The sequence below is a fragment of the Flavobacterium sp. ARAG 55.4 genome, from assembly GCF_051846875.1.
Taxonomy (GTDB): Bacteria; Bacteroidota; Bacteroidia; order Flavobacteriales; family Flavobacteriaceae; genus Flavobacterium; species Flavobacterium plantiphilum.
Window position 1 is genome coordinate 1 of sequence record NZ_JBPYCT010000016.1, and the last position, 102323, is coordinate 102323.

The window sequence follows — 102323 nt, forward strand, 5'->3', positions numbered from 1 at the left end:
CGTGCTTCTCATAAATACAACGAAGCTTTATCAGACAGAAGAGCTAAATCGACCATTAGCTGGCTAGTTAAAAACGGGGTAAAAGCAGACAGATTAACCGGAAAAGGGTATGGCGAGAGTCAGCTGGTAAACAGATGTGCTGACAATGTAAAATGTACGGAAGAAGAACATCAAATGAATCGCAGAAGCGAATTTATTATTACCGCTCTATAATATTAACTACTCTTAAAAGAGTAAAAAAAACCTCGAATACAGATTTATTCGAGGTTTTTCTGCTCAAAAACGGTTATTTTTCCAACTAAAAAAGCTACAAAAAACTATAACTACATTATTAAATACTATACTTAATCAAAAAAAAGACCTCAAACTATTAAACATATACATATTTCTATTAAATTTAGCATATATTTTTTTATTTACATAAATATATCGCCTTATTTTTATCAAAAACCAACTAAGATTATTTTATAAATGAAAGTAACCCCAGTCTTTTTATTCATTATAGGAAGCTTTTTATGCTATAATGGTTATTCCCAAAATTCAAAAGTTCCTACTGTCGATAAAACAGCAGAAAAATATGCTTTTGTAAATGTGACCAAAACTTATGAAAGAATTGCTGAAAAAGGATATAAATCAATTGATTTATTTCAGAAACTGGGAAATGCGTTTTATAGTGATTTAAATATGCCTAAAGCAGCAAAATGGTATGGCGAATTATTTGCCATGACAACTGATCTGGATCCGGTATATTATGATCAATATGCAAAATCATTATTTGCTATTGGTGAAAACGAAAAAGCCAATACTATTGTAGCAAAATTAAATAATAAATTAAACCAAAAATAGATTCACTTTTAAACTTAAAAAAAATAAAAAAAGAGTTTATATAATACTATAAACTCTTTCTAATTTAAGAGAGATAGATTTGGGACAAATATCTTTCTTTTTTTATAAAAAAAACCAAAACAATTAGTCTATTCTTGCAAAAATATTAGTGTAATATTTTTTTCCTGTAGCAGCATCCTGTCTTATTGATATTCCGAAATGTGTATAGTTACCTTCTATATTTTTTTTATGTGCCGGGCTGTTTAACCATGCTGTTAATGCAGCCTGTGCACTATTATAATTAAAAGCAATATTCTCTCCAACTGTGGTAGCACCTAACAATTTCATAATATTATTGGAACGTTCCACAAAACCATCATGACTTACCACTTTATTATCTATCATGTAATAATCATGCTCCTCAGATTTATATGAGATATGATTAATTTTCTGTAACGGATTTAAACCTATACTTACCCTGTAATCATTAATTAACTTCATTGTTTCTAACTCTCCATCATTATAATCATAATTTTCTACAATTACAGCTGTTGTTAAATCAGCTGTTGTTTCTGTAGAATCAGAAGAGCAGGAATTCATTGTAAACATCACCGCACTTAGTAACATCAAAGGGAGTAATTTTACTTTCATAAGCTAGTAGTTTAAGTTTAAAGTAGATTGGGGGGCAAACTCTTTAAAGTATTAGTTTTTGTTTTTATTATTTACTCAAACATACGACACTTTATCGATAAACTACAAAAAAAATCGATGAAATGCATTGTTTTTTATAAAAACAAAGCATTTACTTACATCAAGGAGATAATCGTTCTGTTTTCCATACATAATTCTCCTGTAACGAATAGCGGATTCTGTCATGCAATCTATTGGCTCTCCCCTGCCAGAATTCAACTTCTACCGGACGAACAATATATCCTCCCCAATACTTAGGTCTTTCAACAGTTTTATTATCATAAATAATTTCTAATTCCTTTAAATTATTTTCTAAAAATTCACGAGAGGGAATTACTTGACTCTGATTAGAAACAACAGCCCCCAGTTTACTTCCTTCTGGTCTGGAATCAAAATAATTATCTGATATAATATCCGAAGTTTTTTCTGCAATTCCTTTTATAATGACCTGACGTTCGGCAGTATGCCAGAAAAAAGAAAGACATACATTTGGATTTTTCTCAATAGCTCTTCCTTTTTCCGAATTATAATTGGTATAAAAAACAAAACCTTCTTCGTTGTATTTTTTTAATAACACGACTCTTGCTTTAGGGAAACCATCCAGCCCAAATGTCGAAACTGTCATAGCGTTGACCTCAGTTCCTGACGTACTCTGACCTTCAAAATCTTCCACTTCATGAAACCAACGATGAAAAAGATTAATCGGATCTTCCGGAATATTAGTTTCTAATAATTCACTTTTTTCATAAGATCTTCTGTAATTACTTAAATCTTCCATTATTTTTTTATTATAAATTATAAATCAAAACTCAAGCCGTCATCTGCTAACAAGACATTGGGAAAAATAGTTTCTGCTTCTGTTTTAAATAAATCAATAGTACTGTAGCGTGTGGAGTAATGCCCTAAAATAAGTTTACCCACCTGAGCTTTTTTTGCAATTGTAGCAGCTTCTACGGCAGTTGTATGCATTGTTTTAGCAGCTAATTTTTCTTCAGACTGCAAAAAAGTAGCTTCATGATACAAAACATCTACTCCTTCAATAATAGGCAGAATAGCTTCATTATAGACTGTATCAGAACAAAAAGCATAACTCTTAGGCTTTTCGGGGTCAAAAGTAAGTTGGCTGTTTAAAATAACTGTTCCATCATCGAGAACAATATCTTTTCCGTTTTTTATATTCTGAAAATAACATTTTTCAATCTGATATTCACGAACAGCCTCAACATTTAACTTTCTTTTATCTGGTTTTTCTTCAAACAGAAATCCATTGGTATATATACGATGTTTTAAAGGAATGGTTTTTACCTGCACTTTATCATCTTCATAAATAAGTTTACTTTCTTTACTTTCTAATTCATAAAAGTGGAGACCAAAATTGGGCCATGAATTTGACAATCGCAATTGAAGCAGGATAATTTCTTTTATTCCTTTCGGACCGTATATATACAAATCATTATTGCGATTTAGTAAAGAAAAAGTAGATATCAAACCGATTAGACCATAAAAGTGATCTCCATGCAAATGCGAAATGAAGATTTGGTTAATTTTAGAAAATTTGATTTTGTTTTTTCTCAATTGTACCTGTGTTCCTTCACCACAGTCAATAAGGAAACATCGATTTTTAATTTCAAGTACCTGTGAAGTAGGGTTTGTAAAAGTACGCGGAGTTGCTGCATAACAGCCAAGGATGGTTAATTTCAAAGTTTATTTAGTTAACGGGTTGCCTAATCGTTATGCATATCATTCGATTAAACTTTTAAACGAATAAACAATTAAACGATTTAAAATCCTAAGTCTCTTTCTATTTCTTCCATCTCAATAATATCATGAGCTTCTAATAAGGATGGAACAACTGTAAATTTTTCCGGTAAAGCATTATAATCAAAATCAGATACTACAACAATAAATGATTTTTTTGATTTTTTATGTTTTTTAGATAATGGCAAAAGAAGTTTTAAATCACTTACTTCTAACGCTCCTTTGTATCCTAAAAGATCAATAATAATATTATGTTTTTCATAACTTTTATATTGATGTGTAACTTTCATCAAAAAAGCTGTAAAATCACCCTGCGTATCTTTTATAGTAATTGTATGGTCTTTTTGATCTACTTTCATAATGTTATTTTTAAGATTACAAAATCTAAAGTTACTAAGATTTTTTGACTTACTTAATTTTTGAAGCCAAAAGATATATTACAGCCATTCTGATTGCTACTCCGTTTTCAACCTGATTTAAAATCACTGATTGCCCGGAATCAGCTACTTCAGATGTAATCTCTACTCCCCTGTTTATAGGCCCCGGGTGCATGATTACAATTTCTTTATTCAATGATTCTAATAATGTTTTGTCAACACCGTATTGTTGCGCATATTCCCTGGTTGACGGAAAATAATTCACATCCATTCTTTCATTTTGAACACGCAGCATATTAGCCACATCACACCACTCTAAAGCTTTTCTTAAATTAGACTCAACTTTAACACCTAATGATTCAATATATTTTGGGATCAACGTTTTAGGACCACAAACTTTCACTTCAGCTCCCTGCATTTGCAAAGCATAAATATTAGACAAAGCCACTCTTGAATGTAGAATATCCCCCACAATAACCACTTTTTTCCCTGCTACCTCGCCCAGTTTCTCTCTTATGGAATAACTATCCAGCAAAGCCTGGGTAGGATGTTCATGAGCTCCATCACCGGCATTTACAATACTTGCTTTTACATTTTGTGATAAAAAATGAGCAGCTCCCGGATTAGAATGTCGCATCACTACCATATCCACTTTCATCGAAAGAATATTATTTACTGTATCAATAAGCGTTTCCCCTTTTTTAACAGAAGACTGAGCTGCCGAAAAACTAATTACATCGGCTGATAATCTTTTTTGAGCTAATTCAAATGAAAGTTTGGTTCTGGTACTGTTTTCGAAAAAAATATTGGCAATGGTAATATCTCGTAACGAAGGCACTTTTTTAATAGGACGATTAATGACTTCTTTAAAATGATCGGCTGTTTCAAAAATAAGGTCTATATCATTCTTGTTAATATATTTGATACCTAATAAATGATTTACGCTTAACTCTTTCATTCTTTTACGATTATTATTATATTATAGAGGCTTCAGTAATTTAATTGCTTATTAATTAGTAACTAAATAAACGGCATCCTCTCCATCATTTTCTTTCCAACTCACTTTTACCTTTTCATTATTAATAGCATCTACTTGTCGTCCTCTGTAATCAGGCTGAATGGGTAAATTACGGCTAAAACGTCTGTCAATTAAAACCAGTAATTCTATTTCTGAAGGTCTTCCAAAAGACTGAACTGCTGTTAAAGCAGCTCTGATACTTCTTCCGGTATACAATACATCATCAATAAAAATGACTTTTTTATTTTCTACAATAAAATTGATATTGGTTTTATTAGCTTCAAGCGGTTTTTCGGTTCTTCGAAAATCATCTCTGAAAAAAGTAATATCTAAATATCCTAGTTTAATTTCAGGGGTTTTATATTCTTTTTCTAATACTTCTTTAAGTCGTTCTGCTAAAAAAGTTCCTCTGGGCTGAATACCAATTAAAATAGTGTCGCTAAAATCAAGGTGTTTTTCAATTAGCTGACAGGCTAAACGATGAAGAATGATATTGACTTCTTTGGAATTGAGCAAAACTTTTTGAGTCATAGTAAAATATTATGTTGGGTAGTGCAAATATACAAATTCCCCTTAATGATTTCTTATTAAAAGAAGGTTTGATACCAACTTTGAGTCAATTTATACAAATGCTTTTCTTAAAATAAATCGGCATAAACAATCGGTATTATACAAATCCTTAAATATTAGAACTTTTCCCAAAAATTCTGTAAACTTTTTTTTAGGGTTTCCAGCTAATTTTACTTCATAGAAATTAATTAAAACATCAAAATCATGCAAAGTAACATTACCCGTTTGTTAATGGTATTCGTAATACTATTTTCATTTACAAGTTGCGAACTTATTGGAGACATTTTTCAAGCCGGAATGGGAGTCGGAATATTTCTTGTGATATTTGTAATTGCCATAATTCTTTGGATTTTCGCTAAAGTTTTCCGAAAATAACATAAAAAAAATCCCGTATCGTTCTAAAAAAACAATACGGGATATCTTTATATAAGATATAACTTTTACAAGTTGTACATCTTTTTTCGTTGTTCCTGAATCTTTTCATCATCAAGATATTCATCAAAAGTCATGTAGCGGTCAATAGCTCCGTTTGGTGTTAATTCTACTACTCTGTTACCCACGGTTTGTGCAAACTCGTGATCATGGGTGGTAAAAATAACTGACCCCTTAAAGTTTTTCAATGAGTTATTAAAAGCCGTGATCGATTCCAGATCCAGGTGATTAGTAGGCTCGTCCAGCATTAAAATATTAGCACGTTCCATCATCATTCTGGATAACATACAGCGTACTTTTTCTCCTCCTGATAACACACGACTTGTTTTTAAAGCTTCTTCGCCTGAAAAAATCATTTTTCCTAAAAACCCTCTGATAAAAACCTCATCACGCTCTTCTTCTGTTTTTGCATATTGACGCAGCCAGTCTACTAATGACAAATCATTCTCAAAATATTCATGATTTTCTGCCGGTAAATAAGCCTGATTTGTGGTAATTCCCCATTCAAAAGTTCCTGAATCGGCATCCTGCTTTCCATTTAAAATTTCGTAGAAAGCAGTAGTTGCACGGGAATCTTTCGAAAACAGCACAATTTTATCTCCTTTAGCCATATTCAGGTGAACATCTTTAAATAATAATTCTCCATCAACAGAAGCACTTAAACCTTCAATATTCAAAATCTGATCTCCGGCTTCACGATCCTGATCAAAAATAATAGCTGGATAACGACGGCTGGAAGGTTTGATTTCAGAAATATTTAATTTGGAAATCATTTTTTTACGGGAAGTAGCTTGTTTAGATTTTGCAACGTTCGCAGAAAAACGACGAATAAATTCTTCCAGTTCCTGTTTCTTTTCTTCAGCTTTCTTATTTTGTTGTGCTCTTTGTTTCGCCGCTAATTGACTGGACTCGTACCAAAAAGTATAGTTTCCGGAGTAGTGATTGATTTTTCCAAAATCAATATCCGAAATATGTGTACAAACTGCATCTAAAAAGTGACGGTCGTGAGAAACCACAATTACTGTATTTTCATAATTGGCTAAAAAATTCTCTAACCAGGCAATCGTTTCAAAATCCAGGTCGTTAGTAGGCTCATCCATAATCAACACATCAGGATTTCCAAAAAGTGCCTGTGCCAAAAGCACACGAACTTTCATTTTTGCTTCCATATCAGCCATTAATGTGTAATGATGCTCCTCATTAATCCCTAAATTAGATAACATTGATGCAGCATCTGAATCGGCATTCCATCCATTCATTTCTTCAAACTGCACTTGCAATTCCCCTATTCTGTCTGCATTTTTATCATTGTAATCTGAATACAATTCATCCATTTCTTTCTTAACAGCATACAATATTTTATTCCCCATCAATACTGTTTCTAAAACCGTATGCTCATCAAACATGTTGTGATTTTGGTTTAAAACCGACATACGTTTTCCAGGCTCAAGATGTATGTGTCCCGAAGTAGGATCCATTTCACCGGAAATTATTTTTAGAAAAGTTGATTTTCCAGCACCATTAGCACCAATAACGCCATAGATATTACCGTGAGTAAAAGTGGTATTTACTTCGTCGAATAAAATTCGCTTGCCAAACTGAACTGATAAATTATTTACTGTTAACATGAATATTTTTTATAAAATTTGCTGCAAAAGTACAAAAAAATCCCTATACCTGCGAATGTAGCTCTAAAGGTTTTACAACAAAAGTCTTAATTATGATTGTTTAACAGCGTAAGTAGAAAAACATACATGACCAAAGAAAAAGATATACATTTGGATTAAATATTCTCATCGTCCGAATATTTTTTCTAAATCATAAAAATCAATCTAAATTAAATACAATGAACACCTTAATAAGTCAAAAAATAATTACGGTATGCAATGAAAAAATTGCAAAAAAGGGAGAAAATGTTGGTCTGTCATTTTATGCTTTTTTTACTAACAAAAATGACAATCCCGCTCTTTTGATGGAAGTAGCCCAATGGTGGATAATGAAACATCAACTCGATCATTTTGAAAAAGCCACAAAAATAAGGGATATGGTTCAAAAAGAATTGTAATCATTTCCTCTTTCATGAATTCAATCCGGCTTAATTCTCTATTTATATTATCCTTAAAAATGAGTTTTTTTGTTAATTTTGCGTTATGATTAAAATAAGTATTATTGGCTCCGGAAATGTGGCACAACATCTTATTACTACCTTTCTGCATGTTGAAGAACTGAGTAATGATGTTGCGTTGATACAGGTATTCTCCCGAAAAAAAGAAAATCTCTCTCAGTTGCTTAGTCCACAAAAAATAGTTACCGAATTCAATAATTTACTCGAAGCTGATTTATACATTATTGCAGTTTCTGATGACGCAATTGAAAATGTTTCTACCCAGCTTCCATTCAGGAATCGTCTGGTCGTGCATACTTCAGGGAGCGTTCCTGTGACACAGTTAAATAGTAATAACCGAAGAGGGGTATTTTATCCTTTGCAAACTTTCACCAAAGGAAAAACCATCAGTTTCAGAAACATTCCTATTTGCCTTGAAGCAGAAAATACTTTCGATTATCAGGTATTAAACAAAGTAGCCAGACTGATTTCAGATAAAGTATATGCAATCAATTCAGAACAAAGAAAAGCCTTGCATGTAGCAGCTGTTTTTGTCAATAATTTTACCAATCACCTCTACGCTATTGGAAACGAAATTTGCATTGAAAACCAAATTCCGTTTGACATTTTAAAGCCTTTGATACAGGAAACGGCAGATAAAGTAATGACTATTTTGCCTAATGAAGCACAAACCGGTCCGGCGGTCCGCAATGATGAAAAAACAATTGCCGCTCACGAGGCTTTTTTAATAAACAATGAAAATCAATTAAAACTATATAAAACTCTAACACAATCGATTCAGCATAATGGCAAAAAGTTATAAAGAAATAATGAACGACATCACTACCTTTATTTTTGATGTTGATGGCGTACTTACCGATGGTTCTGTATTTGTAAACAATGATGGCGAAATGTCAAGAACCATGAATATCCGCGATGGCTATGCGCTGAAAACAGCTGTAGAAAACGGTTATAATGTTTGTGTAATTTCGGGAGGAAGTAACGAAGGTGTAAGAGTGCGTTTGCGTAACTTGGGAATTACCAATATTCATCTGGGAACACCTGACAAGGTAGAAACTTTTGATGAATATATTGATATCCATCAAATTAAACAGGAACAAATTTTATACATGGGTGATGACATTCCTGATTATCATGTGATGAAATTAGTAGCTTTACCAACTTGTCCTCAGGATGCCTGTCCTGAAATTAAAAGCATTAGCAAATACATTTCGCATAAGAAAGGCGGAAAAGGCGCTGTAAGAGATGTCATAGAACAAGTAATGAAAGTACAGGGAAAGTGGATGAAAAGTTTTGATGCCAAGTATGATTGATTAATTCAGAAGCAGAATCTACCAAGCAGTTTCCGTAAACTCATAACCCATCATCCAGATAAATGAACTTTCTAAAACTCATTCGATACAAAAACCTTTTGATGCTCGCTTTAATGCAGCTTATTTTCAGGTATGGATTTTTGAAACTACAAAATATCGGTTTGGCACTAACTGATTGGCAATACGGTTTGTTAGTTTTGAGTACGGTGCTTATTGCTGCAGCGGGTTATGTAATCAATGATATTTTCGATCAGCAAACCGATATTGTAAACAAACCTAATAAAGTCATTGTAGGCAAAAGCATTTCTGAAAATAGGGCTTATAATATATATGCTCTTTTAAATATAAGCGGAGTAGCGATAGGATTTTATTTGTCTAATGTGATTTTGCGTCCTAATTTTGCTGCTATTTTTGTTTTAGTTGCCGCAACCCTTTACATCTATGCTACGAGTTTGAAACAAATGCTCCTCATAGGCAATATTATTATTGCTTTATTGTTGTCCGTAAGTGTTCTTATTATTGGTGTTTTTGACGTTTTTCCGGCAACTGATTTGAGCAATCAGCAAATTATGGCAAACCTGTTTTCCATTCTTTTAGACTATGCTATTTTTGCTTTTATGATTAATCTGCTGCGCGAAATTGTAAAGGATTTAGAAGATTTTGATGGAGATTACAAGCAGGGAATGAATACATTAGCTATTTATTTAGGAATAAAAAAAACATCAGAACTAGTTTGTGTTTTAAGTATCATCCCAATACTGTGTTTACTGAATTACATGAACACCTATCTGATTGTGAATAATCTGATTACTGCCGTTATTTACAGCTTGCTTTTTATTTTAGGTCCAATGCTTTATTTTAGTATTAAAATAGCAACTGCACAATCAAAAACGGAATTTATTCATTTGAGTAAAGTCCTGAAATGGATCCTTTTTTTCGGAATTGTATCTGTATTAATTATCACTTTAAATATTAAATGGAATGCTTCGAAATAAATTAAAAAATCACAAAATCATATTAGCTTCGGGATCTCCCAGAAGACAGCAGTTTTTTAAAGACTTGGATTTGGATTTTGAAATCCGCTTAAAAGAAATTGAAGAAGTCTTTCCGCCGGAACTAAGAAGAGAAGAAATCACTAATTATCTAGCCGAATTAAAAGCAACTGCTTTTGAGGGAGAATTAAACAGCAATGAAATTCTGGTAACCAGCGACACCTTAGTCTGGCACAATCAAAAAGCATTGGGAAAACCAAAAGATGCTCAGGATGCTTTTGCTATTTTAAAATCCTTGTCTAATGCTACTCATGAAGTAATTACTTCTGTTTGTTTTAAAAGCAAACTAAAAACTGAAGTGCTGTTTGAAATTACTAAAGTTACTTTTAACGAATTGAGTGACGAAGCCATCCATTATTACATTGAAAATTATAAACCTTTTGACAAAGCGGGAGCTTATGGAATTCAGGAATGGATTGGATTTATCGGAGTCTCAAAAATTGAAGGTTCTTATGCCAATGTTATTGGGCTTCCAGTGGATAAAGTGTACCAATATTTGAATAATTTAGCTTAAAACACAAAAAATGACTTTTTTTAAAGATTATACAAACGAAATAATTATAAGTGGTATAGTGCTTATTGTACTCATGATATTGCGTGTGATTTCGACAAAAGTGGTACATAGTTATGCCAAAAGATCACACAAAATTGAGTACCGTACTAATCTGGTTATTAAATACCTTCATTTATTAATCAATATTTTATCATTTATTGCGTTAATTATAATTTGGGGAGTACAGGCTAAAGATTTAGTTCTAGCCGTTTCAGGTGCTGCTACAGTTGTAGGTGTTGCTATGGTAGCACAATGGTCGATACTGAGTAATATTACTTCAGGAGTTATTTTGTTTTTTTCTTTTCCCTTTAAAATAGGTGACAGCATCAGAATTCATGATAAAGATTTCCCAATTGTAGGCGAAATAGAAGATATTACAGCTTTTCACATTGTTTTAAACACAGAGGAAGGAGAACAGGTGATTTACCCTAATAATCTATTGTTTCAAAAAGGCATTTCAATAATTAATAATCATTATGAAGACAAAGAATTCATGGATTAATTGTAAAAAAAATCACATTTTTGCTATTTTATAATAACTTTATAAAAGAATTTTATTTATTAAAATCTATAAATCGATTTTTTCATGTCCATCTATTCTAAGATAACAGCTGTTTGTATACTGTTCTTTTGTTTTCAGGTTTTGCATTCGCAAAATAAAACAAAGCATAAAGACAGTATAAAGCTTCCTGCTATTTTAGTACAGCCTAAAAATAAAACTGCTAAATTCTTCCATCGCTTAGTATTTAAACCTACAAAATCTAAAAAAGCAAAAGAAAAAACAGTTGCTTCCAAACATTTAAATGTCGAGGGTAAAATTATACGAAACATACACATTGTTACATTAGATCCTTTTGGATATTCAGAAATTGACTCTACAAAAACTCCTAATTATTGGGAAAAAACAGGAAATTTTCTGCATTTAAAATCAAAACAAATCGCCATTAAAAACATCTTACTTTTTTCTAAAAATGATGCTTACAATTTACTGGAAATTGAGGAATCAGAACGTTTATTAAGAAGTCAGAAATTTATAAACAGAGTAAAAATTACTGAAAAATTAGCTACACCACAATCAGATTCCGTAGATGTCTACGTACGGGTTTTAGATTCCTGGAGTTCAATTCCCCGGTTTTCTGTTTCAAGTTCAAAAATGAAAATTGGGCTCAAGGAACGCAATTTTTTTGGTATAGGGCATCAGTTAGATTATTATTATTCACATCGTACCGGAGACAAAAAAGATGCTAATAATGTGAGTTACCTCATACCCAATATCAAAAACTCCTTTGTAAGTACAGAAATAAAATACAATAATGATTTTGAAAATTACTATTCTAAAGGAATTATCATAGAACGCCCTTTTTACTCTCCTCTGACAAAATGGGCAGGCGGAATTTCAATTAGCCAAAATTATTTAAAAGACAGTATTCAGGATATCAATAACAGTTATATTTCTCAGGATTTTAAATATAATAATCAAAATGTATGGGCAGGAAAAGCTTTTAACATCTTTAAAGCCGATTCGGTTACTGACCGAACGACAAATTTGATTGTAAGTGCCCGGTTTTCAAACACAGATTACACTATTGATCCATCAGCAGCCTTAGACCCCATTAATTTTTATACCTCTGAAAAACTACTGCTTAGCGGAATAGGAATTAATACCCGTCAATTTATACAGGATCGTTATATTTTTAAAAATGGGCAGATAGAAGATATACCTGTAGGACGGATTTACGGTATAACCGGTGGTTATCAATATAAAAACAAGCAGTGGCGAAGGTATCTGGGGGCACAGATTTCTTTTGGAAACTACCATTCATGGGGTTTTTTAAGTACAAATTTTGAAATAGGCAGTTATTTTGAAAAATCCAAAACTGAACAAACCACTATAGCGTTTCAGGCCAATTATTTTACCAATCTTTTAGAAATTGGCAAATGGAAAATCAGGCAATTTATAAAACCTCAGGTAATCATCGGTGTCAACCGACAAAATAGCTTAGGTGATTTACTAACAATTAATGAAAGTTATGGAATTCAGGGATTCAATAGTCCGGTATACGGTACGCAGAAAATGCTGTTAACGCTCCAGACTCAATCGTATGCTCCCAGAGAAATATGGGGTTTCAGACTCAATCCTTACATCAACTACAGTTTAGCAATGATAGGCAATAAAAACAATCCAATGCAAAAGAATCAGACCTATTCTAAAATTGGAATTGGAATTCTTATTAGCAATGATTATTTAGTCTTTAGTTCCTTTCAGCTTTCCTTGTCTTATTATCCAAAAATTCCGTTTCAGGGCAATAGTATTTTTAAAACGAATGCTTTTGAAACTACAGATTTTGGATTCCAGAATTTTGAATTAGAGCAGCCTGAAATTATTCCATTTAAATAAAAATTATTCCATGCTTTCTAAAAAATATTAAGTATATTTATACAAAGAATCTGATTTTAAATTAAACCTTTTTACGTATGAAAAAACTAAGCTTTTATTTGATGGTCATGATACTATCATTAGTAGTGCTGCCAACGGGCACTTATGCGGCAGAAAAAAATCCAACAGAAACTCCTAAAGAAATTCCTGCCGAAGTCCAGACAATGCTTAACCGACTCGAAGAAATCAAAGAAATGGATAAATCAGACTTATCTTCTTCTGAAAAAAAAGAGCTGCGCACCGAAGTTAAAACCATTAAGAAAAATTTAAAAGCTACGGGACATGGTATTTATTTGTCTGTGGGTGCAATTATTATAATTATTCTTTTATTGATTTTATTACTTTAAAAATCAATAAAATAGCTTAAAAAATCGGCTCATTTTTTTTTAATGAGCCGATTTTTTTTAGAAACAATTAAATTTTAAATTCTTTTTTTGGCACAATAATTGGCTTTGGACAAATAACAGCGAATTTTAAAAACACATTAAAAGAATAGAAATCATGAGAACATTAAAATTATTAGTTGCAGCTATTGTATTATTAACAGCTACAACAACAACTCAGGCTCAGGTATCCGTAAATGTAAACATAGGTACGCCACCTGCCTGGGGACCAGCCGGATATTCAAATATTGATTATTACTATCTTCCTGATATCCAAAGTTATTATGACATTCGCCTTTCTCAGTTTATTTATTTTGGAAATGGAAAATGGATACGTTCAAGAAACCTGCCTAAACAATATCGTAATTATGACTTATACAATGGTTACAAAGTTGTACTGCATGATTATCATGGAAAATCTCCTTATGTTTATTATCAAACTCATAAAACAAAATATTACAAAGGATATAAAGGCAAACCACAAAAAACAATTGGTTATAAAACCAATGATAAACGTGACTATAAACACAATCCGGGAAACCACAAGTCCAATCGTGGGAATGGAAAAGGAAATGGTAACGGAAAACATTAATTTTTTCAAACATCTAAATACTAAAGAAACGCGATTTGCGTTTCTTTTTTTTTATAATTCCCAAATATTAAAAATAAGTTAATACAAGCTAACATTGACCTGAAATTTAAAATTAAACGATAAATAACATTTTTTTAAATAAAGAGTACTTTCCCTGATTTTCCCTGACCTAAAGAAAGCATATTACCTATCACAACCGTTTAGAAGCAATATTTAAAATCAGAAGTATTCCTTTTTTTTAAGCCGCAAAAGAGTTAATAAAAAGTTAACAAAACAGCTTTTGGCACGCTAATTGGATTTAGTTAAACAGAAGAAAAAAAATATAAACCCCAAAATAACTTTAAAATATAGAAATCATGAAAACATTAAAATTAATTACAGCAGCTATGTTTTTATTTGCCGCAAGTACATCTCAGGCACAAGTTTCCATTAATGTAAATGTAGGCACACCAGTAGTAGTTAGACCAGCTTGGGTTCCTCACAATCATGTGGGTATTGATTATTATTACATCCCAGAGATTCAGTCTTACTATGATGTAAACGCTTCAATGTACGTTTATTTAAACCGGGGAAACTGGGTACGTACAAGATATGTTCCTGTAGCTTACAGAAATTATGATTTAAGTCGTGCACACAGAGTTGCTTTAAGAGGATACCACGGAATCCGTCCTTATTCGCATTTCACTAATCACAAAGTAAAACATTATAATACCAGATATACTGATGGACGCCGTTACAGTAAGAATCATTACTACGCTGATAACCGTAAATCAAACAGCAAACATTATAAAAACAATAATCACGGACATAGAAAACACTAAAGTTCTGTATATAAAAAAGGCGAATTTCTAATGGAATTCGCCTTTTTACTTTGTATTTATTTATGTACAAAAGGCATTTCATTCCATAAAAATAATTACTACATTTGAACTTATTGCAATAAAATCGAACCAAAATGCTCAATAACAAGCAGCTATTTATTTTTATATCCTTTTTTATATTTCAATTTTCATCAGCACAAAAACCGCAAAAATGGAATGCTGTCGAAATTTACAACCAAATCCAAAAATTAAATTTTCTGGGAAGTGTGCTGTATATTGCTGCACATCCTGACGATGAAAATACCCGGCTTATTTCCTATTTGTCAAATGAAAAAAAAGCAAGAACCGCCTATTTGTCGCTAACCCGTGGTGATGGAGGCCAGAACTTAATTGGTTCTGAATTAAGAGAATTACTGGGTGTAATTAGAACTCAGGAGCTCATCGAAGCGCGAAAAACTGATGGTGGAGAACAGTTTTTCTCCCGTGCCAATGATTTTGGTTTTTCAAAAAATCCTGATGAAACATTTGGAATCTGGGACAGAGAAAAAGTATTGGCGGATGTAGTCTGGACTATCCGAAAATTTCGCCCTGATGTCATCATCAACCGTTTTGACCACCGCTCACCGGGAACAACACATGGACATCATACGGCATCAGCAATTTTGAGTGTAGAGAGTTTTGATCTCAGCAACAATCCTAAAAATTTTCCTGATCAGTTAAAGTATTATGGTCCATGGCAGGCCAAGCGTCTTTTTTTCAATCCTTCCGTTTGGTTTTATGGCAATCAGGAAAAATTTGATGCCGCCGATAAATCTAATTTTATGGCTATTGAAACAGGAGTTTACTATGCAGGATTAGGAAAATCAAATCAGGAAATTGCTGCATTAAGCAGAAGCAGCCATAGATCACAGGGTTTTGGAAGTACAGGCTCCAGAGGAAAAGAACCGGAATATTTAGAACTTATTAAAGGGAAAAAAGTAAACGATAAAACGAATCTTTTTGACGGTATTGATACCAGTTGGAATCGTGTGAAAAACGGAAAAGAAATTGGCGAATTACTGGATAAAATTGAAGCTGGTTTCAATTTTTCAGAACCTGCCGCTTCCGTTCCTGATTTGGTTAAGGTTTATACACTGATTTATAATTTAGATGACAATCACTGGAAGCCAATAAAACTGACTGAAATAACAAACATTATTACTGCCTGTTCCGGATTGTACCTTGAAGCAGTTTCTAATGTACAGCAAACAACTCCCGGAAGCACTGTTAAAGTAAAAATCGAAGCCATTAACAGAAGTACTACTCCAATAGAACTGAGTAGTATTACCACATTACCCTTTCAGAAAAACACTATTCTAAATAAGATCCTGTATAATAATGATTTAGAAAACTTCTATATCGATTTAGAAGTTCCTGAAAATATTGAATACACACAGCCTTACTGGCTGAAAGAAAAAGGAACAACAGGAATGTATCAGGTTTCCGAACAAAAAAACATTGGCATTCCTGATATCATCAGAGAAGTAAAATTACTTTTTACTTTAAAAATAAACGAAATCAGGATTCCCGTTGAACGTACTGTTGTTTATAAATATAATGATAAAGTTAAAGGCGAAATGTACAATTATCTTGATATCATTCCGGAAGTAAGTACCCGTATTGCAGATCAGGTTTCATTTTTTAATGATGGAAAAACAAAAAAAATAGCAGTTCATATAAAAGCCGGAAAAGATAATATTGATGGAAATGTTCAATTAGAAGCAGCTCCGGACTGGAATGTGGAACCCCAGTCTTTTTCTTTTAATCTGGAAAAAAAAGGCTTTGAAAAAACCTTTCATTTTGATGTTACACCTCCGGAAATCCCTTCCGAAATCATAGCCCAAAGTGTTGTTATTCTTGATTCTAAAAAAATGGATCAGGAACAAATCATCATTGATTATGATCACATCTCAAAACAGCAGGTTTTATTGACAGCTGAATCTAAATTTAAAAAACTGGATTTAAAAATCAATAATGAACGAATTGGATACATAATGGGTGCCGGTGATGACGTTGCAAAATGTCTTAGTCAAATGGGATACTCCGTTACATTGTTAAGCATTGATGATATTAACTCCAGAAATTTAAATAATTTTGATGTCATTATTACCGGAATCCGGACTTACAATGTACTTCCTTCGATAAAAAACAGACAACATTTATTACTTGAATTTGTAAAAAAAGGAAAAACTCTAATCGTACAATACAATACACCTGATAAAAATATACCTGGCAATATAGCCCCCTATCCCCTATCTATTTCTAATGACAGAGTTACGGATGAGAATGCAGCTATCCAATTTTTAGTACCAGATCATCCTGTTCTGAATTATCCCAATAAAATAACAGCAAAAGATTTTCAAGGCTGGACTCAGGAGCAGGGTTTGTATTATCCCAATGAATTTGATGCTGCTTTTACTCCTATATTGTCTTCGCATGACCAAGGAGAGACCGACAAAAAGGGAGCTTTATTAATAGCCAACTATGGAAAAGGACACTATATTTATACTGGTTTAAGTTTGTTCAGAGAGCTACCAATGGGAGTTTCAGGTGCGTACCGTCTGCTGGCTAATATGATTTCATTAAAAACAAATGAAGACATAACAGAAACACCAGAATAAGAAGCGAGAATAACTATATATTTTGAATCAATCTAAAACAATAAAATGGGATTAAAAAAAGAAAAAAACTGGAAAACAAATTATACCTGGGTATTAATTGCAAACGCTATTTATATTCTGTTTTTTTACTTAATAATGAAATTATACTCTTAAAGCCATGCAATTATTCGACTGGATTGTACTTGTTATCACCTTATTATTTATTGTAATTTATGGTGCCTGGAAAACTAAAGGAAGCAAAAATGTAGAGGATTTCATACTGGGAAGCAATGAAACCCCCTGGCATATGGTAGGACTTTCGGTTATGGCTACACAGGCAAGTGCTATTACGTTTCTTTCTACACCGGGTCAGGCTTATCATGACGGAATGGGTTTTGTTCAATTTTATTTTGGACTGCCTATAGCAATGATTGTAATTTGTCTGACTTTCATCCCTATCTACCATAAATACAAAGTTTTTACCGCTTATGAATATTTAGAAAAACGTTTTGACATAAAAACACGTTCGCTGGCGGCGATTCTTTTTTTATTTCAAAGAGGTTTGGGAACAGGATTAACTATTTATGCTCCCGCCATTATTTTGTCGGCATTACTGGGTTGGAATCTGACTTATATGAATATTGTAATAGGGATTCTGGTAATTATTTACACTGTTACCGGAGGAACTAAAGCGGTAAATGTAACTCAAAAACAGCAGATGTTTGTGATTATGTCCGGAATGTTTATCACTTTCTTTCTTATTCTTCGTTTCTTACCCAATGACATGACTTTTAGTAATGCCTTACACATTGCCGGGGCAAATGGCAAAATGAATATTGTAGATTTTTCTACTGACCCGGAAGAAAAATATACTTTTTGGAGTGGAATCACCGGTGGTTTTTTTTTAGCGCTGGCCTATTTTGGAACTGATCAGTCACAGGTAGGAAGGTACTTATCCGGAAAATCAGTACGGGAAAGTCAAATGGGATTAATCATGAATGGTTTATTAAAAGTCCCTATGCAGTTTTTTATTTTACTAACAGGAGTTATGGTTTTCGTTTTCTTCCAATTCAATCCTGTGCCTTTAAATTTTAATCCTAACAATAAAATAACCGTTGAAAAATCGCAATACAAAGAGGAATACCACACTTTAGAAAAAGATTTGGAAACCCTTTCCGAAGACAAAAAGGTAATCAATCTTTTATACATCGATCAATTGAATCAGGATTATGACAATCCTATCCTGAGAAAAGAATTAGTTGCCATTTCGACCAAAGAAAAAGACTTAAGAGATCACGCTAAAGAACTCATCCATCAGGCAGATAGTGGCAGTGAAACAAACGATAAAGATTATGTATTCTTCCATTTTATTCTCCATTATTTACCAAAAGGATTAATCGGGCTATTGCTGGCTGTAATTATTTCTGCAGCGATGTCTTCTACCGCTTCCGGACTTAATGCCCTTGCTTCTACAACAGCTATCGATATTTACAAGCGAAATTTAAAAGAGCCGAAAACCGAAAAACATTATTTGAATGCTACTAAATTCTTTACTCTTTTTTGGGGAATTATAGCTATCCTTTTTGCTTGTATAGGCACGCTTTTTGAAAATTTAATCCAATTGGTAAACATTATCGGCTCTATCTTTTACGGTACTGTTTTAGGAATATTTCTGGTAGGCTTTTATTTTAAGTTTGTCAAAGCCAAAGCCATTTTCTATAGTGCATTTATTACTCAGTTGACTATTTTGATTATTTACTATTTCGCCATTTTCATCTATCCTAGTGGCGAAGAAAAACTGGGTTATCTATGGCTGAATTTTATTGGAGCAATGATGACTATTTTACTGTCTTCGCTATTAGAAGTCACTATATTTAAGAAAGTAAAAACATTAGAGTAAAAAAAATCCGTTTGCATAAGAAATGCAAACGGATTTTTAAATTTATACAAAAACAGATTTTTTATCTGCTCCATTCTTCAATACTGGCTTTATTCATCTCTACATATTCTTTATTTCCGGCTGCTTCCGAGGCAGAAATAGACCATTTGGCTGTTTCTATTGCGCCTTTTTTATCTCCTTGTTTCGCCTGAATTAAAGATTTTAATCTCAAGTAGTAAAACGGAACATTTTTAGACATTTCTACAGCTTTGTCAATATATTCTCTTCCTTTATCGATATCACTATTGGACTGATAGTAATATTGAGCAGCAGTATAAAATTCTTCCGGTGCTGGTCCGGCTAATGTTTTTTCGATACTGGCTATAGCTAATTTCTTTGTAGGAACTTCAAATTTTAAAGACACATAAGAGTTCTCCCATGAAATATCTAAAGTAGCTGCACTACTCTCTAAGTTATTAATTGCTAATGTAAAAGTTTCTACCGGTTTTGGTAAAGCTTCTTCCTTTACGGTTGTTTTCAATGCCACTTTAGATTCGTCAAACTCTTTTGGGGTTCCCCAGTTATCAGTCTTTGTATAAAACACAACTTCCCAACTTTGGATATTCGGAATGGTATACAAAGCATATTTTCCTTTTTTCAGCGTTTTACCATTAATGACAACATCATCACTAAAAGAAATTGTAGAATTATCATTGGCGCCCGTTCTCCACAACTGACCAAAAGGTACTAAATTTCCATAAACAGCTCTTCCTCTTGCAGATGGACGGGAATACACAATTTCAACATCAGTCAGACCTACAACCTGCTTTACAATAGCTTTTGGACTTGTCTCAGGAATTCTGACCTGAGCTTCAACGGCAAAATGAGATATAATAAGTGATAAAATAATAACTATTTTTTTCATAATCTGAATATTTTTTAAGCATTTAAATTTACAATTTCTTCTGTATTATGCTGTTAATAATTGCATAATTTAGAATCCATATCTTTAATTAAAACATAATTCAATTCATCAAAATGATTTATCACATGGTCTGCAATTGATAAATCCTGATTCTTTGAATGCGCACTGTTGTATCCTATACACAAAATCCCTGCCGCTTTTGAAGCTATAAGTCCATTTGTGCTGTCTTCTATTACAACACATTCCTCTTTTGGTGCAACGGATAAACTGGCAGCATGCTCAAAAATTGCCGGATGTGGTTTTGATTGTGGAAAGTCTTCCCCGCTTACTTTATGTGTAAAATACTGGTGTAATTCAAAGCGGTCAAAGACACGTTCAATAGTAACTTTGGATGCCGAAGAAGCTAAAATTAACTGTACTTTATTTTGATACAGCTCAACTATTAAATTTCGAACACCATCCAGTAATTCTAAATCTTTTTTAGTATCAAAAGCATCATTAAAAATGCTGCGTTTTCTTTGAATCAAATCTTCAACTTCCTGATCTAAATTAAAAATATCTTTTATTTTTTGAAAAGTATTCCGGGTAGAATTCCCTGTAAAAGAAGTGTATAATTCTTCGCTTACTTCAATATTTAGTTCTTCAAATTGTTTATAATAGGAATAACGATGTACGGGTTCCGTATCTACGATTACTCCGTCCATGTCAAAAATTACTGTTTGTATCATTTTGTTTTTTTTAGTTGCTAAGATTCTTAGTATCTTTTTTTACTCTTTTTTAATAATATAACGAATCACCGTTTCGGCAGCGTATAAACCAAATAATCCCGGCATATAACTATTGGTACCGTAAAACGATTTTTTAAAGTTAGAACCATCCGTTAATTTTAAACTGCCTTCATCCTGAATTTCTGAAGAAAAAACTACTTTCAATTTATTTATTTTCATCTTTTTCAGTCGCTTTCTAATTGCTTTTGAAAAATAACAGTTGATGGTTTTTCCAATGTCGGCTACTTTTACTTTTGAAGCTTCCATCTTTCCTCCTGCTCCCATACTGGAAATGATTTTCACTCTTTTGCGTTTAGCAGCAACAATCAGATTAATTTTAGGCGTAATGCTGTCAATACAATCCAAAACGTAATCAAATTGAGAATCGACAATTTCGAAAGCACGTTCCGGAGAAAGAAATTCCTGTACACGGGTTAATTTTAATTCCGGGTTAATATCCATCAATCTATCACCTACAACGGTAATTTTGGGCTGCCCCACGGTAGAATGCAATGCCGGTAATTGTCTGTTAATATTAGTTATATCCACCACATCACCATCTACAATTGTCATTTTTCCTACTCCTGCTCTTGCAAGAAATTCTGCTGCAAAAGAACCTACACCACCCAAACCTACTACAAGTACATGGGCATTTTGCAGTTTTTCTAATCCTTCTTTTCTAAATAACAATTCAGCTCTTTCAGTCCATTCAGCCATAATTTAAAGTGTATTCGTTTATTTGGTAATTTGTTTGTTGGTAAAAACAGCATCAAAATTATTCGAAATAATTTGTTGTAATTCTGCTACTGTTATCTTTTTATATTTTGCTGCCAAAGCATAGATTTCCTGAATTCCTTCTTCAATCATATCGGTTTCTAAAAAAAATCTACTATCCGGGGTAAGTATAAAAACAGATTCCAATTCGGGATTTTGCAATAAATTTTTACCAAAAGAAAGATAAAAACCATTGTCTAAAAGTTGTTTTGCCAATTGTTCTTTTTTAGAAAAACCATGAATCACAACGGGAACTGTAAGTTTTAATTTCTTTTTTAATTCTACCAATTCCTGAAAAGCATGCACACAATGAATTACAATTGCTTTCTGATGTTTTTCTGCCAATATAAATTGTCTTTCTAAAACTTCTAATTGAATTTCAAAAGGAGTTTCGCTGCGTTTGTCTAAACCACATTCGCCTATTGCTAAACATTCAGGCAAACTTATTTTTTGTCCAATAATTTCAAAATCACTTTCTAATCGGTTTTCATCAATAAACAACGGATGAATCCCAATGGAATATTGGGGTAAATCAGCATCAAATTCCTGTGGATACTGATTGACTAATTCTAATATATCTTCCTGATGGGTATAAACGTGGGTATGTAAATTAAAGTACTGCATTAGTCATGAAATTTTTTAACACCGGCACGAATAGCCACTTTTAAATCATTTTCTAATGGCACTCGCGGGCAGGAATATCGATAACTATAAGCACAATACGGATTGTATGACCTGTTAAAATCGATAGCTATTGTATTTCCTTTGGGAATTTTTAAATCTATATATTTACCTCCTACATAACTTTCTTTCCCAGTAGTTTCATCAAAGAAAGGCAAAAACAAATCGTCCTTATATTTAGGATTTTTAATAGTTTCCAGACTCTGATACACATTCAACTTGCATTTTTTCCCATCAATTTCAAAATATAGTTCTCCGTATTTCTTAAAAAGCGGGAGTCTGCTGGTTGAAGTTACCATTTTAAAAGGCTTCTCTTTAGGCGTTCTCACCAATTTAGCCACTACAAAATACTTTTCGTTTAAAGGATAAAAATCCAGAGATTTAAAAACTGCTAAATCTTCCGCTTCTAACGGACTTGTTTTTGAATCAGCATATTCTTTATTTAATTCTTCCTGATATTTTTTGGCCTCAGTCCTATCAAATTGCTCCTGGCTAAAGCCAAAAATACTTTGCAACAAAATAAATGCCATTAGAATACACCTCATCTTCAAATTTTTATGCAAAAATAGCTTAAAAGTTAGAAAGCCACAAAGTCTGAAACAGATAAAATGAAATATACAACAAGCTTTAAAACTAAAATTTTAGTTAAATAACTACAAAAACAGTTGTCAAACTAAAAATATAGTTATATAATTGTATTCAAATTAAATCACTATGGAAAAGCTAACTAACAAAGAAGAAGAAATCATGCAAATATTATGGAAGCTGGAAAAAGCTTTTGTAAAAGAAGTCATGTCCGAAATTAAAAACGAAAAGCCGCACTATAACACGCTTTCTACTATTATTAGAAATCTGGAAGAAAAAGGATATGTGTCGTATAATGCTTTTGGCAAAACGCATCAGTACTTCCCTATTGTGAAAATGGAAGACTATCGCAAAAAGTTTATGAACACTGCTATCGAAACTTATTTTAATAGTTCGTATAAAAACATGGTTTCCTTTTTTGCGAAAGAAGAAAAAATATCAGCTGATGAATTAAGAGAAATTTTATCCATGATTGAGAAAAAAGAATAACTATGGAAAATTTATTCCTTTACTTCATCAAAGCAAGTGGCTTAATTGGGCTATTTTATTTAGCCTACATGCTACTTTTAAGAAAAGAAACTTTCTTTACCGCCAACAGATGGTTTTTACTTTCGGGATTATTCACCTCAGCACTACTTCCACTTTACTTTATCACTAAAATAATTTGGATAGAACCAACAACAGATTCATTCGATTGGTCTAATATTCCTTTGACCGCAAATACAACTGCTATCCAAAATACAACTATAACTGCTATCCAAAAGAACACTTTTGAAATGAATTGGCAAATTATTTTTGGAATTGTTTATTCGATTGGAATTTTGGTTTTCTTGATAAAATTCATCTTTGACTTTTATAGTTTATCTAAAATTTTGAAAGGAAAAAGCATCCAACATCATAACGATTTTAAATTCATTGATGTAACCGAAAATATTGCTCCTTTCTCCTACTTTAAATCTATTGTTTACAATTCCGATTTATACACCCCAATAGAATTAGAAAACATTTTAGAACATGAAAAAGTACACAGCAGCCAGCATCACAGTGTTGACGTATTAGCAGCGCGAATGTTTTGTATTGCTTTTTGGTTCAATCCATTGATTTGGTTGTATAAAAAAGCTATGGTTCAAAACCTGGAATTCATTGCCGATAATGAAGCATCAAAAAATATTTTCGATAAAAAAAACTATCAATTAACCTTATTAAAAATAACCACACAGGAAAATTGTGTTGCCATTAGTAATCATTTTTATCAATCCTTAATCAAAAAACGAATTATTATGTTGAACAAAAATCAATCAAACAAAATGAATTCTTGGAAGTTTGCCGCTGTACTTCCATTATTGGGAGTATTTTTATTTCTATTTCAAGTAAAAGTAGTAGCAGAAGAAAAAGTGACTTCAACTGAAAAAAAAGAACCTCAATCCGCCAAGGTCGAAACAAAAATAGTTGAAAGTAAAAATGATTCAGACACATTATCAAAAGAGAAAGAAATTGGTACAACTGTAAAAAAAGACATTGAAAAGACAGATGTAAGCAGAATTGAAAGTACTATTAATACAACTACAAAAAGAGAAAAACCAATTGCATCCTATCTTAAAGATTATTACATAGATGGTGCAAAGTCAACTTATAAAGAATATGGGAAATTAGATTTAAACAACATTGAAGTTGAGGCAAAACCTTTTGAAAAACGAGTTAAAGTCACTACAATAAAAACAGGAACTCAAAAATCAACTATTAATACTGAAGAAGATAAAAAACAAGGCAAAAATAGTACTCTAATTACTATCGATGATGGTACTCCCCCTTTTTATTATGATTATGACAAAGCACTAGTCATACTTGATGGAAAAGAGAGTGACTATAACACTGTACTACAAAATAAAGACAAGGAATTAAAATTTGTATATGCTACCTACTTTAAATATACTCCAGATGAAAACAAAAGAATTGTCTTAGCTCAATTCGGTGAAAAAGCCAGAAACGGAGTTTTCATAATAGAAACAAACTCCTATCAAAAAAAATAATCCTCCAGAACTCTTAAAAAGAGGATTCCTAAGACAGTACCCTTAAAAAAACGAAGAAAAATAATTTTCAAATTAAAAAACAGCATGGAAACACATTTCATTTACTTCATCAAAGCAAGTGGCTTAATTGGATTGTTTTTCCTGGCCTATGTGATACTACTGCGCAAAGAAACATTCTTTACCGCAAACAGATGGTTTTTACTTTCGGGATTAATTACATCAACGATTCTTCCTAATATTCTTTATTACCCAAATAATTTGGGTAGAACCAACAACAAATTCATTTGATTGGTCTAATATTCCAACAACGACCATTGAAAACAATACCGAAGAAGTCATTAACTGGTGCGCAATCGCTGGCTATGTTTATATCTTAGTAATTATTCTTTTATTCCTAAAACTACTCTTTGATTTTTATAGTTTATCCAAAGTATTTAAAGGAAAGACAATTAAACAACAAGGAAAATTCAAACTTATCGACGTAACCGAAAATATCGCTCCTTTTTCCTTTTTTAAAGCTATTGTCTACAATTCGGCTTTATATACATCAACAGAATTGGAAAATATTTTAGAACATGAAAAAGTACACAGCAGCCAGAATCACAGCGTTGACGTATTAGTAGCGCGAATGTTTTGTATTGCTTTTTGGTTCAATCCGTTGATTTGGTTGTATAAAAAAGTCATGGTTCAAAACTTAGAGTTTATTGCTGATAGGGAAGCTTCTAAAAACATATCTGACAAAAAAGCCTATCAATTAACTCTTTTAAAAATAACCAGACAGGAAAATTGTGTTTCCATTACCAATCATTTCTATCAATCCTTAATCAAAAAACGAATTATTATGTTGAACCAAAACCAATCTAAAAAATGGAATTCCTGGAAGTACATAACTGTATTTCCTGCGCTAATTGCCTTTGTGTTTTTATTTCAAATTAAAATTGTGGCACAGGAGAAAGAAGTTCCAAAACAAGAAAAAGAAACCAAATCAGAATCTGATGATTTAAAACCTTCTAAAATTGAAAAAGATTTAAAAACTTTATCAGAAAACAAAGAAATAATCATCAATGGTGAAAAATCAAATCAGGAAGAATTGGATAAATTGAATCCTGACAATATTGAAAAAATAGATGTTGCTACAATTTCGGGTAAAAAGACGATTCTGGTAACTACAAAAACAAACAAAGAAAATAAAGATATCTCTCCAAAACCTTATGATGTAGTTTATATAGATGGAGAAAAAATTAGTCAATCAGAATTAGAAAACAACTTTGTATTTAGAAATGTAAAAGATGTAAAAATTGTTGAGGGTAAGAAAAACAAAACCTATTACATTACCACCACTAATTCTTCACAAAACATAGAGAATCATAAGTTTGAATTTATAATTACCAAAAATACTTCTGACGAAGAAATTAAGGAAAAACGCGAACAGATAAAAAACTTACATGACATTGATTTAACTTTTTTTAATATAAAAAGAAACAGCAATGGAGAAATCACAAATATAGAAAGTACGAATGATGTCTTTCCTAGATCCTATAAACAATCTAACAACCCTATCGAACCATTTAAATTTTTTTATGAGAAAAAGACCAACGGAGGATTTACATCAGGATACGAAACACTCAGTAATTCTATAAGTCGTATAATAGATGACAAACGAATTGATTACAAAAAAGCAGTTATTTTAATTGATGGAGAACAGAGCGATTATCAAACTTTAGAAAAATTAAATCCAAAAGATATTAAACAGGTAATCACAAAAGACATTAATAGTAGATGGCCAGAAAACAAAAAATATTTTGAACTATATGGAGAGAAAGCTTTATATGGAATTCTAATAGCAGTAGAAACTAAGAATTATTTGACAGATATATCAATTAGGTTTTAAGGTCTTGTTTCACTACTATAAAACGAAAATTATCTAAAGACAGTCTATCTCCAAAAACATTTTAAAAAATTAAAAAAAGACGGTTCACATCACGAAACCGTCTTTTTTGTATCTTTGAGAAAACCCTGAAGTTATGTTCAAAATTTTAGCCAAAATCAACAAACTACTTTTACCCAGTTTTACAAAACAGGGACTGGATTTATCAAAAGCCAAAAAGTGGCAGCTGGCTATCATTGGATATCGCTATTATGTTACTTCAAGAGCAGTAGACTAATACGTTACAGCCGCAAAAATATTGTAACCATTTAATTTTTCGCGACCGTTCAAAAAAGTCAATTCCATCAGGAAATTGAACTGTACAATTTCGCCACCTAATTTCTCTACCAGGTCGCAAACCGCTTTAGCCGTTCCTCCTGTGGCTAAAACATCATCGTGAATCAATACTTTATCTCCTTTTTGAATAGCATCTTTATGAATTTCTAAGGTGTCAGTCCCGTATTCTAAATCATAAGATACCGAAACCGTATCATAAGGCAGTTTCCCATGTTTACGTACAGGAATAAAACCGGCATTTAGTTCCTGTGCCAGCAATATTCCAAATAAAAACCCCCTACTTTCAGCACCAACCACTTTATTAATTTTTTGTCCTTTTAAGGATGCTGCTAAAGTTTTTAAACATTCCTGAGTTGCCTGAGCATCATTCAATAGCGGAGTGATATCTTTAAAAAGAATTCCTTCTTTTGGAAAACCCTGAATATCACGGATATAATTTTCTAACTGCATTTTTTTTAGTATTTATTGAAATTTATGCTTGCAAGTTACACATTTATCCCTATATTTGCACCCGCAATCACGTATACAAAACGTCTGCAAAAGGCCTCGTGGCGCAACTGAATAGCGCATCTGATTACGGCTCAGAAGGTTACTGGTTTGAATCCAGTCGAGGTCACAAAACCCTGATATTTTTATCAGGGTTTTTTTATGCCTGATTGTGACTTTTACCCCTTTAATACCATATTAAAATTCTATAAGATTTTATAAATTAGTTGTAAAAATAAAATCAGTTCTTATCCTTATATTTATTTCTTAATAAAATAACTGCATCATGATAGAATTGATAAAAACGGTACCAAACACTATTGCTGCATTTAGAATCACCGGAGAAGTTTGTCAGGAAGACTATAAGGCTATCGTTATACCGGAAGTAGAAAACCTAATCAAACAGATTAATTACATTAATTTGCTATTGGTTTTAGAGACCGACTTAGAGAATTTCGCAACATGTGCCTGGGCACAGGATGCAATGCTGGGTTTACAAAATATGGGCAGATGGAACAGAGGTGCTATTGTTACTAACTCAGAAACAATAATTACTTTCACAAACGGATTCTGTAATCTGGTTTCCGGTGAATTTAAAGGCTTTAAAAAGGAAGAATACGATCATGCAGTACTTTGGGTTTCAGAAGAATTACTCTTAAACGAGTGAAATTAATCCTATTATTTATTAATTATCTTTTTTTTGTTTGTCAAACTGATCTAATTCTTCAATAATCACCGAAGCAGCCATATCTATCGTCTGATTTACAATATCTTCTGCATTTCCTTTAAATTGACATCGTTTCGATATTTGTTTATGAGGAAAAATAAAATACAAAAAAATAGTTCCCACAGGTTTTTCCGGGGTCTCACTACCACCGGAAGTACTAAGCCCGGTTATAGCAACACAAATATCAGAAGGTACTGTTCTGCAAAAGTTCTGTGCCATTGCTTCTGTTACTTCGGCCGATTCAGGAGTAAATTTCTCTAACAAATAGTGCGGAACAGCCAGTAAATCTTCTTTCATTCCCCCATCATAACAAACCAATCCACCAATAAGTATCTTACCTGATTGTGGAACTCTGGAGAACTCATAGCACATCTTCCCTGCCGACATACTTTCTACAAATGCTATACTCCAATTTCTTTTTACAAGTGCATTACTGCATTCTATAACTTTTTGAGATATCATTTTTTTAGAATTATTTGTGAATAACAACTGAAACCTATTTGATGTCATTTTTTATTAAATGTCTTATACAAAAATAAGACGCTATAAGTACTGCTGTTTTATATAATTATAGCTAACACTTATAAATACTCAAGTTGTATTTCTTTAATTCACTTATAATCCAATAATTAGCATCTTAGAATTATATAATGATTGACTTTAATTGTATAAGTTGTAAGCAAGGTGAAATTGTAATTTTGAAGATAATCAATTATACATTTAGTAATTGACACAGAAAATTCCCCAAATAAACAATTAACAATACTTAAAATCAATACCATGGAAGATGACAAAAAACGGGAAGACAAACCTGCCAACTATACCGACAGCGACTTAAATTCTAACAAACAGCAATTTGAAGAATTTAGCAACAATCAGCCAAATTTCAATGCGGACAGCAATCCAAATACACTCGCCAACAGAGATAACAAAATGCTTGAGAATTCTGAATTTAACGAAACAAACCATACTTTCAATCCTGATAATACTGAATTGGACGAAGAAATAAACCCTGAAAAGATTGATGAATTTGAAGAATTTGGCGATGAAAAAGAAGATGACATAGCGGATCCTGATTTTAATGAAGAAGAAGACACAGATAATTTAAGCGAATCAGGATATGATGCTGATCTTGGAGTTCAAAAGCGTGATGATTCAAGATTAAAATAAAATTAAAAAAAAGACAACAAACAATATAAAAACTAAAAAGTAATAATTATGGAATCAGGCAAAGTAGTAGGTGCATTACTAACAGGAGTAGCTGTAGGCGCGGTTTTAGGAGCTTTACTAACTTCTGAAAAAGGAAAAGATTTAATAAAAAAAATTGTAGAACTGGAATCTGATGGCTTTAACACCATAAAAGATCTCATCAGTGAATTTACAGGAAATGTTTCTGATTCAGATACATCCCACACATCTAATCCTCCTTTATAAATTTTTTCACATACACAGACATTGTAAATAAATTATTTGCAAAAAAAAAATTAAAATTATGGAAACAAGAACACAATCTTCAGCGTCAATGAAAGCGCATAAACCAATGATTAAAAATAATGTTTCAACTCTGGAACGTATAATAATGGTTACCAGCGGTGCTTACCTCCTATATAACGGTCTTGCACAAAAAGAAAAAAACCTGACAAAAAGCAGCCTTGGAGGCAGTATGTTGCTAAGAGGAATTAGTGGCTACTGTCCGGTTTATGATGCAGTAGATCATTTAAAAAATGGCAAAGCTCATAATGTTAATATCCGATTGAGCAGCACTATCAATAAACCCGTTAGTGAAGTATATGCGTTTTGGAGAAATTTAGAGAATCTACCTAAATTCATGAATCATTTAGAATCTGTTAAAACTATTAATTCCACTATTTCTGAATGGACTGCTAAAGGTCCGGCAGGAATTGGTTCGCTAAGCTGGAAAGCCGAAATAATCAAAGATGAAAAAGAAAAGCTTTTAAGTTGGCATTCCTTACATGACGCCTCAATTGAGAATGCGGGAAAAGTGGTTTTTAAGCCTAAAGGCAAAGGAACAGAACTGGATATTACTATTTCTTATCATGCTCCTCTTGGTATAGCAGGCGAAAAAGCAGCCAGACTTTTAAATCCGTTTTTTGAGAAAATGGTACGTGATGATGTTCAGAATTTAAAATGTTATTTGGAATCCGGGCATAATTAATTAACATACTTTTTCAATTGTAAACAGAAAACCTGCCATGAGCAGGTTTTTTTATTATAAATAATTATTATTTACAGAGCAATAACAAAAAACTATACTCTAAATTAAATCATGTTTAATAATTCAAATATTCCTCAAAAACCATAAAATTTCATCAAACCCTTTCTTTTTTAGAAATCTTAAACGGATTATCAGCAAGTATTCTCAACAACTCATGTCCAATACTTCTGTTTGAGCAAATAAATATTGAATAAAAAAGAAAAAGCTGTTGAATATCTCAACAGCTTTCATTTTCATAAAAAATAATTTCTATTTATTTTTCTGCATTTCTTGAATTCTTTTAGCTTCAGTAAGATGAGCAGTTAAAGGACTAATCTGATTAGCAGCCCAGGTTTTAATATCAGCATCATCAGCTTTTTCAGCAATTTTTTCCATTTTATCAATTGCATCCTGATGACCGTCTACCATCATATCAGCAAACTTTTTATCAAAATCTTCAGCTGATTCATCTTTCAGTTTATTGTATTTATCACGACCATCTTCAGTAATTGACGAAGGTAAAGTAATTGCTTTTTTATCCGCTAATGTTTTTGTTTCTTCTAAAGCTTTTTCATGGTCAGTAACCAGCATTTTTCCAAATTTTTTAACGTCCTGACTCATACCTTTTTCCTGAGCCAGCTTTCCAATTTCAATTTCGCATAAATTTATAGCAGCTGCATCTACTAAATGATCAGCATCATCTTCAACATTTTCATTTTGTATGTTGGCTTCATTTTGTTCTTCTGCCACTTCTTTTGGATCTTCTTGTTTTGATTCATTTTTACAAGAATTCAATGTAAATAATGCTAAGGCTGCACCTAAAATAATTTTACTTAATATAATCTTTTTCATAATATTATGTTTTTAAAGTTTAATTCAAAACTACTTTTTTATGCGCTATAACATTTTACAATATTTTTTATAAATTTTATACTATTTGTAGATTGAACTAGATTTTGCGAATGAAAAAAAGATATATACCTTCTAGATTCTTATAAAACCTGAGTCGTTTTATAGACTTGTATAGGAGCAGCCAATAAATTTTCGCTAGCTGTGATAAAATCTTTTAAATAGGACTGCTCATTATGTATATCCAGTCCTGCCTGATCTTTCCATTCTTCCCAAATGATAAATACAGTATCGGTATAATGCAAATCATAACGGATACACGCTGCTTCTTTTCTTGTATTGGCAACAAGATTATGAACCATTTCTTTAACTGTTTCTGTAGTTTCTATTTTGCTTTTTATAATAGCTGTAATTGAAATCATAGTGTTATAATTTTAATATTCTAATAACTAATTTAGTTGATTTAACACTCCTAATAACAGAAGTTAAACCTTATTTTTACCATAAATATCGCTTTAATTATTTAAAAATAAAAACTCATGGAAAAAAGAGCCCATCAATACAAACTTACACTGGAATATTTGAAAGATGCAAAAGGAGAAGCTGTTTCAGAAACCCCTATCGAACTTTTATTTGAAAATCACGATAATATTTTTTCTATTATCGAAAGACAGAAAGACAAAAATTTATTTGGAAATAAACAACAGGCTACCGAATTTGCCATTGGATTAAAACTCTTTAGCGAAGTTATGCTTAAAAACCGAAAAGATCCTTTGTTTGAAGAATTAGGCCCTGCTTTCAGCGTATTTATGAAAAAACTTAAAGGCATTCCCCAAAGCGAATCAGAATAAATAAAAAAGAGTATTAAATCCCGAAGATTCAATACTCTTTTTTAAATTTTGAGAATGATTATTTTATTTAGAATAAGCCACCGCAACTTGTTTACTTGAACCTAAACCTTCAATACCTAATTCTATAACATCCCCTGCTTTTACATAAACAGGATCTGGTTTAATCCCTAAACCAACTCCCGGAGGTGTTCCTGTACTGATGATATCACCAGGAAGTAATGTCATAAACTGACTTAAATAATGTACTAAAAATGGAATTTTAAACACCAGATTAGAAGTGTTACTGTCTTGGAATTTTTTACCATTTACAGTTAGCCACATCGATAAATTATTCACATCGGCAATTTCATCCTGAGTAGCCAAAACAGGCCCCAGAGGTGCAAACGTATCACAACCTTTTCCTTTAGCCCATTGTCCGCCCATCTCAATTTGAAATGCTCTTTCGCTGTAATCATTTAATAAAGCATATCCGGCTACATAATCTAAAGCTTCCGCTTCTTCTACATAACTTGCTTTTTTACCTACTACAAAAGCTAATTCTACTTCCCAATCCGTTTTTTCGCTTCCTTTAGGAATGATTACATTGTCATTTGGTCCACACAAAGAAGTCGTTGATTTGAAGAAAATGATAGGCTCTGTGGGAATTGGAGCACCCGTTTCATGGCAGTGATCTACATAATTTAAACCAATACAAATAATTTTTGAAGGTCTTGCAACCGGAGAACCTAAACGAATATCAGCAGCTACTTCCGGAAAAGAAGTTCCGCTTTCTATAGCTGTTTTTAATTTTTCTAAACCATTATTTTCAAAAAATGATTCGTTATAATCACTCACAATAGAAGAAACATCATATCTTTTTTCTCCAATTAAAATTCCTGGTTTCTCGCTGCCCTCGGCTCCAAAACGTATTAATTTCATTTCTTTATATTTTTTTAAAAGTTACTAAGTTATTGAGTTTTTAAGTTTCTAAGTTCTTTTATCTTATTACTTAATAGCTTAGATTCTTAGCCTTTTCTTAGTTTCCAGCTTAGAAACTGAGCAGCTTAGAATCTTAGCAACTCTTTTTTTAATTATTTAATTTGATAAATCCCCCATCAATCGGATAATCTGATCCGGTAATAAATCCGGCTTCATCACTGGCTAAAAACAAGGCTAAAGTAGCAATTTCTTCCGGTTTTCCCATTCTCCCGATAGGCTGTGATTTTGATAATTTATCAAATATTTCAGCTTCATTGCCCGGATAATTTTTAGCTATAAATCCATCTACAAATGGGGTATGCACACGAGCAGGAGAAATAGAATTGCAACGAATGTTTTCATTAATATAATCCTTAGCAACAGATAAAGTCATCGACATTACCGCGCCTTTAGCAGTTGAATAAGCAAAACGGTCAGGAATACCAACCCACGAAGCAATCGAAGCTAAATTAACAATTGATCCTCCGCCGGATTTACGAAACTGTGGAATAGACGCAAACAAACAGTTGTAAACTCCTTTTACATTCACATCCACAATCCGGTCAAAATCAGCTTCAGGAGTCGTATCTACTTTACCTACATGCGCAATTCCTGCATTATTTACTAAAATATGAATGTTTCCAATTTTTTCAAAAGCAGCAACCACCTCATCGTGTTTAGCAACATTACAGGCGTGAGCAAAAACTTTTCCACCTTCGGCCGCAATTTCTTCAACAGTAGATTGGGCACTTTCGGCGGTTAATTCTAAAATATGAACTTCTGCGCCTTGTTTTGCAAATAAAACAGAGATTGCTTTCCCTATTCCACTACCTCCTCCGGTAATGACTGCTTTTTTATCTTTTAATGAGAACATTTTAATTGTAGTATTTAATTATTAAAAATGAATATCTTATTTTCAAAAGGACAAATTTATGAATAAACCGCTCGTTTTAAGAGATAAAATTGCATTAATTTTATTTTCTGTTGTACATAAAAAACAATTTCTTTTTTTCCAAAGAAACAAATATTACAATTTGCTAATCAACAGATTACACCTTAAAATCGGTTTTAAAATTCAGGAAATAAAGGTACTATCCTATATTACCACATAATAATTCGATTTTATCCTTATCTAATTATTATTTATCTTTGACCACTTATGAAACTTGAAAAAACTAAAATATCATCTTATCTTAATAGTGCCATTTCAGTACTCTCAAGAGAGGAAGCTTTTTTCCAGGCACCTTTCCATTCTCATCCGGAATTGGAATTAGTATATGTCAAAGAAAGTTTTGGCAAACGGATTATAGGAAATTCAGTCAGCAATTTTGAAGCAGGAGATATGGTTTTTCTGGGTTCTGACATACCTCATGTATGGCTGAATGATGAAATTTACTACCATAATCTCAACAAATTAAAAGCTAAATCTATTGTAGTTTATTTCAACAAAGATATTTTTGGACCTGCTTTTTATGAACTGAATGAAGCTAAAAAAATCAATTCCCTGTTTGAAAAAGCTAAAAAAGGCTTATCGGTTACAGGAAAAACAAATCAGCTGATTGCTCAGAAGTTAGAACAATTAGTACTTAAAAAAGATTTCGAAGTTATTATAGGTCTTTTTGAAATTTTATCTGTTCTGTCCGAATCTGCTGATATTGAATTTATAAATCCGGAAAGCTATTTTCCTGCTAATGAGCCTTTTAAAAAAGACCGTCTTAGTGAAGTTTATCAATATATTAAAGAAAATTACAAAAAAGAAATTTCATTAGATGAAGTTGCTCAGATTGCCAGCTTAACTCCTACCTCATTCTGCAGAATGTTTAAGTCTAAGACTAAGAAAAATTTCATTGAATACCTCAACGAAATACGCATTTCAAACGCCTGCAAACATCTTATAGAAAGTGACATGAGCGTTTCGGAAATCGCTTATGAATGCGGTTATAAAACCGTTTCTAATTTCAATAAATTATTCAAAAAGAACACCGGAAATACACCTAAGGAATACAAAAATAAAATAGCGCGTTAAATTTAAATCAAAATTAATTTCCCCAACCCTAAAGGGTGTAATTTTGATGAATTTTCAAGAAATTTTCCAGCCTTTAGGGTTGGGGGAAGAAAATTCAAAAAGTCTCTTACTTAAAACGCATACACTACATTAAAACCACCATAATAATTAACCGGATTTCCGGGATAATAGTAACGGGCCGGAACAGTACCAAAACCTACTGCATTTGGCAAAATACTGGCTGCATATTTTTCATTCAGCACATTTTGAATTCCCAGATTGAGTTCCATTTTCACGTTTTTAAGAATATAAAAAGCATATCCGGCTTTGATGTCTAAAAGTTCATATCCCGTAGTTTCTTTCGAATTGGCATCATCAAGATACATCTTCCCTGTTAGGCGGTATGAAGCATTAAAATTGAATCCTCTGTCACTAACAAAATCAAATCCGAAATTAAATTGCGTATCAGGCACGGCCGGCAATAAATTACCTGAATAATCAATATCATTATCTACAAAATCTTTAAACTCAAAACGGTTGATAGTTGCCGAAAAATAAGGATTCAATTGAATATCTGGACAAGGCCTGAATTTATAGTTCAGTAAAAACTCTATTCCTTTATGCGAACTCTCTCCTGCATTAATCCCCACGTACTGATCTTCCGCAATACGGCGTGCTACTAATAAATCATTGATTTGAGTGGAATAAAAAACCAATTCCGTATAAAGATTTTTCTCTAAAAAATTTGCTTTAAAACCCACTTCATAATTAACCCCTTTTTCCGATTGTAAATCTGTATTAAGCTTCCCATCGGGAGTTAATGTTTCAGCCACAGAAGGAACTGAGAAACCTTTGCTAAAGGAAACATACACATTTTTAGCTTCACCAATTTTATATGAAAGCGCCAATCTGGGAGACCAAACCGAACCAAAAGTGTATTGTTCTTCTGGGTTTTCACCACTTAAAAAAATATCTTGCTGACTGTAATTTGTGGTATTAAAAGCCAAACCGGATTCTAAATTCAACTTATCAGAAAGTTTCGTTTCCATTTGGATAAATCCATTCCAATATCCTCTTTTTTGTTCCATTTCACTAAATTGATCCCCCTGAATACTGCCTTGTCCCGGATAAGACTGATATAAATTTCTAAAAAGGGAGAAAGCATAATTTTCGGTCATTAATTCTGTCCCCAGACTTATGGTGTTAGGCAAAGAAAATAAAGAAGCTTCATAATTTACTTTAGCTCTAAAGCCGAGCATTTTTGTTTTTTCTTTCAATATATCAAAAGGACGAAGCTCATAAGCTTCTTTAAAATTAGAAAAAAGACTCACGTCAGCCGACCAGTTTTTTGAAAACTGATGTTCAAATCCAACTCCTGCCAGCACTTTATCATAAGATTCAAATCCCCGTGCAGCCAGCCAGGTGGACGCAGCCGACTCTGGTTTGGTATTAAAAGCGGTTTCACTTATCGAACTCGGGATATACGCTTTTAAGCGGGTGGCAATTCCAAAAAATGAAAGTATAGATTTTTCAGATAATTTTTGTTTTCCAAATAGATTTACAGATTGGCGGTTATAATCACTATTATCACGATAACCGTTTTGTTGTAAATTACTGTAATTAGCAAAAATACCGGATTGTGAATCACTGTAACCGGCGGATACAATTTGTTTTACCAAACCAAAACTTCCAAAAGTAGTAGCTGTTTTTGCAAAAGAAGTTTCTGTATCCAATGGCTTTGCCCTCAAACTGATAACCCCTCCTAATCCCGCGCCAAAACTGCTTGAATTAGGTCCTTTTATAATTTCAACTCCGCCTAAAACCTCTAAATCTATATCTTCTAAAGCAGTTTCACCTTCAGCATTAGAAAGAGGAATTCCTTCAAAATAAGCTTTAATTTTAGCTGTTCCGTATTGTGTTCTCGCTCCTATTCCTCTAATGGTAATTCTGTTGGTATTCAAAGCTCCTTGCTGCATAAAAACTCCCGGAACTTTATTAAGAACAGGAGTCAGGATTACACCGTCAGCCTGATTGATTTCTTTCTCAGTAATAATGGAAACAGCTGCTGCTGAATGCTGAATTGAATTCCGTATAGGAGCATTCATTACCTTCAATTCTGATAAAGAAACAGTATCTTTTTTTACTTGTCCAAAAACGGTTGTACAAAAAAACAACATTAGAAAAAAAAGAAGCTTAAAAAATGTATTTCTGTTTAGTGTCATTAGTATATTGATAATTCTAATCATTTGGATAGAAGATTTCAAATTTATTGTTTTATTCCCAATCATATTTAATAAAAAATTGATTTTTATATAAAATTTAAAAACTATAAGAAGTTAAATTTCAAAACCTTATTTTTATATTTCTTAATCTCAATGTTAAAAATTATGTTCTAAAAAAAAACTCCGGATTGCTCCGGAGTTTAATATATCGAAAATAGAAAAATCTATTTTATCATTTCAATTTTTTGTACTTCTTCTTCATTTATACTGTCGAAGAATCCTTGTTCATTCATCCAGTCATCACTGAAAACTTTACTCATATAACGAGAACCGTGATCAGGAAAAATAGCAATTACGTTACTATTTTTATCAAATTCACCTTCATCTGCATATTGCTTAATCGCCTGTAAAACAGCTCCTGAAGTATACCCTACAAATAATCCTTCTTTTCGGGTAATTTCTCTGGCTGAATGGGCGCTCTCTTCATCGGTTACTTTCATGAATTTATCAATCATGTCAAAATCGGTAGCTGACGGAATCAGGTTTTTACCTAAACCTTCAATTCGGTAAGGGTAAATTTCGTCAGTATGAAACTCTCTGGTTTCATGGTATTTTTTCAATACTGAACCAAAAGCATCCACACCAAGAACTTTAATATTCGGGTTTTGTTCTTTCAGATATTTAGCAGTTCCGGAGATAGTTCCTCCCGTTCCGCTACAGGCAACTAAATGGGTTATTTTACCATTAGTCTGTTTCCAGATTTCAGGTCCGGTTGTATTATAATGGGCATCAATGTTTAGCTGATTGAAATACTGATTAATATAAACCGATCCTTTGGTTTCTTCATGCAGTCTTTTTGCTACGCTGTAATAGGAGCGTTCGTCATCGGCAGATACGTGTGCCGGACAAACATAGACTTTTGCACCTAAACTGCGGAGCATGTCTATTTTATCTTTAGATGATTTAGAACTTACAGCTAATATGCAATTATATCCTTTTATAATACTCACCATTGCTAAACTAAAACCAGTATTACCTGATGTAGTCTCAATGATAGTATCCCCCGGAGATAATATACCTTTTTTTTCTGCTTCTTCAATAATGTATAAAGCAATCCTATCTTTTGAGGAATGTCCCGGATTAAAAGCTTCTACCTTAGCATAGAAATTACCTTCTAAATTTTCGGTGACTTTGTTTATCTTGATAAGAGGTGTGTTTCCTATCAGTTCTAAAACATTATTATAAGCATTTATTTCTTCTTTCATAAAAAAATAGTTAATCAAGATTAAGTTTTATTTAACCTGGATACGCAGCAAATTTAACAAAAAAAAACTAATTACTTTTTAATTTTTTCCAAATCTAATAAAAAACTAAATTCTTTTGCTAATTCTTTTAGTGCTTCAAACCTTCCTGAAGCCCCTCCATGCCCTGCATCCATGTTGGTATCCAGATACAAAACAGTATCCTCTTTTTTATTTACTCTCAGCTTTGCAACCCACTTCGCTGGCTCCCAATATTGTACCTGAGAATCATGTAAACCCGTAGAAACATACATATTAGGGTAATATTGTTCTTTTATATTATCATAAGGAGAATAAGATCTCATGTATTGATAATATTTTTTAACATTTGGATTCCCCCATTCGTCATACTCTCCTGTAGTTAACGGAATAGTATCGTCTAACATTGTGGTCATTACATCTACAAATGGAACCTGAGCAATTACCCCGTTATACAATTCAGGGGCTTCATTAACAATCACTCCCATCAACAGTCCTCCTGCTGATCCACCTTCTGCATATAAATGTTCCGGTGATGTGTATTTTCGCTCAATCAAATATTTCGAACAGTCAATAAAGTCGGTGAAAGTATTTTTCTTTTGAAGCAATTTTCCATCTTCATACCACTGCCTTCCTAAATCTTCTCCGCCACGAATGTGTGCAATAGCATAAATAAACCCTCTGTCTAATAAGGATAAACGCGTAGATGAAAAGTAGGCATCCATAGAATGTCCATAAGAACCGTAAGCATAAAGCAATAAAGGGTTTTTACCATCCTTTTTTAATCCTTTGCGATAAACCATCGAAACAGGAACTTTGGTTCCGTCCTTAGCAGTAGCCCAGACACGCTCTTCTTTGTAATTATTCTTGTCAAATTTACCTCCTAAAACCTCTTGCTCTTTTTTGATTTCCTTTTCTTTTGTGCGCATATTAAAATCAATCACTGATGAAGGAGTTGCCATTGACTGATAACTGTAACGCAGAATTTCAGTTTCAAAATCCACATTGGTCGAGGTATATGCAGTGTATGTTTCACTGCCAAAAGGCAAATAATATTCTTCACTGCCATCCCAACTCCTAATTCTGATTTTATTCAAACCTCCGGTACGCTCTTCAAGCACTAAATAATTGGAAAAAATCTCAATATCTTCTAATAAAACATCCTCACGATGTGCAATAATTTCAACCCAGTTTTCTGCCGAAGTCGCTTCTTCATGAGTTTTCATCAGTTTAAAATTCTCAGCATCATCTTTATTGGTTAAGATATAAAAACTGTCTTTATAATGATTGATACTGTATTCTACCCCTCTTTTTCGCTTTTGAAAAATCTTAAATTTTCCATCGGGATTATCAGCATTCAAAATACGATACTCTGTAGTCAGCGTACTTCCCGACTCTATTGCTAAATATTTTCTGGATTTTGATTTGGATATATCCACACTAAAAGTGTCGTCTTTTTCAAAATAAACTAAGACATCTTCCACTTGGGTTGTTCCCAATTTATGTTTAAAAATTTTATCGGAACGCAAAGTCACCTCGTCCTGGCTGGAATAAAAAATAGTTTTATTATCATTTGCCCAAACTGCAGATCCCGTTACTCTTTCTATTTTATCTTCAAGAATTTCGTTAGTCTCTAAATTCTTTACCTGAATAGTGTAAATACGTCTTCCAATAATATCCGTACTAAAAATAGCCAGTTTATTATCAGGGCTTATACTCATTCCTCCCAATTTAAAATAGGGCTGCCCTTGTGCCATCACGTTACAGTCAAAAAGGATTTCTTCTTTTGCCGAAAGGCTGCCTTTTTTTCGGGAATATACAGGGTAATTTTGACCTGTTTCATATCGGGTAATATAATAATAGCCATTGTATAAATAAGGAACTGACTGATCGTCTTCTTTTATACGCGCTTTCATTTCTTCAAACAATATGTTCTGAAAACCCTGCGTATGAGCCGTCATCTGCTGGTAATATTCATTCTCTTTGTTCAGATAATCAATAACTTCCGGATTCTCCCGGTCTTTCAGCCAGAAATAATTATCGATTCTAAGGTCTCCAAACTTTTCTAATTCAGTAGGTATAATTTTAGCAACTGGAGGTTGTAATTTTTCTATCATTAGTATTTATTGACATTTTTATAATAGTTGGCACAAAAGTAGGGGAAACAAATACTAATCCGCCCTCCTTTTTCATCAATTTTAACATTGTAATACCCGTAAAAATAGTAAATTCGTGAACTAATTTAATTAAAAAAAATAAAAATGGATTTAATGGGAATGATGGGTAAGTTAAAAGAAACCCAAAATAAAATTGAAGAGACTAAAAAACGTCTGGATACGGTACTTGTTGATGAACAAAGCACAGATGGCTTACTGAAAGTTACCATGACTGCCAACAGAAAAATAAAATCCATCACGATTGCCGATGAATTACTGGAAGACAAAGAACAACTGGAAGATTATATGATTCTGGTAATGAATAAAGCCATCGAAAAAGCAACTAAATTAAACGAAGCGGAACTGGATGCTGTGGCCAAAATGGATATGCCAATGATTCCGGGAATGGATAATTTATTTAAATAATTTCATGAATTTCACCAAACCTTTTTTAGGCTTAGCTATCGTTACTATATGCTTGTTTTTTTCTTGTAGTAACGATAGTTCTGATGCACCAGATACTGAAACCATAACTGATGATTTTAGTTACACCACTGTAAATGACAACGGTGAAATTAATTCTATTGGAAACAATTCAGGAAAAATCACATTATTAGCTAAGTTTAACTCATTAACAGCTACACCTGTAAACCTAAATACTATTTGTTCTAATGCCAATAGTATTTTCTTGATAGAACATAAGTCTCCACAGGATAAACTTTATATATTTAACAAAAATTCTAAAACTACTACATCAAAAACCCTTTCTTATCCCGATAAGATAACTGGTTTTGAACCTTTAATGTTTGTTTTAGAGTGGAATGAATCAAAAAGTTTGTTGTATGGAATAATAGCTTCTAATCCATATAGCGAATCTGATAATATCAATTATTTTGTTACTATAAATCCATCTACTTACGAAGTAAACTACTCCAATATTAGTTTTTCACAAAAAAACATTTATTCTACCTTTAGTAACGGGTCTAAAATATATTGCACAAGTTATACTGATGATGTTTTTGAAATTAATCCTGATGAAAATACAGCTACAGCTATACCTTTTAACAATTCCAAAATTCCATTAATACGTACTGTAATGTATTCTAATTCTATAGCTTATGGTTTAAACGCAAATACCACCTTGCCTACATTAGTAAAAATCGATGTAACAAATAAAACGTACCTTGATATATTACCAAATGAAAAATATGGAGCAGTAAATAATTATGGAAAAGGGTTCATTGACAAAACGAATAATGAATACATCAATTTAGTTTCTAAAAACAATCTGTTGGGCATTTTGAAATATAAGATTACCAACAATACTACAGAATTTATACCCGTAACAACAAACATAACAAACTACAATATAAACACGGTAATTATACAGTAAGAAAAAAGCATGAATTTTAATTCATGCTTTTTTGTTTAATCTACATTTTCGCCAAAGTCTCAATCACATACGTATGCATCACTTCCCGATAATCCAGATGGGTAACTATACGTAACTTTCTATTTCCTACTGAACTTATGGAAATGTTTTTTTGTTTCAGTTTTTCTATTAAAAGCTCATCCTGAAATTCCGGAACCAGTGAAAAAATCAAAATATTCGTTTCTACATGCTCCACTGTAGCAACCCATGGTTTCTTCTTCAGAACATTCGCAAGTTCCTTGGCACGTCTGTGATCTTCTGTCAATAATTTAATGTTATTTTCTAAAGCATAAATTGCTCCCGCAGCCAGATAACCTGACTGACGCATTGCTCCTCCTAATATTTTTCTAATACGCAAAGCACGCTGAATAGTCTTTTTATCTCCCAATAAAACAGATCCTACAGGCGCTCCCAGTCCTTTAGAAAAACAAACCGAAATCGTATCAAATACTTTCCCGAAATCTTTTGGGTTTTGCCTTTTAGCAACCAAAGCATTCCAGATTCGGGCACCGTCTAAATGCAGCTTTAAATTATTGGCATCACAAACCGCTTTTATTTTTTGCAGTTCTTCCATTTCGTAGCAAGCTCCGCCACCTACATTAGTAGTATTCTCAATACACACCAGACTCGTTAACGGACTGTGATAAAAATCAGGTTTATTAATAGCTCCCGCCACTTGTTTTGCAGTAATCATCCCGCGGTTTCCTTCCAGCAAACAGCAGGAAACACCACTATTGAAAGAAACACCACCACCCTCAAAATGAAAAATATGCGAATATTTATCAGCTATTAACTGTTCGCCGGGCTGAGTATGCAGTTTAATGGCCGTTTGGTTTGCCATTGTACCCGTGGGAAAAAACAAACCTGCCTCCATCCCGAAAATCGCTGCTACTCTGTCCTCTAATTCTGTAACTGTAGGATCTTCTTTGTAAACATCATCCCCTACATCAGCATTAAACATATACTGTAACATTTCGTAGGAAGGTTTTGTTACTGTGTCGCTAACTAAATTTATCTGCATTTTTATATTTTTTATAGAGATACATGGACTGTAGTCCCTACGTGATTTTTTTTATTATTTTTGTGCAACAAAATTACATAATTTATGACAACTACCGAACAAATTAAAGGTATTGTGGAGCGCCTTGGTGCGTTGAGGAGGTATCTTTGACGTCGATGCTAAACTTATCGAAATTGCTAACGAAGAAGAGAAAACTTTTGCTCCCGATTTTTGGAACAACGCAAAGGAAGCGGAACTTATTGTAAAAAATCTCCGAAACAAAAAAAAGTGGATTGAAGACTATGATAAAGCAGTTGCTTTAACGGACGAGCTACAACTGGCTTATGAATTCTACAAAGAAGGTGAACTCACAGCCGAAGAGCTTGACGAACAGTACCAACTGACGCAAAATCACATTGAAGGTATCGAATTTAAAAACATGCTTTCGGATGAAGGAGACACCTTAAGCGCTGTTTTACAAATTACAGCCGGAGCCGGTGGAACCGAGAGTTGCGACTGGGCTTCCATGTTAATGCGTATGTACATGATGTGGGGTGAAAAATACGGTTTCAAAATAAAAGAACTCAACTATCAGGAAGGCGATGTAGCGGGAATCAAAACTGTAACATTAGAATTTGAAGGCGATTATTCTTTTGGCTACCTGAAAGGCGAAAACGGCGTACACCGACTGGTGCGTATTTCTCCGTTTGACAGTAATGCCAAACGTCATACTTCATTTGCTTCCGTTTATGTGTATCCGTTAGTAGATGACAGTATCGAAATTGATATTAATCCTGCCGATATTGAAATTACCACATCCCGTTCCAGTGGTGCCGGAGGACAAAACGTAAATAAGGTAGAGACTAAAGTACAGTTGTATCACAAGCCTACCGGAATCCAGATTCAGTGTTCGGAGACCCGCTCCCAACAGGACAACAGGCAGCGTGCCATGCAAATGCTTCGTTCTCAGTTATATGAAATCGAACTGAAAAAGAAACAGGCACAACGCGCCGATATTGAAGCCGGGAAAATGAAAATCGAATGGGGTTCGCAAATCCGAAACTACGTGATGCAGCCTTATAAACTGGTTAAAGATGTTCGTACAGGTTATGAAACCAGTAACGTTGACGGCGTAATGAACGGTGAAATCGACGAATTCCTCAAAGCCTATCTGATGATGATGGGACAAAAAGAAGAAGAATAGATTTTTAATCGAAATCTTCTGTTCTACTGCTTTTTTAGACAAAATTTAAAATTCTTAAAATAATCAAACCCGACAGTCAACAGATTGGTCGGGTTTATTATTTTATAAAAATAAAATCTTGTACGTTAGTAAATGTTGTAGTTTTTTAATTACATTTACGTTTAACAAAATCCAGAAAATTAGTTTTTAGATGAAAAATACTTTACTCCTTCTTATATTATTCGGTTCAATGCTGACATTTGCCCAGAAACCGGTTTTTGCAACTGCTAAAATTAAAGCCGTTACTGTTTATTTGAATGCCGCAGAACTCACTCAAAATACTTCGGTAAATCTTCCGGCAGGAACAACTGAAGTCGTTATTAAAAATATTGCTAATCATCTCAATCAAAACACCATTCAAATTGCCGCTCCTGCTTCTGTAACTGTTATGTCGGTACAGTTTACTAATAATTATATTTCAGAATTTGAACCTGACGAAAGTAATCCTCTGATAAAAAAAGTGAGAGACAGTGTCAGCTGGGTAAAAAAAGAAATCAAACGAATTCAGATTTTAAATAATGCTAACAAACAAACCATTGCTCTTTTAGACAATAACCAGTCGGTTACAGGAGTGAATACAGGACTGAATGTTGCCGAATTAATCAAACTCGTCGATTATTCAAAAGCCAAAAGAACGGAACTCGACAATACAATAACTGACTTACAGGAAAAAGAAGAATTTTGGAATAAAAGACTAACCGAATTAAATAATAAGTTAGCATTCAACACAAAAAATGAAGAAAAATCTGCAAGCGGAAAACTCATTCTGCAGGTGATGAATACTATAGCCGGAAACATCCCTTTCGATATTAGTTACATCACTAATTCAGCAACCTGGAAACCGTTTTACGAACTGCGTGCCGAAAACATCAAAAATCCAATTAACATGATGTATAAAGCACAGGTTTTCCAAAATTCCGGAATGGACTGGAAAAAAGTAAAACTGACTTTATCAAGCGGTAACCCCAACCAGAATAATCAGGCACCACAATTACAGCCATGGTTTTTAAGATATTCACAACCAGAATATATTTCAAATGCTTTACAAGGAAAAGTTTCTGGAATCCAAGTAGCTCCTAAAGACGGGTTAAGAGAAGTCGTGGTTACAGCAGACAAAAAACTGAATAAATCCGATATTTCGCAATACACCAGCATTAATGAAAACCAACTGAATGTTTCCTTTGATATTGACATTCCTTACGACATATTATCCAACTGGAAAGCACACAGTGTTTCATTAAAAGAAATAAAACTACCGGCTGCCTACACCTATTATGCGGCTCCAAAAGCAGACAAAGAAGCCTTTTTACTAGCCGAAATAAGTGATTACTCTAAATATAATTTATTAGAGGGAGAAGCCAATATTATTTTTGAAGGCATGTATGTTGGAAAAACAAATGTAAATCCAAATCAGACTGCCGATACTTTAAAATTAAGTATGGGTAGAGATAAAAAAATAGCTATTACACGCGAAAAGATAGCGGATAAATCCGGTACAAAATTCCTCTCTGCTTACAAAGAACAAACTTTTACCTATGATATAACAGTCAAAAACAACAAAAAAGAAGAAGTGGCTATAGCGCTGGAAGACCAGTATCCATTAAGCACAGACAAAGAAATTACAGTTGAACTTACTGATAACGGAAGAGCCAGAGTAAATGAAGAGACCGGGAAACTAAGCTGGGATTTAAAACTTTCGCCCAATGAAACCAAAAAAATCAGAATAAGTTATAAAGTCAAATATCCAAAAGACAAAAACATAAGCAATTTGTATTAAGCTAAGCCCGACAGTTTTATTATTGTCGGGTTTTATTTTGAAAACATAATTATTAAATTTGCCAGCCAGCCAGTCTTTCTTTCTTCTTTTTTTCTCACAACTCACAACTCCTAACTAAAAAAATGACCGAGTATTTCTTTGACCAACATTACAACGACATCCGCTATGGTCAGGAAACGCTGAACCTTAAAGAATTTGAATCCTGCACATTTACCAATTGCGTTTTTTCCGATTGCAATCTAATGGGAGTTACGTTTATTGATTGCCAATTCAACGATTGTATTTTTGATCATGCTAAAATCAACCATACTGCTTTCAGAACCGTGTTTTTTAATGACTGCCAAATCAAAGAAGTCAATTTTGCCATGAGCGACAAACTCATCTTCGAAATGCATTTTGACCATTGCAGCTTAGATTTCTCTAAATTCTACGCTCTGAAACTAAAAGGCATTAGTTTCAATAATTCCAGCCTCATTGCGGTTGATTTTATGGCGACTGATTTAACCGGAGCACAATTCTACAAATGCGATTTATACCGCTCCGAATTTGATAAAGCCAATGCTTCTAAAGTCGATTTCAGAACAAGTTGCAACTACACCATAGACCCCACAAAAACCAAACTCAAAAAAGCACAATTTGCTCTTGAAGGCGTAAAAGGATTGCTATACAAACATGGAATTGTTGTGGAGTAATTTTGTTTTCAAAATACTTTTTTTTGTAAGAATATTTTAATACATTTGAGAAATGAAACATGCGCATAACATAGCATTTTTAAAATAAAACTTGTATAGTTTTTTTTGCGAATAAACAAGTTAGCAGAAAGAACCAGCACATATAACTAAACTATGACTCTTTTAATTATATTTATTCTGACAGGCATTTTAATAACTGGATTTATAAAAATTCGAATACGAGCAAATAGGCATATCAAAAAGTATAATTTTGCAAATGAATTTAGAAATAGATTTATCTCTTTAGCAAATGCTTATGGAGCAACTTATGATCGTTGGGATAGAAAGGGAAATGTGGACCAAGAACAATATATTTGGCTGACTAAGAATGTAAATACTATGCAAAGTGATTTAGGTTATATTGGAACTTTGCATTATGTAGCAGCTTTTCAACGTTACACAATCAATAATTACCAAATTTTAATAAACACGATTCCAAAATTCAGAAATGGTCAAGTAGAAGATTTTGATATTAATTCGTCAGATGATTGTCTAGTAAGATATATTGGATTTGTTGAAGAAGTTTTAGACGATGACAGTAAAGATTTAAAAAATCCTGTCATTTGGTTTAAAGAAGGAGTTCATGAAATTATGAGCTTACCACTATTTATTTTTAGCTGGTTTGGAATAATCAGCAATAAATCTGTTTCAAAATTTATGGCAAATGCTTTCTATAAATTTATAACTGGAATAATAGCATTAGTGACCTTAATTAGTGGAATAGTTACAATTATTCAAGGAAAAGAAGCGACAATCGAAATGATTAATAAGTTGCTTAACAAATAGTTTCAGCTACTAACACCCGATAGCTCAGACTTACCACGAACTATAGCGCAGGTATTTACCTGTGCTTATTCCAAAATTAAAACAATCAATATAAAATTATCATGATATATTTTTTAAGCATATTGATTATAATTATTTCTTTAATTCTATTTTTTAGAATACGAGATAGAAAACTATTAAAAACCTTTACAACTCTTTATCCATTAGTAGTAAAGCCCGGATAACAGGTCATTCCGCCATCAACAAAAATAGTAGTCCCGTTGATATATTCTGACTCGTCCGAAGCCAGCCACACTGCAGCGCTCCCTATATCCTCCGGAATCCCAATACGCTTATAAGGAATCAGTTCGTTGAGTTTCTTTAGTGAATCCTCGGTATCCCAGGCCAGTCGGTTAATTTCCGTTTTAATCGCTCCGGGAGCAATACTGTTGCAGCGTACTTTATAATGGGCATATTCCTGACAAATACTCTCCATCAGCATCACAATTGCCCCTTTAGAAGCAGCATAATTGGCATGCCCTGCCCACGGAATAATCTGATGAACAGAACTCATGTGGATAATTTTTCCAATAGATTTTGAAACCTCAGGACGCATTCCGCGGCGCAGGAATTCCCTAATCGCTTCTCTGGCACATAAAAACTGCCCGGTCAGGTTCACATCAATCACTAACTGCCAGTCAGCAAGGGACATTTCATGCAAGGCTGCATCCTTTTGCAGTCCCGCATTAGGCACACAAATATCAACCGTCCCAAAATGGTTAACCGTTTGCTTAAACATCGCCTGAACCTGATCTTCCTTGCTCACATCACAGCGTATCGCTATCGCATCCCCACATAAATTGTCCAGCGAAATTCGATGCGCTATTTCTTCTGCAGCCTCAGGATGCGAAACATAATTCACCACTACATTAGCACCATCACGGCCTAATCCCGTGGCCACCGCTTCTCCTATTCCGGAACTCGCTCCGGTTACTATCGCGGTTTGTCCCGCCAGTCTGTTATTTGGATTTTGCATACTACTTCCATTTTAAAATTAATAATAAGCCCGCTTCCGGCAAAGCACTAAAAATTCCCATGCTTATAAAAAAACATTTTAGTGAACCACTATTAATGAGCCAGTTATAAAGTAACAGCCTTTTGATTATAATTTGTGTTAAGCTGTCGTTAAACTATCGGTAAATGAATAGTAGTTTTTTCTTTTATGGAGCACAAACACTCTTTTTTACAACTACTTTCCCTCCTGCTATTGCCTTTATCTCGTTTCGCTGCGCTACACGAGGATATCGGCGCTATCAGGGCTAGTTATTCCGTTTATTTTTTAACAATACTTTTTTGTAAGAATATTTTATATATATTTATCAGTACTTTAATCAAATCTAATTATGAAAAAACGGAGTTGTTATTTTCTTTTCGTATTCTTACTGAATACTTGTTTTAGCTTTGCTAACCATAATATTAAAATTTACTACGAGAAAAATAAGAATGGCTACAGCGTATTTGTTGACAATAAAGAATACTGCCCCATAACGGTAAAAATGCATTTTGAATTAAATAACCTTGAAATTCAAGGTGAAAATGATCAACTCTACATAATTGATCCTTTACAAGAAAGACAACTATTAACTAATCTTTCAGTAAAGAATAAAAGAATGGCGTATAAATTTAATTATACCTACAGAACCAATTTAGGCAATCATAATCTGGATGAATATGATTCTGAATTCATTTATGACTTACCATTTTCTTCTGCAAAAACATTTAAAATTAATCAGGGGTATAATGGTAATCGTTCACATCAAAATCAAAACGCATTAGATTTTAATATGCCCGAAGGAACAGAAATTAAAGCTGTAAGAGAGGGCATTGTTGTAAAAGTTACAGATACAAATTCAATAAACTGTAGCGAAGAAGACTGCAAAAAGTACAACAACGAAATAATTATCTATCATCCCGACGGAACCTTTGCTGAATATACTCATATTAAAAAAGGCGGTTCAATTGTAAACATTGGCAGTAATGTAAAAAAAGGAGACATAATAGGGTATAGCGGCAATGTGGGCTGGAGTACCGGACCCCATCTTCATCTTGTGATCTTTCTACAAAAATTAGAAAACAGGAAAACGCTGAAAACAAAATTTAAAACAGGAGATGGAGAATGCTCAGAATATTTAGAGGAGAAATGTATCTATAACAGAAATTACTAAAATCTTTAATGTCCGTCTCAATTGTATCTTTTTTTAACCAACTCAAATAAAACCATGAAAAAACTATCACTCTTAGCTTTACTTTTTACCGCAATCCATTGTATTGCCCAATCAAAAACTGATAAGCTAACCAAACCTATCATTGAAGAAGGAAAAAAATTATACCAATCAGAAATGGCTTCGTGGTACGGAACCGATATTTTTCTGGCAAAATATAAAGATCACGAAAAAATTGGCGGGTATTTTTCGTATTCAGAAAATGATAACTCAAAATGTATTTTCTTTTCAAAAGAAGAAAACCCTAAAGTCATTGGAACTATTATTTTTAATGGCACTTTTGAAGTCAGTAAAGCAACAGCACTGGTAGAAGAAAGAACATTTACCCCAAATGAACTGGATTATTATACCCTAAGAGAAAATGCAAAAAAAGCACTGGAAAAAGATACACTTATCAAGAGTTACAACAACAGTAAACTAAATCTGATTCCGTTGATCTCTAATAACGAGAAGAAAGTATATATTCTCACAGGTCCTAATGTTAACGGAGTTGTGCTGCTGGGAAATGATTATTTACTCAACTTTGACAAAAACAATAACTTCATCAGCCGGAAAGCATTACATAAAAATTTAATTCCGATACAATACAAAAAAGACGAGACCGAAGTACAAACTGTACACAACCATCAGGCAGAAACAGGAGATTTTATTACTGCTACAGATATCTGCACATTAATGCTTTACGGAAAATTCACCAATTGGAAAAACCATATTGTACTTTCTAAAAATTATGCGTCTGTATGGAATTGTAAAACGGAGGAACTTAACGTACTGCCCGCAGAAGCATTCACTAAAATATTTGAAAAAACAGAGAAATAAAACATACCTCCGCCAGCGCAGACTTTCCGGTTATACCTGCTAAAAAAACTGTCTCGCCTTAAATAAGTAAAAGCAATAAAAACATGAACGATTCAAATATCCTTGACAAACCTGAGATTCATTCTCAAATAGAAAACAAATCCAAAGAAATTGGATTTACAATGCCTTCTGACCTTTATATCGGGACTTTATTGAAAACATTAATCACGTCAAAACCAAAATCAAACCTATTAGAATTAGGAACCGGAATAGGTTTATCGCTTTCGTGGATGATTGACGGCATGGATGCTGCATCTAAACTTAGCAGTATTGACAATGATCCTAAACTTATTGAGATAGCGAAAAATTATTTTGCTCATGACAAAAGAGTAAACATCATAAACGCTGACGCAACGGAATGGATTAAAAATTACAAAGGAGAGAATTTTGACTTAGTCTTTGCTGATGCCTGGCCGGGAAAATACAGTGAAATCAATGAAATTCTTGATTTGATAAAAGTAGGCGGAATGTACATTATTGATGATATGTTACCACAGCCCAATTGGCCACAGGGACATCAGGAGAATGTTGAAAAACTAATCGACTATTTAGAAAACCGAAACGATTTTAATTTGACTAAAATGAATTGGTCTACCGGTATCATTATAGCAACCAAAAAACAGTAGGCAAAAACATACCATTATGAATACAACAACAATTAGCAGAGAAGAAATCATAGCAGCAGAAGACCAGCTTTTCTCCGCACAGCTGATAAGCAATGTAGCTGCGCTTGACCAATTATTGCACGACGACTTAATTGCTGTTGCCCCTAACGGACAACTGCTCACTAAGGAAATGGACCTGAACGCTCACAGAGCCAAAGCAATGATTATCGAAGAAGCCTCAACCGAAATTAACGAAATTAAAATAACAGGCAATACAGCACTTGCTATTGTAACCATGACTGCCCGTGGCACCATGATGGGCACACCGCTCGAAGGAAAATTTCGCTATTTCAGGGTATGGAAACACTTTGACAACTCCTTAAAAATTATCGGTGCAAGTTTTATGCAACTACCTTAAATTTTATAAGCCACATTTGAATTTTATTCTACTAACACCGATAATATCCGGGCTTTCTATTAGTTTAATTTTTAAAACACTTTTTGTAAGAGTATTTTAATATATTTAAAAATAAATAATACGCATCAATAATTAATAAAACTTGCGCATAACATGCCAATTAAACATAAAACTAGTTTGTTTTATGCGCTTATATACTAGCTAGATGCAAGCCTAAAAAATTATGATTAAAACAATTGAAATTTTACTATTGATAATATTTCCAATTACAATTATCTCCTTTGTTGTGTTCTTTTTTATTGGTGCTTCAATCAAAATTCAGATGTGGGCTGAAGATTCCTTTGAAGAACTCAAAAATTTTAAACTAGGAATTCCTTCATTTACCACTACAATAATTGGATTTGTACTAATCTTCTCTTTAACTTCTCTTGAAAATAATTTGGCACGAAATGAAATTAAAGATTTCATAACACACAATAAAGATTTACAAATCTCCGCTAACAATATTATTATTGATTCTTTAAGAAAACCGTTTATTAATATTACAAAACGAAGTTACCAAAGAAATACCGGAAATGTTGAAATTAAAGTTTTGGTTAAATCAAAATCTCAAGAATTACCAATTAGATTACTGAGAGCGTCAGATGATGAAACGAAATATTGGGTTTTCCTTGAAAAATATCAATCGACATCAAAAAATTGTATTGGAGAAATTAATACCATTTTATTAGATAGATTCTAAGGCCCGCATATAACAGCGCACAAGCGATAATTTCTGGTTTTCAGTGGCTTCGGCTCTATTTTCACGAATAAATTCTATCTTAGCGGAAACAAATCAGTTCGCTGGCTTCGCAACGTCGCCTGTGCGCGGGACGTCAGGCTGAGAAAAAATCTCTTCAAATTTAGAAAGTATTCGGAGGGCTACCAAAGAAAAATCTCAAATATGAGATTCTCAAGAGGCAGATTTTAGTTTTTTACAGCCTGACGTTACCTGCAATTGCCAGCTAATTCAACTTAAATGGAAAATACTCAAAAGAAAATAAACGGAAAGAAAACAACCCCCGACCGCGCGGATATATCAACGGATAGCGCGGAAATGTTTTCCGTGCCCATAACAGTGAGTATTCCACAGCTAACACAAACGCAATGTCTTTAAGTTAAGCATATTTTGTGTCATTTCGACGAAGGAGAAATCAAATAACCTGAGCAAATTGCAAATGCCTCATACAGGATTAAAAAACTAGTGCTAAAAGTTGTTATAGCTATACGGCTGTAACAACTTTTTTTTGATGAAACAACAAAGGGGACACTGCTTCTAAAAAGTAGTATTCGAAAAGAAAAAAATCAGGCAACACTTAAAAAATGCTGTAGGCTGCTTTAAAAAAAGCAATAGTTTGACAAAATAAAGACGGCGAAAAAACTAAAAAAAATATTTCTTACTTTTAAGCTTCTTACTTCTAAATACTTTTAAACGATGATTTCTCCTGAAACAGCTGCAAAAATGAATAAAAGTACTCCGGTCGTACTGCGTAAACTCGAAAGCAGCAAAGGGTTTATCGTAAAAGCATGGGATGAATTTTCAGATGATTTTCAAGACGCTCTTTATCCGCACAGACATGATCATTATACCGGTATGCTGATAGCAAACGGAGAAGTCGAAGTCCTTTTAGATTTTGAACCATTCCGTATGCCTGCAAAAACCTTATTTATTTCGCCACCATGGCAGATTCATCAGGTTCACAAAGCATCACAGGCCAGCGGATGGTATTTTTCTTTTGAAAATGATCTTATCGAAGAATCTGTCAGAGCAACTCTCGATAAGTCCTTAGAGGAAATTATCTCTGTAGAACTCACAGACACCGAATACAATTGGTTTAAATCGGTATTATTATCCATCACAGCGCTGGATGATTTGAATCAGATACCCTACAAGGAAGTTTCTCATCCGTTGCTGTCTGCATTTGTTGCACAGGCAGGACTTAGCTATCAAAGCAAACCACAAGTCAATACCGCCAACTTTGCATCCCGCCCTATTGTAATTACAAAGAAATTTATAAATCTCGTCAGGCATAATTACCATCAGCTGAAAAAACCTGCTGACTACGCTGAAAAATTACATATCAGCGTTAGTTATTTAAACGATACTGTAAAAAAAATAACCAGCTTATCAGCCTCTTTAATTATTCAGAAAGAAATTTTGAGAGAAGCCCAGCGAATGCTTTATTATACCGATTCCAGTATAAAAGAAATATCAGATGTGCTGGGCTACGAAGATGAAAAATACTTTATGCGTCTTTTTAGAAAAAAAACCGGATTTTCCCCCACCGAATATCGAAAACACAATGCTCCTCCGGAGGATTACCTGTTTTAAAGTTGTATTTTTTTTAGCAAATGCGATTTGTCCACCTTACACAGTGGTTTGTATATCTTTGGCTAGTAACAAAATACAGAACTTTGTACGTATAGTAATTTTTTATTAACGCAAAGACTTAAAACATGAAAATACTAGTAGTTGGAGGGACAGGTCTGATTGGGACAAATGTCGCAGAAAAATTAAAAAAAGAAGGGTATGAAGTCGTTATAGGCTCGTCTAAAAACGGTATTAATATTATAACGGGAGAAGGACTTTCTGAAGCTTTAAAAGACACTGAAATTGTAATCGATCTTTCTAATTCATCATCTCCGGAGGAAGAAAATGCCATCCGATTTTTTAAAACAGCCGGACAAAACCTCGCTGAAGCAGAAAAACAGGCAGGAGTGAAACATCATATCATTTTATCTATTGTAGGTATCGACAAAGTCCTGAATATAGGATACATGCGGGCTAAAAAAATCCAGGAAGATACTATCAAAAATTCTGGAATTCCTTATACAATCATTCGTGCTACCCAGTTTTATGAGCACACCAATACTATTATCGCAATACAGTCAACAGATGATAAAGTGCATATTTCTACACTGGATTATCAGCCCATAGCCGCTGAAGATGTTGCTCAGTTGGTTATAAAATTTGCTTTAGAATCAGCTAAAAATAGTATTGTTGAAATCGCAGGTCCTGAGCTTACTCCAATGGATGAATTTGTTTCCCGATACATAAACCTGACAAGACAGCATAAAACTGTGATTTCAGACAATGATAATAAATATATGTTTTTTGATTTTCCTAAAAGCGGTTTAGTACCCGAAGGAGCTCATACAAAAGGTAACATTTATTTTAAAGATTGGATAAAAGTTTAAAAAAACTGACAAAGGATTCGGTTATTCTCTAACAGCACCGGAATACTGATATCCTGACTAAAACAACATCCATCAGAGATAAGAAGCAATCAAAAAAAACTCCGCAAAATTGCGGAGTTTTATATCTTATAGCTGTTACAAAGTTAGTATTCCGGAGCATTAACCTGAATAGTGAAAAATACTTCGGTTAGCTTCAAAAATTTCTATCATTCGCACATAAACTTTATTGTAATGAGCTTTTGTTTTGAATACTTTCCGGATAGTTAATGAACCATCGTTACAGCATCATCTCCATTATTAACAACCATTTTTTTGATTTTACGCTTGCCTATCAGCAAAACAAACAACGCAATAAGAGTAGTTGAAGTCATAATCATTACCATAGGTGCAATGGAATCTTTTACAAAAAGCCCTACTCCAAATGAAGCCAGTGCCCCAAGTCCTAATTGTGTGGCTCCCATCAATGCTGATGCACTTCCGGTATTTCTGGTAAAAGGTGCCAGAGATAATCCTGCGGTATTAGGGTTTGAAATTCCCAGACAAGCCAGAAATAAAAACAACATCCCAATCGTTTCATACAAGCCTAAAAGGTTGTTTACGGCTAAAAGTAAAAAGATAAAACTAATCACTGACTGTGAAATTAAAGCGGTGAAAATCATTTGCTCACTGGTAAAACGCCTCAGTAAAACCGAATTCAACTGACTCGAACCGATAAAACTGACAGACATAATTGCAAAAATCCAACCGTAGGTTTCAGCATTGACTTTTAAAATATCCATAAAAATAATGGGCGATGCCGCCACATACGTAAACAAACCCGAGAAAGCAATAGCACCGGTAAAGGCATAAGTATGAAACTGCGGTACTTTTAAAATGGAAATAAAATTAGTAATAATCGGTTTGGGTTTCAGTGAAATAGATGCATCTGGTTTGTGTATATCAGGCAATCCCAACTGGGTAGCCAGCAGTACAAAAGCTCCCATTGCAGCCAGAATTAAAAAAACGGTATGCCAGCCGTAATAAGTCGTTACATAACCACCGGCTGTAGGAGCCAGCATTGGCGAAAGCCCTACTACCAGCATTAATTTAGACAAAACATTAGGCGTTTCTTTGGCAGGAAATAAATCACGGACCATCGCTAATGAAGCTACTGTTGCGGCACAACTACCCACAGCCTGCACAAAACGCAAACCGATAAAAGTATTGATATCCGTAACAAAAACACAGCCCAATGAAGCCAGAATATAAACCAGTAAGCCTATAAACAACGGTTTTTTTCGTCCAAAACGATCTAATAAAGGACCATACAACAACTGTCCAGCAGATATCCCTATAAAATAACTCGACAAACTCATCGAAACTTTAGCGACTGTCGTGTTCAAATCGGAGGCAATACCTGAAAATCCAGGCAAGTACATGTCTATCGAAAAAGGCCCAAGAGCAGTCATGGAACCTAAAATTAAAATGAGTTGGAAGTATCTGGACTTATTCATAATTATCAGAAAATCGTATTGTTTATTTTGCTGCAAAAGTAAGCCTTTACCAGCAATAAATCAGTATAGCCTACACTAATGCACCCAAACAGCTATCCGGAACAGCAAATGCATGAACTAAAGCTACCGCATCCGGACGTATGTCCCAGCACAACTGATTGACCATCTTACGGATGGCTTTTGTCTTCACAGCTTCCATATAGTTGTCTTCCAGATACCAGGCTTTGTTTTTCTCTATTTGAGAAAGCGCATACAACTGATACAATTGATTTAAAACCCGTTTTATTTCTTCCTCTTTGACTACTGCAATAGCAATTTGAAACTGTTCCAGAACCACACGATCCAGATAAGCTGACGCCACATCTATCATCTGGTGCTGCACCACATTAAAAGCATCATAAGCGTCTAAACCATCGTCAACTAATTTTTTAATACGCTTGGCTGCCGAAGCTAAAATGGTCTTTTCCCGGTGCTGAAAAGCCTGTAAATGAAACTCACTGTCTAATAAATGGGCTTCATCTGTTTTACGGATAGCGATAGGGTTTTTCTCCGCAAGAGCCGATTTGGCATTTTCATACACATAATTAATAATTCCGAAAGACCCCATCTCTCCAAAAGCTTTTCTGAATTCTGACAACCTGTTTTTAGCAACTAATTGCATCAAAACGGTATTATCTCCTTCAAAAGTGGTGTAAATTTCGGTGTCATTTTTTAAAGCATCAATCCGGTTTTCAGACAAATAGCCTTTCCCACCACAGGCTTCCCGGCATTCCTGTAAAATAGCCGTTGTACTCCAGGTAGAATAAGATTTCAACCCTGCTGCAAGGGCTTCAATCTCCTGCATTTCGGTTTCTGTTTTATTTAAAAAACGTTGTGTCAGGTATTGCAAAGCAAAATGCACCGCATAGGTTTTAGCCAGCGGAATCAGTAATCTTCGCTGGTGCATACGGTAATTCAGAATCGGAACTTCCGAACCGCCTTCGGGACCAAACTGTCTGCGCTGGTCACTGTATTTTATCGCAATAGTAAGGCCTGTTTTGGCTGCAGCCAATGCCGAACGTGGAATACCAATCCTGCCTCCTACTAAGGTTCCTAACATCGTAAAAAAACGTCGGTTATCACTTGGAATCGGACTTTCAAATGCTCCTTCTTCATTCACCGAAGCAAAACGATCCAGCATATTTTCTTTTGGGATAACCACATTATCAAACCGAATAGTACCGTTATCTACACCATTCAGTCCCATTTTATGACCGCAGTCACCAATAGTAATTCCTTTTAAAACCACACCGTTTTCATCACGCAACGGCACAATAAAAGCATTTACACCGTAGTCGGTTCCATCAATAATCAGCTTAGCAAAAACTGTCGCCATTTGCCCGTGCAGTGCTGCATTCCCTATATATTCTTTTTGCGCTTTAGGATGTGGTGTATGGATCGTAAAAGTCTGCGTTTCGTGATGGTAAGTTGCTGTAGTTTCCAATCCTTTTACATTCGAACCATGATGCGTTTCGGTCATTGCAAAACAGCCCGGCAACTTTAAAGTACCTATGTCTTTTAAATATTTAGCATAATGTTTCTCTGTCCCCAGCGATTGTACGCTCATACCCCAAAGCCCAAACTGTACGCCAAATTTAATCACCAGACTCAAATCATGGTAACTCAGCGTTTCCATAATTGCAAAATAGTCCGCTATATTTTCACCGCCATCATATTCCTCAGGATAAGCCATATTACCCAGATTTTCATCAGCCAGAATTTTGCACCAGTAATACACCTTTTGACGGTAAAAATTAATATCAGTTGTATTTTCTAAACGAAATTCCGGTCGGGAAATCACAGCTTTTACCTTATTAATAATCCCTGCCTGTGCTCCGTCTAAGAAATCTGTTAATTTCTGAACATCAAAGCTGGCATCTGTATGGTGTGTAACGGTAAGCGTTTCTGACCTGGTTCTGAAATTACTGAGTGCTTCTTCGCCCAGAATTCCTAAATCATTTTCCAGTTTTACAAACGAAGTTTCTAAACTTTGAATGACAGCATCATTATCGGATAACGCTAAGCTGATTTCAAAAATAGATTTTACAGCTGTATGTTCCTGAATAGTTTGTTCTATTTTATTTTTCCAGTCCGTAATATCCTGACGGGATGGTGGGTTAGAAATACTTGTTTTTGAAAGTAATTCTAGTTTTTCTTCTGTCGAAAGCCAGTCTTGCGAATTGATGAATTGCTGTAAAGTAGCAAACTCTTTTTTAGTTAAAAGATCATCAGACCAAACCAGATAGAAAAGGGGAATAAACGCCTGTAGTTTAGAATTTTCCATAAAATATATTTAGAAATGGGAACAGTTTATAAATAATAGATTATGAAAATACGGATTCTGATCTGGATTTGTTGTTAAGGTTCTGGTAATTTTAAAATCGTATTTATAAAAAATAAAAAAGCACTGGATAATTTCAGCTCATTCTACAAAATAATAATGAGGAAGCAGATGTTTTTAAAAGTCAAAATCCGTTTTAAATTCTGTTAACAGCAGAAATGATTGTATCTTGCAAACATTAAAAAAACAAAATTTACAATGAAACAACCATGTGTTATTTTTGATATGGACGGCGTGATTTGCCATACAAATCCACATCATGCAAAAGCTTTCGAAGTCTTTTTTGACAATTACAAGATTCCGCATACAAAACAGGAATTTGAAGAACATATGTATGGAAAACATAATGGTTATATTATGACGTATTTTTTTAAGCGTTCTATTGCCGGTGAAGAACTTAGAAAGCTTGAAGACGAAAGAGTCCATGTTTCGAGAGGTTTATAAAGATAAAGTAGAAACCATTCCACATTATTTAAAGTTTTTAGAAGAACTCAAATCGCATGATTTTAAAACAGCCGTTGCTACTTCTGCCCCACGTGCCAATCTTGATCTGATTGTAGGAACTTTAAAAATTGGTGATAAAATGGACTCTATGATGGCAAGCGAAGATGTTAACGCTCACAAACCCAATCCGGAGGTTTATTTAAAATCTGCTGAGCGCTTGGGAGTTGATCCAACTGACTGTGTTGTTTTTGAAGATTCTTTTTCAGGTGTTACAGCTGGAATTAATGCAGGTATGAAAGTAGTGGGTGTATTGAGTTCCCATTCAAAAGAGGAATTACCACTGTGTGACTATTATATCAATGATTACAGCGAAATAAATGCAGCAAAAATTTTAGAGTTATTAAATGACTAAAAATAAACTGCCGAAGGGCTGATTCTATAGGGTATTAGTGAAATAATCGTCACGAATTCACTAATTTTTTCATTCATGAATTCGTGGCAAAAAACCAAAGCAGAACTTCGAAGAATTTAACCTAAAGAGATTAAAGCCGTTTTTCCATAATATAATCTTCCATTAAATAACCATGTTCTAATTCGATATCAATTTCCTGCATGATTTCAAAACCCATTCTTTGATAGAAAGTCAACGCTTTATTGAATCGGTTGACATTTAGTAATAATGTATGAGACTGATTTTCTTCTGCAAAATCTGCTATGGCATTAATGAGCAGTTTACCAATTCCTTTGCCCTGAGATTCGGGCAGCATATAAATTTTATGAATTTTGGTAGCATCTCCATCTTCATAATGATGTTCGAAAGAAGCGAAACCTAAACACATCTCATTTTCTTTTGCTAAGATAAATTCGTGACCGTTTGCTATATTCTTCCGCAAAGCTTCATCCGAATAAAAGGCTTGGAGCATATAGTCCAATTGCTCTTTAGACAAAATCTCGCCATAAGTAAGTGGCCAGGTTTTATAAGCTATTTCGGTAATCGTTTTTAAATCAGCCAGCGTAGCTTTAACAATATCTATCATTCGGCTATTCTGTTGTGAAAATTCTGTTTTCCTGTTCGCTTACACGAATAAAAGTAGTTCTTTTAGTCAGCTCTTTCAATCGGGAAGCTCCTACATAAGTACAACTGCTGCGTAAACCACCCAAAATATCCAAAACCGTATCTGCTACATTACCTTTAAAAGGAATTTTAACTGTTTTACCTTCACTGGCTCTGTATTCGGCAACACCGCCTACATGCTTGTTCATTGCTGTAGCGGAACTCATACCGTAAAACTGTTTGAATTTTTTGCCGTTAATTTCCAGTAGTTCTCCCCCACTTTCGCTATGACCGGCGAGCATTCCGCCCAACATCACAAAATCAGAACCTGCACCAAAAGCCTTGGCTACATCTCCCGGACTGGTACATCCCCCGTCACTAATAATATGTCCGCCTAAACCATGAGCGGCATCGGCACATTCTATAATTGCTGAAAGTTGCGGATACCCCACTCCTGTTTTGATTCTCGTAGTACAAACCGAACCCGGTCCAATACCCACTTTGATGATATCGGCGCCAGCCAAAAGTAATTCTTCTACCATTTCACCTGTAACCACATTACCTGCAATAATTACTTTGTCAGGAAATTGTTTTCGGGTTTGTTTTAAAAAATTCACAAAATGCTCCGAATAACCATTGGCAACATCAATACAAATGAATTTCAGTAAAGGATTATCAGTAACAATTTCGATTACTTTTTTGAAATCATTCTTGCCTGTTCCGGTGCTAACCGCTATATAATTGTAAAAATCAGCAGTAGCATTTTTTAAAAAATCATTCCATTCTGAAACCGAATAATGCTTATGAATAGCGGTGAATAATTTGTGCTTAGCCAGTTCAGTTGCCATTTCAAAGGTTCCCACCGTATCCATATTAGCAGCCATAATGGGAATACCACTCCAGCTTGCAGTACTATGCAAAAACTTAAATTCTCTTTCTAAGGAAACTTCAGCTCTGCTTTTTAGTGTAGAACGTTTGGGTCTGATCATGACATCTTTAAAGCCTAATTTCAAATCGCTTTCTATTCGCATAATTATCACTTTTTAGTGGGTTATCGAAAAATATATTTTACTTTTCTTAAAAGTAATGAATTTTATGCGGGAATTGTGCAAAGAAAAAAGAGACTTATCAACGATATATTAACCGTGAATCGTTTCGCCTTTACCGTAATTAGCAATAACAGATTCTTCGAATGCTAACCATTCTCTCCAGCGTTTTTCTACATCGATTCCTTCGCCATATTTTCGGGCATAAGTAATAAATGTGGTGTAATGTCCTGCTTCACTTTCCATTAATTCTCTGTAAAAAACTGCTAATTCTTCATCCTGAATATTTTCCGAAAGCACTTTGAAACGCTCACAGCTTCTGGCCTCAATCATAGCCGAAAACAATAATCTTTCTACCAGACCAGAAACACGGCTTCCGTCAGCACTCCTTTTCATGTATTGGTACAATTCGTTTACATAATCATCTTTGCGCTCGCGACCTAATTTTAATCCGCGCTTGATGATTAAATTGTGCACCTGCTCAAAATGATCGATTTCTTCTTTGGCTAAAGCCAATAAATCTTTAACCAAGTCCTGATGTTCCGAATTGTTGGTAATAATAGTAATCGCATTGGTAGCTGCTTTTTGTTCGCACCAGGCATGATCCGTCAGAATTTCTTCTATATTTTTCTCTACAATATTTACCCATCGTGGGTCTGTTGGCAATTGTAATCGTAATACGTCCATATTTTTAGTCTTAAAGTTTGAAAATCAAAAGTTGTAAAGCCAAAAAATAAAAGTCGAAGATCAAAACTAAAATAGAAATTGGCATTCCATTTTAAGACTTTTAATCTTCGACTTTAAGACTTTATGACTACTATTTAGAAAACGAAAATCGCTCTTTCGCTCATCATTTCGTTTACTTCTTCAGCAACTTCTTCGGTAACATCTTCGTTAGTATGATTCATCAATACTTTATCAATCATAGCAACAATAGTTTCCATATCTTCTTCTACTAAACCACGAGTGGTGATTGCAGCAGTTCCAACACGGATACCGGAAGTTACAAATGGAGATTTGTCATCAAATGGAACCATATTTTTATTTACAGTGATTTCTGCTTTTACCAATGCATTTTCAGCATCTTTTCCAGAAATTCCTTTGTTTCTTAAGTCAATTAACATCATGTGGTTATCAGTACCTCCAGAGATGATATCGTATCCTCTTTTTACAAAAGCATCCGCCATTGCATTAGCATTCTTTTGCAATTGACGTGCATAAGTAAAGAACTCATCTTGTAAAGCTTCACCAAAAGCAACCGCTTTAGCAGCGATAATGTGCATTAATGGTCCACCTTGATTTCCAGGGAAAACCGCTAAGTCTAATAAAGAAGACATCATTCTAACTTCTCCTTTTGGAGTCGTTAATCCCCATGGGTTTTCGAAATCTTTCCCCATCAAAATCAAACCACCTCTTGGTCCACGTAGTGTTTTGTGAGTTGTAGTAGTTACAATATGACAGTGAGGAATTGGGTCGTTTAATAAACCTTTAGCAATTAAACCTGCCGGGTGAGAAATATCAGCCATTAAAATAGCTCCTACGCTATCAGCAATTACTCTGAAACGCTCAAAATCCATATCACGGGAATAAGCCGAAGCTCCTGCGATGATTAATTTTGGCTGTTCTTTAGTTGCAATTTCCTGAATTTTATCATAATTCAAACGACCTGTTTCTTTCTCAACACCGTAGAAAACCGGGTTGTAAACACGTCCTGAAAAGTTAACCGGCGAACCGTGAGTCAGGTGTCCTCCGTGAGATAAATCAAAACCTAAAATTTTATCACCTGGTTTCAAACAAGCGTGAAAAACGGATGCATTTGCCTGAGAACCAGAGTGTGGCTGAACGTTAGCATACGCAGCTCCAAACAATTCTTTTGCTCTGTCAATAGCAATCTGCTCAACAATATCTACTACTTCACAACCTCCGTAATATCTTTTTCCAGGATATCCTTCTGCATATTTGTTTGTTAAAACTGAACCAGCAGCTTCCATTACTTCATCACTTACAAAGTTCTCAGAAGCAATAAGTTCTAAGCCATGTATTTGTCTTTCTTGTTCTTCAAGAATAAGTTCAAAAATTTGTTTGTCGCGTTGCATTTTTTAGATTTTAAATAATTTAGCGCAAAAATACAAAAAAACGTTTGTTAAACTGATAGATTATGATATATTTGATATATAATTTTCAACAAAACATTAACACAATATGCCAATATCAGCCAACGATACCAAAAGAAAATCCTGGATTGAAGTTCCTGAAAATAGTGATTTCCCAATCCAGAATATTCCTTTTGGAGTTTTCTTAACAAAAGAAAATGTAGTGACGGTAGGAACCCGTATTGGAGATTCCGCAATTGATTTAGGAGCATTACAACAATTAGGATATTTTTCCGGTATCGAATTAACCGATGATATGTTCATGCAGGATACTCTGAATGATTTTATTTCAGACGGAAAAAAAACCTGGCGATTGGTACGCAATCGCATTGCTGATATTTTTGACGAAAACAATCCAAAATTGCGTGATAACACTTCACATAAAGACATTATTATTTTTAATATTGAGGAAGTAGAAATGCAATTGCCGGTCTTAATAGGCGATTATACTGATTTTTATTCCAGTAAAATTCACGCTTCCAATGTTGGAAAAATGATTCGTAACGAAGAAAATGCCTTGTTACCCAACTGGCCTCAAATGCCGATAGGCTATCACGGCAGAAGTTCTACAATAATTCCTTCGGGAATACCGGTTCACAGACCTATTGGGCAGACTTTACCTCAGGACGGCTCTACACCTGTTTTTGGAGCTTCGCGTTCCATAGATTTCGAATTAGAAACCGCTTTTATCACTACCGATGCAAATGTAATGGGCGAAATGATTCCTATCAGCGAAGCCGAAGATTATATTTTTGGGATGGTTTTATTGAATGACTGGACTGCACGTGATATACAAAAATGGGAATACATGCCCTTAGGTCCTTTTTTATCTAAAAGCTTTGCCAGTTCCATATCGCCATGGATTGTAACCATGGATGCCTTAGAACCTTTCAGAGTTGCCAGCCCAAAACAAAATCCCAGTCCGCTTCCTTATTTACAACAAAAAGGAAAACATTCTTTTGACATCAATCTGGAAGTAAGTATTGAACCTGAAAATGCTGAACCTACTATTGTTTCTAAATCTAATTTTAAGCACATGTACTGGACAATGAATCAGCAATTAACTCATCATACTTCGAATGGTTGTCGGGTAAATTCAGGTGATATGATGGGTTCCGGAGCTATTTCAGGACCAACAGAAGACAGTTACGGCTCTATGTTAGAATTGACCTGGGGAGGAGAAAAACCACTGAAATTGAATGACGGTACAGAACGTAAATTTATCAATGATAACGACACTGTAATCATTAAAGGCTTTTGCGAGAACAGCCAGGTACGCATCGGTTTTGGAGAAGTTTGCAGTAAATTACTTCCGCCGTTTGTAAGGAAATAAAAAAATAATTATAAATAAGAAGTCCCTTTCCGTTTTAACAGAAAGGGACTTTTTTATTGCTACAGAGTAACGAATTACTTGTTTCCTTTTTCGAAATCAGCAACAAACTGAGCCAATCCGATATCAGTTAATGGGTGTTTCAATAAACCGTAAATTGACGACAATGGTCCTGTCATAACATCAGCACCTATTTTAGCACAGTTTACGACGTGCATAGTGTGACGTACAGAAGCAGCAAGAATTTGAGTTTCATAACCGTAGTTATCATAAATATCTCTGATTTCCTGAATTAGGTTCAATCCATCAGTAGAAACGTCATCTAATCTTCCTAAGAATGGAGAAACATAAGTAGCTCCTGCTTTAGCAGCTAATAAAGCTTGACCAGCAGAGAAAACTAAAGTTACATTCGTTTTAATTCCTTTATCAGAAAAATATTTAGCAGCCTGAACACCTTCTTTAGTCATAGGTAATTTCACAACAATTTGCTCGTGTAATTCCGCTAATTCCTCACCTTCTCTAACCATTCCTTCAAAGTCCAAAGCGTTTACTTCAGCACTTACATCACCATCTACAAGATTACAAATGTCAACATAATGTTTTAAGATGTTATCTTTTCCGGTGATTCCTTCTTTAGCCATCAAAGACGGGTTTGTAGTTACACCATCTAATACACCTAAAGATTGTGCTTCTTTAATTTGAGCTAAATTAGCTGTGTCAATAAAAAATTTCATAATTTATATATTTAATTGTTTTTAGATTTCCTTTAAAAAGTGTTTATTTAACACTTAAAATTTATTTAATGCTCGCAAATTTACAATTTATATTACTTAGTTGAATTATTTTTATTCAATTCTTTTAATTCATCACGTATTTCTTCCAAAACGTTTAAATAAATCATCTCAAAATAATTCTGCCTTATTACAATTTATAATGATTCATCAGCATTTTTTCATATACCTTATCCGGTAATACACGTTTTAATACAATGGAGAATTTTTGCAAAAATGCACCTACCTTATAATGTACATTAGGATTTTTGTTTTGAATAATGTTGTAAACCGCAGCGGCCATATCATCTGGATTACTCCCACTGTCCACGTGTTCGTCCATCATTTTCAAAGTATTTCCATAAGGAATCTCATAAGCAGATCCTTTAATCAAAGGCGCATGAAAACGTCCCGAAGCAATATTAGTGGCAAAATCTCCCGGAGCTACGTTTGTAATATGAATCCCAAAAGACTTCACTTCCATTCGTAAAGCTTCGGTTATTAATTCTAAAGCTCCTTTGGATGCTGAATAGACACTTCTATATGGCAAACCCATATATCCCGCAATCGAAGTGACATTAATTATTAATCCTGATTTTTGCTCACGCATTTGTGGCAACACCGCTTTCATCACTTCAATAGGACCAAAAAAATTGGTTTCAAAATTATTCTTGATTTCCGAAGTTGGAATTTCTTCTAACGGACCTGTTATTCCTACACCAGCATTATTTATTACCACATCAATCCTTCCTGATGTAGCAATTATTTTAGCAACAGCCCCTTGAATACTTTCAATATTTCTAACATCCAGAGTTACTAAAGGAAAAACAGAATTCAAAACCTTTTCAGGATTTCTACTGGTACCATAAACTGTAAAGCCTTTGTGATGTAAAAATTCCCCAATAGATTTTCCTATTCCTGAAGAACCACCGGTAATCAATACGACTTTGCTCATTTTCTTAAGTTAAAAAGTTATGGGTTATGAGTCATGAACTATGGGTTATGTGTACACACCTAACTTCTAACTCTTAACACTTCCCAAAAGGGTAAAAATAAAAAAATCCTCCCGAAGGAAGACTACTTTTGTTCTATTTCTGAAAAAAATCTGACTTGCATTAACAAACAGATTAAATAAAAAATGGCAAGCGACCTACATCGCACCGCTCAACCGCTTACCCTTGCTATGTTCCCATCCTGGGGGAGTCAGCAGGAGCTGGTCGTGTAGGACTTGCCGGTGCAAATATACAATCTTTTTATATTTTTGCAAGCGCTTTTGTATGCTTAAAATAACATTGTATATTAGACTTTTTAAAATTCACATCATGAAAAAACATAACTTACTATCTTTCATTTTATTAGGAACCCTGTTTTCTAATTGTGGAGATACAAAAAAAAGAGAAAATACTATATTTAATTTTGACACCTCCAAAATTTCGGCTCAATATCAGCCGCAAGAAACGGTTGATTTGGCTATTTTGAATCCAAAATCCAAGCAAGTCGATAGTATTGTGTACTATGTTAACGATGCTAAAGTTAAAACGGTAAAAGGATTAGAGAAACTTTCTTTTGAACTTAAAGATCAAAAATTAGGGTATCAAAATATCAAAGCCTTAGTTTATTTTGAAGGTGAAAATGCTGAAACTACAACCAGAATTGAAGTGGTCTCGAATGTTACTCCCAAATTATTAAAGTACAAAATTGTTAATACATATCCACATGATACCGCTTCATTTACCGAAGGTTTAGAGTTTTATAAAGATACTTTATACGAAAGCACAGGGCAAAAAGAGAATTCTTATTTTAGAAAATACGATTATAAAACCGGAAAAATTTTCCAACAAATCGACTTAGAAAAAGGGAAATATTTTGGAGAAGGAATCACTTTTATCAATGGAAAATTATTCCAACTAACCTGGCAGGAAAAAACAGGTTTTATTTATGATGCCAATACCTTAAAACTGGAAAAAACGTTTGCTTACACCAAAGATATTGAAGGCTGGGGAATGACTAATGACGGCAAATACATTTACCAATCGGACGGAACAGAGAAAATCTGGAAGATGGATCCTGAAACGCAAAAAATGGTGGATTATATTAACGTATATTCGGGAAGTGCTAAAATTAAATCGGTAAACGAGTTAGAATTAATCAATGGCAAATTCTATGCTAATATTTGGCAAAAGGATGCTATAGCTGTTGTAAATCCTGAAAGTGGCGCTGTTGAAGGAATTATTGATATGTCAGGATTAAGAAAACTGATTAAAGCAACTACTGAGGATGTCTTGAACGGAATTGCATACAACCCTAAAACAAAAACTATTTTTGTTACCGGAAAAAACTGGGATAAAATGTTTGAAATAAGCGTTTCGGAATAATTATTTCCTGATAGAAATCTAAAAAATCGTCTCGTTTTTTTAGAACGAGACGGTTTTTTTATGCAAAATTTCAGCTAGTAATTATGAGACTGATTCAATAGCCGTTCGGGATAATCAGTTATTATACCGTCTACTTTTAAATCAAGCATTTTTTGTACATCCTCCTGATTATTAACCGTCCATGGAATAACTTTAATATGCTTTGCTCTTAGTGAATCTAAAAACACAGCACTTACTAATTTATAATTTGGACTGTAAATCTGAGGTTTAAAAGTCAGTTCCCTGAGGTTTTTATCAATCCCTGGTTTAGAAGTTAACAAAGCTATTTTAACCTTTGGATATTTCTTATGCAACACATTTAAAAGATAAGGATCAAAAGACTGAATATTCATAAATGATTCGATTCCTTTTTCCTGAATAACTTTCATCACTAAATCAACAAATTCCTCCGGCTGTGGCTGACTGATACCGTATTCTTTTTTTTCAGATTTGATTTCGATATTATACCTCACTCTTTTATAATGATTTTTTGCTATTTCTTTTTCAACACTATCAATTACCTCAGCCAGTAACGGTTTGTATGTTTTTAACTTTTTCTGTTGTGGAAAAAGAGGATTTCCATTAGAACCACTATCAAAGTTTTTGATACTGTCGTAATTCATTGCATATAAGTTATAGGTTTTCTCTTTTTCTTTTGCAATAGCGAGACCATCGGGAGTTGTCACATACAAAGAAGACATAAAAGCTTCATGGGAAACCACTACTTTTTTATCTTTAGAAATCACCACATCCAACTCGATTACATCTGCTCCTTTATGGATAGCACTTAAAAAGGCCGGAAGTGTATTTTCGGGAAAATTTCCCCGATCACCACGATGCCCCTGCACTTCAATATGCTGTTTTTTGAACGCCTCTTTTTTAGTTTTACATCCAAAAAAAACTACAAAAAACAACAGCAGTACACTTATTTTATAACTATTCATTTTATAATGTATCAATTCTGTAACTTCCGCTTGCGGTATGTGTTTTCCCAAACATATCTGTAGCTTTTATTTCTACTTTATGCGTTCCTAATTCCAGATTGGCAGGGATTTTTCCTTTCCAGACATGGGTTGAAGCGGAAGGATCAGAAGACCTTCTTCCCGGCATTAATTTTTCCGCTAAATCCCATTCGTATACTAATTCTACATACGAAGGATCGGCTTCTACAACGCGTTCCATGGCTTTCCATTCGCCATTATCAACCCGGTAAACCAATTGATCATTTTCTCCTCCCATAAAGAAATTAACGTACAATGCCGATTTCGTGTTTTTCCCTTTGGCAACCACTTTAGGTAAAAAAACATTCATTTGATGTTCTTTTTCTTTTCCTGCTGCTTTATAATCCACTGTATACGTATTGCCTTTGAAATGAATAAACGCATATCCTTTAGGAGTTCCGTCGCGCATTACTGAAATAGGAATTCCTTTTTTGTCTAATTTCCCCGAATACCAGTCTCCTGAAGTGGTTCCTACATTGTAATGATGATGCGGTTTATTTTGCAGCCAGCCTTGTTCTTTTCCTAAAAAATCCTGACGTTGTAAATGAGTATGTGCCGATAAAGACAAGGTATTAGGGAAATCTTTTAGCAAAGAAAATAATTGCTCACGATCGGCATCTCTAAACGAATCATCTTTGGCATCAAGTTCACTTATTGGAATATGGAAAGCCAGTACAATCAGGTTATTTTTAGGTACAAATTTTAAATCATTTTCAATAAATTGCAATTGTTCCGGGGTAAAACCTCCCCAATAGCCTTTGCTGTCTCTGGGATCCGGATATAATACATCATCCAAAACTATAAAATGTACTTTTCCATAATTAAAAGCATAATTAGCAGGTCCAAAATGCGCTTCGTAAGTTTCATCGGCCAAATCGTCCCGGGTAGCATCAAAATTAAGGTCGTGGTTCCCTAAAAGATTGTACCATGGAATTCCAACTTTTTTTACTGTTTGAATATAAGGATTGAACAAACTTAAATCATTGCCTACAAGATCTCCCATACTAAGACCAAATGACACATTCTTAACACCTTCCACCTCAGCCACAATTCCTCTGTAAAAATAATCCACCTCTTCTAAATTATAAGGCTGTGGATCACCAAAAATAAGTGCTGTAAATTGTTCTTCTTCCTTTTGAGGAATCAAAGCAAAATCCACCGATTCAGGTAATTTACCTGTTGGATCCACACCCTCAAATTTCATTTTGGGAGAACCTGAAGGTTTATGAATATAAAAAAACTGCGGCTTGTTATTCTCGTCGATACGAACTCTGTAAGCTGCCGGTTTTATTACTGTAATAATAGCATCATTTTTAAGGGGTAATTCATACTGCCCTTTATTATCCGAAAGCACTACTTCAACCCCATTGCTTACAGCAACATTAGCAATTCCTTTTTCGTTTTTGTCTTTCTTTCCGTTGTTGTTTTTATCTTCAAAAACAACGCCTTTTACCGTATGCTGAGCAGAAACAGCCAGCGTAAAAAACAGCATTATACTGCTGATAATATTTTTTTTCATTTTTTATTTTTTATTAATTATCCCACCATACTTTAGTATTAATATCATCTGCACCTATCATCTGCACCGCTTCCTTATAATTGTCTACATTATACAGTTGCTGGTCAGTAGGAAAAGTAAATCGGGACGGCATAACAGCATTGTTTCCCATGGCTGCAGTTGTAGGCAAAACAGGTAAACCGGTTCGGCGGTATTCAAACCATTGCTGATAATCTGTAAAGTAGAGTGCATAATACTTTTGCAACATGATTTGCTCCAGTGTTCCGTTGTATTGCACTACAGTATTATCAAAATAATTTGCAGGCATCACCGCTTTTACTTGTTCAACAGCTGCTTTAATTCCGTTTTTATAATGAGTTTCTGCATCAGAAATAAAACCGCGTTGGGCTAATTCGGCTTTAATGAATTCAACTTCTGCATACGTTAATAAGAAGATTTGCATAGGATTTATAACTTGTGCCTGCATTAAAGTAGAAGCATTGTATTGAAATTGAGAATCGGCTCCTTCATACCCGCTTGGTATTCCTTTATATCCAATAGCATTATTTTGTAAATCTCTGGCAACTGTTGCAATAATATTCCTTCTTGGGTCATTAAAATTATTAAGATTCTCCAGGAAAAAAGAAGCCATTTTAGCTCCTAACGGAAAATCCTGAGGTCTTCCCCATGGCGATACATTAGGTGTCACTCCGGTAACCTGCAATATTGCGGACTCGGCTGTATTGGTAAAAACAGGATACTTAACAGCGTCTTCTGCCATTGTTTTTAATTTGGCAAAAGCATTCGTTTCTGTTCGGTTGGATATTCTTAGCAGCAATCTCATGTGAAGAGAATTAGTGAATTTTTGCCACTTTTTCACATCGTTATGAAACAAAATATCTTCGGCATATATCATCGCTTTAGTAGTGTACATGGCATTGGCTTTTTCTAAATCAGCCAAAATAGTTTCATAAATAAATTGTTGGGTATCATACTTTGGATATAAAATACCATCCTCCGAACGTACCGCTTCTGTCATTGGAACAGGACCAAAAATATCGGTAAGATTAGCATAAACCAGTGCATTAAGAGTTAGTGCAATTGCTTCATAATTAGCATCTTCATATTTTTGAGCAGCCATTCGCATTTCTCTGATATTAGCCAGATATTTATAATAGGTATTCCACGAAGAGTTTCCTATACTGGGACTGACATCATATCGGTGCAGACCTCCGGAAACACTGGGAAACGGCAGAGAAACCTGCATTAAATCAAAAGTTACACTCGCACTTCTGGTAGCATTATGTGAAGCAATTCCGTAAATTATCGGGTTTAACAATGTTCCCGGACTGATAGCCGAAATCCTGTTAGGGTCATCATTAACATCTTTAAAATCATTTGAGCAAGCTGATACTAAAAAAAGCAGCGCAAAAGTTGCAACTAAATAGTTTATTCTTTTCATTATTTTTAAATTAGAAATTTACTTTTAAATTAAATCCATAACTCGCCGGTGATGGCATTTGTCCCATTTCGAGCCCTGGCAAAATAGTATCCCCGTTTAAGGCTCCTACCTCAGGATCATAGATTGGAAAATCACTTATTACAGCCAAGTCCCTACCAAAAACACCTAACTGAACCGATTCCAGATTTGTATTTTTCAACCATTTTTTAGGAAAATCATATTGTAAGCTTACTTCACGTAGTTTAGCAAAAGAAGCATCAAAAGAGTTTGATTCTATATTTGCCCTGCGGTAATAGCGCGTGTACCAGTCCGGAGTACCTGCCTTTGTGGTATTAGGGGAATAAGAACCGTCACTATTCAGGACTACACCGTCCCCAATTATAAATCCGTCTTCTCTACCCATATAAGTAGAAGTCAGTTTTCCTTGTTCCATTAATTTATGGTGTGTTTGCGAATACACGATTCCACCATACTGACCGTCAATAGTCACTCCTATTCTAAAATTTCCAATAGTAAAATTATTGACAAATCCCGCTTTCCAGTCCGGACTTGCATCTCCTATATACTGAATTTCTTCCGGATAGGCCGGTAATCCCGCAGCATCATACACAATTTTGCCTTCCGGAGATCTTACAAATCCAAATCCGTAAATAGCAGTAGCAGTCCCTCCTACTTTTGCAATAATAGAAGCAGTACCCCCTTCGCCAATAATTTGTTGTCCATTAATTCCATCCGGCAGATCCATCACTTTATTCCAGTTGCGGGACCAGTTTAACGAAGTTTTCCATTTAAAAACTTTTCCGTCAAAAACCTTACCTCCAAAAACCAATTCCACTCCCCGGTTTCTCACTTCTCCTGCATTTAAAATCGCATCACTATATCCTACACTCCAGTCCAGCGGTACTTTAATAATTTGATTTTTAGTTCTACTTTCATAAACTGTTGCATCAAAATTTAATCTTTTATTCAGCATTAAAAGCTCAAAACCGGTCTCAAAACTGGAAGTAATTTCAGGCTTAAAGTTTTCATTATTCTTTAGAGAAGGTAATATTGCTGAACTTGCGAAAGCATTTTGGTCATAATATTTTTTGGTTCTGTAAGGCTCTGTATCATTTCCTACCTGAGCAAATGAGAATCTGTATTTAAGATAATTTATACTTTTAGGCAAATTCAGCATTTCTGAAACTATTAAACTGGTATTCACCGAAGGATAGAAAAAGGAATTGTTTGCCTCAGGAAGTGTACTCGATTTATCATTTCTTCCTGTTACATCAATAAACAATAGGTCTTTAAAAGAAAAAGAAACCAAACCATACAAACTATTTACTTTTTTGTATCTGTCTCCGGCTGAAATATTAGGCATATTCACTCCGTTAGAAAGTTTATACACGTCCGGAACCACTAATCCTTCCACACTGGCACTTAAGCTTTTATACTTATAACTTAAAGCATTTCCTCCAAAAGAAGCTGAAAGTGAAAAAGCCTCACTAAATTTCTTTTTGTAAGACAATAAAAAATCGGAATTGGTTTCTGTTTTGGAAACATCCTGTCTGCTGAAATATCCTTTCGCATAGCGATTTATACTATATGGTCTGTATTGTTCCCTGTTTTGGGTATAAGTATTTATAGCGGTTCGTACCATTAAGTTCAGATTAGGTAATAAATCAATCGTCGCGGATATATTCCCCACCAGCTGGTTGCTTTCCAATGAATTGGTCGCTTCGTAAGCAATAAGATATGGATTGTCGATATAAGAACTAAAAGGATGTACCTGTGCAATATTCTCTGCTCCTTTTTCCCAAATTGGTCGGTACCAGTCTAAAGGGATATTAGGTTGCTGAAAAATCATAAAATAAGCAATCGAACCATTATTATATCCGGTTGAAGGCAAATTGTCACTACTTCTGTTGTTATAATTCACAGAAGTATTCAGTTTTATTCTATTAGAAATCTGATAGTTAGCATTTACAGCAGCAGTAATACGTTCAAAACCGGTATTAGGCATAATCCATTCATTTTTAGAGTGCCCAAAAGAAGCACGCATAGAACCGTTTTTATCGCCTCCTTGTAAGGAAACATTATTATTTATGGTAAAACCTGTTCTCCAGAAATCTTTGCGATTGTCTTTATAAGGTTTCCATAACTCTCTCTCTGCTGACTGACCTTCTGTTACAGGATCGTATTGGTAAAAATATTGTCCTTCAAAGGCAGGTCCCCAGGCTGAACTTGTTCCTCCTGTGCTTGTCCCGTCTGCTGAACTTCCATACGAATAATACGGATTTCCGTCTTTATCAAATGATCGTCCTGTTCCCTGACCGTATTTATACTGGTAGTCCGGCCATCTCTGGATGACATCGAAAGTAACCCCTGAATTCAGAGTAACACCAAAACCCTTTGCTTTTTTCCCTGATTTAGTCGTGATAATTAAAGCACCATTGGCAGCTCTGTTTCCATAAAGTGCTGTTGCTCCTGCTCCTTTTAAAACAGTAACACTTTCTATATCATCTAAGTTTAAATCGGAAATTCCGTTACCGTAGTCTATTGGAGAATCCTGCCCCATATACGCACTACTTGAACCTGAGGTAGTCATTTCAGTATTTACCGGAACACCATCCACAACAATTAATGCATAATTTCCTTTAGGATCTAAGGAGTTATTTCCTCTTAAAGTAATTTGTTGTGAATTTAAAGGTCCTGATCCGGTTGAAATAATATTTAAACCTGCTACCTTTCCTTTTAATCCTGAAGACCAGTTATTAGGTGTTGTTTGTGCTAAACTTTCTGATTTTACTGTTTCCTGTTTAAATCCCAAACGTTTTTCTTCACGTTTAATTCCCAGTGCTGTTACTACAACTTCATTTAATTCATTCGTATCCATCTTCAGTATTACTTTTACTAAAGCAGAATTGGTTACTTTAACTTCTTTTGTTGTAAAACCTACATAGGAAATTACTAAAACAGGATTTGGAGTATTTACATCAATAGTAAAATTTCCATCAATATCAGTCATAGCACTATTCTGAGTATTTTTTTCCAAAACAGAAACCCCTGGTAAAGGCATTCCCTGTTCATCAGTGATCATACCTTTTACTGTTTTCTGAACCTGATTTTCTTTGATAACGCTTACAGTATTGTTGATTTTTTTAAATATAAATCCTGTCTTATCAGCGATTATTTTAAGTACCTGATCTACACTTTCATCTTTGGTTTTTATAGAAATGTGCTGTGAAGTGTGTGCTATCTGTTCATCAAAAACAAATGTTAATGAACTTCTTTTTTCTATAGCATCAAAGACTTCGGTGATGGAAGCATTTTGAATATCTAAAGAAATTTTGAGTTGTTCTTCCTTCGAATAAATTTTTCCGGAAGCAAACAGTGAAGTCAACATAAAAAAAATGAAAGAAAAATGGTAAAACTTTTTCTTTAAAAACTGATATAAAAATTGTACGTTTGTGTTCATTAGTATGGGCTATATTTTTTTAGTCATTTAATTAAAACCTGTTTCTGTTGCAACCAGAAACGGGTTTGTTTTTTTAATAATTAGTGGTATCTCTTCTTATAATAATTTTGTTTTTAGTTAAATAATCGATTTTTATTTTTTTTACAAAAGCAATACTGGCGAGTACATTATCCAGTTTTTCTTCTTTAAATTTTCCGTTAATTATTAATTTTTCCAATTGTGTATCTTCAAAAACAATATCTACATTATACCAGTTCTCTAATATTTTTGCAGTTTCTGCCAATGTGGTCTGTTTTAGAATAATAATATTATCAACCCAGGCTATTTTCTCTCTGCTCTGTTCTTTAGTAACATTGAAAACAGCATTTTTAAAATCGGCCTGTTGATTTTTCGTCAGAATAACTTGTTGTCCTGAATAAGCATTCAGTGCTACAGTACCGGTCAGTACGCTGACTTTTGTAGGGTTTTCCGAATAGGAATTAATATTAAATGAAGTCCCTAATACTTTCAGGGTCATATCATGCATGCTTACAATAAACGGTTTTTCAGGATTTCTTTTTACTTTAAAATAAGCTTCCCCAGTGAGTTTAATATTTCGTGTTTCTCCGAATGTTTCAGGATAAGAAATACTGCTGTTTCGGTTCAATACTACGATACTGCCATCTTGCAAAATGATTTCTTTTTTTTCTCCTCTGTTTGTGATCTGAACAACCTGACCGGGAACTAATGACTGTTTAATCAGAAAACCTATTCCGATTGCCAGAACCAAAACAGCAGCCACTCGCTTTATTTTTACCGACAGTGTTTTTTTTCTGATTTTAGTTCTGGCAGCATAAACCGCATCTGCCATTTTCTGTCCTTTTTTATCCGAAAGCAAAACGATATCCATGTTGGCTCTATGCTGCATTTCCTCCAAAAATGTTTCTACATTCCTTTTTTCGGCATCATTGCATTCATTTTCGGCGTATTTTTTTGCAATGATTCTAAACTGTTCCTGATTCAAAATAATATGATTTTAACTATAAGTCACATTTTTCAGAACAAACAAGTAGTGGAATCTTTAGCCTTAACTTTTTCTTAAAACCAATAGAAATCCGGTTAACATTAAAGAAACATTTGGTGTAAATGAGAAGAAATTGTTGAACGAAGTGTTTTTAAAGCATTACTAATATGCTTTTCAACTGTATGAATAGAAAGATTGAGTTTACTGGCAATTTCCTGATTGGAATATTCATCAAAACGACTCATTAAAAAAACTTCTCTGCACTTAGGAGAAAGCTCATTGACGCGCATCATTATTTCTTTTTCAAAATCTTTATACTCAATATCATCAATGGTATTGGCAGAGCTACCTATAAATTCTAAAACATCAAGATGTTCCTGTGTAAATTTTAAATCCCTGATATGATTTGCTATTTTATATTTAACAGCTTTAAAAAGATAAGATTCTAAATTCAATACCGTTGCAGTTTCAATATTTTTCCAAAAGCTGATAAAAATTTCCTGAACAATATCTTCACAAACTTCTTCTTCTTTAAAGATATTATAAGCATAAGTGTACAGGCGTTTCCAATATCGGTCAAAAATCACATCAAAGGCTAAATTATTGCCTTTTTTAAGCCGAAACTGCAGCTCTTCATCTGACATTGATTTTAAATCCATTTTCATAATGACAAATAAAATCAATCTTTTGTACTGCCGCTAATTATTGATTTTAAGTTTTTGTTAACTCTCTTTTCATTTGGTTTGTATCAAAAATCTTCTGATATAAACATCCGAAATACAGTAATTGACATCAAAAAAATAAGTCTATATTGATTTTATTTAGAATAATTAAAAATAATTTGTTTAAGAAATATTTAGCATATACTTTTGCAGAATAATTTTAAATCACGTTTTAAATGAAAATGATTCATCTGCAAAAAGTTTTATTCTCGCTTCTGCTTTTAACTTCGGTTCATATGATTGGACAAAATTTTGGAAGGATTAAGGGAAAAATTACGCTGAGTGACAATTCACCTGCCGAAAGTGTAGCGGTAGCTCTAAAAAATACAAAATACAATACGATTACCAACTTCAGTGGGCAATATGAATTTAAAAATCTAAAGCCCGGGGAATATATTTTAAGTATTAATGGTATAGGAGTTAAGGCTATCACCGAAACAATTACGATAAATGCAAATCAGACTCTTACTAAAAATTTTAAACTTAACGAGAGTAAAGAAGAGCTGAATGAAGTGATTATAAAAAGAAGCAAGTACAAACAAAACAACCCATCATTATCCTTGCGTTTGAATACCCCGGTTTTAGAGATTCCGCAAAATATTCAGATTATTAGTGGTCAGACTTTGCAAGATCAGCAAATTACAAGCATGAGCGATGGTGTAATTCGAAATGTAAGTGGTGCTGTCCGCTTAGAACACTGGGGGGATTTGTATACTAATATTACGATGAGAGGTTCTCAGATACAAGCTTTTAGAAACGGATTTAATGTGGTATCTTCTTTTTGGGGACCACTTACTGAGGATATGAGTTTTGTAGATCATATTGAATTTGTAAAAGGTCCTGCAGGATTTATGCTTTCCAGTGGGGATCCAAGCGGACTTTACAATGTAGTGACTAAAAAACCAACCGGAATTACAAAAGGCGAAGTATCAGTAATGGGAGGAAGTTATGACTTCTACAGAGCCAGTATAGACTTAGACGGAAAATTAGATAAAAAAGGAAAATTATTGTATCGCTTTAATGCTATGGGACAAAACAAAGGTTCTCATCGTCATTTTGAGCAAAATGACCGTTATGTAATTGCTCCGGTAATTTCTTATCAGCTTGATGATAAAACTAAAATCACAGCTGAATACAATTACCAAAGAGCCAATATGACTGAAGTGGGTTCATACTATGTTTTTGGTCCTCAAAATGAGGGTTATGCTACAAGACCTATTGATTTTACAATGACGCAGCCAGGTTTACCGGACACAAAAATTAATGACCACAGCGGTTACTTATTATTAGAACATAATTTTAATCCAAACTGGAAACTGACTGCACAAACATCCTATTTTAAATATTTACAACAGGGATACAGCTCGTGGCCATCACTAGTAGGTCCGTACAGTATTGATACAAATGATGATGGTAATGTTGATACTCAAATATTAGACTCCGGGGAAATTATAAGAAATGTAGCTATCTGGGATGCTGAAAGCAATATGTATTTAGGACAAATGTTTCTAAACGGAAAATTCAATACCGGAAATGTTTCTCATAAAGTATTAGGAGGAATCGACTTAGGAAGCAAAGATTACATGGCTGATTGGGGACAATCACACGATTTAGATACCCTTGAAGATCCTTTTAATGTTAACAATCCTGATTATGGAACACCACCAAATGGATTGCCTGATTTTGATCGTGACACCCCTCTAAAAGAAAGAGCTGTAGGTTTATATGGATCAGAATACGCAGCAGGTTACATTCAGGATGAAATGGGATTCTTTGAAAATAAAGTACGTTTAACACTTGCTGCCAGATATACCTGGATAAAGCAAACCAGCAGTTACAGCGATCCGCTTTCTGACAGTCATATTACACCTCGTGCAGGATTGAGTATTTCACTTACACCAAGTACGTCGGTATATGGTTTATATGATCAGGCATTTTCTCCACAATCCGGAATTATTAAAAATGGAGATGATGTAAAACCATTAACCGGTAATAATGTAGAATTCGGAATTAAACAAGACTGGTTCAACGGCGCATGGAGCACCACATTTTCTGCTTACAGTATCTTAAAGAAAAACGAATTAACATCAGACCCTAGTAACACACCTCAGCAAAACTTCAGCGTAGTTTTAGGTGAAAAAAGAGCCCGTGGAATAGAGTTTGACCTAAGAGGTAAAATTGTTGAAGGTTTGAATTTAATTGCTAATTATGCCTTTACAGAATCTATTGTAAAAGATTCTAATGTAAGTTCTATTATTGTTGGATCTACTATTCCGGGTTTTGCTAAACATACCGCTAACGCCTGGCTGAACTATACCATTACTTCCGGAACACTAAAAGGATTAGGAGCTTCTATAGGAGGAACTTACCTTGCAGGAAGACAAACAGATACCTGGTCACCAAGCAAAGAAAATCTTCCTGACTACTTTAAAATGGACGGAGGGTTATCTTATGAAACAGGGAAAATAAAAATTACTGCCAATGTATTTAATATTTTAGATAAATACCTGTACAGTGGTTCCTATTATGAATGGTTAGATGCCTATTACTGGCAAACGGAACAACCAAGAAATTTTAGAGTTGGTGTAACATACAAATTCTAAAACAATAAAAATACACTTTTTAGTGCTAAAAGGCTTGTAATCTATTAGGATTTACAAGCCTTTTTTTATCAGCTCTATTAAGTATTAGATACCGGAAAATGCAAAATGGGAAAATTACAGGAATTAGCAATAAAACAAAGTTCATTTGCTTTTGCATGTAACTTTAAAGCCAGGTCTGTCTTTTCTTTTTCTTTAATACTAACTTTAGGATTTAATCGTATCTCTATAAAGCGTCCTGAGCCATTTTCTAAAACTTCAAGTGTACCTTCTGCACAATCCTGATAAGAAACCACCTCAATTCCATTTTGTGAACACACGTATAAATATGACATCATGTGACAGGAAACCACACTACTCAGCAACAAGTCTTCCGGATTAAGTAAACCCGGATCCCCTTTAAAGGCTTTAGCTGCCGAAATATTTAATATTTCTTTACCTTTAATAGAAATCTGATGAGTTTTAATATATTTTTTCGAAATCAAATCTGTTTCTTCTGAAACGGAATCCCAGTTTAACTGTGCTTTGAACAAATGTTTCATGTTTCTAATGTAATTTTTGAAAATCAAATATAACCAATAATTACTGCTCTTGTAATTCTAAAAATTAGGGAATTATAAACAGAGAATGTGTAAATGCTTTTTTATATTTGTAAAACAACTATAAAACTCCCCAAATGAAATATTCTTTCAAAACAATTAGCTTATTATCTCTTTCCATACTATTTTTTTCCTGTAATTCAACTAAAAAAGTAAAAGACGATAAAACAAATGCAGTAACAGAAAAATACTGGAAACTGATTGAAATCAGAGGACAAAAAGTAACTGCAGATAATTTTGCAAAAGAGCCGTATTTAATCTTAAAATCTACTGACAACAGAGTCAATGGAAACGGCGGTTGTAATTCTTTTTCAGGAGAATATGAATTACAGAAAGAAAGCAACCGGATTGCTTTTTTTAAAATAGCTTCTACCCGCATGGCCTGTATTAAGCCTACAGTAGAGGAAGCTTTTTTTCAGGTTTTAGAAACGGCTGATAATTATGTTATAAAAAACGATACTTTGCAACTCAACAAAGCCAGAATGGCTCCAATCGCAAAATTTGTAGCGGTATATTTAAAATAAATTAAAAAAAACAAGCGGTATGTTAAACTGGAACGATTTAATAAAATTTGCCACACATGGTAATCCTACTCCACCCAAAAGAGTAGAAAAGACAGTAGATGAATGGAAAACTGAATTAACGGATGAAGAGTTTTATGTAACCCGCCAAAAAGGAACGGAAAGAGCACATAGTTCTGAATTATGTTCTTTATTTGAACCGGGAAGATATGCCTGTAAATGTTGTAAAACTCCTCTTTTTGACTCTACTACCAAATTTGAAAGCGGAACAGGATGGCCTTCATTTACACAGCCCATTGCTGTGGAAAATGTAGCATATCATAAAGATGTGAGTTTTGGAATGATTCGTATCGAATGTGTTTGCAATGTTTGCGATGCCCATTTAGGTCATACATTTCCTGATGGACCGGAACCAAGTGGATTGCGCTATTGTATCAATGCGGTTTCGATTGAGAAAATAAAAGAGTAATTGTTACACAAAAATTTTCAAAGAATTCACGGAGTTTCGTTAAGCTTTTAAAAGATTGTTTTAACTTCTGTATTTTAATATTTCTTTGAGTCTCTCTGCGGTTTACTTTATGAAGCTTTACATTACAACTAAAACAAAAAAATCGCTTCGATAAAACACGAAGCGATTTTTTTTATATCAAAAAGAATAAATTATTCCATCAAAAAGACTGTTAATCCTCTGGCTCCGTGAGCTCCAAGAACTAATGATTGCTCAATATCAGCCGTTTTAGAAGGTCCTGCGATAAAAGTCCCAAAACCATAATCAGCATCACCAATGCGCTCATAAGCCTGTTGCATAAAGGGAACAATATCTTTCTTATTCACTATAATAGCCAAATATTGCGGAATAAACGGAGAAACTCTTTGTCCTAAGATGTCGTCTGTTACCCAAAGAGCAGAATTCTCAGCCACACCAAAATGTGCTCTTATAATAGCTAATTCAGCATTCTCTAAAGTATGCGGATCATCGTTAGTCCAATTAATTTCTGCAAAATCAGCAAATTCAGGAAGTGTTGTAATTTTTCTTTTATCTGCCGGATAATGCTTTGCAATATAAGATTTAACTTCATCTAAACCAGCTACTTCTTCACAAAATCCTCCAATACCTTTTAATACCGTTTTATAGGTTTCAATAACGTCAATTTTGTCTAATCCTAAAAAGCCAAGCCCTGGTAATTCGCTGACTGATGCAGGTTGGTTACTTTTTATTTTACTTAAAATACTATCTCTGCTGCTCATTATTTTTTATCTTTAGATTCTTTTGCTTTTCTGGCATACCATTCTCTAAATGATTCTTCAGGAGGAGCCGGCATTTCTCTTTGCTTATACCAGGCATTCAGATTATTATTTACCATAAAAGGCATATTCTTCATTACAAATCTTCCTGTTTTACCAGCAATTTTAAATACGGTTGGATTTGCTAAAACAGCCGACATTCCTTTCATAGCCATCGTTTTAGAAGTTGGCGTATACCCTCCTTTAACTAAAACCTGACGCCATTTATACAACTGATCATGAATATCAATTTTTACCGGACATACATTCGAACAAGAACCGCATAAAGTACTTGCAAAAGGTAAATCAGCATTCTTTTTCATATCTAAATTAGGTGCCAAAATTGAACCAATAGGTCCTGCAACTGCATTATGATAACTATGTCCACCACTTCTTCTGTAAACCGGACAGGTATTCATACAAGCACCACAACGGATACATTTTAGAGAATTTCTAAAATCTTCACGTCCTAGTTGGGTACTCCTTCCATTATCTACAATTACGATATGCATTTCCTGACCTACTCTTGGTTTCTTAAAATGACTTGAAAAAGTAGTAATAGGCTGACCTGTAGCACTTCGGGCTAAAAGTCTCAGAAAAACACCTAAATGTTTACGCTCCGGAATTAATTTTTCAAATCCCATACAGGCAATGTGAACATCGGCAAGATGTGCGCCCATATCAGCATTTCCTTCATTGGTACAAACCACAAACTCTCCTGTTTCAGCCACCGCAAAATTTACCCCTGTAAGTGCTACTTTTCTGGTCAGGAAAGTATCTCTTAAATGCTGTCTGGCTGCTTCAGTTAAATATTGAGGATCGTTATTCCCTTTTTCAGTATGCAAATGCTCGTGAAAAGTTTCACTCACATCTTCTTTTTTTAAGTGAATCGCCGGTAATACAATATGACTGGGCGGTTCCTGTCTTAACTGAACAATGCGTTCCCCTAAATCTGTATCAATTACTTCAATTCCTTTTTCAGATAAAAAATCATTCAAATGACATTCTTCGGTAAGCATAGATTTTGATTTTACCATTTGGGTAACACCATGCTTTGCAATAATCGAATGCACTATTTTATTGTGTTCAGCTCCATCCGCTGCCCAGTGTACAATGATTCCGTTTTCTTTGGCTTTAGCTTCAAATTCCTGCAAATAATGATGCATATTTGAAAGCACATTGTTCTTTATTTTAGAAGCGGTATCGCGAAGCGCTTCCCATTCCGGGATGGCATGAGCCGATTTATCTCTCTTGGAACGAACAAACCAAAGCGTATCATCATGCCAGTCCACGCGTTCTACATTTTTATTAAAAATGGCTGCTGCTTTACTGTGTTCTATTACGTTTTCTTTCATATTGAGTTTAATATTTCTGCAATGTGAATTACTTTTATGTTACTTTTTTGTCTTTTTAAAATTCCTTCTAAATGCATTAAACAAGACATATCTCCACCAGTGATGTAATCTACATGATGTGCTGCATGGTCTTCAATACGATCCTGTCCCATTTTTACAGAAACAGCTTCTTCAGTGACACAAAAAGTACCACCAAAACCACAACATTCATCTTTTCTGTCTAAGGAAACTAAATCCAGTCCTTTTATATTTCTTAATAATTGTTCCGGTTTAGAAAAAGGAGCTGCATTTAATTCACTCATTTGAGAAAGCTTTAATCCACGCTGACCGTGACAACTTTGATGCATTCCTACCTTATATGGAAAATTTCCTTCAATAGATTCTACCTTTAATACATCGGTTAAAAATTCTGTTAATTCATACACATGTTTTCTGATATGTGTAGCAGCAGCTTCATTCTCTTTCGAATGAAGGTGTTCCTTCACATGCATGGTACAACTCCCCGAAGGACAAACGATATAATCAAATTCAGAAAAATTATCCACAAAATTCGTGTCACATCCTTCCGTTAAATGTGCATAGCCGCTATTAGCCATAGGCTGACCACAGCAGGTCTGATCCATCGGAAAACTCACCTCACATCCAAATTTTTGTAATAACTCTAAGCTTGCAATACCTATCTGAGGATAAAACTGATCCACATAACAAGGTATAAAAAGTCCAACTTTCATATACTGATTTTTATTTTTTTTAAAAGGTCTCCCGATAGCTATCGGAAGTAATTTGCATAACTATTATTGGGATTTATGTCCAATAAACGTCTGCTCATTTCATAAGGTTTTTATTTACTATTTAAACACTTTAAGCAAAATTGCCTATCAGTATTCTTTTTAGTTGAATGATGATAGGCAAATTTAGATATTAATGTTTATAAAATTTTAAATCAATTAAATCATTTTGAATTGGTTTTGTATTCCAACTCTTATGAATAGCTAAGGCGGCTCCCAGTGAACTGGCCTGAGCCATTGAGGCAGCATACACTTCCATTTCGGGAAAAGCTTCTGCTAATAAATTCATATAAATGGAATTTTTACTAAAACCTCCATCAACAAATATCTTCTTTACAGGGCTATTATGAATCACTAAGTTAGTCGAAACAATTTGTTGAGCGATTAAATCTAACATCAGCTGATGATATGCTTCATCATAACTTTCAAATTCAGAAAGATCTCTTTTATTAAAAGGACAATCTTTCAAAATTTTACTATCTCCTTTAGTGTATTGTTTAAATCCGGTTCTTAATTTAGTAATAATATCTTTATCATAAAGAACGTGTTTATACGAATCAACAGCAACATCAAAATGTTTTGCTAATTTCAACGATTGAATTTCATGCTCATTACCTGCAAATAAGCGGGAAGCTTTTACCGGCTTTCCTTTATAATGAAGGAAACATAAACAATCATTTTTTAATTCTTCAAAGGTAAGCTTTTTATCATTAAACGGATTCATCGTAATCACCCAGGTTCCGGTTGACAACAAAACGAAAGGATCTTCAAAATTGATTATGTAAGGAATCAGTGCCGAAGAACTGTCGTGTAACCCAATCCCTACCGCAATATCTCCCTCTATAATAACAGCATCCTCAGAACTGTGAATCGGTGCCAGTTTTTCGGTTATATTTTGTTTTTTAATCCATTTGTGGTATTTCATTTTATTGAAATTCCAAAGATTTGTATGGCAACCTATACTCGTTATATCTGTAAAACCTTCTTTGGTTAAAAGGAAACTCATGTACTGCGGCAAATGCAGACAGTATTTTACTTTGTCAAAAATCTCAGGATTTTCTTTTTTTAAACGGTAAATCTGCATTCCGGAATTCAGGCTTCCTAAAACAGGAGAAGCTGTTTTTACTGCAAAAACTTCTTCTCCTTTATTTTTTGAATAAAATTTATTTTTAAGCTTTTCAGGATATGGTCTCAGGTAATTGTACAAAGGCGTTAAAGGATTACCTTCTTCGTCAATATAAACAAAACTGGCACCATAAGTGCTAAAATTCACAGCTTTTAAATTGTATTGGGTTTGTAATTTCATCTCCCCCCAACATTTTAAAAACCAATCTTTCAGCGCTACAATATCTTCGCATGGAAATCCGTCTTCATCAGTTGTTTCAGGAAGATTTACAGAATTTTCCCATACAATCTGATAACTTTCATTGAATAGAAAGGCTTTTTTATTTGTTTTTCCAATGTCGAAAATGGCTACTGCATTCATTAATTATGAGTTAATAAGTTTTGGGTTATGAGTTTTGGGTTATGAATTATACATTTGATAATAAGTTCAATGACAATAAAAACTGAAATCTTTTTGCCATTAAATAATCAACTTTATAACTTATAACTCATAACTCATAACTTATAATTAAAATTACAATCCTGTTGCTACAGTTTTCAACCCTCTTTCTCCAATTAAGTTCTCACGTACTGCTAATTGACGGTATAAAGCTACCGGATTAAGTGCTGCACCCGAACGCAAACGAGCTTCAGCTACTAATGCACGAACATCAGTACGGAAAGCATTTTGTAAAATTTCCTGAGCTTTAACCACATCATTTTCGTTTTGAGCAATTTCTAATGCTTTTCTGTCCACAGAAAGTGCCTGAGCGTAAGCAATCATTATAGCCTCAACAGATTGTAATAAATCTTCCATTGGATCTTTAATATTGTGCGAAGCATCAATCATCCAGCCTAAATCAGTTGCATGGTTCATTCCTCTGGCATCCATTCCTTCCACTAATTCGTTGAAGATTAAGAATAATTGGTAAGGTTTTAAAGCACCGGCTGTTAAATCGTCATCACCATATTTAGAATCATTAAAGTGGAAACCGCCTAGTTTATCTTCCATTAATAATATAGCAACAATTTGCTCAATATTAGCATTTGGAAGGTGATGACCTAAATCGACCAAAGTTTTAGCTTTATCACCTAATTTTTTTACGTAAGAGTAAGATTGTCCCCAATCAGCTACAGTTGTAGAGTAGAAATTAGGCTCAGCACATTTGTACTCTAAAAATAATTTCCAGTTAGAAGGCAATGCTTCATAAATTTCCTGTAAGCTTTCTAAAGTATTTTCATAAGCTTTACGGAAGTTTAACTGACCAGGAAAATTAGATCCGTCAGCTAACCAAACCGTTAATGATTCAGAACCCAACTCAATACCTTGCTGAATTACATCAATATTGTGTTGTACAGCTTGTTTACGGATTGCTTTGTTTACATTTTGCAAAGAACCAAACTTATAAGAATACTCACTATTAGCCTGATCCTGAAAAGTGTTAGAGTTAACCGCATCAAATTTTAAATCATGTTGCGCTGCTAAAGCTTTAATTGACTTATAATCAGATACCGTATCCCATGGAATGTGTAATGAAATAGCTCCCGAAGCTTTGTTTAAAGCGTGTAACAAACCTACATCTTCAATTTTTTCTTCAATTGAACGAGGCTCACCACCACCCGGAAAACGCCCAAAACGGGTTCCTCCTGTACCTAAAGCCCAAGATGGAATTGCGATTTGGAAATCAACTAATTTTTTAATAATAGCTTCTGATTCTGCAATTTCAGAAACAGAAAAAACCAATTTATTTTTATGAGCTGTAAAAAGCCCATCATTATGAGCAGCAATTTTATTAGAATCTAATATCATGATAATTATAATTTTTTAAGGTAAATAAAAAACTTCTTTAAGTGAAATACTCACTGGTGAATTGTCCGGATTCGCATCCATAATGTCTCCCATATATTTCCACCATTTTTGCATAACGGGATGCTGAGGCAGTTCGTCTAAACGATCAGGATTTTCAATTTTTAAAACACCAAAAAGGGCATGTGTATCTTCATCAAAAAAGATAGAGTAATCTTCTACTCCTACACTTTTTAATAAATCGGCTAATTCCGGCCACAACTCATCATGTCTTTTTTGATATTCCTGCACCTGACCCTGATGCAACTGCATTTTGAATGCTACTTTTTTCATAAAAAAATGGAATTATAAGGATAGACTTAAAACAATTTCGAAACCCTGAATTGTTATGAATATTTGTTAAAAAGAAGCGATAAAAGATATGAGTAACAGATTGATTTAGAAAAATCTAACGTCCGAAATGCATCGGACGTTAGAAAAATCAATCTAAAAACTAACATCTAAAAACTATCTGTAAAAGCCCATTGATACTCCACCATCAACATTTAAGGCATTTCCTGTTGATTTGCTTAACAAACCTCCAACAAAAGCGTAACATGCATTAGCGATATCGTCCGGCAATATAATTTCATTTAATAAAGTACGCTTAGCATAGTAAGCCGGTAATTCAGCAACAGTAATACCGTAAGCTTTAGCGCGTCCTTCAGCCCATCCTCCTGACCAAATATTTGAATCAGAAATAACAGCATCCGGATTAACAGTGTTTACACGGATTTTATCAGCTCCTAATTCAGCAGCCATCAAACGGGTTAAGTGAGCCTGAGCTGCTTTAGCAGAACCGTATCCAGGATTGTTAGGTCCTGCAACAACTGCATTTTTAGATACAATGTTTACAATATCTCCACCGAAACCTTGCTTACGCATTACTTCGATTCCAGCTTTAGAAACAATAAATTGTCCTTTAACCAGAATATCGTATAATCTGTCCCACTCTTCTAATGAGTGTTCAGCAATTGATTTAGAAATACTAATTCCGGCATTATTAACAACAATATCAACTCCTCCAAATGCTAGACAAGCTGCATCTAAAGCTAAAGCTGTACTAGCATCATCAGTAACGTTTAATAAAGTACTGGAAACTGCATCTTTACCAAAAGCTTTAATAAAATCAGCTGTAGCACCTTGTAAACGCTCTTCGTTAATATCGTTGATTACGATACAAGCACCTTCTTCAGCAAATTTCTTAGCAATAGCCTTACCAATTCCTCCTGCAGAACCAGTAATTAAAGCGATTCTTCCAGATAATGCTTTTGGTTTTGGCATACGTTGCAATTTAGCTTCTTCTAATAACCAGTATTCGATATCAAAAGCTTCCTGACGTGGTAATGAAGTATATTCTGAAACTGCTTCAGCACCTTTCATTACGTTTACCGCATTGGTATAATATTCAGATGCTAAACGAGCCATAGTTTTGTCTTTTGCAAAAGTAAACATACCAACTCCCGGATATAAAATTACAACCGGGTTTGGATCACGCATTGCTGGTGAGTTTGATTTTTTGCAGTTGTTGTAATAGTCAGTGTACATTTGACGGTATGCTTCAAAAGCCGGAGTTAACTTTGCTTTGATAGCATCAACATCAGATAAATCTTCGTTTGGAGCCAATTCGATTACTAAAGGACTGATTTTAGTTCTCAAAAAGTGATCCGGACAAGAAGTTCCAAGAGGAGCTAATTTTTCCAAATCATTAGAGTTAATAAACTCTAAAACTCTGGCGTCATCAGTATAGTGACCAATCATTTTGCGCTCAGAAGAACAGAAACCTCTCAAGATTGGAGCTAATTTAGCAGCTTGCACTTTACGAGCGTCTTCTGAAAGACTTTCGATTTTTTGACCTCCAAAAACCGGACGAGTTTTTCCGTAGTTAGACTCTAAGTATTCAGCACATTTTTCAATTACTTCAAGCGTATTGATATAACTTTCGTATGAAGTATCTCCCCAGGTAAACAAACCGTGAGATCCTAACATTACTCCTTTTAATTTTTTCCCTTTTGCAGCAGCTTCTTCAAGGCAGGCACGCATTTGCAAACCAAGGTCAAAGCCCGGACGTTGCCATCCAACCCATCCAATCTCTCCGTTGAATAGCTCCTCAGTGATTTTTTTACCGTCTTTTGCAGCAGCAATAGCAATAGCAGCATCAGGATGTAAGTGATCAATGTGAGCGAATGGTAAGAAACCGTGTAAAGGTGTATCGATAGAAGGTGCTTTTGAAGCTAAATCGAAAATACAGTGGTTGAACAATTCTACCATTTCGTCTTCATGCTCGATACCTCTATAAACGTTTTCTAAATTGCGCAATCTTTCTAAGTAAAGAGCAGCACAACCTGATTTTGTTAATGTTCCAATATCTCCACCAGAACCTTTAATCCACATTACCTCAGTTGCAGCTCCAGTTAATGGATCTTTATCAGTAATTTTTACAGAAGTATTTCCACCTCCATAGTTCGTTAATCTTAAATCCGCTCCTAATAAATTAGAACGGTAAATAAAAAGTGCCACTTCATCTCCTGCTAATTCAGCAGCTTTTGCATCATCCCAAAGGTAACTTACGTGCTTAAAAGTCATTGTATTTGTATTTGACATTATTATATTAAATTTTAAATTGTTAATCTATTTTATAGTGAATTTCCAATACCTACTAAAACAATGGATAAGAACATTAAAGCAATTCCGAAGAAGAAAACCTTATATGTTTTATCGGAAACTCCTTTCCATTCTTTCAAATAGAATCCCCAGAAATTAGCTGTCAAAATAATGGTTGACATGTGTAAAATCCAAGAACCTGCTCCATTCCCCATCTTACTTTCGCCCATTCCGTAGAAGAAAAACTGTAAGAACCACATTGTTCCCGCAATAGCTGAAAACAATACATTTTTAGCAATAGGAGTATTTTTATTTGTGTAATCGCTAAAAGTTTTATTTTTAAAATTAAGATACATACACCATAAAAAATTGGTTGTAAGACCTCCCCAAAGCAATACTACATAAGTAACATTATTTTGGTACAAAAATTCCCCTTGTCCCGGATTTAAAACTTTCCAAGCCTCATTAGCCGTATCTGCCATTGTTTTTCCTGCTTCAATTCCGAAATTAAAGAATGAACTTAAAATACCGGAAATAATTGCAATAACAAGACCTTTAGCCAGGTTAAAATCCTGGTCTTTATCTTCATGTCCTACAGCAAAATCTTTTTCTTTAAGCGTACCTGCTTTTCCTAAGAATACAATTCCTAAAATACAAACTAATACTCCTAACAAAACTAATTGTCCGCCGGAAGTAGATGCCATTTCAGTAAATGATTCTTTTCCTGTAGTAGGATTAAAATTATAATAGATAGGTGGAACCAATGCTCCAAAAGCGGAACAGAACCCTAAAGTAATAGAGTTACCTAATGACATCCCTAAATAACGTACACCCAAACCATATGTTAATCCTCCAATACCCCAGATTAATCCCATAGAATAAGTTACGGCTTTTATTGATGGTGAAGCAGCACTTATGATTTCAGCAAAATTTGGAATTGTTAAATAAGCAGCCAATGGCGGAACAATTAACCAAGAAAAAAAACCTCCAACAATCCAGTAGCTTTCCCAAGCCCAACCTTTTACTTTTTTAAAAGGCATATAAAAACTTCCGGAAGAAAATCCTCCTATTGAGTGAAAAAGAATACCAAGAATTGATTCCATAAATGAGATTTGAGTTAAGATTAATTAATAGAAATGTAAAATAAAAAAAAATGAATTTCAAAACTGTCCTGTACAGTCCTTGTATTAACATTTTTTATAGCAATTTTATATATTTCTGACAGATTTTACATTAATTGTTAAAAAAGAAATTAAGAAATATACTAAAAAGCTCAAAAAAAGAGCGAATTTCAACTTACAACGACCCTCTCAAGATTAATCTGAACGGGTTTTCGATATGTTCCTTCGAATTATTCAAAACTAAGTTGGCAGCTGTAATTCCCATTGTTTTAAAATCAGTTGAAATTGTGGTGAGTCCGTTCATAATATAGTTTTTCAGCGGAGTTTCATTATAAGAAATTAAACCTACCTGTTTGCCTACAGTTAAATTCAGTCGTATAATTTTATCAATAATTTTAACTAAATCCTCTTCCATTAAATTAATATAAACCTCTCCCTCTCTTACTTCCTCTTCATCAAGATTGTGGACAATTTTAAAGTTAAAAGCATAATTATAGCAAAAATTCTCAAAGCCTTTTACAATCTCTTTTGGAAAATAACTGTTTACCGGAAAAATTAATTTCAGGGTATGATATTTACTCAACGGCTCTAATGCCTCTGTAAGTGCATTATAAATATCCTGTTCAAAATTTTCATAGACGGCAGCATAATCTCCGGTAATCCCTTTTAATTTTTTTCCCACTAAAACTAATTTCTCTTTGGGTATATCCTCAATCAACAATCGGTGAGCATCTGATTTTTCTATAAAATGAGGAATAATTACATAATGAGTATATTCTGTTTTTTGCTGATTTAATAGTTTTTTAAACAAAGCATAATCATTATTATAAATATAAAAATCAATTGCGGCTTTATCTTTTAATGTTTCCACAAAAGCATCATAAATCAATTTTTTATGAGCGCTTAATTTATTAAACATCAGGAAAATTTTTATATCCTGAGAAACATCCGTATTAGCAACAAAATAACCTTTTCCATGAAAAGCTTCTAAAATTCCCATTTTACGAAGGCTGTTATATCCTTTTTCAATCGTTACTCTGGAAATTTCGTACTGGAAACTCAGTTCATTTATAGAAGGCATCGCATCCCCTTTTTTTAGAACTCCCTGTTTAATAGCATTCAATATAGCGTTTACTAATTGTTGATATTTAGGCGTAGATGAAAATTCATCTATAAAAAGACTGGCTATTTTAGAAGTTTTTTTCATTATTTATTTACTAATTAAATGTGCTGCTTTTCCTCCGAATGCAAAAATTAGCTTGCAAAGTTAGCTATTCCTGACTTTAAGACATAGATGAATGTGTTTTATTATTCAGAATTACAAAGAACAAAAAACAATTATTTGTTTTTAGACTTGTTGGCACAGCACCATTTTTATCAGTATTTTCTCTTTAACCAGTCCTCCGGAACGGGAATAATACAAATATTCATACTCTTATCATCATCACTTAACATAGCCGACTGGATCTGGATTTTAGTACCATCCGGACTCATCGTAGGATGTGGATGATCTGCAGCTGTTGTTTTATGACCTGTAGTAAGCAGCAGCATTTCATTAGTATGCCGATCAATAAGATAAACGCTTCTGGAGAAATCATCGCCTACTGCCCAGCGACCGTCAGGAGAACCGCTTACATGCCATAAGCCACTTCCGGAATCCGTTTGTCCTGCTATTTTCATTTCTTGGGTTCTTAAGTTAACGATTCCCAGTCCGGTTGGTTTTTCTCTGGTTCCTGATGGTCCCCAAGCTGCTTCCTGACCAGGATTAGCTCCGCTTACAGCAGTCCCTGTCGTATCCAGTCCCTGAATTTTTCGATGTCCCATAATTGCTATTGCTACTTCATCTTTACTAATTACCGCTTCGTGCGTTACCCATTCGTATTCAGATTCCCGATACAAAGGTCTAAGCCCGGTTCCGTCACTCATTACGGTCCAGGTCCGCTGCGGAGATTTTCCTCCGGTTTCCCAGCAAAAAATAATTTCGCCTGGAACCCAAGGATTGGTTTGGATATGACCAATTTGAAAAGGAACTGATATTACATATTTAATTTCTCCTGAATGTACATTCATCGCGGCAATTCCGGCTGGTCCCGCTCCCATTTTTCTGGGTCCAAAATTTTCTTCCAGTTTTGTTCCTTCCGGCAAATATTTTGCCGCGTATTCTTTCCCCACCCTGAAATATGCCCAGTTTTCATCACCATCTAAAGCTAAATCTCCGCCAGCACCCATTTCAGGATTAGTCGTTCCACAAACTCGCTGATAATAATCGGCTTTTTTAAGTTTATCCGTTTTACTGTCTGCCAATAATTTTGCCAAGTCTACTTCTACAATCTCCATTGAGGTTGGAGCAAATCTTCGAATGTTTTCTTTTTTATTTTGTTTTACACCATTATCAGCTACTTTTCTCATAAAGTAAAGCTTCATACTATTTCGGGCTACATTTAACATCCCAATATAACCTCCTTCGGTAACCTGAACCATTTCACCTGTTTTTTCATTTACAGCCATCGCTTCTCCTTCTACTCTGTTTGAACGAAAAATAAGCCATTGTCCGTCAGATGTCCATTGATTATGTGTTTGATAAATCTTAGAATCTCCCATTGGTTTACTGGTAAGAAAGGTTAACATGGTACCAGTTACAGGATCTTTTACCACTTTTAACTCCGAAGGAAAACGTTTTCCTATCTGAGCATTTACATTAACTGAAAATAAAAAACTACTCAAAACGACACTAAAAATAAACTTTTTCATACTTTACGAATATTAATAATTTTTTATTTTTATTTTTTTAGCATCCATATCCTTCAAAGGTTTACTGTCTTTTACAGATAAATTCGTTACGTTTTTCATTACTAGCGATACCGAATTTGATCCTTTATCTAAAGTTATATTTCGAAGTTTTATTCCGTTTACATCATTTACAATTAGAGCTGGACGAGTTTCATCGCCCATCAAATACAGATTGATATTATTCAACTCTATATTTTTAGTATGACGAATAAAAAAACCGTAAGCTGGTAAAATACCAAATTTTTGAGGTTCTGGATAACCTTTTTCATACTCAGGCACTTCTTGCTGGATACTTTTTTTGGATTCGGCATCCATTGGACGATACCAAATACTAATATTACTCAAACGAATATCTTCAATATCATGTCCCGGAATACCACTGATGAGTGTTGCAAAACGGGAATCGGCATTATAGACATTGATATTACTGATATTAATACGTCGCAAGGCCCCAACAGTTGTACCTTCAGGTGCACGCATTCGACTTCCGAGACGCAAAAAAATGGGGGAATTGATGATATCCCGCATCGTAATGTTGGTAATTGTTACATCTTCCAGCAAACCTCCATCTACTGCTTCGAGTGCTAATCCACGGCAATATTCAAAAACACAATTACTTATGGTTATATTTTTAAAACCGCCATTGGATTCTGTTCCAAATTTGATACGTCCTGTTGGCCCTTCTTTATCAGGAACTAAATGAGCTTCATTGCGCTGATAAGTTCCATTGTAAAAAGTACCACGATCAAAACCACTAACACTACAATTAGTAATCGTTACATTTTCGGTTGGTCGGGCATAACCCAGCGCAAATGAACTTTTTAAACAAATTCCGTCATCCCAAGGAGAATTCACACTACAATTTGAAACGCGAACATTTTTACAACAATCAATATCGATTCCGTCCCGATTGGTATCAATTTTTAGATTATCAATTGTCATATTATCAACTCCGGTTGCTAATATTCCAAAATGTCCGCCATACAAAATCGTAAAATCTTTCAAAATCACATTACGGCAAAGCTTTAGTGCAATTGCTTTATTACCTACTGGTTTTCTTAATGGTCCGTGTCTAGTTAGACCTTTTCCATGAATTATTCCCGGACCAAGAATAGAAACATCTTCCAGATTTTCTCCCCAGATTAAACTGTTGTGCCAGTGACTGTGTCCAAAATCCTGAAAGGTATCATTAGCAGCGGGTTCTGGTGCATCATAACCCAAATCGCCTGAAGGTGTTGCAGCCAGAATTGTTGCTCCCTGATCTAAATAAAGAGAAATATGACTTTTCAATCGAATGGAAAAACTAAGATAAGTTCCTGCAGGAAAATAAACCGTCCCCCCACCTGCTTTTGCCGCTGATTCAATCGTTTTATTAATGGCTTCTGTATCTATTGTTATACCGTCTCCTTTAGCACCAAAAGACAAAACGTTATAAACTACAGGAGGTGAAGCCTGAATGGTATTCAAACTTAACAATAAAAAACACCAATAAAATCGACAGCTATAAAGCCAGACAAAAACACTATTTGTTTTCATACCAATTGTATTCATTTAATAAATTACAGCAATTTGCAAATTAAAAACAAATACTTCATCCTGTTCCATCCTGCAAATAACATTTGTATAAAAAAACCAGTAAACAAAGCTGTTTACTGGTTTTGAAACTGAAACTAATTATAATACTACTTTAACAGATTAATCCCTGCATGCGTAGGAACAACTTGTTTGATAGTTCCATCAGCATTGAATTCTAATTTATCAATAGCCACTTCACGATGAAAACCTCCGGCATCGCCCATTTTTATTCCGGTTGGGTATGAAAAACGGTGATACACAAGATACCATTCGTCTTTGTTTGGTACTTTTAGTACTGAATTGTGTCCGGTAGCATAGATTTCTTCTTCTTTATTTCCCTGGATAACAATATTATCTTTTGGAATTTCAAGAGGTCCTAAAGGTGATTTGGAAATACCGTATCGTACTTTATAATTTGGACTTCTGGTGTCATCTTCACTCCACATAAAATAATATTTGTCGTTTCTGTAAAACACATAAGTACCTTCGCGGTAACTATTATTTACGGTAATTACCTTTGTAGATCCTGGTTTTAACGAAACCATATCCGGATTTAATTCGGCTACAGCCATATACATATTTCCCCAGTACAAATAACTTTTGCCCGTTTTTGGATCTGTAAAAACATCCGGATCAATTTCCTGACCGTCTTTTATACCTTTAGGTCGGGTAGCTACAATTGGTTTTCCGCTATCTTTAAATGGTCCTGTAGGATTGTCTGAAACCGCCACACCTATTTTTTGAGCTGCCGTGAAATAATAGAAATATTGGTATTTTCCTTTTATTTTTTTCTCCACAATACAAGGAGCCCAGGCATTTCTATTAGCCCACGAAACATTTTTTTTAAGATCTAAAATTACACCTTCATCTTTCCAATTTACTAAATCATCAGATGAAAAAGTTTTAAAATAATATCCTGACCAACCATCAAATCCATCACTGGTAGGATAGATATAATATTTTTTAGTTTTATTGGAATGTAAAACTTCCGGGTCCGCATAATAGCCTTCTAACACCGGATTATTATTGATTTGAGGATAATTAGCCGGTTTTCCCCATTTAGCAATTAATCTTTTTAACTCTGAACGAGTGATAGGCAAAATCGTTCCGTGACGCGGATGAAAATCCATTGAAATATCATTATCAATTACCGTAAAATGTTCTAAATCTTTAGTTTTTGTAAACTGATATTTTCCTTTCATGTACATATCATACATTAAGATATACTCGTCAGAATGATTCAATTTGAAAACACTCACTCCCTCAACAGCTTCTTTTGTTTGCTGCAAATAGTTATCATTTTCGGTCCAGTTTCCAGAAGTTAAATCAGTAGTTGTAGCTACTTTTATACCAGGACTTTTGGTTTCCGTTTTATAAAAAAGATGATAGATTCCGTCTTTTTCGATTATATCTCCATCAATACAGGCATTTTTAGACTTTGGTACAAATAATACTTTTGGTTCACTTTCTAAGGCAGTAAAATCTTTATTGGCATAAGCATAATAAATAATATCCGGACCACCTGCATGTTGCATGCTGAAATAAATTATGTATTTACCTGCTTTTGCATCATAAATGGTTTGCGGAGCCCAAACTCTTTTTAGATTTTCGTTACCTGAAAAAGTAGTCTGAATATTTACTACGCTACTTTTCCAATTTACTAAATCAGTAGATTTTAACAGTACCATGGCGCGATTAGAATCCCAACCTTTTGACGAAGTCATATCGGTTAAAACCATGTAAAATGTTTTACCATCTTCGCCACGCAAAATATGAGGATCACGAACACCGCCCGTTGAACTAATGAGTTTATTATCTATAACGGGTTTGTTATCGTTTAAATGATAATAATGGTAACCATCCGGACTTATGGCATAACGTACCGCTTCTTCTTCAACCGCATTACCTGTGAAATACACAAACAAATAAGCTGTTAAATCTTTCTCGGCAATAATTGGCGGAACACCACTTGTATTCTGAGCTTTTGAAAAACTAATTATTAGTAATAAAACTAAACTCAATTGAAATTTGCGCATTATTTTTTTGCTTTTAATTTATAAAGTACAGAAGCATGCGCTTTTAATGAAACTGAAATTTCATTAGTAACTGCAGCTGTTTTTTTTCCAGACCATAAGTCTACAGCATCTGCTTTAGTAATTCCTAAATCAGCTAATGGCACCGAAACCTTAACATCATTTTTATCTGAAATATTAAATAGAGCTAAGTAAACACTTCCATCTTTCGGGTTTCTTGAAGTCACTGCTACTTTTCCGTCTTTTTGAAAAAGTTGTTTTACATCCGTGCTTTCGCGGTGCATTTTTACTACTTCTTTGTTTGTCAATAATGACAAAGTAAAGGCATCATTACTTGGTAAATCACCTCCAAAAAACAATGGCGATTTAAAGATGTTAAAGAAAGTAATCAGAGTATATTGTTCGTCTTTTGTTAAACGGGACATTCTGTCCTCACCACGTTCTCCTCTTAATGAAATTCTTCCTAACGGAATCATATCGCAATCAGGCCAGGTTCCCGGTGCGATATACGGATACCATTTTTGAGCCACATCCATTAAATGTGTAATGTGTGGCCAGGTATCCCAAACATCATCCACCATACGCCACATATTAGCATGAGAACTTACGTGAGCAGCTGCCGAAATAGGCGTTTCTCCAGGCGAAGTACTTAAAACAATTTTACGACCACATTTATCTATTGCTTTTCTAATCAGGTTGATTTCTCCTTCGTGATAAGGTCTTGACAAATCATCAATTTTGATAAAATCTATTCCCCATTGTGCATACAATTCGAATAAAGAATCATAATATTCCTGAGCTCCCGGTTTTTCGGCAAGAATTGTATAATTATCTTTCAACCATGTACATTGCAAAGCTGTAGTGTAAATTTGGTCAGCAGTGATTCCGTTTGCACCTTTGATAGGTAATTTTTCTTCCACTGCTTTTTTAGGAATTCCACGCATAATGTGGATTCCAAATTTCAATCCTTTACTATGAATATAATCAGCTAATGGTTTGAACCCCTGACCGTCTTTTGCCGAAGGAAATCTGTTCAATGCCGGTAAATATCTCCCGTATTGATCCATTACATAACGTGGATCTTTCTGGTTGTAGCCTCCCGCTTTATCATTTTCTACAAACCATCGAATATCAACAACAATATATTCCCAACCATATTTTTTCAGGTTTTTGACCATGTAATCGGCATTGGCTTTTACCTCATGTTCTTCAACTGTTGAACCATAACAATCCCAGCTATTCCAACCCATTGGTGGTGTTTGAGCCCATTGTTTAAAATCGGCGTTTTTTATAGTGGTATTTTGGGCGTTGACCGTAACTACCCCTAAAACAATCCCTAAAGCGATAACAATTTTGTTCTTAATTTTCATTTGGTTTTTTATATGTGTTAATAGTACACTTCAAATATAATGAATTTAATTTTTTTATAAATAAAGCTATTCATCTAAAAAGACAAATAGCTCTATTTACATTTGAAGCAATATTTTTGAAATCCTAAAAAAGCATTTTATTCTACATTGATTATAACTTCAACCGGTTTTAACCAAGGACTGGAAAACTGAACTTTAATAGCTTCATTGCTTCCATTAGCCTGAATGTAAGCTAAAATACGTCCGTGAAAAACACGCTGAACATTATCAGTATAATCAGTCATATCCGAATTATTTCCAGCTTCTAATCCTAATAAATTTGCTGAACCACTGATTATTTTACAAGTAATTTCATTATCAGCAATCATTACCGGAGTTCCATTTTCATCTACAATTTGCAACATGATTTCGGCTACACCTCTGTCTTTATTTATAGCTTTATCTGCATTTTTAACTGTAATGGCATAGGGCTGTTTTGAAGATGTAATCGCATAACGACTCACTTCTTTATTATTCTTATCCAATCCTACAGCTTCCAGTTTTCCGGATTGAAATGGAATATCCCAGGAAATAATACCAGTTTCCTGATCGTAATATTTTACTTCACCCACTACTTTTCCGTCTAATTCTAAACGCGCTTTTGCAGCATTGGTATAACAAACCACTTTTACTTTTTGACCTTCATTGTAATTCCACAATGACCAGGCATCCATAGAAAGGTCTTTTTTGTTAGGATTATTAGAAACATAAGTTCCAATATAAATCATTGGTTTCTCTGACCAAAGTGACTGACGGAAATAACCTCTTGGTTTAATATTACCGGCAAAATCAACTAATCCCGAATAGAATCCTCTTGAAGGCCATCTTCCTGATTCTCCTAAATAATCGATACCAGTCCATAAGAACTGACCAAAAATATGCTCGTTATTTTTAACCGCTAACCAGGCATCGTAATCATGGCGGTTTTCACTCCCAAAGATGACACGTTTTGGATATTTTTTATGGTCCGATTGGTATTTACTTTCCGTATAATTGTATCCTGTAATATCCAAAGCGCCCGGATATTCGGTTTCATTGGACATAGCAACTCCAGCCAATCCTGCTGTTGTAGGACGGGATTTGTCGTATTTCTTAACGGCTGCCACCAAACGTTTTGCAATTGCTCCTAATCGCATCGCATCCGGAGCATCTTTTTTATACCCTCCATAAGCAGCCTGAGAGAATCCTGTATCGCCTCCTCCAGCTAATACCGGATGAGAATACGGATCATTTGGATAATCGACTTCGTTACCAATACTCCATGCAAAAACAGAAAGATGGTTTCTGTCACGACGTACAAAATCTCCCAAATCTTTCTCGGCCCAATCAGCAAAAATATCATAAGAACCTTCAAATCCAGGTGTTCCAACATTCCATCCTTCTAACCATTTGCGTTTAGGGAATTCCCATTCGTCATAAGCTTCATTTAAAACTAACAAACCTAACTCATCACACAATTCATAAAAATCGGGTGCCTGAGGATTATGACTTGTACGCACAGCATTTACTCCAATTTCTTTTAAGGTTTTCAATCTTCCTTCTAAAACTTCGCGAGGAACTGCCGAACCTAATACTCCGGCGTCATGATGCAGACAAACTCCTTTTATTTTCATCCATTTGCCATTTAAAGCAAATCCTTTGTTGGCATCAAAAGTAAAATTTCGGAAACCTGTTTGAGTTGTTGAATAATCGATAACTTTACCTTCTTTTAAAACCGTAGTTTTCAATTGGTACAAATTAGGATTTTCCAAATCCCATAACTTAGGATTAGTCACTTTTATTTTCGCAGCAATTTTTCCTGACTGATTAGCAGCAATTATTACCGTATTAGTACTCTTAGCAACAGTTTTTCCATCATTTGCAATCAATTCGTTAACAACAGTCAAATTTGATTTTTCTGCTGAACCATTTTCAACTTCCACTTCAATATTTAAAATTCCCGTTTTTTTATTCACTTCCGGATAAGCATACACCCCCCATTGTGCAATATGCACCGGATTAGCATACACTACCCAAACATCTCTGTAAATCCCTGAACCTGTGTACCAACGGGAATCGGCACTTTGACTATGATCCACACGAACAGCGATGGTATTTTCAGCTCCGTATTTAACGAACGGTGTAGCGTCAAAAGCAAAAGAAATGTACCCATTAGGACGTTTTCCTAAAGAATGTCCATTAACAAAAACTTCGCTTCGATTATACACTCCTTCAAAATACAAGAACACTTTCTCACCTTTTTTTGCAGCAGGAATATCCATAGTTTTTCTGTACCAGGCAATTCCTCCAGGTAAAAATCCTGTAGCACTAGCTAGGGTTGGACTCAACTGTCCTTTGATACTCCAATCATGAGGAACAGCAACTGTTTGCCACTTGCTGTCATTAAAAGAATTATCCTGAAAGTCTTTATTGTCCTGCAGAATAAATTTCCATTGTTCATTAATTTTTTGAGAATCTCCAAATCCTATTTGACTGAATGCAGCAGTGCAAGAGCAAAGCAGAAATGAGAGAAAGATTTTTTTTGTTGTTAACATAAATTATATTTTTTTTTAATAAATAAGAGGACGCTAAACCATTTTGAATTTCCATAAAGCCTACTTTAAAAAAAGCAAAGAAATGATTAAATAACTGTAATTAAGAGAGGTAAATTAGTAAATTAAAGGTAATAATATCATTTTTATTTTATTTATAAATACCTCATAAGTAACTATTGCTTTTGCAGGAATTTCTAAATTCGTAGCAGTGAAATCGTTCCTTTCTTGGATTTAGAATTGTTTTTATTAATAAACCGATCTTTCTTCAATGTAACTGATCTCATTTTTAAATTAAAGAATTTATATAAAAAAATGTGAAATCAAACGAATTCGATTTCACATTTCTTATTTAAAATATATTTACTATTACCAGAACTTCACGTA

The 102323-nt window shown here is 34.1% G+C and carries 97 protein-coding genes, 1 tRNA gene and 1 other RNA gene; 46 read left to right on the forward strand and 53 right to left on the reverse strand.

What is annotated here, in order from left to right:
* Both ACSV4D_RS15980 and ACSV4D_RS15985 read left to right on the forward strand, forming a co-directional pair.
* The coding region (locus ACSV4D_RS15980; RefSeq protein WP_439229050.1) for an OmpA family protein at nucleotides 1–213 on the forward strand (213 nt) is incomplete at its 5' end.
* Between the two features lie 258 nt (nucleotides 214–471).
* Nucleotides 472–846: a flagellar motor protein MotB gene (locus tag ACSV4D_RS15985; RefSeq protein ID WP_439229051.1), complete on the forward strand. Its 375-nt coding sequence runs from the start codon at nucleotides 472–474 to the stop codon at nucleotides 844–846.
* A 123-nt stretch (nucleotides 847–969) separates the two neighbouring features.
* Here the strand turns inward: ACSV4D_RS15985 and ACSV4D_RS15990 are convergent, their stop codons facing one another.
* From ACSV4D_RS15990 to ACSV4D_RS16020, 7 genes are all read right to left on the reverse strand, one after another.
* Nucleotides 970–1476, reverse strand: coding sequence for a CAP domain-containing protein (locus tag ACSV4D_RS15990; protein ID WP_439229052.1), 507 nt, complete (start codon nucleotides 1474–1476; stop codon nucleotides 970–972).
* Nucleotides 1477–1636: 160 nt separating this feature from the next.
* A complete protein-coding gene (pdxH, locus tag ACSV4D_RS15995) occupies nucleotides 1637–2293 on the reverse strand; it encodes a pyridoxamine 5'-phosphate oxidase (protein ID WP_439229053.1) in 657 nt (218 codons plus the stop codon).
* Nucleotides 2294–2310: 17 nt separating this feature from the next.
* Nucleotides 2311–3216, reverse strand: coding sequence for a ribonuclease Z (locus ACSV4D_RS16000; RefSeq protein WP_439229054.1), 906 nt, complete (start codon nucleotides 3214–3216; stop codon nucleotides 2311–2313).
* 80 nt (nucleotides 3217–3296) lie between these two features.
* On the reverse strand, nucleotides 3297–3632 hold the full coding sequence (locus ACSV4D_RS16005; RefSeq protein WP_073244418.1) for a ribonuclease Z: 336 nt from the start codon (nucleotides 3630–3632) through the stop codon (nucleotides 3297–3299).
* Nucleotides 3633–3681: 49 nt separating this feature from the next.
* Nucleotides 3682–4608, reverse strand: a complete 927-nt coding sequence (locus ACSV4D_RS16010; protein WP_408082703.1) for an aspartate carbamoyltransferase catalytic subunit — start codon at nucleotides 4606–4608, stop codon at nucleotides 3682–3684.
* Between the two features lie 51 nt (nucleotides 4609–4659).
* Entirely contained in the window at nucleotides 4660–5199 is a 540-nt protein-coding gene (gene pyrR / locus ACSV4D_RS16015) for a bifunctional pyr operon transcriptional regulator/uracil phosphoribosyltransferase PyrR (RefSeq protein ID WP_408082702.1), read from the reverse strand.
* A 479-nt stretch (nucleotides 5200–5678) separates the two neighbouring features.
* The gene (locus ACSV4D_RS16020; protein WP_439229055.1) at nucleotides 5679–7298 is read right to left on the reverse strand and encodes an ABC-F family ATP-binding cassette domain-containing protein; all 1620 of its coding nucleotides are present in this window, start codon (nucleotides 7296–7298) and stop codon (nucleotides 5679–5681) included.
* A 218-nt stretch (nucleotides 7299–7516) separates the two neighbouring features.
* Here ACSV4D_RS16020 and ACSV4D_RS16025 point away from each other — a divergent pair, with 218 nt between their 5' ends.
* From ACSV4D_RS16025 to ACSV4D_RS16080, 12 genes are all read left to right on the forward strand, one after another.
* A complete protein-coding gene (locus ACSV4D_RS16025; RefSeq protein ID WP_439229056.1) occupies nucleotides 7517–7735 on the forward strand; it encodes a DUF6500 family protein in 219 nt (72 codons plus the stop codon).
* 85 nt (nucleotides 7736–7820) lie between these two features.
* Nucleotides 7821–8597, forward strand: coding sequence for a Rossmann-like and DUF2520 domain-containing protein (locus ACSV4D_RS16030; protein WP_439229057.1), 777 nt, complete (start codon nucleotides 7821–7823; stop codon nucleotides 8595–8597).
* On the forward strand, nucleotides 8581–9108 hold the full coding sequence (locus tag ACSV4D_RS16035; RefSeq protein ID WP_439229058.1) for a KdsC family phosphatase: 528 nt from the start codon (nucleotides 8581–8583) through the stop codon (nucleotides 9106–9108). The genes ACSV4D_RS16030 and ACSV4D_RS16035 overlap by 17 nt, the downstream gene beginning before the upstream one ends.
* A 62-nt stretch (nucleotides 9109–9170) precedes the next feature.
* Complete coding sequence (locus ACSV4D_RS16040; protein WP_439229059.1) at nucleotides 9171–10103, forward strand: geranylgeranylglycerol-phosphate geranylgeranyltransferase; 933 nt, start codon at nucleotides 9171–9173, stop codon at nucleotides 10101–10103.
* Nucleotides 10090–10674 (forward strand): Maf-like protein, encoded by a 585-nt coding sequence (locus ACSV4D_RS16045; RefSeq protein WP_439229060.1) that lies wholly within the window; start codon nucleotides 10090–10092, stop codon nucleotides 10672–10674. The genes ACSV4D_RS16040 and ACSV4D_RS16045 overlap by 14 nt, the downstream gene beginning before the upstream one ends.
* Before the next feature lie 10 nt (nucleotides 10675–10684).
* A complete protein-coding gene (locus ACSV4D_RS16050; protein ID WP_439229061.1) occupies nucleotides 10685–11215 on the forward strand; it encodes a mechanosensitive ion channel domain-containing protein in 531 nt (176 codons plus the stop codon).
* 84 nt (nucleotides 11216–11299) lie between these two features.
* A complete protein-coding gene (locus ACSV4D_RS16055) occupies nucleotides 11300–13111 on the forward strand; it encodes a hypothetical protein (protein ID WP_439229062.1) in 1812 nt (603 codons plus the stop codon).
* A 77-nt stretch (nucleotides 13112–13188) separates the two neighbouring features.
* Complete coding sequence (locus ACSV4D_RS16060) at nucleotides 13189–13497, forward strand: hypothetical protein (RefSeq protein ID WP_439229063.1); 309 nt, start codon at nucleotides 13189–13191, stop codon at nucleotides 13495–13497.
* A gap of 154 nt (nucleotides 13498–13651) precedes the next feature.
* Nucleotides 13652–14125, forward strand: coding sequence for a hypothetical protein (locus ACSV4D_RS16065; RefSeq protein WP_439229064.1), 474 nt, complete (start codon nucleotides 13652–13654; stop codon nucleotides 14123–14125).
* A gap of 356 nt (nucleotides 14126–14481) precedes the next feature.
* Complete coding sequence (locus ACSV4D_RS16070; protein ID WP_408082691.1) at nucleotides 14482–14946, forward strand: hypothetical protein; 465 nt, start codon at nucleotides 14482–14484, stop codon at nucleotides 14944–14946.
* 134 nt (nucleotides 14947–15080) lie between these two features.
* Nucleotides 15081–17606 carry a PIG-L family deacetylase gene (locus tag ACSV4D_RS16075; protein ID WP_439229065.1) on the forward strand — a complete coding sequence of 842 codons (2526 nt, stop codon included), beginning with the start codon at nucleotides 15081–15083 and terminating at the stop codon, nucleotides 17604–17606.
* 157 nt (nucleotides 17607–17763) lie between these two features.
* A complete protein-coding gene (locus tag ACSV4D_RS16080) occupies nucleotides 17764–19485 on the forward strand; it encodes a sodium:solute symporter family transporter (RefSeq protein ID WP_408082689.1) in 1722 nt (573 codons plus the stop codon).
* A 61-nt stretch (nucleotides 19486–19546) separates the two neighbouring features.
* On the opposite strand, the gene ACSV4D_RS16085 is transcribed toward ACSV4D_RS16080, so the two are convergent.
* From ACSV4D_RS16085 to ACSV4D_RS16105, 5 genes are read right to left on the reverse strand one after another with little or no spacing between them, the layout of a single operon-like run.
* Complete coding sequence (locus ACSV4D_RS16085) at nucleotides 19547–20389, reverse strand: DUF2911 domain-containing protein (protein ID WP_439229066.1); 843 nt, start codon at nucleotides 20387–20389, stop codon at nucleotides 19547–19549.
* A gap of 53 nt (nucleotides 20390–20442) precedes the next feature.
* Nucleotides 20443–21117 (reverse strand): HAD family hydrolase, encoded by a 675-nt coding sequence (locus ACSV4D_RS16090; RefSeq protein ID WP_408082687.1) that lies wholly within the window; start codon nucleotides 21115–21117, stop codon nucleotides 20443–20445.
* A 39-nt stretch (nucleotides 21118–21156) separates the two neighbouring features.
* Nucleotides 21157–21873 (reverse strand): tRNA threonylcarbamoyladenosine dehydratase, encoded by a 717-nt coding sequence (locus tag ACSV4D_RS16095; protein WP_408082686.1) that lies wholly within the window; start codon nucleotides 21871–21873, stop codon nucleotides 21157–21159.
* An 18-nt stretch (nucleotides 21874–21891) separates the two neighbouring features.
* Nucleotides 21892–22554, reverse strand: a complete 663-nt coding sequence (locus ACSV4D_RS16100) for a TatD family hydrolase (RefSeq protein WP_439229067.1) — start codon at nucleotides 22552–22554, stop codon at nucleotides 21892–21894.
* On the reverse strand, nucleotides 22554–23156 hold the full coding sequence (locus ACSV4D_RS16105; RefSeq protein ID WP_439229068.1) for a DUF1684 domain-containing protein: 603 nt from the start codon (nucleotides 23154–23156) through the stop codon (nucleotides 22554–22556). Before ACSV4D_RS16105 ends, ACSV4D_RS16100 begins: the two co-directional genes overlap by 1 nt.
* A gap of 169 nt (nucleotides 23157–23325) precedes the next feature.
* On the opposite strand from ACSV4D_RS16105, the gene ACSV4D_RS16110 reads away from it, so the two are divergent.
* The 5 genes from ACSV4D_RS16110 (at nucleotide 23326) to ACSV4D_RS16130 (ending at nucleotide 27391) form a co-directional block, all read left to right on the forward strand.
* Nucleotides 23326–23685 carry a BlaI/MecI/CopY family transcriptional regulator gene (locus ACSV4D_RS16110; protein ID WP_439229069.1) on the forward strand — a complete coding sequence of 120 codons (360 nt, stop codon included), beginning with the start codon at nucleotides 23326–23328 and terminating at the stop codon, nucleotides 23683–23685.
* 2 nt (nucleotides 23686–23687) lie between these two features.
* Nucleotides 23688–25226: a M56 family metallopeptidase gene (locus ACSV4D_RS16115; RefSeq protein ID WP_439229070.1), complete on the forward strand. Its 1539-nt coding sequence runs from the start codon at nucleotides 23688–23690 to the stop codon at nucleotides 25224–25226.
* An 84-nt stretch (nucleotides 25227–25310) separates the two neighbouring features.
* Entirely contained in the window at nucleotides 25311–25514 is a 204-nt protein-coding gene (locus ACSV4D_RS16120) for a hypothetical protein (protein ID WP_439229071.1), read from the forward strand.
* A 268-nt stretch (nucleotides 25515–25782) separates the two neighbouring features.
* Nucleotides 25783–27117, forward strand: a complete 1335-nt coding sequence (locus ACSV4D_RS16125; RefSeq protein WP_439229072.1) for a M56 family metallopeptidase — start codon at nucleotides 25783–25785, stop codon at nucleotides 27115–27117.
* Nucleotides 27118–27250: 133 nt separating this feature from the next.
* The gene (locus ACSV4D_RS16130; RefSeq protein WP_408082681.1) at nucleotides 27251–27391 is read left to right on the forward strand and encodes an SsrA-binding protein; all 141 of its coding nucleotides are present in this window, start codon (nucleotides 27251–27253) and stop codon (nucleotides 27389–27391) included.
* Here the strand turns inward: ACSV4D_RS16130 and ACSV4D_RS16135 are convergent.
* On the reverse strand, nucleotides 27388–27900 hold the full coding sequence (locus ACSV4D_RS16135; protein WP_439229073.1) for an adenine phosphoribosyltransferase: 513 nt from the start codon (nucleotides 27898–27900) through the stop codon (nucleotides 27388–27390). The two genes, ACSV4D_RS16130 and ACSV4D_RS16135, sit on opposite strands and share 4 nt — an antisense overlap.
* 92 nt (nucleotides 27901–27992) lie before the next feature.
* Here ACSV4D_RS16135 and ACSV4D_RS16140 point away from each other — a divergent pair.
* Both ACSV4D_RS16140 and ACSV4D_RS16145 read left to right on the forward strand, forming a co-directional pair.
* Nucleotides 27993–28066, forward strand: a tRNA-Arg gene (locus tag ACSV4D_RS16140).
* A gap of 156 nt (nucleotides 28067–28222) precedes the next feature.
* The gene (locus ACSV4D_RS16145) at nucleotides 28223–28603 is read left to right on the forward strand and encodes an STAS/SEC14 domain-containing protein (RefSeq protein WP_408082679.1); all 381 of its coding nucleotides are present in this window, start codon (nucleotides 28223–28225) and stop codon (nucleotides 28601–28603) included.
* An 18-nt stretch (nucleotides 28604–28621) separates the two neighbouring features.
* Here the strand turns inward: ACSV4D_RS16145 and ACSV4D_RS16150 are convergent, their stop codons facing one another.
* Nucleotides 28622–29125 carry a CinA family protein gene (locus ACSV4D_RS16150; protein WP_408082678.1) on the reverse strand — a complete coding sequence of 168 codons (504 nt, stop codon included), beginning with the start codon at nucleotides 29123–29125 and terminating at the stop codon, nucleotides 28622–28624.
* Between the two features lie 318 nt (nucleotides 29126–29443).
* Here ACSV4D_RS16150 and ACSV4D_RS16155 point away from each other — a divergent pair, with 318 nt between their 5' ends.
* From ACSV4D_RS16155 to ACSV4D_RS16165, 3 genes are read left to right on the forward strand one after another with little or no spacing between them, the layout of a single operon-like run.
* Nucleotides 29444–29833: a hypothetical protein gene (locus ACSV4D_RS16155; protein ID WP_439229074.1), complete on the forward strand. Its 390-nt coding sequence runs from the start codon at nucleotides 29444–29446 to the stop codon at nucleotides 29831–29833.
* 48 nt (nucleotides 29834–29881) lie between these two features.
* Nucleotides 29882–30097, forward strand: coding sequence for a hypothetical protein (locus tag ACSV4D_RS16160; protein WP_408082676.1), 216 nt, complete (start codon nucleotides 29882–29884; stop codon nucleotides 30095–30097).
* 58 nt (nucleotides 30098–30155) lie between these two features.
* On the forward strand, nucleotides 30156–30839 hold the full coding sequence (locus tag ACSV4D_RS16165; RefSeq protein ID WP_439229075.1) for an SRPBCC family protein: 684 nt from the start codon (nucleotides 30156–30158) through the stop codon (nucleotides 30837–30839).
* Between the two features lie 309 nt (nucleotides 30840–31148).
* Here ACSV4D_RS16165 and ACSV4D_RS16170 read toward each other — a convergent pair whose 3' ends face one another.
* A complete protein-coding gene (locus tag ACSV4D_RS16170) occupies nucleotides 31149–31730 on the reverse strand; it encodes a DUF4142 domain-containing protein (RefSeq protein ID WP_439229076.1) in 582 nt (193 codons plus the stop codon).
* A 140-nt stretch (nucleotides 31731–31870) separates the two neighbouring features.
* The gene (locus ACSV4D_RS16175) at nucleotides 31871–32149 is read right to left on the reverse strand and encodes a putative quinol monooxygenase (RefSeq protein ID WP_408082673.1); all 279 of its coding nucleotides are present in this window, start codon (nucleotides 32147–32149) and stop codon (nucleotides 31871–31873) included.
* A 117-nt stretch (nucleotides 32150–32266) separates the two neighbouring features.
* On the opposite strand from ACSV4D_RS16175, the gene ACSV4D_RS16180 reads away from it, so the two are divergent.
* On the forward strand, nucleotides 32267–32578 hold the full coding sequence (locus ACSV4D_RS16180; RefSeq protein ID WP_439229078.1) for a DUF3861 domain-containing protein: 312 nt from the start codon (nucleotides 32267–32269) through the stop codon (nucleotides 32576–32578).
* 63 nt (nucleotides 32579–32641) lie between these two features.
* Here ACSV4D_RS16180 and ACSV4D_RS16185 read toward each other — a convergent pair whose 3' ends face one another.
* Nucleotides 32642–33496, reverse strand: coding sequence for a fumarylacetoacetate hydrolase family protein (locus tag ACSV4D_RS16185; RefSeq protein WP_439229079.1), 855 nt, complete (start codon nucleotides 33494–33496; stop codon nucleotides 32642–32644).
* Nucleotides 33497–33644: 148 nt separating this feature from the next.
* Nucleotides 33645–34409 carry an SDR family NAD(P)-dependent oxidoreductase gene (locus ACSV4D_RS16190; protein ID WP_439229080.1) on the reverse strand — a complete coding sequence of 255 codons (765 nt, stop codon included), beginning with the start codon at nucleotides 34407–34409 and terminating at the stop codon, nucleotides 33645–33647.
* Nucleotides 34410–34694: 285 nt separating this feature from the next.
* On the opposite strand from ACSV4D_RS16190, the gene ACSV4D_RS16195 reads away from it, so the two are divergent.
* The gene (locus ACSV4D_RS16195; RefSeq protein WP_439229081.1) at nucleotides 34695–35561 is read left to right on the forward strand and encodes an AraC family transcriptional regulator; all 867 of its coding nucleotides are present in this window, start codon (nucleotides 34695–34697) and stop codon (nucleotides 35559–35561) included.
* 110 nt (nucleotides 35562–35671) lie between these two features.
* On the opposite strand, the gene ACSV4D_RS16200 is transcribed toward ACSV4D_RS16195, so the two are convergent.
* The 3 genes from ACSV4D_RS16200 to ACSV4D_RS16210 all read right to left on the reverse strand — a co-directional run bounded on the left by ACSV4D_RS16200 (nucleotide 35672) and on the right by ACSV4D_RS16210 (nucleotide 41159).
* Nucleotides 35672–37645: a TonB-dependent receptor family protein gene (locus ACSV4D_RS16200; protein WP_439229082.1), complete on the reverse strand. Its 1974-nt coding sequence runs from the start codon at nucleotides 37643–37645 to the stop codon at nucleotides 35672–35674.
* A gap of 341 nt (nucleotides 37646–37986) precedes the next feature.
* Nucleotides 37987–39027, reverse strand: coding sequence for a PLP-dependent cysteine synthase family protein (locus ACSV4D_RS16205; protein ID WP_408082667.1), 1041 nt, complete (start codon nucleotides 39025–39027; stop codon nucleotides 37987–37989).
* A 71-nt stretch (nucleotides 39028–39098) separates the two neighbouring features.
* A complete protein-coding gene (locus tag ACSV4D_RS16210; protein ID WP_439229083.1) occupies nucleotides 39099–41159 on the reverse strand; it encodes a S9 family peptidase in 2061 nt (686 codons plus the stop codon).
* 144 nt (nucleotides 41160–41303) lie between these two features.
* Here ACSV4D_RS16210 and ACSV4D_RS16215 point away from each other — a divergent pair, with 144 nt between their 5' ends.
* Complete coding sequence (locus ACSV4D_RS16215) at nucleotides 41304–41624, forward strand: YbaB/EbfC family nucleoid-associated protein (protein WP_439229084.1); 321 nt, start codon at nucleotides 41304–41306, stop codon at nucleotides 41622–41624.
* 4 nt (nucleotides 41625–41628) lie between these two features.
* On the forward strand, nucleotides 41629–42591 hold the full coding sequence (locus tag ACSV4D_RS16220) for a hypothetical protein (protein WP_439229085.1): 963 nt from the start codon (nucleotides 41629–41631) through the stop codon (nucleotides 42589–42591).
* 40 nt (nucleotides 42592–42631) lie between these two features.
* Here the strand turns inward: ACSV4D_RS16220 and ACSV4D_RS16225 are convergent, their stop codons facing one another.
* On the reverse strand, nucleotides 42632–43651 hold the full coding sequence (locus ACSV4D_RS16225; protein ID WP_439229086.1) for a threonine aldolase family protein: 1020 nt from the start codon (nucleotides 43649–43651) through the stop codon (nucleotides 42632–42634).
* 84 nt (nucleotides 43652–43735) lie between these two features.
* On the opposite strand from ACSV4D_RS16225, the gene prfB reads away from it, so the two are divergent.
* The 4 genes from prfB to ACSV4D_RS16245 all read left to right on the forward strand — a co-directional run bounded on the left by prfB (nucleotide 43736) and on the right by ACSV4D_RS16245 (nucleotide 48167).
* A protein-coding gene (gene prfB / locus ACSV4D_RS16230) for a peptide chain release factor 2 (protein WP_408082662.1) occupies nucleotides 43736–44834 on the forward strand; the annotation gives its coding sequence in 2 pieces (ribosomal slippage) (nucleotides 43736–43798 and nucleotides 43800–44834; 1098 coding nt in all).
* A 190-nt stretch (nucleotides 44835–45024) separates the two neighbouring features.
* Nucleotides 45025–46650, forward strand: coding sequence for a DUF4139 domain-containing protein (locus ACSV4D_RS16235; protein ID WP_439229087.1), 1626 nt, complete (start codon nucleotides 45025–45027; stop codon nucleotides 46648–46650).
* A gap of 122 nt (nucleotides 46651–46772) precedes the next feature.
* A complete protein-coding gene (locus ACSV4D_RS16240) occupies nucleotides 46773–47342 on the forward strand; it encodes a pentapeptide repeat-containing protein (protein WP_439229088.1) in 570 nt (189 codons plus the stop codon).
* Nucleotides 47343–47495: 153 nt separating this feature from the next.
* Nucleotides 47496–48167, forward strand: a complete 672-nt coding sequence (locus tag ACSV4D_RS16245; protein WP_439229089.1) for a hypothetical protein — start codon at nucleotides 47496–47498, stop codon at nucleotides 48165–48167.
* A gap of 196 nt (nucleotides 48168–48363) precedes the next feature.
* Here ACSV4D_RS16245 and ACSV4D_RS16250 read toward each other — a convergent pair whose 3' ends face one another.
* Nucleotides 48364–49182: an SDR family oxidoreductase gene (locus tag ACSV4D_RS16250; RefSeq protein ID WP_439229090.1), complete on the reverse strand. Its 819-nt coding sequence runs from the start codon at nucleotides 49180–49182 to the stop codon at nucleotides 48364–48366.
* 520 nt (nucleotides 49183–49702) lie between these two features.
* Between ACSV4D_RS16250 and ACSV4D_RS16255 the strand changes: the two genes are divergently transcribed.
* The 7 genes from ACSV4D_RS16255 to ACSV4D_RS16285 all read left to right on the forward strand — a co-directional run bounded on the left by ACSV4D_RS16255 (nucleotide 49703) and on the right by ACSV4D_RS16285 (nucleotide 55546).
* Entirely contained in the window at nucleotides 49703–50371 is a 669-nt protein-coding gene (locus tag ACSV4D_RS16255; protein ID WP_439229091.1) for a M23 family metallopeptidase, read from the forward strand.
* A gap of 54 nt (nucleotides 50372–50425) precedes the next feature.
* Complete coding sequence (locus ACSV4D_RS16260) at nucleotides 50426–51247, forward strand: hypothetical protein (protein WP_439229092.1); 822 nt, start codon at nucleotides 50426–50428, stop codon at nucleotides 51245–51247.
* Between the two features lie 83 nt (nucleotides 51248–51330).
* Nucleotides 51331–51912, forward strand: a complete 582-nt coding sequence (locus ACSV4D_RS16265) for an O-methyltransferase (protein ID WP_439229093.1) — start codon at nucleotides 51331–51333, stop codon at nucleotides 51910–51912.
* Between the two features lie 16 nt (nucleotides 51913–51928).
* Nucleotides 51929–52309 carry a nuclear transport factor 2 family protein gene (locus tag ACSV4D_RS16270; protein ID WP_439229094.1) on the forward strand — a complete coding sequence of 127 codons (381 nt, stop codon included), beginning with the start codon at nucleotides 51929–51931 and terminating at the stop codon, nucleotides 52307–52309.
* 223 nt (nucleotides 52310–52532) lie between these two features.
* A complete protein-coding gene (locus tag ACSV4D_RS16275) occupies nucleotides 52533–53051 on the forward strand; it encodes a hypothetical protein (protein ID WP_439229095.1) in 519 nt (172 codons plus the stop codon).
* 732 nt (nucleotides 53052–53783) lie between these two features.
* Nucleotides 53784–54680, forward strand: a complete 897-nt coding sequence (locus ACSV4D_RS16280; protein WP_439229096.1) for an AraC family transcriptional regulator — start codon at nucleotides 53784–53786, stop codon at nucleotides 54678–54680.
* Between the two features lie 125 nt (nucleotides 54681–54805).
* Nucleotides 54806–55546 carry an SDR family oxidoreductase gene (locus ACSV4D_RS16285; RefSeq protein WP_439229097.1) on the forward strand — a complete coding sequence of 247 codons (741 nt, stop codon included), beginning with the start codon at nucleotides 54806–54808 and terminating at the stop codon, nucleotides 55544–55546.
* 263 nt (nucleotides 55547–55809) lie between these two features.
* Here the strand turns inward: ACSV4D_RS16285 and ACSV4D_RS16290 are convergent, their stop codons facing one another.
* A complete protein-coding gene (locus ACSV4D_RS16290; RefSeq protein ID WP_439229098.1) occupies nucleotides 55810–57039 on the reverse strand; it encodes a multidrug effflux MFS transporter in 1230 nt (409 codons plus the stop codon).
* Nucleotides 57040–57109: 70 nt separating this feature from the next.
* Nucleotides 57110–59362, reverse strand: coding sequence for an acyl-CoA dehydrogenase family protein (locus tag ACSV4D_RS16295; RefSeq protein ID WP_439229099.1), 2253 nt, complete (start codon nucleotides 59360–59362; stop codon nucleotides 57110–57112).
* A gap of 255 nt (nucleotides 59363–59617) precedes the next feature.
* Between ACSV4D_RS16295 and ACSV4D_RS16300 the strand changes: the two genes are divergently transcribed.
* Together ACSV4D_RS16300 and ACSV4D_RS16305 are read left to right on the forward strand one after the other, a co-directional pair.
* Nucleotides 59618–59863 (forward strand): HAD hydrolase-like protein, encoded by a 246-nt coding sequence (locus ACSV4D_RS16300; protein WP_439229100.1) that lies wholly within the window; start codon nucleotides 59618–59620, stop codon nucleotides 59861–59863.
* Entirely contained in the window at nucleotides 59844–60275 is a 432-nt protein-coding gene (locus ACSV4D_RS16305) for an HAD family hydrolase (protein ID WP_439229101.1), read from the forward strand. Before ACSV4D_RS16300 ends, ACSV4D_RS16305 begins: the two co-directional genes overlap by 20 nt.
* 130 nt (nucleotides 60276–60405) lie before the next feature.
* On the opposite strand, the gene ACSV4D_RS16310 is transcribed toward ACSV4D_RS16305, so the two are convergent.
* The 4 genes from ACSV4D_RS16310 to glyA form a co-directional block, all read right to left on the reverse strand.
* Nucleotides 60406–60900 carry a GNAT family N-acetyltransferase gene (locus tag ACSV4D_RS16310; RefSeq protein WP_439229102.1) on the reverse strand — a complete coding sequence of 165 codons (495 nt, stop codon included), beginning with the start codon at nucleotides 60898–60900 and terminating at the stop codon, nucleotides 60406–60408.
* Nucleotides 60901–60904: 4 nt separating this feature from the next.
* Nucleotides 60905–61948: a GMP reductase gene (gene guaC, locus ACSV4D_RS16315; protein WP_439229103.1), complete on the reverse strand. Its 1044-nt coding sequence runs from the start codon at nucleotides 61946–61948 to the stop codon at nucleotides 60905–60907.
* Between the two features lie 108 nt (nucleotides 61949–62056).
* Nucleotides 62057–62650, reverse strand: a complete 594-nt coding sequence (locus ACSV4D_RS16320; RefSeq protein ID WP_439229104.1) for a tRNA-(ms[2]io[6]A)-hydroxylase — start codon at nucleotides 62648–62650, stop codon at nucleotides 62057–62059.
* 134 nt (nucleotides 62651–62784) lie between these two features.
* Entirely contained in the window at nucleotides 62785–64059 is a 1275-nt protein-coding gene (gene glyA / locus ACSV4D_RS16325; RefSeq protein ID WP_439229105.1) for a serine hydroxymethyltransferase, read from the reverse strand.
* A 106-nt stretch (nucleotides 64060–64165) separates the two neighbouring features.
* On the opposite strand from glyA, the gene fahA reads away from it, so the two are divergent.
* Nucleotides 64166–65449 carry a fumarylacetoacetase gene (fahA, locus tag ACSV4D_RS16330; RefSeq protein ID WP_439229106.1) on the forward strand — a complete coding sequence of 428 codons (1284 nt, stop codon included), beginning with the start codon at nucleotides 64166–64168 and terminating at the stop codon, nucleotides 65447–65449.
* A 74-nt stretch (nucleotides 65450–65523) separates the two neighbouring features.
* Here fahA and fsa read toward each other — a convergent pair whose 3' ends face one another.
* The 3 genes from fsa to ffs all read right to left on the reverse strand — a co-directional run bounded on the left by fsa (nucleotide 65524) and on the right by ffs (nucleotide 67450).
* Nucleotides 65524–66180, reverse strand: coding sequence for a fructose-6-phosphate aldolase (gene fsa, locus ACSV4D_RS16335; protein ID WP_071185856.1), 657 nt, complete (start codon nucleotides 66178–66180; stop codon nucleotides 65524–65526).
* Between the two features lie 187 nt (nucleotides 66181–66367).
* Complete coding sequence (locus tag ACSV4D_RS16340) at nucleotides 66368–67171, reverse strand: SDR family oxidoreductase (RefSeq protein ID WP_439229107.1); 804 nt, start codon at nucleotides 67169–67171, stop codon at nucleotides 66368–66370.
* Nucleotides 67172–67352: 181 nt separating this feature from the next.
* Nucleotides 67353–67450: signal recognition particle sRNA small type (gene ffs, locus ACSV4D_RS16345), an RNA gene on the reverse strand.
* 88 nt (nucleotides 67451–67538) lie between these two features.
* Between ffs and ACSV4D_RS16350 the strand changes: the two genes are divergently transcribed.
* Nucleotides 67539–68591 (forward strand): glutaminyl-peptide cyclotransferase, encoded by a 1053-nt coding sequence (locus tag ACSV4D_RS16350; protein WP_439229108.1) that lies wholly within the window; start codon nucleotides 67539–67541, stop codon nucleotides 68589–68591.
* Between the two features lie 74 nt (nucleotides 68592–68665).
* Here the strand turns inward: ACSV4D_RS16350 and ACSV4D_RS16355 are convergent, their stop codons facing one another.
* The 6 genes from ACSV4D_RS16355 to ACSV4D_RS16380 form a co-directional block, all read right to left on the reverse strand.
* A complete protein-coding gene (locus ACSV4D_RS16355; protein ID WP_439229109.1) occupies nucleotides 68666–69574 on the reverse strand; it encodes a glycerophosphodiester phosphodiesterase family protein in 909 nt (302 codons plus the stop codon).
* 1 nt (nucleotide 69575) lies between these two features.
* A complete protein-coding gene (locus tag ACSV4D_RS16360) occupies nucleotides 69576–71150 on the reverse strand; it encodes a calcineurin-like phosphoesterase C-terminal domain-containing protein (RefSeq protein ID WP_439229110.1) in 1575 nt (524 codons plus the stop codon).
* A 13-nt stretch (nucleotides 71151–71163) separates the two neighbouring features.
* The gene (locus ACSV4D_RS16365; protein ID WP_439229111.1) at nucleotides 71164–72591 is read right to left on the reverse strand and encodes a SusD/RagB family nutrient-binding outer membrane lipoprotein; all 1428 of its coding nucleotides are present in this window, start codon (nucleotides 72589–72591) and stop codon (nucleotides 71164–71166) included.
* A 10-nt stretch (nucleotides 72592–72601) separates the two neighbouring features.
* On the reverse strand, nucleotides 72602–76051 hold the full coding sequence (locus ACSV4D_RS16370; RefSeq protein ID WP_439229112.1) for a SusC/RagA family TonB-linked outer membrane protein: 3450 nt from the start codon (nucleotides 76049–76051) through the stop codon (nucleotides 72602–72604).
* A gap of 73 nt (nucleotides 76052–76124) precedes the next feature.
* Nucleotides 76125–77054 carry a FecR family protein gene (locus ACSV4D_RS16375; protein WP_439229113.1) on the reverse strand — a complete coding sequence of 310 codons (930 nt, stop codon included), beginning with the start codon at nucleotides 77052–77054 and terminating at the stop codon, nucleotides 76125–76127.
* Between the two features lie 101 nt (nucleotides 77055–77155).
* Nucleotides 77156–77713 carry an RNA polymerase sigma factor gene (locus tag ACSV4D_RS16380; RefSeq protein WP_408082636.1) on the reverse strand — a complete coding sequence of 186 codons (558 nt, stop codon included), beginning with the start codon at nucleotides 77711–77713 and terminating at the stop codon, nucleotides 77156–77158.
* Nucleotides 77714–77952: 239 nt separating this feature from the next.
* On the opposite strand from ACSV4D_RS16380, the gene ACSV4D_RS16385 reads away from it, so the two are divergent.
* On the forward strand, nucleotides 77953–80379 hold the full coding sequence (locus ACSV4D_RS16385) for a TonB-dependent siderophore receptor (RefSeq protein WP_439229114.1): 2427 nt from the start codon (nucleotides 77953–77955) through the stop codon (nucleotides 80377–80379).
* A 77-nt stretch (nucleotides 80380–80456) separates the two neighbouring features.
* Here the strand turns inward: ACSV4D_RS16385 and ACSV4D_RS16390 are convergent, their stop codons facing one another.
* On the reverse strand, nucleotides 80457–80918 hold the full coding sequence (locus tag ACSV4D_RS16390) for an OsmC family protein (RefSeq protein WP_408082634.1): 462 nt from the start codon (nucleotides 80916–80918) through the stop codon (nucleotides 80457–80459).
* 134 nt (nucleotides 80919–81052) lie between these two features.
* Between ACSV4D_RS16390 and ACSV4D_RS16395 the strand changes: the two genes are divergently transcribed.
* Both ACSV4D_RS16395 and msrB read left to right on the forward strand, forming a co-directional pair.
* Entirely contained in the window at nucleotides 81053–81499 is a 447-nt protein-coding gene (locus ACSV4D_RS16395) for an META domain-containing protein (protein ID WP_439229115.1), read from the forward strand.
* A 19-nt stretch (nucleotides 81500–81518) separates the two neighbouring features.
* Nucleotides 81519–81965, forward strand: coding sequence for a peptide-methionine (R)-S-oxide reductase MsrB (gene msrB / locus ACSV4D_RS16400; RefSeq protein WP_439229116.1), 447 nt, complete (start codon nucleotides 81519–81521; stop codon nucleotides 81963–81965).
* Nucleotides 81966–82156: 191 nt separating this feature from the next.
* On the opposite strand, the gene ACSV4D_RS16405 is transcribed toward msrB, so the two are convergent.
* From ACSV4D_RS16405 to ACSV4D_RS16470, 14 genes are all read right to left on the reverse strand, one after another.
* Nucleotides 82157–82744, reverse strand: coding sequence for a LutC/YkgG family protein (locus tag ACSV4D_RS16405; protein WP_439229117.1), 588 nt, complete (start codon nucleotides 82742–82744; stop codon nucleotides 82157–82159).
* Nucleotides 82744–84135, reverse strand: a complete 1392-nt coding sequence (locus ACSV4D_RS16410; protein WP_439229118.1) for a lactate utilization protein B — start codon at nucleotides 84133–84135, stop codon at nucleotides 82744–82746. The genes ACSV4D_RS16405 and ACSV4D_RS16410 overlap by 1 nt, the downstream gene beginning before the upstream one ends.
* Complete coding sequence (locus ACSV4D_RS16415; RefSeq protein WP_408082629.1) at nucleotides 84132–84866, reverse strand: (Fe-S)-binding protein; 735 nt, start codon at nucleotides 84864–84866, stop codon at nucleotides 84132–84134. Before ACSV4D_RS16415 ends, ACSV4D_RS16410 begins: the two co-directional genes overlap by 4 nt.
* 190 nt (nucleotides 84867–85056) lie before the next feature.
* A complete protein-coding gene (locus tag ACSV4D_RS16420) occupies nucleotides 85057–86409 on the reverse strand; it encodes an FGGY-family carbohydrate kinase (RefSeq protein ID WP_408082628.1) in 1353 nt (450 codons plus the stop codon).
* 153 nt (nucleotides 86410–86562) lie between these two features.
* Nucleotides 86563–87837 (reverse strand): TIM barrel protein, encoded by a 1275-nt coding sequence (locus tag ACSV4D_RS16425; RefSeq protein ID WP_408082627.1) that lies wholly within the window; start codon nucleotides 87835–87837, stop codon nucleotides 86563–86565.
* A gap of 15 nt (nucleotides 87838–87852) precedes the next feature.
* Nucleotides 87853–88167 (reverse strand): L-rhamnose mutarotase, encoded by a 315-nt coding sequence (gene rhaM / locus ACSV4D_RS16430; RefSeq protein WP_408082626.1) that lies wholly within the window; start codon nucleotides 88165–88167, stop codon nucleotides 87853–87855.
* Nucleotides 88168–88341: 174 nt separating this feature from the next.
* Nucleotides 88342–90477: a bifunctional aldolase/short-chain dehydrogenase gene (locus tag ACSV4D_RS16435; RefSeq protein WP_439229119.1), complete on the reverse strand. Its 2136-nt coding sequence runs from the start codon at nucleotides 90475–90477 to the stop codon at nucleotides 88342–88344.
* A gap of 32 nt (nucleotides 90478–90509) precedes the next feature.
* A complete protein-coding gene (gene rhaT, locus ACSV4D_RS16440) occupies nucleotides 90510–91580 on the reverse strand; it encodes an L-rhamnose/proton symporter RhaT (RefSeq protein WP_439229120.1) in 1071 nt (356 codons plus the stop codon).
* Between the two features lie 193 nt (nucleotides 91581–91773).
* The gene (locus ACSV4D_RS16445) at nucleotides 91774–92805 is read right to left on the reverse strand and encodes a winged helix-turn-helix domain-containing protein (protein ID WP_408082623.1); all 1032 of its coding nucleotides are present in this window, start codon (nucleotides 92803–92805) and stop codon (nucleotides 91774–91776) included.
* A gap of 170 nt (nucleotides 92806–92975) precedes the next feature.
* Complete coding sequence (locus ACSV4D_RS16450; protein WP_439229121.1) at nucleotides 92976–94349, reverse strand: hypothetical protein; 1374 nt, start codon at nucleotides 94347–94349, stop codon at nucleotides 92976–92978.
* Nucleotides 94350–94361: 12 nt separating this feature from the next.
* Nucleotides 94362–95924: a rhamnogalacturonidase gene (locus ACSV4D_RS16455; protein WP_439229122.1), complete on the reverse strand. Its 1563-nt coding sequence runs from the start codon at nucleotides 95922–95924 to the stop codon at nucleotides 94362–94364.
* Nucleotides 95925–96070: 146 nt separating this feature from the next.
* Nucleotides 96071–97999, reverse strand: coding sequence for a family 43 glycosylhydrolase (locus tag ACSV4D_RS16460; protein WP_439229123.1), 1929 nt, complete (start codon nucleotides 97997–97999; stop codon nucleotides 96071–96073).
* Entirely contained in the window at nucleotides 97999–99366 is a 1368-nt protein-coding gene (locus tag ACSV4D_RS16465) for a glycoside hydrolase family 27 protein (RefSeq protein WP_439229124.1), read from the reverse strand. The genes ACSV4D_RS16460 and ACSV4D_RS16465 overlap by 1 nt, the downstream gene beginning before the upstream one ends.
* Before the next feature lie 137 nt (nucleotides 99367–99503).
* The gene (locus ACSV4D_RS16470) at nucleotides 99504–101939 is read right to left on the reverse strand and encodes a sugar-binding domain-containing protein (protein ID WP_439229125.1); all 2436 of its coding nucleotides are present in this window, start codon (nucleotides 101937–101939) and stop codon (nucleotides 99504–99506) included.
* Nucleotides 101940–102323 lie beyond the last annotated feature (384 nt).

Bases quoted from the DNA above. Each gene is read 5' to 3' on its own strand.
- ACSV4D_RS15985 (WP_439229051.1), top strand. From the start codon at position 472: ATGAAAGTAACCCCAGTCTTTTTATTCATTATAGGAAGCTTTTTATGC.
- ACSV4D_RS15990 (WP_439229052.1), bottom strand. From the start codon at position 1,476: ATGAAAGTAAAATTACTCCCTTTGATGTTACTAAGTGCGGTGATGTTT.
- pdxH (WP_439229053.1), bottom strand. From the start codon at position 2,293: ATGGAAGATTTAAGTAATTACAGAAGATCTTATGAAAAAAGTGAATTA.
- ACSV4D_RS16005 (WP_073244418.1), bottom strand. From the start codon at position 3,632: ATGAAAGTAGATCAAAAAGACCATACAATTACTATAAAAGATACGCAG.
- ACSV4D_RS16010 (WP_408082703.1), bottom strand. From the start codon at position 4,608: ATGAAAGAGTTAAGCGTAAATCATTTATTAGGTATCAAATATATTAAC.
- pyrR (WP_408082702.1), bottom strand. From the start codon at position 5,199: ATGACTCAAAAAGTTTTGCTCAATTCCAAAGAAGTCAATATCATTCTT.
- ACSV4D_RS16020 (WP_439229055.1), bottom strand. From the start codon at position 7,298: ATGTTAACAGTAAATAATTTATCAGTTCAGTTTGGCAAGCGAATTTTA.
- ACSV4D_RS16025 (WP_439229056.1), top strand. From the start codon at position 7,517: ATGAACACCTTAATAAGTCAAAAAATAATTACGGTATGCAATGAAAAA.
- ACSV4D_RS16030 (WP_439229057.1), top strand. From the start codon at position 7,821: ATGATTAAAATAAGTATTATTGGCTCCGGAAATGTGGCACAACATCTT.
- ACSV4D_RS16035 (WP_439229058.1), top strand. From the start codon at position 8,581: ATGGCAAAAAGTTATAAAGAAATAATGAACGACATCACTACCTTTATT.
- ACSV4D_RS16040 (WP_439229059.1), top strand. From the start codon at position 9,171: ATGAACTTTCTAAAACTCATTCGATACAAAAACCTTTTGATGCTCGCT.
- ACSV4D_RS16045 (WP_439229060.1), top strand. From the start codon at position 10,090: ATGCTTCGAAATAAATTAAAAAATCACAAAATCATATTAGCTTCGGGA.
- ACSV4D_RS16050 (WP_439229061.1), top strand. From the start codon at position 10,685: ATGACTTTTTTTAAAGATTATACAAACGAAATAATTATAAGTGGTATA.
- ACSV4D_RS16055 (WP_439229062.1), top strand. From the start codon at position 11,300: ATGTCCATCTATTCTAAGATAACAGCTGTTTGTATACTGTTCTTTTGT.
- ACSV4D_RS16060 (WP_439229063.1), top strand. From the start codon at position 13,189: ATGAAAAAACTAAGCTTTTATTTGATGGTCATGATACTATCATTAGTA.
- ACSV4D_RS16065 (WP_439229064.1), top strand. From the start codon at position 13,652: ATGAGAACATTAAAATTATTAGTTGCAGCTATTGTATTATTAACAGCT.
- ACSV4D_RS16070 (WP_408082691.1), top strand. From the start codon at position 14,482: ATGAAAACATTAAAATTAATTACAGCAGCTATGTTTTTATTTGCCGCA.
- ACSV4D_RS16075 (WP_439229065.1), top strand. From the start codon at position 15,081: ATGCTCAATAACAAGCAGCTATTTATTTTTATATCCTTTTTTATATTT.
- ACSV4D_RS16080 (WP_408082689.1), top strand. From the start codon at position 17,764: ATGCAATTATTCGACTGGATTGTACTTGTTATCACCTTATTATTTATT.
- ACSV4D_RS16085 (WP_439229066.1), bottom strand. From the start codon at position 20,389: ATGAAAAAAATAGTTATTATTTTATCACTTATTATATCTCATTTTGCC.
- ACSV4D_RS16090 (WP_408082687.1), bottom strand. From the start codon at position 21,117: ATGATACAAACAGTAATTTTTGACATGGACGGAGTAATCGTAGATACG.
- ACSV4D_RS16095 (WP_408082686.1), bottom strand. From the start codon at position 21,873: ATGGCTGAATGGACTGAAAGAGCTGAATTGTTATTTAGAAAAGAAGGA.
- ACSV4D_RS16100 (WP_439229067.1), bottom strand. From the start codon at position 22,554: ATGCAGTACTTTAATTTACATACCCACGTTTATACCCATCAGGAAGAT.
- ACSV4D_RS16105 (WP_439229068.1), bottom strand. From the start codon at position 23,156: ATGAGGTGTATTCTAATGGCATTTATTTTGTTGCAAAGTATTTTTGGC.
- ACSV4D_RS16110 (WP_439229069.1), top strand. From the start codon at position 23,326: ATGGAAAAGCTAACTAACAAAGAAGAAGAAATCATGCAAATATTATGG.
- ACSV4D_RS16115 (WP_439229070.1), top strand. From the start codon at position 23,688: ATGGAAAATTTATTCCTTTACTTCATCAAAGCAAGTGGCTTAATTGGG.
- ACSV4D_RS16120 (WP_439229071.1), top strand. From the start codon at position 25,311: ATGGAAACACATTTCATTTACTTCATCAAAGCAAGTGGCTTAATTGGA.
- ACSV4D_RS16130 (WP_408082681.1), top strand. From the start codon at position 27,251: ATGTTCAAAATTTTAGCCAAAATCAACAAACTACTTTTACCCAGTTTT.
- ACSV4D_RS16135 (WP_439229073.1), bottom strand. From the start codon at position 27,900: ATGCAGTTAGAAAATTATATCCGTGATATTCAGGGTTTTCCAAAAGAA.
- ACSV4D_RS16145 (WP_408082679.1), top strand. From the start codon at position 28,223: ATGATAGAATTGATAAAAACGGTACCAAACACTATTGCTGCATTTAGA.
- ACSV4D_RS16150 (WP_408082678.1), bottom strand. From the start codon at position 29,125: ATGATATCTCAAAAAGTTATAGAATGCAGTAATGCACTTGTAAAAAGA.
- ACSV4D_RS16155 (WP_439229074.1), top strand. From the start codon at position 29,444: ATGGAAGATGACAAAAAACGGGAAGACAAACCTGCCAACTATACCGAC.
- ACSV4D_RS16160 (WP_408082676.1), top strand. From the start codon at position 29,882: ATGGAATCAGGCAAAGTAGTAGGTGCATTACTAACAGGAGTAGCTGTA.
- ACSV4D_RS16165 (WP_439229075.1), top strand. From the start codon at position 30,156: ATGGAAACAAGAACACAATCTTCAGCGTCAATGAAAGCGCATAAACCA.
- ACSV4D_RS16170 (WP_439229076.1), bottom strand. From the start codon at position 31,730: ATGAAAAAGATTATATTAAGTAAAATTATTTTAGGTGCAGCCTTAGCA.
- ACSV4D_RS16175 (WP_408082673.1), bottom strand. From the start codon at position 32,149: ATGATTTCAATTACAGCTATTATAAAAAGCAAAATAGAAACTACAGAA.
- ACSV4D_RS16180 (WP_439229078.1), top strand. From the start codon at position 32,267: ATGGAAAAAAGAGCCCATCAATACAAACTTACACTGGAATATTTGAAA.
- ACSV4D_RS16185 (WP_439229079.1), bottom strand. From the start codon at position 33,496: ATGAAATTAATACGTTTTGGAGCCGAGGGCAGCGAGAAACCAGGAATT.
- ACSV4D_RS16190 (WP_439229080.1), bottom strand. From the start codon at position 34,409: ATGTTCTCATTAAAAGATAAAAAAGCAGTCATTACCGGAGGAGGTAGT.
- ACSV4D_RS16195 (WP_439229081.1), top strand. From the start codon at position 34,695: ATGAAACTTGAAAAAACTAAAATATCATCTTATCTTAATAGTGCCATT.
- ACSV4D_RS16200 (WP_439229082.1), bottom strand. From the start codon at position 37,645: ATGAATGCTCCTATACGGAATTCAATTCAGCATTCAGCAGCAGCTGTT.
- ACSV4D_RS16205 (WP_408082667.1), bottom strand. From the start codon at position 39,027: ATGAAAGAAGAAATAAATGCTTATAATAATGTTTTAGAACTGATAGGA.
- ACSV4D_RS16210 (WP_439229083.1), bottom strand. From the start codon at position 41,159: ATGATAGAAAAATTACAACCTCCAGTTGCTAAAATTATACCTACTGAA.
- ACSV4D_RS16215 (WP_439229084.1), top strand. From the start codon at position 41,304: ATGGATTTAATGGGAATGATGGGTAAGTTAAAAGAAACCCAAAATAAA.
- ACSV4D_RS16220 (WP_439229085.1), top strand. From the start codon at position 41,629: ATGAATTTCACCAAACCTTTTTTAGGCTTAGCTATCGTTACTATATGC.
- ACSV4D_RS16225 (WP_439229086.1), bottom strand. From the start codon at position 43,651: ATGCAGATAAATTTAGTTAGCGACACAGTAACAAAACCTTCCTACGAA.
- ACSV4D_RS16235 (WP_439229087.1), top strand. From the start codon at position 45,025: ATGAAAAATACTTTACTCCTTCTTATATTATTCGGTTCAATGCTGACA.
- ACSV4D_RS16240 (WP_439229088.1), top strand. From the start codon at position 46,773: ATGACCGAGTATTTCTTTGACCAACATTACAACGACATCCGCTATGGT.
- ACSV4D_RS16245 (WP_439229089.1), top strand. From the start codon at position 47,496: ATGACTCTTTTAATTATATTTATTCTGACAGGCATTTTAATAACTGGA.
- ACSV4D_RS16250 (WP_439229090.1), bottom strand. From the start codon at position 49,182: ATGCAAAATCCAAATAACAGACTGGCGGGACAAACCGCGATAGTAACC.
- ACSV4D_RS16255 (WP_439229091.1), top strand. From the start codon at position 49,703: ATGCATTTTGAATTAAATAACCTTGAAATTCAAGGTGAAAATGATCAA.
- ACSV4D_RS16260 (WP_439229092.1), top strand. From the start codon at position 50,426: ATGAAAAAACTATCACTCTTAGCTTTACTTTTTACCGCAATCCATTGT.
- ACSV4D_RS16265 (WP_439229093.1), top strand. From the start codon at position 51,331: ATGAACGATTCAAATATCCTTGACAAACCTGAGATTCATTCTCAAATA.
- ACSV4D_RS16270 (WP_439229094.1), top strand. From the start codon at position 51,929: ATGAATACAACAACAATTAGCAGAGAAGAAATCATAGCAGCAGAAGAC.
- ACSV4D_RS16275 (WP_439229095.1), top strand. From the start codon at position 52,533: ATGATTAAAACAATTGAAATTTTACTATTGATAATATTTCCAATTACA.
- ACSV4D_RS16280 (WP_439229096.1), top strand. From the start codon at position 53,784: ATGATTTCTCCTGAAACAGCTGCAAAAATGAATAAAAGTACTCCGGTC.
- ACSV4D_RS16285 (WP_439229097.1), top strand. From the start codon at position 54,806: ATGAAAATACTAGTAGTTGGAGGGACAGGTCTGATTGGGACAAATGTC.
- ACSV4D_RS16290 (WP_439229098.1), bottom strand. From the start codon at position 57,039: ATGAATAAGTCCAGATACTTCCAACTCATTTTAATTTTAGGTTCCATG.
- ACSV4D_RS16295 (WP_439229099.1), bottom strand. From the start codon at position 59,362: ATGGAAAATTCTAAACTACAGGCGTTTATTCCCCTTTTCTATCTGGTT.
- ACSV4D_RS16300 (WP_439229100.1), top strand. From the start codon at position 59,618: ATGAAACAACCATGTGTTATTTTTGATATGGACGGCGTGATTTGCCAT.
- ACSV4D_RS16305 (WP_439229101.1), top strand. From the start codon at position 59,844: ATGTTTCGAGAGGTTTATAAAGATAAAGTAGAAACCATTCCACATTAT.
- ACSV4D_RS16310 (WP_439229102.1), bottom strand. From the start codon at position 60,900: ATGATAGATATTGTTAAAGCTACGCTGGCTGATTTAAAAACGATTACC.
- guaC (WP_439229103.1), bottom strand. From the start codon at position 61,948: ATGCGAATAGAAAGCGATTTGAAATTAGGCTTTAAAGATGTCATGATC.
- ACSV4D_RS16320 (WP_439229104.1), bottom strand. From the start codon at position 62,650: ATGGACGTATTACGATTACAATTGCCAACAGACCCACGATGGGTAAAT.
- glyA (WP_439229105.1), bottom strand. From the start codon at position 64,059: ATGCAACGCGACAAACAAATTTTTGAACTTATTCTTGAAGAACAAGAA.
- fahA (WP_439229106.1), top strand. From the start codon at position 64,166: ATGCCAATATCAGCCAACGATACCAAAAGAAAATCCTGGATTGAAGTT.
- fsa (WP_071185856.1), bottom strand. From the start codon at position 66,180: ATGAAATTTTTTATTGACACAGCTAATTTAGCTCAAATTAAAGAAGCA.
- ACSV4D_RS16340 (WP_439229107.1), bottom strand. From the start codon at position 67,171: ATGAGCAAAGTCGTATTGATTACCGGTGGTTCTTCAGGAATAGGAAAA.
- ACSV4D_RS16350 (WP_439229108.1), top strand. From the start codon at position 67,539: ATGAAAAAACATAACTTACTATCTTTCATTTTATTAGGAACCCTGTTT.
- ACSV4D_RS16355 (WP_439229109.1), bottom strand. From the start codon at position 69,574: ATGAATAGTTATAAAATAAGTGTACTGCTGTTGTTTTTTGTAGTTTTT.
- ACSV4D_RS16360 (WP_439229110.1), bottom strand. From the start codon at position 71,150: ATGAAAAAAAATATTATCAGCAGTATAATGCTGTTTTTTACGCTGGCT.
- ACSV4D_RS16365 (WP_439229111.1), bottom strand. From the start codon at position 72,591: ATGAAAAGAATAAACTATTTAGTTGCAACTTTTGCGCTGCTTTTTTTA.
- ACSV4D_RS16370 (WP_439229112.1), bottom strand. From the start codon at position 76,051: ATGAACACAAACGTACAATTTTTATATCAGTTTTTAAAGAAAAAGTTT.
- ACSV4D_RS16380 (WP_408082636.1), bottom strand. From the start codon at position 77,713: ATGGATTTAAAATCAATGTCAGATGAAGAGCTGCAGTTTCGGCTTAAA.
- ACSV4D_RS16385 (WP_439229114.1), top strand. From the start codon at position 77,953: ATGAAAATGATTCATCTGCAAAAAGTTTTATTCTCGCTTCTGCTTTTA.
- ACSV4D_RS16390 (WP_408082634.1), bottom strand. From the start codon at position 80,918: ATGAAACATTTGTTCAAAGCACAGTTAAACTGGGATTCCGTTTCAGAA.
- ACSV4D_RS16395 (WP_439229115.1), top strand. From the start codon at position 81,053: ATGAAATATTCTTTCAAAACAATTAGCTTATTATCTCTTTCCATACTA.
- msrB (WP_439229116.1), top strand. From the start codon at position 81,519: ATGTTAAACTGGAACGATTTAATAAAATTTGCCACACATGGTAATCCT.
- ACSV4D_RS16405 (WP_439229117.1), bottom strand. From the start codon at position 82,744: ATGAGCAGCAGAGATAGTATTTTAAGTAAAATAAAAAGTAACCAACCT.
- ACSV4D_RS16410 (WP_439229118.1), bottom strand. From the start codon at position 84,135: ATGAAAGAAAACGTAATAGAACACAGTAAAGCAGCAGCCATTTTTAAT.
- ACSV4D_RS16415 (WP_408082629.1), bottom strand. From the start codon at position 84,866: ATGAAAGTTGGACTTTTTATACCTTGTTATGTGGATCAGTTTTATCCT.
- ACSV4D_RS16420 (WP_408082628.1), bottom strand. From the start codon at position 86,409: ATGAATGCAGTAGCCATTTTCGACATTGGAAAAACAAATAAAAAAGCC.
- ACSV4D_RS16425 (WP_408082627.1), bottom strand. From the start codon at position 87,837: ATGATATTAGATTCTAATAAAATTGCTGCTCATAATGATGGGCTTTTT.
- rhaM (WP_408082626.1), bottom strand. From the start codon at position 88,167: ATGAAAAAAGTAGCATTCAAAATGCAGTTGCATCAGGGTCAGGTGCAG.
- ACSV4D_RS16435 (WP_439229119.1), bottom strand. From the start codon at position 90,477: ATGTCAAATACAAATACAATGACTTTTAAGCACGTAAGTTACCTTTGG.
- rhaT (WP_439229120.1), bottom strand. From the start codon at position 91,580: ATGGAATCAATTCTTGGTATTCTTTTTCACTCAATAGGAGGATTTTCT.
- ACSV4D_RS16445 (WP_408082623.1), bottom strand. From the start codon at position 92,805: ATGAAAAAAACTTCTAAAATAGCCAGTCTTTTTATAGATGAATTTTCA.
- ACSV4D_RS16450 (WP_439229121.1), bottom strand. From the start codon at position 94,349: ATGAAAAAGTTTATTTTTAGTGTCGTTTTGAGTAGTTTTTTATTTTCA.
- ACSV4D_RS16455 (WP_439229122.1), bottom strand. From the start codon at position 95,924: ATGAAAACAAATAGTGTTTTTGTCTGGCTTTATAGCTGTCGATTTTAT.
- ACSV4D_RS16460 (WP_439229123.1), bottom strand. From the start codon at position 97,999: ATGCGCAAATTTCAATTGAGTTTAGTTTTATTACTAATAATTAGTTTT.
- ACSV4D_RS16465 (WP_439229124.1), bottom strand. From the start codon at position 99,366: ATGAAAATTAAGAACAAAATTGTTATCGCTTTAGGGATTGTTTTAGGG.
- ACSV4D_RS16470 (WP_439229125.1), bottom strand. From the start codon at position 101,939: ATGTTAACAACAAAAAAAATCTTTCTCTCATTTCTGCTTTGCTCTTGC.